We start from the raw sequence: 115,343 nt of genomic DNA on the forward strand, positions 1-115,343 counted from the left end.
CGAGGGCCAGGGCAAGCCCGCCGCGGCCGGCTATTCCGGCGATGAAGGCACCCTCTTCGGCCTCTACCGACAGGGCCCCATGGGTTCCGGCGGGAACCATGTAGCTCAGGGGCTGGGTGGTGCGCTCGACGCCTTCGATCACATCCACCCGGCTGATGGCGCCGAAGCGGCCGATGGTGGTGTCGAGCGTGGCGCGAGCCATTTCAGGAGACTTATCAAGAATTTGCGCGGCAATCGCGGTGCCGATGACGCCGAGTTCTCGCTGGGTTTCGGCAAAGCTGCGGGTGATGTCGTGGACGATGAACAGCCCGGCGGCGAAGAATGCGGTCGCGGCGACCGCCATGGTGATGGGGGAGCGGCGGCGGCCATTGCTGTGTCCATTGCCGAGGCGGAATCGTGCCGCTCCGGCGCCGGATGCCTCCGACGGCCGCATGAAATTCTCCGTGATCAAAATAGGTTAGCCCCAAACCAACCGGCTTCTTAACAAGGTATGAATCAGCTTCGGGGGCGTTGTCCAGACCTCGGATCGGGCCATTTCCGGGCGGAATGGAAAAAGCAGAGTCGCTTGAATCACTTAGCGGTGAAGAAAAATTCTTCCAAAAAATTGGGCCCTCCGCGCGGCCTGGGCGAGCCGCATTTGGTTGCTTGCGGCTAGCGCATTGTTATCCTTTGCGCGAGGGGTGGGGAAACGCCAGGCGCTTCCCCATTTCGTGTCAGCCGGCCAGGATGCGGTCGAGGATTTCCCCGACATTGCGGCTGAGATTGCCCTGGGCCTTGAGTGCCTCGAGGGTAGCCCGTCCTGCCTCCCGCCTGCCGCTTTCCAGCATGGGCAGAATACGGAAGCCGGTGAGGATGCGCGAGGCCACTTGCGGGTTGACCTTGTCGATCTCGGCCACCGCTTCGGTGACAAACCGGAAGCCGGCGCCGTCGGCGCGGGCAAACTGCACCGGATTGGTCATGACGAAGCTGCCCAACAGCGATCGCAACCGATTGGGATTGGTGCGCGGAAAATCCGGCGCTGCCAGTGTCGCAGCCATGCGCTCGATCACCCCATCGTCAGGCGCCTGCGCGGATGCGGTGAGCCACTTGTCAAAGACCAGCGGATCGGCGGCATGCAGGGTGCGGAAATCGCCCAGCACGGCCTGGGCCGAATGGGTCCAGTTGCGCGCCGAGATGGCAAGTGCCGCATAGCGCTCGGTCATGTTGGTGGCGGCGGTATATTGCGAAGTGGCCAGCGCCGCCCCGGCTTCCGACCCGGCGGTGAGCAGCGACAGCAGCCCATTGCGCAGGGATCGCCGTCCGGCCTGCGCGGCGTCGGGGCTGTAGGGCGCGGTGATCGCGAGCCCCTTGTAGCGGGCTGCGAGGTCTTCGGCGATGGGTCCGACCAGGGCTTCGATCAACCCCTTGCGCGATCGCGCGATGGCGTCGGGATCGACGTCCTGGCCAATAAAGCGCCCAACCACGGATTCGGTTGGGATATCGATCGCCAGAGCCTTGAAGGCATCGTCGAGGTCGGGGCTGTCGAGTGTGTCCACAAGTGCGGAGCGCAGCGCGTCGGCTTCTGCGTCTTTCCAGTGCTGGCCGCGCGCGGCGTCGGCGATGAGCCGGGTGGAGACCGTCTGCAGGGCGTCCCAGCGGTTGAATGGGTCGCTGTCATTGCCGGCGAGGAACAGCAGGTCCTCCTGCGACAGGCTGGAATTGACCTTGACCGGTGCCGAGAAACCGCGGAACAGCGAGGGCACCGGACGGTTGGCGACGCCCGAAAAGGTCAGCGTGACGCTTTCCTTGTCGAGCAGGATCAGGTCGTCGCGCACCACGCCGCCTTCCACGCCGCTCCAGCCCATGGGGCTGCCATTGGGGCCGATCAGCCCGAACCGCACCGGGATCAGCAGGGGCTGCTTTTCCGCCTGGTTGGGCGTGGGGTCGACCTTTTGGCGCAGGGTGAGGGTATAGGTCTGGCTGCCGGCGTCATAGGCGTCCTCGACGCTGACCTGGGGTGTGCCCGCCTGCAGATACCAGGTGATGAACTGACCAAGATCGGTGCCTGTGGCGTCCTCGAACACTTTGACAAAGGCTTCGATGGTCGTGGCTTCGCCGTCATGCCGCTCGAAATAGAGGTCCATGCCCTTGCGGAACCCGGCTTCGCCCAAGAGGGTTAGCAACATGCGCACGACCTCGGCGCCCTTCTCGTAGACCGTGGTCGTATAGAAGTTGTTGATCTCGCGGTAGCGATCCGGCCGCGGCGGATGCGCCAGGGGGCCGCCGTCCTCGGGAAACTGGCTGCCCCGCAGGTTCTGCACGTCATGGATGCGCTGCACCGGCCGGCTGCGTTCATCGCTGGAAAACTCCTGGTCGCGGAAGACCGTCAGGCCCTCCTTGAGGCAGAGCTGGAACCAGTCCCGGCAGGTGATGCGGTTGCCGGTCCAGTTGTGGAAATATTCGTGGGCGATGACCCGCTCGATGGAATGATAATTGGTGTCGGTGGCGGTCTCCGGCCGGGCAAAGACCAGCTTGTCATTGAAGATGTTGAGACCCTTGTTCTCCATCGCCCCGAAATTGAAATCGGACACTGCGACGATGTTGAAGACATCGAGGTCATACTCGCGCCCGAAGCGCTTTTCGTCCCAGGCCATAGAGCGTTTGAGGCTGTCCATGGCATAGTGACACTCGTCTTCCTTGCCATGGGTGCAGTAAATGCCGAGGTCGACCTTGCGGCCGCTCATGGTGGCAAAACTGTCGGTGATCGACCCCAGATCGCCCGCGACAAGTGCAAAGAGATAGGCCGGCTTGGGGAAGGGGTCGTCCCAAACGGCATAGTGCATGTCGTCGGGCAGGGTGCCGCTATCGACCGGATTGCCGTTGGCGAGCAGGATCGGCGCCAGGGTGCGCGGTGCCGACATGCGCACCTTGAACGGCGCCAGAATGTCGGGGCGGTCGAGATAATAGGTGATGCGCCGGAACCCTTCCGGCTCGCATTGGGTGCACCAGGTGCCGCTGGAGCGATAAAGACCCATGAGCTTGGTGTTCGACGCCGGATTGAGCAGCACTTCGGTTTCGAGCACGAAGCGGCGGTGCGGCGGCTCGGCGACGGTCAGGCTGTTCGCGTCCGCCACATAGGCCGAAAGCACCAGGGGCGCGCCATCAATGGCAATGCTGTCGAGCTTGAGTTCATCGCCGTCGAGCACGAGCGGGGTGCCCGGCGCCGTCTCGCCACGGGGCTCGATGGTCAGTTGCGCCCGCACGCGGGTCGCATCTTCGAGAATCTTGAAATCGAGCTCTACTGACACGATCCGGTACGGGGTCGGCGCATAGTCCTTGAGATAGATGGTCTGTTCGGTGTCGGTGCGCATGAAAGTTCGTTTCTCCGGAAATGGCACCTGTTCCGGAGGCCTGGCATGGGTCACCACCGTGGAAGCAAGTGCCGGTCAAGCCGAGGGGCTCAATCGCAAAAAGTCTGTTCGCCTGTGTCTGTCCAGTCACAGACGATTCGTCGTTCTCGTGTATCCTATGCGGCTCTCGGCTGCATAGCGTGACTCATTGCCGTCAATTGAGACGGGATTGGGGAGGAGACGCTATGCTGCTGTCTGCACGCCGTTCCTCTGCGCCAAATGGGCGACATGAGCGGTGGTTCCAGAATTTCCGCACGGGTTCGCGCCGTCGGCCAACTTTGCCTTGACCTCAACCGCGGTTGAGGTTGCAAGGCTGTCGGCCATTCGACTCGAAAACGCTGTCATGAAGTGGTCTTGAACTATGCTGCGCTGGTTTGAATCCCGGCTCGATCCATATCCGAAGGGTGACCCCGTCGAGCCGCCCAAGGGCCTTCTGGATTTTTGTCTGCACTATAGCCATGGGGCCAAGCGCTGGCTGGCCCTGATGGCCGTTTCTGCGGCGCTGGTCGCCATTGGCGAAATCATCGTCTTCGGGTTTATCGGTGATGTGGTGAACTGGCTGGCTGCCGCCGACCCGCAGACCTTCCTTGAAACCGACGGCTGGAAGCTGGCCCTGATGGGCGCGATGATCGTGTTCCTGCTGCCTGCGGTCACGCTGATTTCCACCCTGACCATGCACCAGACGCTGCTGGGCAATTTTCCGCAGCGCATCCGCTGGATGGCCCATCGCTATCTCATCCGCCAGTCGATGAGCTATTTCCAGGACGAGTTTGCCGGCCGCATTGGCGCCAAGCTGATGCAGACATCGCTCGCCGTGCGCGAAGTGGTGATGAAGCTGCTCGACATGCTGGTCTATGTCGTCGTCTATTTTACCGGCGCGGTGGTACTGGCCGCTTCGGCCGACTGGCGCCTGGCCATTCCATTCCTGGTGTGGCTCGCCGCCTATATCTCGATGATGGTCTATTTCATCCCGCGCATGGGCAAGATTTCCCAGGCGCAGGCCGACGCGCGCTCGATGATGACCGGGCGCATCGTGGACAGTTATACCAACATCGCCACCGTCAAGCTCTTCAGCCATTCCAACCGCGAAGAGACCTATGCCAAGGAGGCCATGGATGGCTTCCTCGACACGGTCTATCGGCAGATGCGGCTGTTCACCGTGCTCAACACGCTGGTGTTGTGGACCAATGCGCTCTTGCTGTTCTCGGTGGGTGCCGTGGGCATCTGGCTGTGGATGGGCGGGGCGATGACGCCGGGCACGCTGGCGGTATCGCTGGGCCTGGTCATGCGCTTCCAGGGCATGAGCCAGTGGGTCATGTGGGAGATGTCCTCGCTGTTCGAAAATATCGGCACGGTCAAGGACGGCATCAACTCCATCTCGCTGCCCCGCGTCGTTTCCGATGAACCGGGCGCCGAAGTGCTGCCGGCGGTCAATGGCGACATCAAGTTCGACAACATCGCCTTCCACTACGGCAAGACGTCCGGCGTGATCGATGGGCTGAACCTGCATGTGCGTCCCGGCGAAAAAATCGGTCTCGTCGGGCGCTCGGGCGCCGGCAAGTCGACCATCGTCAACCTGTTGCTGCGCTTCTACGACCGCGCCGAGGGCCGCGTGCTGATCGACGGCCATGACATTGCCGGGGTGACGCAGGACAGCCTGCGCGCCAATATCGGCGTCGTCACGCAGGATACGTCTCTCCTGCATCGCTCGGTGCGCGAGAATATTCTCTACGGGCGTCCCGACGCCACCGAAGAGATGATGCGCAGCGCCGCCGAGCAGGCGGAGGCCGCCGACTTCATCGATACCCTGACCGACCCGCAGGGCCGCAAGGGCTACGATGCCCATGTGGGCGAACGCGGGGTGAAGCTCAGCGGTGGTCAGCGCCAGCGCATCGCCATTGCCCGTGTGCTGCTCAAGAATGCGCCGATCCTGGTGCTGGACGAGGCGACTTCGGCCCTCGACTCCGAGGTTGAAGCCGCCATCCAGGGGCAGTTGCAGATGCTGATGCAGGGCAAGACGGTGATTGCCATTGCCCACCGGCTCTCGACCATTGCCATGATGGACAGGCTGGTGGTGCTGGACAAGGGCCGCATCGTCGAGCAGGGCACCCACGCGCAGCTGGTCGACAGCGGCGGCATCTACAGCCAGCTCTGGGCGCGCCAATCCGGCGGGTTCCTGGACCTGGACGAGCCGGAGGAAGCGGCGCAGTAGCTTTTCCTATCTTCTCCCCTTGTGGGAGAAGGTGCCCGAAGGGCGGATGAGGGGGCGCAATCTCTCATCTGACATCTGAACATAGGGGGCATACCCCTCATCCGTCTCGGCCTGCGGCCGATCCACCTTCTCCCACAAGGGGAGAAGGAAGAATTTCCGGGGCGCCAGCCCCATCAACCAGAGGAGAACCCAAATGGGTGACATCATTACCAGCCGACGCAATCGCCATCCCGCTGTGGGCATGACCGCCATCACCCAAGCCAAATCGGATCGATACCGAACCTGACCGGATAAATTTCTGCGTCAGGCGCGGCTCAAACAAGAGCAGAACAAATGTTCAACCGCGTCGTCGACTATTTCGACACTCTCTATTCACCCGTGGCCCTGGCCGAAAACCGCCAGCCGCCCATGGGTCTCAAAGCCTTCGTTTCATATTTTATCGGCCAGTTCCGGCTCGCCTTCGCCGCCCGGATCGTGCTTGTGGCCATCGGCTCGGTCGCCGATGCGCTGATGCCGGTATTCGTCGGCCTGGTCGTGGGCATGCTGGCCACCACCAATCCCGGCGAGATTTTCGACCAGCACAGCCAGACCCTTCTGTGGATGATCGTCGTCGTGGTGCTGGTGCGCCCGCTGACCTTCCTCATGGATACCCTGATCCGCAATCATGGCATCGTCCCCAATCTGGTGGACCTGATCCGCTGGCAGAGCCATTGGCACGTCATCCGGCAGAGCTGGACATTCTTCCAGAACGACTTTGCCGGGCGCGTTGCCAATAAGGTCATCCAGGCCGGTGAAGCCATCGAGATCGGGGTCAACCTCACCATCGATGCCGCCTGGTATGCCTTGGTCTTCGTGGTGGTGGCGGTGGTCGTGCTGGCCCAGCTCGATCCGGTGCTGCTGGTGCCGATCGGGGTGTGGCTGCTGCTCTATGCGATCCTGTTCACCATCACCATGCCGCTCATCGCCCGCTACTCCGAGACGCTCTCGGAGGCCAAGTCGGTGATGACCGGCCGGATCGTGGACAGCTATACCAATATCCAGACCATCAAGACCTTCGCCACCGGCGGGCATGAAGACCGCTATGTCGCCGACAGCGTCATGGAACATGCCGTCGAGTTCCGCAAACTCATGCGGGTCTTCACATACATGTGGTCCATCCTGTTCCTGCTCAATGCGGGGCTGGTGGTTTCGGTGACCTGGCTGGCGCTGGCCGGCTGGAACCAGGGCGTGCTGAGCGCGGCGGCAGTGGCGACGGCGATCCCGTTTGCGCTGCAGATCATGAATATGAGCGGCTGGATCCTCGAAATCGGCTCCAACATCTTCCGCCAGGTCGGCACCACGCGCGATTCCATGGAGACCATCGCCCAGCCCCTGACCATGCTGGATGCGCCCGAAGCCGAACCCCTATCGGTAGAGGCCGGCGGGCTGGACTACGACAATGTCACCTTCAACTACTGGCGCGGCAAGGACGGGGCGGTGATCGATGGGTTCAGCCTGTCGATCAGGCCCGGCGAGAAGATCGGGCTGGTTGGCCGGTCGGGCTCGGGCAAGTCGACGTTGGTGAACCTCGCCCTGCGCATGTTCGATGTGCAGGAAGGCTCGATCCGGATCGACGGGCGCGATGTCCGTTCGGTGACGCAGGAAAGCCTGCGCGCCGCCATCGGGCTGGTCAGCCAGGACACGTCATTGCTGCACCGGTCCGTCCGCGACAATCTCAAATACGGGCGCCACGATGCCACCGACGACGAGATGATCCGGGCGGCCGAGCAGGCCAATGTGCATGACGTGATCATGGGCCTGGCCGATCCGCAGGGGCGCATGGGCTACGATGCCCATGTCGGGGAAAGGGGAGTCAAGCTCTCGGGCGGGCAGCGCCAGCGGGTTGCCATCGCCCGGGTCCTGCTCAAGAATGCGCCGATCCTGGTGCTGGACGAAGCCACCTCGGCCCTCGATTCCGAGGTCGAAGCGGCCATCCAGGAGCAATTGACGCATCTGATGACCGGCAAGACGGTGATAGCCATCGCCCATCGCCTGTCGACCATTGCGGCCATGGACCGGCTCGTGGTGCTCGAAAAGGGCAGGATCGTCGAAGAGGGGAGCCACGCCCAGCTTCTCGCCTCGGGCGGGCACTATGCCATGCTCTGGGAACGCCAGTCGGGCGGCTTCCTCGATCTGGATGCAAAGGCCTGAAGGCCAGACGGGGCGGGACTTTGGTCCTGCCCCGGACAATCTAACCGGCGGCGCGGCTTTCAATCCGGCGCAGGCTCTTTTCGCGCTCCAGATATTCGGGGATCGACTCGAGCCGCATCGGGCGGCCGAACAGGTATCCCTGCATGATCTGTCCGCCCAGGGCGACCAGGGCTTCCAACTGCTCGGTCGTCTCCACGCCCTCGAAGACGCAGGAAATGCCGAGGTTGCGGCAAAGATCGATCATGGTCTTGACGATGGCCCGGCTCGCCGGATCGTTGGTGACTTCCATGACGAAGGACCGATCGATCTTGATGCGGTGAAGCGGCAGCTTCTGCACATGCGTGAGGCTGGAATGGCCGGTGCCGAAGTCATCGAGGGCGATGCGCGAGCCAAGCCCCAGCAGGGTCAGCAGGGACTGGTTGGCCTGCTTGAGGTCGCGCATGACCGAGGTTTCAGTGATCTCGAAATCGATGCGGCAAGGCCCGCGTTCGGCGCCGACGATGTCGACGATCTGATCGATGGCTGTCGTCGAGGCGATATCGTTGGCCGAGAGGTTGACCGAGAGGCGCAGCGGCCTGTCGAGGCTGTGGCTGGCGGCAACGGCCTGGCGCAGCACGGTCCGGGTAATGCTGTTGATCCGGCCCGTCCGTTCCGCCAGTGGAATGAACTCGGCCGGCGACACCTCGCCCAGGATGGGATTGCGCCAGCGTGCCAGCACCTCAAAGCCGGTTGTCACGCCTGAGCCGACGTCAAACTGGGGTTGGAGCAGGATGTAGATCTCGCGGTCGAGATCGGCCGTGTGCAGCAGGTGCTCCATGCGGCGAACCTTTTCCAGGTCCTGCTCATGGCTGTGGTCGAAAACCGTGGTGTGCCCGCGGTTCTCCCGCTTGGCGACCGAGGTCGCATAGTCGGCTCGGTCAAACAGGGACTCGGCGCTGTCGCCCGGTCGCGATGCGGCAAAGCCTGCTGATGCCGACAGGCGGACCACCCCGTCCGGCAGATCAAAGGTCTGTCGCATGGACTGGCACAGTATGGCGCCACACCGGGCCATGGCACGATCATCGGCGGGGCCCTGCATGATGAGGGCGAAACTGTTGTTCTCGAGGCGAGCGACGAAGGTGTCCGGGCGCCGCAGTGAGCCGATGCGCCGCGCGACTTCAACGAGTACGCGATTGCCGGACAATTGTCCGAAAATCTCGTTGACCGACTTGAACCGGTCCAGATTGAGCAGGGCCACGGCGATGCTGTGACCATTGGCTTCCGCTTCCTTCAGCGCCAGCGCAAGCTGCCGATCGAAGCTGCGGCGGTTCGGCAGGCCCGTCAGCGCATCCAGATTGGCGATGCGGTGATTTTCTTCGGAGAGTTGCTGCGTTTCGATCTGGCGTTGGGCGATGGCACCACGCGAAGCCACAAGGGCGGCGAAATCCTTGTTGTTGCCCAAGAGGATAACCAACAGGGCCGCGATAACCAGCATCATGTTGATGGCGATCGCGATCAGCGTCACCTGTCCTGAGGCCGCGAAAAAGGCGGTGAACGGAACGATGACACACAGGCCCACGGCCAGCGCCGCCAGGCGCACATGCATCAGACAGAACATGCAGCCGATGGTGGTAATGCCCATGTAGAAGGCGATCTGCGACTGCAGATAGGCATCGCCATAAGGGAAGAGGGCGAAACTCCAGCAGGTAAAGCTGATTGCCATGGCCGCCCCGATCCAGATCATCGCGCGCAACTGCCTGCGCGCCTTGTCCGGCATGATCAGATTGTAGCGATTGCGCCACCACATGATCGTGCGGACGAGGCAAAGGACGGTCAGGACAGCCGGGATGATGACGGTGAGGTGGAACGGCGCGACATTGAAATGCGTCCAGGCCAGAATGATCGTATTGGACACGAGCATGCCATAGAGCAGCGGAACCTGCCGGCTGAGGGCTCGCCACTGCGCCAGGACGAGTTCAGGCGAGCCTGATGGTCCAGACGAAATCTCCGCGATGCGCCTGACAACAGACATGCCTCAAGCCCCCTCATGCGGAAGCTATGGGGAAAAGTCCTAATACAACGGTAAAATAACGTCACAACTGCCTGAAATAGGGCGCTTATTGGCGCTTTGCCGACAATCCGAACGAATTTGTCAGGGGCATTGGAACTTGGCTGTCTTCACGCTAGAAGGAGCCATCGAAATCGATTGCATTTTTGTGTCCGGTGGCTGAACGGCCGGCGGGCAGGGAGCCCGTCAATGACCATTGCCAATACCAGCAACGCCTTTTCCCTGGCGGGCACCTATGCCCTGACTGCGCCCACGCGGGGCACCTCCACGCAGATTACACTGCCCGGCGATGTGCATGGGGCGCTGCTGGACGCCGGTGTGATCCCCGATCCCTACTTCGCCGAGAACGAAAAGAAGGTGATGTGGGTCAATGAAACCGCCTGGACCATGGAGCGCAGCTTCGAGGCGAGCCGGGACGATGTCGCGGGCTATCTGACGCTGACCCTGGCTGAGGTGGATTGCATTGCCACCATTTTTCTCAATGGGGATGTGGTCGCCCGGGTCGACAACAGTTTCGTGCGCCACGATATCGATGTCACCGGCAAGGTGCATGAGGGCACCAACAGCCTGCGCATCGAATTCGACATCGCGCCTGATGTCGCCAAGGCCCGCGCCGACGCGCACCCGTTCCCGATCCCCTTCACCAAGAACTATCAGACCAATGGTCTTAGGGGCATCCACATGAATTTCATCCGCAAGGCCGCGTGCCATGCCGGATGGGACTGGGGCATCTGCACCATGCCGATCGGCGTTTATGGCACGATGAGCCTGCGCCGCAGCCGGCTGGCGCGCCAGGAAAGCGTGCAGGTCGAGCAGGCGCATGGGGAAAAGTCGGTCGAGCTGTCGATCCGCACGCGCGTCTTCGCCTTTGCCGAGGGCGAGGTGGAAATCGAGCACCGGATCGCCGACCAGGTGATCACCGACAAGGTGCGTGTCGTCGCAGGTGAAAACCTTCTGACCCACAATGTGACCATCCGCGACCCGAAAATCTGGTGGCCGACCGGGCAGGGGGAACAGCCGCTCTATGAGCTCGTCACCAATCTCGAAGGGGAGATCACCAGCCGCAAGATCGGCCTGCGCAAGCTGGAATGGATCGTCGAGAAGGACGAGATCGACCACAGCTTCAAGTGCCGCATCAATGGCCGCGACATCACCATGATGGGCGCCAACTGGATCCCGGCAGACGCCATTCCCTCGCGCGTCACGCCTGCGGTCATTCGCGACCTGCTGGACAGCGCCAAGGCCGCCAATATGAACATGCTGCGCATCTGGGGCGGCGGCCAGTACGAGCCCGACTACTTCTACGAGATGTGTGACGAGCTCGGCATTCTCATCTGGCACGATTTCATGTTCGCCTGCATGAGCTACCCCTCCGACCGAAAATTCCTCGACAATGTGCGCACCGAAATCACCCAGCAGGTGCGCCGCCTCAGCCACCACGCCTCGATCGCCATCTGGTGCGGCGACAACGAGGTGATCGGCTCGCTATCCTGGTATCCCGAGACCAAGGCCGATCCGGGCCGCTACCTCGCCAACTATGACCGCCTCAACTCCATGCTGGGCAATATCGTCGAGGACGAAGACCCGGCGCGCCGCTTCTGGCCGTCGTCACCCTCGCTCGGCTATCTCGACTTTTCCGACGGCTGGCATTCCGACACGCGCGGCGACCTGCACTATTGGGATGTCTGGCATTCGGCCAAGAGCTTTGAGGCTTATCGAACCGTCAATCCGCGCTTCGCCTCCGAATTCGGCTTCCAGTCCTTCACCTCGATGAATGTCATCGAGACCTTTGCCGAACCCAAGGACCGCAACCCGTCTTCGCCGGTGATGGAGAACCACCAGCGCAATGATGGCGGCAATGCGCGTATTCTCGAAACCATGACGCGCTATTTCCGCTTCCCGCGCGATTTCGAACAGATGGTGTTCCTCTCCCAGATCCAGCAGGGCCTGGCGATCAAGACCGCCATCGAATACTGGCGCTCCACCAAGCCGCGTTGCATGGGCACGCTCTATTGGCAGATCAACGACATTTGGCCGGTGGCGAGCTGGTCGAGCCTGGACTATGGCGGGCAGTGGAAGCTGATGCACTACATGGCCAAGCGCTTCTTCCTGCCGGTCAACGTCGTTGCCGTGCCGCAGGTGCGCGAAGTCCAGACCAATTCGCGCGGCATTCCGGTGGCCGGGCAGATGCCCGACGAAATCGTGCTCAAGGCCATCAACGACACCGGCGCGCCGGTTGCCGTGGCGCTGGAGGTCAGGGCGGTCAAGGTTGGCGGTGGCGACAGGATCGTGTTTTCGGGCAATACCGCGGTCGGCCCCGACGCGGCAATTGCCGCCGCGACCGTGGATATGCAGGACCTTGCGGGTGACGAGTTCCTCTATTTCACCTGGCGGGATGCTCATGGCCAGGTGCTCGGCGCCAATGACTATTTCCCCAAGGCCTACAAGGCCTATGACCTGGTTCCGGCGACGATTGCGTCAAGCTGGTCGGATCGGAACGGGCTGGCGGTGCTGACGCTTGAGAGCGACAAGCCGGCGATCTTTGCCACGGCCAGCGTCGATGTGCCGGGCTATTTCTCCGACAATGCCGTAACCCTATTGCCCGGGCGTCCGGCTGAACTGGTGTTTCACCCGCGTCATGGGGCCAGCGTGACGTCGGCCGATCTTGCCGGGTCACTGCGGGTTCAGCACCTAGCCGAGACGTTTTAGGGCATTTCACCCTCAAACTGAACCATCGCCTCCATCGCCCCCTCTCCCCTCAGGGGAGAGGGATGGGGTGAGGGGTGAAGGCCTCTCGGCAAGAACGCGAGTGTGAACCCCTCATCCGGCGCTTCGCGCCACCCCGGATCAAGTCCGGGGCAGGCTCTTCTCCCCTCAGGGGAGAAGGGAAAGGCTCCGTCGATTCAGTCCAATAGCGAAGTGGTCTAAGAGCAAACTGCGACCTCCTGCCCGTTCTCGGGCAGGGGATAACTTCCATACCAGGCCGGTTGACTTGCCCGCCATGCTCCGGCATCGGTGGGCCAGCCGCGTTCCTGCGGCCCGGAATCCCCCATGCCTGCCGTATCCCCGATCGAAAGCCGCGCCAATCTCGGCATCATGCTGGTGCTGGCCTCGCAACTGGTGCTGCTGATCCTCGACATTTCGGCCAAATGGCTCTCCGTCGAAGGCCTGCCGACCGGCGAGATCGTGTTCATGCGCTATGGCATGCACCTCATCCTGCTCCTGCTGTTGTTTCTGCCGGTCAGCGGCTCCCGGCTGTTCGTCAGTAATAACTGGAAGCTGGAAATCCTGCGCGGCGCCTGCCTGCTGGTGACGACGGGGCTGAATTTTCTCGCCATGCGCTATCTGCCGCTGACGGTCACCAGCGCCATCCAGTTCACCTCGCCCCTGATGATCTGCGCCATGTCCGGTCCGCTGCTCGGCGAGCAGGTCGGCTGGCGCCGTTGGCTGGCGATCGGGGTTGGATTCCTGGGTATCCTGGTGATCGTGCGCCCGGGCACCGAGGCCTTCCAGCCCGCGGCACTGCTGAGCCTGGGCTGTGCGTTTTTCCTGGCGCTGTTCTCGATCCTGACGCGCAAGCTGGCCGGCGTCGACACTGCCCAGACCCAGCAATTCTATGCCGGGGCGACGCCGGTCATTCTGCTGCTGCCGATCGCCTTTACCGACTGGACCTGGCCGAGCCAGCCGGTTTCCTGGGTCGCCTTTTTCATCATGGGTGCGGCCGGGCTTGGCGGACACTTCCTCAATTCGGTCGCGCACCGCTTTGCCAGCCCGGCGACGCTGGCGCCGTTCAGCTATCTCAGCTTGATCTACCTCTCGCTGGCCAGCTGGCTGATCTTCAACCAACCGCCGGACCAGTGGTTCATTCTGGGCGTGACGATCATCGTGCTCAGCGGCCTCTACATCTGGCTGCGCGAGCGCCGGCTGTCCAAGGTCGGCACCGCTGTGGAAGTCAACGATCGTTAGAGCGTTCTCAAGAAAAGTGGACACCACTTTTCTGGTTCGAGAACGCGACCACTCGGAGCCCTAATCGGCATCGATCTCCTCGAGCGGCTTGCGCTCCGGCGCCTGGCCGTGGGTGATCAGCCGGGCGCTGCGATTGCCGGTGAGATAGATCCAGAGCCAGCTCATGGCGATGATGATGCGCGTGCGGGTTTCGACCAGAAAGTAGATATGGGCGATCCCCCATATCCACCAGGCAAACCAGCCCTTGAGCTTGGCCCAGCCGAAGTCGATGACCGCCGAACTCTTGCCGATGGTGGCGAGGTCCCCGGCATGGGCGTAGCGGAACGGCTCAGTTGCTGTGTCTCCGGCCAGGCGTCGCCGGATGAGCCTGGCCACATGCTTGCCTTCCTGCTTGGCCGCCGGGGCAACGCCGGGCACCGGCTTGCCATCCGCCCGCGTGATGCTGGCCACGTCGCCGATGACATAGATGTCCGGATGGCCGGGCACGCTGAGATCGGGTTCGACCTTTACCCGGCCGGCTTTGTCGCCCTCGATCCGGAGCCATTGCGCCACGGGTGACGCGGCAACGCCGGCGGCCCAGATGATGGTGCGGGTCATCAGGCGTTTGTCGCCATAGCTGACCCCGTCCGCATCGATTTTCGATACCGGTTTCCCGAGTTCCACTTCCACGCCCATGCGGTGCAGGGCATCAAGCGTGTAGCGCGACAGGTCCGGATCGAAATTGAGCAGCACCCGGTCGGCGCCCTCGATGAGCACGACCCTCAAATCGTCGGGCGAAAGGGTGTTGAACTGTCCGCGGATGCTGGCGCGCCCCAATTCGACTATGGCGCCGGCCAGTTCCACCCCCGTCGGCCCGGCGCCGATGATGGCAAAGGTCAACAGCGCCCGGCGCTGCTCCGGATCAGTTTCGCGCTCCGCCGCTTCAAGGGCGAGCAGCAGCTTGCGGCGGATGGCTGTGGCGTCTTCGACAGTCTTGAGGCCCGGCGCGTGCTGCTCCCATTCATCATGGCCGAAATAGGCATGTTGCGCGCCGGTCGCCAACACCAGGACATCATACGGCTCCTGCGTGCCGTCTTCGAGCAGCACCGCCCGTTTGTCCGTATTCACGCCAGTGACCGTGGCCATCAGGACGCGGGTGTTCTTCTGGTTGCGCAGCAGGTGGCGGATCGGCCAGGCCACTTCCGAGGGACTGAGGGCGGCGGTGGCGACCTGGTAGAGGAGGGGTTGAAACAGGTGATGATTACGCCGGTCGATCAGGACGATCTCGGCGTCCGCGCCCTTGAGGGCCTTTGCGGTGGCCAGGCCCCCAAAACCGCCTCCGACAATGACGATGCGGGGTTTTGGACTGGTCATGGTCTGCTCCCTGGCCCGGGGTTGCGGCCTAGCTGGCGACCTGCCCCTGCCAGCTTTGGATATAGGCCTCCAAGCCCGCTGCGTGCAGGGGCGACAGCGCATTGCTGCTGCCCGTCTGGGGCAGGGTGCCTCCGAACAACAGGCTCGCGCCCAGGCTGGTTCCGGTCGCATCACCCGAAAGGAAAACCGGCACGCCGGCAAGTTTTGCCAGAGCCTCTCCGAACAGGCGGTTGCGGGCCAATGGACCCTCGATGGTGATGGAACGGCCGAGCCCACAGAGATCAAGGCAGGTGCGCGCCATGAGGGCGAGGTAGAGCGAGGCCGCCGCAGTGCGCTGCCCCGGTGTCAGGCCATCCGGGTCATGGCTCCAGGCGCCGTCATGCCCCGGGAAAGGCCCCACGCCGGGCGTGAAACTGGGCAGAGCCATGATCCGGTTGGTAACGACATGGGCGATGTCGTCTTCGCTGGGTTCGACGATTTCGGGCACCAGGCCGTCGAACTCCCGGCCACCCATGAAGCGGGCGGTGGGCACGGCCCGGCCGAATGCATCGACATTGGCCAGGCTGTCCCGCCTGGCATCGAGGGCGCCCGTATCGCCACCCACGGTCATCAGAATGGTCCAGGTGCCGGTGGACACGATGGTGAATGGCGGCTCGTGCGCGCCAAGATGTGGAACCAGGGACGCATTGGAATCGTGAATGCCGCAGGCGACGGGAACCGGGCCGGGCAGGCCGATACGTTCGACAAGGTCCGCCCGCAGGGGGCCGAGTGCCGAGGCCGCTGGGCGCACCGGCGGGAACAGGTGCGCCCAGTCCATGGTGGTGATGAGGCTGGAAAATGTTCCCTGCGCCGGGGCCCACAGGTCCGTATGGCAGCCAAGGGAGGTAACCTCGCTGGCGAGGACACCGGTCAAGCGCCAGGCCCAGTACTGCGGATAGGTCAGGATTGCCGTGACTTGAGCAAACCTGTCGGGCCAGGTCTGCGCCTGCCAGAAAATCTGCGCGCCCAGATTGAGCCCGACGGGCAGGGCGGGCGACAGGCTTTCCGAGAATGGCGGGCGCCGCGCATCGTAGTCGGCGCGCGAGGCATCGGGGCCGGACCACTCGTAGTCGAGGACAGGCAAAGCGAGGCCATCCCCGGCAACAAGGGCAGCGCAGGCCCCGTGCGTGGTGATCGAGATGCCGTCCACGCCGTTTTCGGCCTGCAGCGCCGCCAGGCTCTCGAGCACGAAATCCCAGAGCCCTTCGACGTCCATGTGCGGATAAAGATCGTCCGTCAGCACCGTGTTCGGGCGGCTGCGGGCGCCCAGTTGTGTGCCGCTGGAGCCCTCGATCAACACGACCTTGGCATTGGTCTTGCCGATATCGATGACGGCGATGTGGCGAGGATTGAGCTGGGTCATGTCTTGCAGGTCCGTTGCACCTGCGACTTAACCCAAAATGCGCCGTCTCGCCACCGCTAACATGTTAGCCTATTTGACGATGAGCACCGGAATGTCGGAATGGGCGAGCACTTCTGCCGCCTGGCTGCCCAGCAACAGGCGCCCCAGGCCACGCCGGCCGTGCGATCCCATGACGATCAGGTCGCCCTGATGTTCCTTGGCCGCATGCAGGATGCCTTCGGCGGCGGGGCTATTGGCCACATGCACGCCTTCACATCTCCAGCCGCCGGCTTCGACCTGCCTGGTCGCCTCCCGAAGAGTGCCCTCGGCCGACTGCGCCTTGGCCTTTTCGAGCTCTTCGATGACCGATCCGGTGTCGACCATCATGATTTCGGCGCCCGGGGCGACGATGATCGAGGGGTCCGTGACGGTGACCAGTGTCAGTTTGGCGCTGAGCCTTTTGGCCAGGTCGATCGCATGATCGAGCGCCTTGCTGCTGAGCTCCGATCCGTCGACGGCACAGAAAATCCTGGAATACATGGCGAACTCCTTTGACGCTGATTGTTCCCACTCTCGATCAACGTTCGAGACCTGGCATTGATCCAGATCACCCCGATTTCGATCCATGTTTCGCGCACAGGCCCGCTATTCCCGCGAGTTTGAATGACATTTCTGATCCTGGGCTGTATGACGGCGCCGATGAGTACACACACCGATTTCCAACGCGGCCCCCTGGGCGCGGACGGGAGCGCCCCATCGCTCCGCCAGTCCCGGCGCTTTTCCGTGGCGCCGATGATGGACTGGACGGATAGGCATTGCCGCTACCTGCACCGGCTGCTGACCCGGCATGGCCTGCTGTTCACCGAAATGGTCAATAGCGGCGCCGTGGTGCATGGGGATGCGGAGCGGCACCTGCGCTTCGATGACGTCGAACACCCGGTGGCTCTGCAATTGGGCGGGTCCGACCCGCGCGAACTGGCCGAGGCCAGCCGCATCGCCACGACCTTTGGCTACGATGAAATCAACCTCAATGTCGGCTGTCCGTCCGACCGCGTCCAGTCGGGCCGTTTCGGCGCCTGCCTCATGGCCGAGCCAGAGCTGGTGGCCGACTGTGTGCGGGCCATGCGCGATGCCACGGACCGGCCGGTGACCGTAAAGTGCCGGATCGGGATCGACGATCAGGATACCGAGGAAAGCCTCGACCGCTTTGCCGACGCGATGGTCGCGGCGGGTGTCGATGCGCTTTATGTCCATGCACGCAAGGCCTGGCTCAAAGGGCTCAGCCCGAAGGAAAACCGGACGATCCCGCCTCTGGACTATCCGCGTGTCTATCGGCTGCGCCAGCGGCTCGCGCCACTGCCGGTGATGATCAACGGCGGCATCGAGACGCTGGAACAGGTGGCGGCTCACCTGCCGCTGACCGACGGCGTCATGCTCGGCCGCGCCGCCTATCACAACCCGATGCTGCTGGCCGATATCGACCGGCTGGTCTTTGGTGTCGAGCGGGATAGTCCGGGGCTGGAAGCACTGATTGCCGCCATGGCCGACTATGCCGAGGGTCAGTTGGCAGAGGGCCAGCGTCTCAATGGCATTGCCCGGCACATGCTGGGGCTGGCCAATGGCCGGCCGGGTGCCCGCCAGTTCCGCCAGGTCATGAGCGTCGATGCCTGCCGCAAGGGCGCCGGCCCGGAGGTTTTCCTGCGCGCATTGGCAGCAGTGGACCTCAGCGATCTGGCCCGTGCCGGTTAGAGCGTTTTCAAGAAAAGTGGACACCACTTTTCTGGTTCGAAAACGCGACCAATGTCCTAGTCGGTCAATTCGAGGGCGTTCTGCGTGACCGAATAGCGGCTGAGGGTTTCAAGAAAGGTCATGCCGAGAAGGCTTGTGTCCAGGGCCCCCGCCTCGGTAACGAAAGCGGTGACGTTGCGGCGCACAATGCCGCCGACCTCGATCTGGTCCAGCCGGGTTCGCGCGGCCATGCCTTGCCCATTGGCGGTGGAGACGGGCACCACATACCGTAGATTGGCCGTATCGATGCCGGCTGCGCGGGCATCGGCAATGGTCAGAACCACGGCGCTGGCGCCCGTGTCGAAGACCATCGGCGTGACATGGCCGTTGATATTGGCATTGACCTCGAAATGACCGCCGCGCCCCCGCCGGAAGGTTGCCGTGCCGGCTTCTGCATCGACCAGGGCCACGCCCGGCTGGATTTCGCCGGCGACGCGATTGAATACCCCCATCAGTTCGTCGCGATAAGCATAGCCGACCATGACCACGGCAAACAGGCCAACCCAGAGCACGACGCCTCCGACCAGCTCCCGCGCCCGATGGCGCCGGGCGAACATGCCCCCGGCAAAGATGATCAGCAGGATGACCAGAGGCACCAGTTGCGCCGTTTGCATCTGGCTGAGGCCAGCCAGGCTACCGGCATCCGCCCCGATGATGAGGACGATGCCCAAGGCGACGAGAATGGCGAGGCCGACAAAGAACATGAATTTTCCAGGCTGCGCGGATGTAGTCCAATACCGATTAAGGAGATCGCTGCGCTGATTTCAAGGCAGAAGGGCAGACCGTTTCACCAGCTTGGTCCTTTGCTCGATTGCCATTTGGCTCGATCTGGGCAACAAGGCCGCCAATCTCAAGCCTCAGGTTCCGCCCATGTCCGCCGAAAATTCCGTCTTCTCCGACATAGTCGAGCTGCTCATTGCCGTGCCCGATGGCGATGACGGCGCGGTAGCCGCTATTCGTGAGCGCGAGGCAGGCCTGAGCAAGCCTGTCGGGTCGCTGGGGCAACTGGAAGGGCTGGTCGAGTTTCTGGCCCGCTGGCAGCATCGGAGCAAGCCCAGGCTCGACAATCCGATGGTGACAATCTTTGCGGCCAGCCACGGCGTGGCGGCAGAGGGCGTTTCGGCCTGGCCGGCCCGCGCCATGCCGCAGATGGTGGCCAACATGACCAATGGCGGGTCCGCCATTTCGCAGATCTGCGCGCTGCACGAACTCAACCTGCGGGTGTTCGAACTGGCGCTGGAACTGCCCACCGGCGACATCACCCGCGAAGCCGCGCTTGACGAGCAGATGTGCGCCGCCACCATCGCCTACGGGATGGAAGCGGTGGCCGGGCGCCCGGACCTGGTTTGCCTTGGCGAGATCGGTATCGGCAATACGGCCTCGGCAGCTGCGATCTTTGCGGCGCTTTACGGCGGCAGCGGCGCGGAGTGGGCCGGGCGCGATGCGGGCCTTGATGATGCGGGATTGGCCCGCAAGATTGCCGCTGTCGACGCCGCGCTGGCGCTTCACCGCCCCCAGATCGATGGTCCGCTTTCCATCCTGTCCCGCCTAGGCGGCCGCGAAATCGCCGCTTCGCTTGGCGCGATCATCGCCGCCCGCCACCAGAAGACCCCGGTCATCATCGATGGTTATGTGGCAACGGCCGCGGCAGCCATCGCTCACGCCATCAACCCTGCGGCCATCAACCATTGCCTGTTTGCCCATGTTGCGGCCGACAAGGGCCATGCTTCTGCCCTGGCGCGCATGGGCCAGACCGGCCTGCTGGATCTGGGAATCGGGCTCGGCGAAGGCACCGGCGCTGCTCTCGCGGCCGTGCTGGCCAAGACCGCGCTCCACGTCCACAACGCCATGGCGACGCTTGAGACTGCCGGGATCAGCCGGCCTGACGGTGGTTGACTGAATCGGGCACCATGATGCGTCCGAACTCGCGCACCAGCGCCAGTTCCAGCTTGCCCGCTTCCGCCATGGCGGTCAGCACCGACAGGGCCTCGAGCGGCGTCTTCGGCGGCTTATAGGCCCGCCGCTCCACCAGGGCCGCATAGACATCGGCGATGGTGACAATGCGGGTGAGGTCGTCGATCTGCGAGCCGGAGAGGCCGTCGGGATAGCCGCTGCCATCGAGAAATTCGTGATGCGAGCGCACGCTGCGCAGCGTGTCGGGCGCGATTCTGCTGCGCCGCACGAGGTAGTCGTAACCGGCGACCGGGTGCTGGCGCATGATCTGCATCTCCTCGGTGGAGAGCGCGCCCGGCTTGTCGAGAATGTCGAGCGGAATAGCCGCCTTGCCGATATCGTGCAGCAGGCCGGCGGCCGTGATCGTGACCACGTCACTGCGCCGCATCCCGGACTTGCGGGCAAAGGCCGACGCTGTCGCCGTCACCAGCATGCAGTGCTGGAACGTGCCGACATGGTGGCCGCGAACCGCGTTCATCCATTCCTGGATGCCAGCCTGGTCGATGGCATCGGCGATGATGCCGCTGGTATTGGTCATGCCATTGGTGTCGAACACCTGGTCTTCCACCAGGCTGCGGAAACTGTCGTCGAGGGCTTCGACGCCCATATCGATCGAGTGCTTGACCGTATCGCCTGCAGTGACGCTGAAATGGGCTTCGATAGCCCGGAAAATGGCGTCGGGCCGGCTGCGGGACGACATGATGGCGTCGGCGCCGAGCTGCCGTGCATTCGCGGCCACGACGCCGGTTTCGGTGTCGGCCAGAAAGATGCGGCAGCCGAGGCCGCGGCGCTGCAGCAGTGTCTTGAGATGGCGCATGGTGGAGGCGCTGCGCAGATCGACGTCGAAGACGATGTTGGGATCCTGCGCCAGGTCCGCGTCGGTGAGCGTGCGCACCCCCGTCGGCTCGGTCATGAGCTGGCGGGCAAAGGTCTTGTACTCGAGAGAATTGGGTGTTTCCGTGACGTAGAGAAGACCCCGACGATAATTGTCCCGCACTATAGTCCCCCCAAGTGAAACTACTATTGGGGTGTCAACTTGCCAGAGTGTTAATCGTTCACTCGGTTAGCCAGCTTCGGAATAAATTTCCAGCCGGCTGCGGCGTTCGACGACTGGTGCCAGGGCATCCATGACCCGGGCGCGCGGGAAGGTCGCGATCACTTCTGTGCCGAAACGCAGTTTGGAGAACAGGTCGAACCGGCCCTGATGCAGGTCCATGATCTTCTGCACGATCGGCAGACCCAGCCCGGCGCCCTGCTCGGCGGTCTTCTGGGCCAGGGAGCCCTGGCCGAACGAGGACAGTACGGTCTCGATTTCGTTTTCGGGAATGCCCGGACCATTGTCCTTGACCGAAATCATCTGCCCGCCATCGCCGCTGCGTTGCACGACCAGCGTGACGCGACCCTGTTGGGGTGTGAACTTAATGGCATTGGACAAGAGATTGAGCACGATCTGGCGGATGGCGCGCTCGTCGCCCCATAGACGCGGGAGATTGTCGCCATAGCTGAAGATCAGCTCGATGCCCTTGGACTTGGCGCGCAGCTCCATCATCCGGCGGCAGTCTTCGGCGATATCGATCAGCGACACCACCTCTTCGTTCAACTCGTACTTGCCGGCCTCAATGCGGCTGAGGTCGAGCAGTTCGTTGATCAGGTTGAGCAGGTGCTGGCCGCTGGCATGGATATCGCCGGCATATTCCTTGTACTGGGGCACATTATGCGAGCCCAGGAGCTCGGCCTTGAGCACTTCGGAAAAGCCGATGATGGCATTGAGCGGCGTGCGCAGTTCATGGCTCATCGTCGCCAGGAACTGGCTCTTGGCGATATTGGCCTGCTCGGCATGGCGCCTGGCCTCGTCCGACATGATCCTTGCCTCTTCAAGCTCGGCAATCAGTCGGTCCTTTTCGGCCTGGTGGTCGACGGTTTCGAGTTCGGAGCCATGAAGCTGGCGCGCCAGATAGACAAAGAAGATTTCGGCACAGATCACCACCGCAGCAAGCACATAGGTCAGCGTTCCGCCCAGGGCCAGCAGGGTGAGGGAGACGGTGACGGTCACCGGCAGGGTGCTCATCAGGGTCGCCGGGGGCAGGGTATGGGTGGCCACCGCATTGGCGGCAATGCTGACCAGCACCATCGCAAAGATGACCGGAGCCAGGTCGGGGGAGTCTCCGACAAGGGTAAAGAGCGCCAGAAGCGACAGCGAGAAGCCCACGGTCGTTTCCCCGGCGACAAAAGCGGTGGTCCAGCGGGCGGCATTGAACTTGGCCGGATCGCTATGCTTGAAGCGCCGTGCCAGCATGGCGACGACGAGAAGACCGGCAATGACGAGGCCCGCCCAGAAGGCGGCGATGGGGCCCGGAACCCAGAAGCTCGCCATGAAGGCCATCAGGCCCACGACCGCGGCCATCGGCAGGGCTGTGGCCACGCGCGAGCTTGCATAGTCCTGGATGAGTTCGAAGTCGTAATCCGCCCGCGTGCCCGAGCTGGACGTCAGGCGCTGACGCGCATCCGAAACGGCGCTCGCGGTGCGCCTGGGGTCGCGACCCAGCGCATTGCGAACATTGTCGGCAATGTCCGTTCTCGGCGGCATTTACACGTACTCGTACTCGAAAGCGCAAAGGTAGAACGCAAGCGCTGCTATTCCGCTCGACACTAGAGATGGCGTGGTTAATAGCGCGTGAAACTGGACCGGGGTGGCTAGGGCCTCTGCGGATGTGTCCCCGGTTCACCTTGTGTTATGGTTAACAAGGCGTTAGCGAATAGCGCCAAACCGTCGGCGCAATTTTATTGCGCGAGCTTGGGCAATGTGGCACTCATTGCGGGCCGCGGGGGCGGCTTTTCTGTTCTTTGAGCAATCTCATTCCAGGAGCATGTTGTGGCACTCGACAAGATCGACCGGAAAATCCTGACCATTCTGCAAAAGGATGCGACCATGCCGGTGGCCGAGATCGGCCGCAAAGTGGGGCTCAGCACCACGCCCTGCTGGCGTCGTATCCAGAAGATGGAAGAGGACGGGGTCATCCAGCGCCGCGTAGCGGTGCTCGACCCGGCAAAGGTCAATGTCGGGGTGACCGTGTTCGTGTCGGTCAAGACCAACGAGCACAATGACGCCTGGATGCGCAAGTTCGCCGGCGTCATCGAGGAGTTCCCCGAGGTGGTGGAATTCTACCGCATGAGCGGCGACGTGGATTACCTGATGCGCGTCGTGGTGCCCGATATCGGCGCCTATGACTCCTTCTACAAACGGCTGATCGCGCGGATCAACCTGACCGATGTGAGTTCGGCCTTTGCCATGGGCCAGATCAAGTACACCACGGCCCTGCCTCTCGATTTCGCGCTGGTCGTGGACGACGACAAGTAGATCATGCTGATCGGCTTTGAACATGTCGGCATGACCGTCTCGGACATGGACCGGGCAATCGACTTCTATTGTGGCCTTCTCGGGCTGACCCTGCGCTATCGGAAGCGCAATGCCGGTGGCGAAGTCGCCTTTGTCGATGCGGGCGGCGGTATGCTGGAAATGGTGGCACCCGACAATGAAGTCGGCCGTTTCCGCGACGTCCCCACGTCCGAGGCCGGCCTGCGGCATGTGACGCTGGCCTATGACAATGTGGACGAGATGATCGCCCTGCTTCAGGCAAAGGGCGTGGAAATCGCCGAGCGCCCCAGGGACGCCCATAACAAAGCGATGATCAGCCGCGTGGCCTTTGTCCGCGACCCCGACGGGGTGCTCGTCGAGCTCATCGAGCGGGCTGCGGACCGTTAGCGAGTTTCGCCTGTGAACTGAATTGTCGCCCCTATCGCCCCCTCGCCCCTAAGGGGAGAGGGTTGGGGTGAGGGGTGAAAACCTCTCGGCTTGATCACAAGTCTGAACCCCTCATCCGGCGCTTCGCGCCACCTTCTCCCCTCAGGGGAGAAGGGAAGAATTCCGCCGATTTACGCCAATCGTGATGATATCTAGACCCCAAGCTGGCGCCCGAGCTCCCGGCAGCGCTGAAAAGCCCAGTCTGCGGTACGATTGTCGCCAGCCTGGAGGGCCTCCGAAAGCGTTTCGAGACCGATGCGCAACTGGTAGCCCAGAAGTTTATCCGCTTCGGCCAACAGGTGCGGCGCTTCCGTTTCAAAATATCGGCATTGCTGCTCCATGCAGTCGAGCCAGTCGCGCCAGAACAGGATGTTGGCCAAGTCGTAGTCCGGGTCGCCCAGCTTGGCTTCGGACCAGTCAATGAGGCCGGTCACCGTACCATCGGCCACCAACACATTGTTGCTGCCGAAGTCACCATGAATGAGCCCGCGCCGATCGGGCAGATCCTCAGACCATCGCGCGAGGCCACTGGCCAAAGTGCCTATTTCGACGGCCTGCGCAGCAGGGGCAAGGCCCGCCCAGTCGACCTGCGATGGGAGGGCGAAAAAATCCCGCCAATGCGCAAGCGGCGCCGCGCCTGAACCATCCATCGATCCGAAGCCGGAGGGGCCGGCAAGCTCGGTCAGGGACAGGCCCTCGAGGACGTCCTGAACGGCCTGCCCATAGGCATAGGCGCCACCCGGCGGCAGCGCCTGCAGCGTATCGCCAGGTAATTTGGCGGAAATGCATAGCCAGTCCCGGCCGCAGGGTGCGATCAGGTGCACCTCAGGTATTGGCAGGCGCTGCGCGAACCGGTTCGCGGCCAACCGGTCCTTGTCGAAGCCGCCCCGCTGCCGGTTGACGCGCAGCACATAGGGCCCGCCCGAGGCCAGGAAGGCGTAGGCCCTCGACTCTTCGCCTTCGACCAGCGGGGAAAGTTCAGAAAAGTCCGGAAATTGCGCCGCCAGGACCTGCCGGATGACGGCAAGGTCCGGGTTCGGCTTAGCCACCGGTGAGGCTCATATGCCGTGCCACGGCCGGCTGGGGATGCGCACGGTCGATGACGAAATCATGTCCCTTGGGCTTGATCAGCATGGCATGGTCGAGCGCGGCATTGAGGCCATCAAAGCCGTCCTGACGATAGGCATCGCGCAGGTTGACCTGATCGTCCTGGCCGAGACAGAGAAACAACTGGCCAGTGGCAGTCAGGCGGACCCGATTGCAGCTTTCGCAGAAATTGTGGCTCATCGGCGTGATGAAACCCAGGGTGCCGCCGGTTTCCGAAACATGCACATAGCGCGCCGGCCCGCCCGTGCGCTGATCGAGCCGGGTGAGCGTGTAGCGCGCCGAAAGCGCCTCGTGCAATTGCCGCAGGGGCAGGTAGGTATCCACCCGGTCGATCCCCACCTCGCCCAGCGGCATGCCTTCGATCAGCGTCAGGCCCATGCCCTTGCCATGGGCCCAGTGCATCATCGGCTCGATCTCGTCGTCGTTGACGCCGCGCATGGCCACCATGTTGATCTTGACGGCGAGATCGGACTGCTGGGCTGCATCGATCCCGGCAAGCACATCGTCGAGACGTCCCCGGCGGGTGATCGTGGCGAAGCGCTGATGGTCGAGCGTATCGAGTGACACGTTGATCCTTCGGATGCCGGCCGCGGCCAGGCCCCGCGCATGGCGCACCAGCTGGCTGCCATTGGTGGTGACGGTCAACTCATCAAGGCCCTTGCCGAGATGGGACCCCAGCCGGTCCACCAGGGTCATGATGTCGCGCCGAACCAGCGGCTCGCCCCCGGTCAGCCTGATCTTGGTGGTGCCCCGGGCAATAAAGGCGCTGGCGAAGGCGTCGATTTCCTCAAAGCTCAGCACGTCCTTGCGGGGCAGGAATGTCATGTCCTCGGACATGCAATAGACGCAGCGGAAGTCGCAGCGATCCGTCACCGAAATGCGCAGGTAGGAAATCCTGCGCCCGAAGGTGTCGACAAGCGGGCCTGGGGAAGTGGCGTTCGTGGTCATGGGCCAAATCTAGTGCTGCCCGACGGCATTGCAAAGCGGCAAACAAAAAGGCCGCCCTCGGGCGGCCTTCAAACAGGTTTTGGCGGTCCTAGTGGCGAACCACGATCTGGGCGCCGACCTGTACGCGATTGTAGAGATCAATGACGTCCTCATTTGTCATGCGGATGCAGCCGGAGGAGACGGCCTGACCAATGGTCCAGGGCTCGGAGGTGCCGTGAACGCGGTAGAGGGTCGACCCGATATAGAGCGCGCGGGCGCCCAGCGGATTGTCCGGGCCACCGGGCATGTAGGCCGGCAGATCGGGGACGCGCTTGCGCATGGCCGGGGGCGGGGTCCAGCCGGGCCACTCGGCCTTGCGGGTGATGCGATTGGTGCCGGACCAGGTGAAGCCGTCACGGCCAACGCCGACGCCGTACTTCATGGCCTTGCCGTCTTCGAGGACCAGGTACAACCGGCGTTCACCAGTCTCGATCACGATCGAGCCGGGGCGCAGCGTGGTTTCGTAATCCACGACCTGTTTCCGGATGGGGCTGCCGCCGCGCGAACTGGTCGCCGACCGCTCTTCGAACTTGTTGGTATCGGGGTTGTACCAGAGCGCGGCACTTGCCGGCCCCGCTACGGCGAGGGACAGCAGAAGCGCCACCGCCATCGATATTGCCACTTTGAAAATATTCATCCGTCCACTGGCCTCTGAATTGGGCGGCTTGACTGATTCGAAGCTGCCTTAATTGACGCTAATTACGGGGATTGCCCGGATTGGAAAAGACGAGGTGCCTTGTTTTGGTCACTTGTGCCCCATCGTTGCCATATTGTGTTGCCGCGCGGTTACAGTTGGCGTTCACGAACTGGTGATCGAACGGTCCCTCGCGCCTTGACATGCGGCCTCTGTGCCTGCCAAACGGCAGGGGATTGTGGAGGAAGGCATGAGCGAGACCCTCAAGCGGCAAGCAGCGGCCATGGCTCTGGCCGAAATTCGCTCCGGCATGCGCGTCGGATTGGGGACGGGCTCGACGGCACGTCACTTCGTCGATCTGCTCGGCGAAAAGGTCGCGCAGGGCCTGGACGTGGTGTGTGTGCCGACCTCGGAGGCAACGGATCGCCAGGCGCGCGATCTGGGCATCGTGATTTCGGATCTGGAGACGCTGGACCGGCTCGACGTCACCGTCGATGGCGCGGACGAGATCGATCCGGCGCTGAACCTGATCAAGGGTGGCGGCGGCGCGCTTCTGCGCGAAAAGATCGTGGCGGCATCGTCCGGTGCGATGATCGTCATTGCCGATTCAAGCAAGCTGGTCGAGGCGCTGGGGCAGTTTCCCCTGCCGATCGAAGTCAACCGCTTCGGCCTTGGCGCCACCCGGCGCGCCGTGGCCGAGGTCGTGGCTGCCCACAAGGCCCAGGGCGATCTCGTCCTGCGTGGCGCTGACCGGCAGGACCCGTTCGTGACCGATGGCGGTCACCTCATCCTCGATGCTTTTTTTGGCCGCATTTCAAATCCAGAAGCACTTTCGAGGGATTTGCTGGACATTCCAGGGGTCGTTCAGCACGGGCTTTTTCTGAATATGTGCAGCAAGGCTTATGTGGCCACGCCAGATGGCGTAAAGGTACTGCAAAACCGCAACTGACCAAAGCGTGGATCGGGACAAGATGGCATTCTGGAAAAATACGAAGCTGGTGCGCGGCGCCAAACTGGCAATCGGCGCGGCCCTGGCAGCAGGCATGATCGGCATGGCGGCCCCGGCAATCGCGCAGGAGGTTGCTCCCGAGCAGCTGGCTCTGGCGCGCAAGTATATCGACCTGACCGACCGTGGCGCCATTTTCGAGGTGACCGTGGTGGAGACGGGCATCCAGACCATGCGCCAGATCGTGCTGCAGGACCCTGAACTGGCCGACGTCGTGACCGAGGTTATCGGTGAAGTGGTCAAGGAATATAATGGGCGCAAGGGCGAACTGCTTGACCAGTTTGCGCGTGTCTATGCCATCCGCTTCACGGCAGAAGAACTCCAGCAGATCGTGACTTTCTACGAGTCCCCGGTTGGCCAGAAGCTGGCGCAGTCCAACCAGGAAATGAACGCGGATCTGCAGCGCGTGCTGCAGGTCTATACCAATACGCTCAAGAGCGAATTCTTTGCCAAGGTGCGCACCCAGTTGCGCAGCCGTGGCGTCGAGCTCTGATCGCTGCTTCCGACAGCATCCGGACCCCGCCTTGTGCGGGGTCTTTTTTTATGTCACGACGCGCCCTACATCCATCGTAAACAGACGATGGATTGCGACACGGTGAATTGGGGGAACGGAACATGAGCTACGATTACGATCTGCTCGTCATTGGCGCAGGCTCCGGTGGTGTCCGCGCTGCACGCATGGCCGCCACCTATGGGGCAAAGGTTGCCATCATCGAGGAATTCCGTGTCGGCGGCACCTGCGTCATTCGCGGTTGCGTGCCCAAGAAGCTCTATGTCTATGCGGCCCGGTTCCAGGACCAGTTCGATATCGCGAGCAGCTTCGGCTGGCAGGTGGATGCCCGTTTCGACTGGGCCACGCTCGTCGCCAACAAGGAAAAGGAAATCACCCGGCTCGAGGCGGCCTATACCGCCAATCTCGAAAAGCCGGGTGTCGAGGTCATCAAGGATCGGGCCGTGGTCACCGGCCCCAACAGCGTCAAGCTGGTCGGCGAGGGCAGGGGGCTGACGGCGAGGTACCTGCTGGTGGCCACCGGTGCGCGGCCATTCATTCCCGACGTGCCGGGTGCCGAATTCGGCATCACCTCCAACGAAGCGTTCGACCTGCCGGAACTGCCGCACTCCATCCTCATCGAGGGTGGCGGCTATGTCGCCGTGGAATTTGCCACCATCTTCGCCGGGCTCGGGGTCCATACGACCCTGGTCTATCGCGGCGATTGCCTGTTGCGTGGTTTTGATGAGGATATGCGCCGTGGCCTCGAAGCCGGGCTCACCGATCGCGGCATTCGCATCATCTATCAGACGACCATCGCCTCCATGGCCAAGCCGGATGAGGATGTGCTGGTCACCTTCAGTGACGGCGTGACTGCGCCCTATGGTGCCGTGATGTTTGCCACCGGCCGCGTGCCCAATACCGATGGCCTCGGCCTCGAAACGGCAGGGCTCGCTACCGACGAAAAGGGCACGATAGCGGTCGACGCCTATTCGCAGAGCAAGGTGCCCTCCATCTACGCGGTGGGCGATGTCACCGGCCGGGCGCAACTGACCCCGGTAGCGATCCGCGAAGGCTGGTATTTTGCCGAGACGGTCTTCAACAACAATCCGCTGTCGGTCGATCACGGCCTGATCCCCACCGCAGTGTTCGCGGAACCCGAGATCGGCACTGTCGGGCTGACTGAGGCCGAGGCGGCGACGCATGGCGACATTGATGTCTATGTGGCCCGCTTCCGGCCGATGCAGAACACCCTTTCCACCCGCACCGAACGCATGGTTCTCAAGCTGATCACCGAGAAGGATGGCGGGCGGGTCCTTGGCGTTCACATCCTGGGGCCGTCTGCCGCCGAGATGATTCAACTGGTGGCGGTGCCGATGGGCATGGGGGCAAATAAGGCCGATTTCGATCGCGCCATTGCCCTCCATCCCTCGGCGGCGGAAGAACTCGTCACGTTCAAGGGACCGTCATATATCTATCGTAACGGCACCAAGGTCTGACCTCTTGCCGCTTGGCAGGCCGGTCAAGCCTTGCTAGACCCCGCCCGGGTACCGCGTTTGCCCGTAAGATGTGAGACTGATGATGACCACCTGGACACCCAATTCCTGGCGCGAAAAGCCCATTCAGCAGGTCCCTGCCTATCCGGATGCGGCTGTACTGGGGGAAGCCGAGCGGCAACTCACCAGTTTTCCGCCCCTGGTCTTTGCCGGCGAGGCCCGTGAGCTCAAGTCCCGCCTGGCGGCCGTGTCGCGGGGCGAGGCCTTCCTGCTCCAGGGCGGGGATTGTGCCGAAAGCTTTGCCGAGCATGGCGCCGATCACATCCGCGACTTCTTCCGCGTGTTCCTGCAGATGGCCGTGGTCCTGACCCATGGTGCCGCCAAGCCCGTGGTCAAGGTGGGACGCGTTGCCGGCCAGTTCGCCAAGCCGCGCTCGGCCGATACTGAGACAATCGACGGCGTTGAGCTGCCCAGCTATCGCGGCGACATCATCAACGACATCGGCTTTACCGAAGCCTCGCGCGTGCCCGATCCCAACCGGATGCTCATGGCCTACCGCCAGTCGGCGGCGACCCTCAACCTTTTGCGCGCCTTCTCCATGGGCGGCTATGCCGAACTCACGCGTATCCACGAATGGACCATGGGCTTCATGAAGGGGTCGAGCTGGGATACCCGGTTCGAGGAAGTGGCGCGCCGCATCGACGATGCCATCACCTTCATGTCGGCGCTGGGCCTGACGCCGGAAAATACCCCGGCCCTCAAGCAGACCAGCTTCTACACCAGCCACGAAGCGCTGCTCCTGGGCTATGAGGAAGCGCTGACCCGCCGGGATTCGATCACCAACAAGTGGTACGCCACCTCCGGCCATATGCTGTGGATCGGCGATCGCACCCGCAATCCCGACCATGCCCATGTCGAGTATTTCGCCGGCATCAACAATCCGATCGGCCTCAAATGCGGTCCGAGCCTGAGCAATGATGACCTGCTGCGCCTGCTGGATCGGCTCAATCCGACCGACGAGGCTGGACGCATCACCCTGATTTCCCGCTTTGGCGCCGACAAGGTGCAGGAACACCTGCCGCGCCTCATCGAGACGGTGCAGCGCGCCGGCCGCACGGTCGTCTGGTGCTGCGACCCGATGCACGGCAATACCATCAAGGCCTCGACCGGCTACAAGACCCGTCCGTTCGACCGGGTCCTGGCCGAAGTCCGCGGCTTCTTCGAGGTGCATCGCGAAATGGGCACCTATGCCGGCGGCGTGCACATCGAGATGACCGGCGACGACGTGACCGAATGTGTTGGCGGCCATTCGGCTGTCACCGAGGCCACCCTTTCGGACCGTTATCACACCTATTGCGATCCGCGCCTCAATGCCACGCAGGCCCTTGAACTGGCCTTCCTTGTGGCCGACGAACTGCATGCGCAGAAGCCGCCGCGCCAGGTACAACTCGCCGGGGAATAATTTCATCTCCCCGGTGAACCGGGCGCCAAATCCGTGCGTTATGGAAAAGCGTCTGGTCCTGTCCGTTCGGCTGGCGCCGTCAGTGTGTCGCGGCGGATGAGTTGATCATGCCCAAATCGCTATTCCCCCAGGCCACACCGGAAACGCGCGCGCGCCTGGAGCAGGACCCCACGCTCAAGCTGATCAACGACTACGACTGGACCCAGAATCCGCTTGGTCCCATTCCCGATTGGCCGGATAGCCTCAAGGGTTCGGTGCGGACCATGATGGTTGCCGCGACCCCCATGGTCATGCTGGTCGGCGAACAGGCTATCCTCATCTACAACGACGCCTATGCGCGGTTCGCGGGACAACGTCACCCCGCCATTTTCGGCATGCCGACGCTTGAGGCGTGGCCGGAAATCGCTGATTTCAACCGGGTCAATATCGAGCGCGGCCTGCGTGGCGAATCCTGGATGCTCCACGACCAGGAGCTGGTGCTCAACCGGCACGGTCAGCTGGAATCGGGCTGGATGGACCTCAATTACAGCCCGATTGTTGGCGAAGACGGCCACTCCATGGGCACGCTGTGCATGGTGCTCGAAACCACCGATCGCGTGATGGCCGAGCGGGCCCTCGCACGCAGCGAAGAGCGTCTGACCCTGGCCCTGACCGGGTCCAATCTCGTCGGTACCTGGGATTGGGACGTGGTCAATGACGTGGTCACCTCCGATGACCGGTTCGCCGCTCTCTTCAACATCGATCCGCTGCGCGCCGGGTTGGGCGTGAAGATTGGTGAATTCATGCGCGCCATCCACCCTGATGATGCTGTAAGGGTTGGGGCAGAGATCGATGCCGCGCTGCGCGGGGAAAGTGATTTCCGCTCCGAGTACCGGCTGGTCTCGCCCGGCGGCGAGGTGCGTTGGGTCGTGGCCTCCGGCCGTGTGCGCTTCGATGCCAATGGTACGGCCGTCCGCTTCCCCGGCATCGTCGTCGACCTGTCCGAACAGAAGCGGGTCTCCGAGGCCCTGTCGGAAAGCGAATTGCGGTTCCGTACCCTGGCCGACACCATGCCGCAAATGGTGTGGTCGACGCTGCCCGACGGCTTTCACGACTACTACAATGCGCGCTGGTATGAGTTTACCGGCGTCCCTGCCGGTTCAACTGATGGCGAAGGCTGGAACGGCATGTTCCACCCCGATGACCAGGATCGGGCCTGGGCAGTGTGGCGCCATAGTCTTGAGACCGGCGAGCCATATCAGATCGAATATCGCCTGCGGCACCACAGCGGCCAATATCGCTGGACCCTGGGCCGGGCCCTGCCCATTCGCGACGCCGATGGACAAATTTTGCGCTGGATCGGTACCTGCACCGATATTCACGAACAGCGCAGGGTGGCCGAAGAGCGGGAACTGGTTGCGCAGGAGCTCAGCCATCGTATCAAGAACATCTTCGCGGTGCTGACGGGCATTGTCAGTCTGTCGGCGCGAAACGACCCCTCGGCCCGCCCGTTTGCCGACCAGTTGCGCCACCGCATCTTTGCGCTGGGTGAGGCACACGACTTTACCCGCCCCAATCACGACCAGGGCGCCGACGGCAAGGGGCAGCTCTCCGCCCTCATCGCCCGCCTGATGCGCCCCTATGAAGAGGCCGGGGAAAGCCAGCGCGTGCGCTTTACCGGGGAGGACCTGGCCATCGACGACGCGGCGGCCACCCCATTGGCGCTGCTCTTCCACGAGCTGGCAACCAATGCCGCCAAATATGGTGCGCTTTCGAAGGCCGGTGGAACCGTAACGCTGGACGGCTCGATCGAGGGCGACCGCTATGTCATGCGGTGGACAGAGCGCGGAGGCCCCGAGGTCAGCCAGCCCGATCGCGTCAACGGCTTTGGGACGCGTCTCATCGGCATGTCGGTCGAGGGCCAGATGCGCGGCACGCTGGAGCGGGTGTGGCACCCCGAAGGTCTGGAAGCGACCTTTTCCGTGCCCATTGATGCCTTGAGGCATTCCGCCCGGCTACGCGACAAGCCAGCCGAGACTTGATAGTGGGCTAGGTGGGCAGGGTTTCGCCAGTGCCCCACGAGAACAGCTTCAGCCGGCGCGGCGGCCGCGCCTCATGGCGCTGGCGATGGGCAACCGCGAAAGTGACGAGGTCGCGCAGGTCCGCGTCCGTTGCGGGCTTCGGCAGCACACCGAGCGTTCCGGGCACGCCCGGGCCGAGCTGAGCGGGGTTTGCAGTCATATAGACCACGGTGACATTATGGGTTTGAGCGAGGATTTCCCCGATCCGCTTGCCCGTGGGGCCATCGCGCAGGTTGAGGTCAACGAGGGCGACGTCGCACTGCGTGGCAAGCGCCAGGGCGGCGCGCTGGTCGGCCGCGATGCCGATGGGTTCGTGCCCCATGTCGGCAATGACATATTCGATTTCGGTTGCGACGATATACTCGTCTTCGACAATCAAGATCTTGCAGGCCATTCTATTCGTTCGCTCAAAATCGGATTTGCTCCCCCGGAAGCAGCTAAACTCATGCCGCGCGCGCCGGTTGCATATTTTGGCGCCGGTCCGGCACTTGTGATCGGATGATGCGCCGCCAACGTTAGCAAAGTTCGAACATTCACCGCCATCATGTTTAGCGGAACATTAACCCTAACCAGTTCATAACAGTCCCAAACGTACCTGTGTATCGTGCTGGAGATTGGCATGAAGAGCGCTGCTGGCCCCATTCTGGTCCTCATGACGGCAGGCCTGGCGACGCCCGCCCTGGGTGCCGACTTCTCGGACTATGGTGATCTGCGGCCATCCTATGAGCCGGGGTGGGAGACGGGCGACGACTCCCTGCGGTTCGAGGCGGGCATCCGCTATTGGATGAGCTGGGGCAAGCAGCAGGCAGGGTTCACCGCCGCCATGGGTGGCGTCACCCTCGGCGATGTGACGCTGGACGTCGAAGATCAGTCCCACATGGCCGAAGTCCATGGCCGCATCGACGATCTCTATACGAACACCTATCTCAAGGGGCAGGCCGGGCTCAGCCTTCACACAACCGGCACCTATGACATTTCGCCCGCCGGGTCGGGCACGATCGGCAATCAGTCGCGCATCGGCTATGCCGGCGTCGACTACGGTTGGATGCCGCTTGGGCAGCTGGACAATGGTCCCGCTGCCGGCGGCTTTGTGGGCTATACCTACTGGAAGGATGCGCCCGATATCGGCACCGGCCAGATCGCCACCGCCTTTGACGGCTTCGGCAATCCCACCGCCTTTGCCGATGCCCCCGACAATCTCGACATTCATGCGCTGCGCATCGGTGCGCGTGGCACCTACGAAACCGAAATGTTCGACATCCAGGCCGAAATCGCGGCCGTTCCATACGCGCACATTACCGGCGCAGTCGGCGGTTCGGCACCGAACGGCTTCGACTTCTCGCCGGTCGTGCCCGTGCCGATCTACGAAAACGAGCAGATCACCCTAAGCGGCCAGGGCTACGGCGTGATGACGGAGGCCATGCTCGGCTTCCACCCCACGGAAAACCTTACGCTGCGCGTCGGTGGCCGCGCTTGGTACCTCGAGGGCCAGCTCGATGCCCGGTTCAATGGCACGGCGGGCGGTACCGACCTGCCGGAACTCAATCTGCCATCGAACTACGCTTCGATCTTCCGCTACGGCGCCCTGTTCGAGCTGACCGGCCGCTTCTGATCCCGCCGTCGGCGCTTTCCCGGTTTGCTTTGGCCTGTGAATGCTCTAAGTCTGGCCCGCGCGCGGCCTGATGGTCGTGCTTGACCATCGCATTCATCAGGCCAGCATCATCGTGACCGACCAGCTCAGAATTGCGCTCGCCCAGCTCAATCCCAAGGTAGGCGACCTCGCCGGCAACCTCGCCCTTGCACGCCAGGCCCTGGCCGATGCAGTTGCGGCAAAGGCCGACATCCTGCTTTTGTCCGAACTGTTCCTGACCGGCTATTTCCCGGACGACCTGCTGCACAAGCCGCAATTTGTCAGCGATGCCATTGCCGCCGCCAAGACCCTGGCTGCGGAAACGCGCGGTACCGATGTGGTGCTGTTGCTGCCCACCATCTGGCAGGACAAGACCGGCCTCCACAATTCGGTCGTCGTGGCCGAAAAGGGCGAGATCACCGCACTGCGCCACAAGCGCGAACTGCCCAATTCGGACGTGTTCTACGAAAAACGCTATTTCGAGGCTGGGCCATTGCCGCTTCCGGTCAAGATCAAGGGCGTGCCGGTGGGCATCCCCATCTGCGAAGACATCTGGCATCCCTGGGTGTGCGAGCATCTGATCCGCGAAGGCGCAGAACTGCTGCTCTGCCCCAATGGCTCGCCCTACTGGACCAACAAGCAGCATATCCGCAAGGATCTGGTGCGCGAGCACGTGCTCACCCATGGCGTGCCACTGCTCTATCTCAACCAGGTCGGTGGCCAGGATGAACTGGTCTATGACGGCGCGTCCTTTGGCCTCGAGCCTGGGGACCGGCTTGTCGTGCAGGGAAAATCCTTCGAGCCTGACTTCATCGTGTCCGATTGGCAGCGCGGCGAAGAGCATTGGACCTGCGCCTCGGGGCAGGTGACCGAGCTGACCTCGGTGGAAGAAGCGCCCTGGCGCGCCTGCGTGCTGGGCCTCAGGGACTATGTCCACAAGAACGGGTTCAGCCACGTCGTGCTGGGCCTGTCCGGTGGCATCGACAGCGCGGTGGTTGCTGCCATGGCGGCCGATGCCTTTGGTCCCGACAAGGTCCACGCCATCATGCTGCCCTACCGCTACACGTCCGAAGCCAGTCTGCGCGACGCGCGCGACTGCGCCGAGCGGCTGGGCGTGCGCTATGACGTGGTGGCGATTGACGATCCGGTGGATGGCGCCCTGGCCGAACTCAAGCCGATCTTCGGCGACAGGCCGGTCGATACCGCCGAGGAAAACATCCAGTCGCGGATGCGCGGCACCATCTTGATGGCGGTCAGCAACAAGCTGGGTTCCATGCTGATGACCACCGGCAACAAGAGCGAGATGGGCGTGGGCTACGCCACCATCTATGGCGACATGAACGGCGGCTTCAATCCGCTCAAGGACATGTTCAAGATGCAGGTCTATGCCCTGGCCGACTGGCGCAACAAGAACATGCCGGCCGATTGCCTCGGCCGGGAAGGCATGGTGATCCCGCAGGCCATCATCGACAAGGCGCCCAGCGCCGAATTGCGTCCGGACCAGACCGATCAGGACAGCCTGCCGCCCTATCCGGTGCTCGACGATATCCTGCTTTGCCTCGTCGAGGAGGAGATGGCGCTGGCCGACATCGTCGCCCGCGGGCACGATCCCGCAACCGTCAAGCGCATCGAGCGCCTGCTCAATATCGCCGAATACAAGCGGCGCCAGGCGGCCCCCGGACCAAAGATCACGCCGAAGGCCTTCGGCCTTGGCCGCAAATATCCGATCACCAATGGCTACAAGGACCCGACTATCGGATGAGCGTTACCGTTCGCTGGGCGCCCTCGCCAACCGGCCGCATTCACCTGGGCAATGCCCGTCCGGCTCTGCTCAACTGGTTCTTCGCCCGCCGCAACGGCGGCCGCTACGTGCTGCGCATGGACGATACCGACCTGGTGCGTTCCACCCGGGAATTTGCCGATGGCATCGAGGCCGATCTGGCCTGGCTCGGCATCGTCCCGGACATGCTTGTCCGCCAGTCCGAGCGCACGGGGCTCTATGATGCGGCGCGCGACCGCCTGATTGCGTCCGGCCGGCTTTATCCGTGCTACGAAACCGAGGATGAACTCGATCGCAAGCGCGCCCGCGCCCGTCTCCTCGGCAAGCCACCGATCTACGATCGGGCGGCGCTGTCGCTGAGCGATGAAGACCGCGCGCGTCTTGAGGCCGAGGGGCGCACGCCGCACTGGCGCTTCCGCCTCGATGGCCGTCCCGTGCAGTTCGAGGACGTCATCAAGGGTCCGCAGACGGTCAATACCGCCTCCATGTCGGACCCGGTGCTGATCCGCGCCGACGGGTCATATCTCTACACGCTGCCATCGGTCGTCGACGACATTGATCTCGGTATCACCCATGTCATCCGCGGCGAGGACCACGTCTCCAATACCGGCACGCAGATCGAGATTTTTGAAGCGCTCGGGGGCAGGGTCCCCGCATTCGGCCACCACAATCTGCTGACCGATGCCCAGGGCCAGGGCTTTTCCAAGCGCCTCGGGTCGCAGTCGATCGCCGATTTCCGCGATGAGGGCTATGAGCCTTTGGCCATTGCCATCGTGGCGACGCTCACCGGCACCAGCCTGCCGGTCGAACCCTATGACAGCCTCGATGCCATCGCCGAGCGGCTGGATTTCTCGATGATTTCGCATGGCTCGGCGCGGTTCGATCCGGCCGAACTCAATGGTCTCAATGCCCGCATGGTCCATACCATGAACTATGCCGAGGCCGCGCCGCGGCTGTCGGCGCTCGGTCTCGAGGGCGAGGCCATGTGGATGCTGCTGCGCGAAAATCTCACCAAGTTCAGCGACATCGCTGACTGGTCAACGCTCGTCACCGGCCCCATCGCGCCGGCCACAGCCATCGAAGACCACGACTTCCTCGCCCTCGCCAAGGCCCTGCTGCCGCCGGACCCCTGGGACGAAACCACCTGGTCGCATTGGACGGACGCCCTCAAGGGCGCCACCGGACGCAAGGGCAAAGCCCTGTTCCTGCCGCTGCGGCTGGCACTCACCGGCCGCCACGATGGTCCCGAGCTTAAGTCCCTGCTTCCCCTAATTGGGCGTAAGGCGTGTCTGGACCGACTACCCTGACCGTGCGGTCGCCGAGTTTGACGATCCGCATGTCCGGTTCCTGATTGGCCGCGCTTGGGCGTGCCGCGACTTCCCCCGGTCCGGCAGGCCGTGGGCGGGGCAGGGGGATATCGATCATGGCCACCGTGCTCACCGGCTCCAGCGTCGCCGGCTGAACCGGCACCACGCCGCGCGGATCGCGCAGGGGCATGGGAATGTTCATGCCGTTGATCTCGAGCACCGCGCGGTTCGAGCCATCGGCCGAACTGACCAGGTTGACGCGGCCATCGGATTGCGGCGCGGCCTGGCAGCTGGCGGATTTGTCAAAGGCATTGCGATAGGCAAAGGCCGTGGGCAGCGCCGTATAGGGTGACCCCGACATATTGCGCATCTGCTCCGGCTCCTGGCCGGGATTGTCGTAGTAATAGAGGTCGACCGGCGTATTGGGACAACTCTGCTGGCAGGTCATCGCGTCATTGCCGACATAGTCGCTCAGGGTCGAATAGCTGATCGGCCAGAAATAGCCGTCGCTGAGGCGGACGCAGACGGTGCGGACCGTCGAATAGCCCTGATAGCCCCAGTAGTCGCCGCCATCGATGAAGTCGCCATCGGTGAAATCCTGTTCGGATGAGGTGCCGAAGATGCGGTCGAAGATCGACTGGCGCTCCTGGGTAAAGGTGGCGCTGGAGCCGCTGCCACAGCCGAAGCGGGCCATTTCCTGCAGGATCGCCTCGCGCTGCTGGGCCACGGCATTGCCCGATTCGACCGACTGTGCGGCCTGCGCATATTGATCGCGCAGCCGCAGCACTTCGCGGGCCACCTGCTGGCATTGCGGGGTCAGGGTGCGCCCGGCGCGCGCATCGTCATTGCATCCGTCGCGGATATAGCGGCTTTCCGCGTTCTGGACGTCGCGCGCCAGCTGGCGGGCGGCCTGCGAATTGCCATCGAGTCCGCGAAAATCGCCGCTGCCATCGAACTGGCGCAAAGCGCTTTGCAGGCGCGAACACTGGTTGGATTGCGCATGGGCAAGCTGCACGTCCAGCACGAAGACCAAGGCGGACAGGGACAGCAGCACGATGGTGCGCATGAAAGTCGAGGCGGAGTTCACAACCAGTTCCGTTTTCGCGTATCGCAACCCGATCGGGTCGTGGGGCCTTAAGACATCGCTAGGGCGAATGGCAACACTATACTGTGCGTTGATTCACCGGACTAGGGCAGCCGGGACACAGCAAGCTGGGAGAACATCGTCGTGAAACTGGCCACACTCCGCGCAAGCCGTCCGGATGGACAACTGGTCGTCGTATCCGCCGATCTCGGGCGCTATGTGTCCGCCGGCCGCGTGGCACCGACGCTCCAGGCCGCGCTTGATGAATGGGAACGCGCCGCGCCGGCCCTGCGCGAGCTGTCCGATCAGCTCGAGGCCGGGGCCGTGTCCGGGCAGGTCTTCGACCCCAGCCAGGCCCATGCGCCCCTGCCGCGCGCGTTCCAGTGGATCGACGGCTCTGGCTATATGAGCCACCTGGAGCGCGTCCGCTCGCTCAAGGGCAGCCTCGATTCCGAACTGCAATCGGTCCGGCCCCTTATCTATCAGGGCGGCTCCGACTCGCTCTCGGCTCCCACCGACCCCATTCTCGTGCCGACCGAGGATCTGGCGCTCGATTTTGAAGCCGAGGCGGCGGTGATCATTGGCGCTGTGCCGATGAACCCCAGCCGCGAGCAGGCGGCGGCTGCCATTCGGTTGGTCACCGTGGTCAACGATGTGTCGCTGCGCCGCTTGGTGGCCGACGATCTGCAGAACGGGTTCGGTTTTTTCCACGCCAAACCCTCCACCAGCTTTGCGCCCGTCGTGGCCACCCCGAAAAGCCTCGGCGACCGCTGGCGCGACAATCGTCTGCATCTGCCGGTTCGCGTCGAAGTCAACGGCACCCTTTATGGCCAGCCCAATGCCGGGATCGGCATGCAGTTCGATTTCGTCGACCTGATCATGGAAGCGGCCCGCACGCGGCGTCTGGCGGCCGGGACCATCATCGGGGGCGGCACCATCTCCAATCCGCATGACGAAACCCTGCCGATCAAGCGCGACGGCATTGGTTTTGCCTGCATTGCCGAAGCGCGCACGGCCGAGAAAGCAAAGTACGGCCGGGCCCGTACGCCGTTTCTCAAGCCCGGCGACCGGGTGCGGATCGCAGCCGGTACCGAAGGCGGCCCGGCAGCCTTTGGCGCCATCGATCAGCGCGTCGAACTTCTGCCCAAATAGGCTATAACATTCCCGTGTGCGTATTGGGCCTGTCATAACCCCATGCAAGGGTTAGCTATTCGGGGAAGTGGGCCCGCCAAGCGTCGAAACAACAAGGTCGAAAACAACCATGATCTCCCGAACGATTTCCGGATTGGCACTGGCCGCATTGATGGCGGCGGGCACAGTTGCCGTGCTGGCGCAGGATTTTACCCCGCCGGCAACAGCCGAAGAGGCGATCGCCATGCGCGAAGCGGCAATGCGCCAGAACGGCGGCCTGCTGCGCGGCGCGGCCAATCTCTCCGGCGATGAAGCTGTCGCCGCAGCCGAGACCTTCCTGTTCAATTACACCCATTTCCCCGAAATGTTCCCGGAGGGGTCGAGCGAAGGCAGCGATGCGTTGCCCGCGATCTGGGAGAATTGGGAAACCTTTACCGGCATCTTTGAAACCGGCCGCGTCGCCGCCGAAGAAGCCCTTGCTGCGGCCCAGGCCGGCGACAGCGCCGCCTATGGCGCCGCCATCCAGACCATCATGGGCACCTGCAACCAGTGCCATCAGCAGTTCCGCAGCTGATCAAGTTATCGCCTCCAAAGCGATTGGGCGGCCTGCGGGCCGCCCTTTTTTTGATTTCGCTTGATTTCTCGGGCCCGCCCGGCCAATGTCCGCACCCATGAAGACCAAGTGCACCATTACCTGCTGCATTATTACCTGCTAACCAACGTTGGCGGAGCGGTCTTCTTCATCCCAAGGTTCGAACGGATAGAGGCTCCCCGCCAGAGCACGATCATGTCTGGCCCACAGGACCCTCGATGACCCCGGCAAAGCCGCAGCTCTCGCTCTACAATACGCTGACCCGCACCAAGGCGCCTTTCGCGCCCATGGATGAAACCAATGTGCGCCTCTATGCCTGCGGACCCACGGTTTACGACTTTGCCCATATCGGCAATGGCCGCGCCGCCATCGTTTTCGACCTGTTGTTCCGCGTGCTGCGCCACACCTATGGGGCCGGGCACGTCACCTATGTCCGCAACATCACCGACGTGGACGACAAGATCAATGCGCGCGCCCTGCGCGATCATCCCGATTTGCCGCTGAACGAGGCCATCCGCAAGGTCACCGAGACCACGGCCGCGCAATATCAGAAGGATGTCGCGGCGCTGGGTTGCCTGGAGCCGACAGTGCAGCCCCGCGCCACCGAAAACATCGCCGAAATGCAGACGATGATCGAAACCCTCATCACGCGCGGCCATGCCTATGTTGCAGAGGGCGAGGTCTTGTTCCGCACCCGCTCCATGTCCGATTACGGAAAGCTCTCGGGCCGCAATCTCGAGGACAATCTCGCCGGCGCCCGCATTGCCGTGGACGCGCACAAGGAAGACCCGGCCGATTTCGTCCTCTGGAAACTCTCCTCGGCCGAAGAGCCCGGCTGGGACAGCCCCTGGGGCCGAGGCCGTCCGGGCTGGCACATCGAGTGCTCCGCCATGTCAGAGCGCTATCTGGGTGAGACCTTCGACATTCATGGCGGCGGGCTCGACCTCATCTTCCCGCACCACGAAAACGAAATCGCCCAGTCCCGCTGCGCCCACGGCTCGCACGCCATGGCCAATGTGTGGATGCACAATGGCTTCCTTCAGGTCGAAGGCCAGAAGATGAGCAAGAGCCTGGGCAATTTCTTCACCATCCATCAACTGCTGGAAACCGAGGATTTCGGCGGCCGCAAATGGCCCGGCGAAGTCCTGCGGCTGGCCATGCTGATGACGCATTATCGCGAGCCGATTGATTTCTCTCAGCGCCGGCTCGAAGAGGCGGTGAATCTTTTGGAAAAGTGGGAACGCGCCGCGGGTGACACCGAACCTGCTTCCGCCGTTCCGGACGACCTGCTGGAGCGTCTGGCTGAGGATCTCGACACGCCTGCAGTTCTCGCACGCGTCCACGCTCTGATCATGGACGAAGGTCGTGCGGCAGACGGCCTGGCGTTAGCCAGCCTCATGGGCATCAACATCAAGCGCGACGTCGAGGTGGACGCTGACGTTGCCGCGCAAGTCGCCGCCCGCCTCGCCGCCCTTAACGCCAAGAACTTCGCCGAAGCCGACCGCATCCGTGCCGAACTGGCGGAACAGGGCATCGCCCTGATGGACTATAAGGATGAGGCCGGCCAGCGGCAGACCAGGTGGGAGGTGAAGCGGTAAATGTCTGCGCAAGCGGATCAAACCCCTCACCCGTCTCGGCCTCCGGCCGATCCACCCTCTCCCTCAAGGGGAGAGGGGAGCACTGCGTTTGCCGAAAAAACCCCCTCATCCGGCGCTGCGCGCCACCTTCTCCCACAAGGGGAGAAGGGGATCTGGTGGTCTACCCGGCAATTTCGACAAGCACGAAGCCACCCTTCTCCCCTTGTGGGAGAAGGTGCCCGAAGGGCGGATGAGGGGGACGAAATGGCCAGCGACAATCGACTTCTCGGCCATGCGCGGGCGATGCGCCGGGCACCGACTTTGGCCGAACACAAGCTCTGGACTCTGCTCCGCGATCGTCGCTTCGTTGGGTTCAAATTCCGCCGACAGGTTCCGATTGGTCCCTACATCGCCGACTTCGTATGCTTCTCTGCGAAGCTCATTGTCGAAGCTGATGGCTCCCAGCATGCGGAGAGTACGCGCGATGCAGAACGCGACGCCGAATTGGAACGCCGAGGCTTCCGCCTCCTCCGCCTCTGGAACAATGACATCCTGGCCCGTCCCACTGCGATCGCCGATCTCGTCTGGTCCACCCTCCATGGCGAGGTGGCACGATGATCCTGCCACCCCCTGACGCATCGCCCGCCCCAAATCGCCACTCCTCAAACCGGAGTTGGAATCATGCTTGATCACGTTGGAATTCTCGTTGCGGACTGGAACAAGTCCAAAGCCTTTTACGACGCCGCCTTTGCTCCACTCGGGATCACGCTGCTCAATGTGGTCCCCGAGCAGTTTACCGGTGGGGTCAAGGTGGGTGGCTATGGCCGCACCAAGCCCGATTTCTGGCTGACGGAAAGTGCTGAGCCCGGTCCCGGCCGGCATTATGCCATTTCGGCGGCCAGCCACGCCGATGTGGACGCTTTTTATGCCGCCGCCATGGCGGCCGGTGGCAGTGACAATGGTGGCCCCGGCCCGCGCCCGCATTATCATGAGCACTATTATGGTGCCTTCGTCATCGACCCCGACGGCAATAACATAGAGGCGGTTTGTCATGCCCCAGGCTGAAGTGCATTCCGGCGGCTGCCAGTGCGGCGCCGTGCGTTTCCGGGTGACCCGTCTGGGTCGCCCGTCCATCTGCCACTGCCGCATGTGCCAGAAGGCCTTTGGCGGATTTTTCGGACCCCTGGTTACCGCGCATAACGCGGTCTGGACTCGTGGCGAGCCGAAATGGTTCCAGAGCTCCAATGCGGCCCGCCGCGCCTTTTGCGGCGATTGCGGCACTCCGCTGGCCTATGAAACCCGTTTCGGCCTGGAACTGGCCATCGGCACCTTCGATGATCCGGTCGTGGCTGCCCCCGAAATCCAGGTCAATCTCGCCGATCGCCAGCCCTTCTTCGCCGGCCTGGCGAGCTTGCCCGAGCGGCACGAAGTCAGCGATGAATGGCGGGATTTTCTGGCGGGAATTCATTCCAACCAGCACCCGGATCATGACACAGCAGATTGGCCACCCAGGGAGGGCGCGTGATGGATCGCTACAAGATGGAAGTCAGCGGTGGTTGCCAGTGCGGCGCCGTGCGCTACCACGCCACCGAGATGATGGACAATTCCCACATCTGCCACTGCCGCATGTGCCAGAAGGCGGTGGGCAATATCTTTGCGGCGCTGGTCGCTGCCCCGCGCGAGGCCATCACTTGGACGCGCGGTGAGCCGGCCCGGTTCCGCTCCTCGGACCATGTCGACCGCGGCTTTTGTGCCAAATGTGGCACGCCCCTGTTCTATGACGACGTGAATGGGAACCGGGTGAACTTCACCATCGGCTCGCTCGATCACCCGGACCAGTTTCCGCCCGGCGCCAATACCGGCACCGAAGGCATGGTGCCCTGGTTCGAAATCCTGGTCACCATCGAGGATGGCGGCATTACCGAGGATCCCGACCGCGAGTCCTGGTGGAGCGGCATCAAGGCCACCAATCACCAGCATCCCGACCACGATACGGCCGTCTGGCCGCCGCTGGGGCGCGATCATGACTGAGCTTTGGACCGGCGGCTGCCAGTGTGGCGCTGTTCGATATGGCTTTACCGTGCGTCCGCGCAGCGCGCATATCTGTCACTGCCGCATGTGCCAGAAGGCCTTTGGCGGATTCTATGCCGCGCTGGTCGGAAGCGAATTGGGTAACTTCAACGTCACCCGCGGACAAATCGCGCTGTTCCGCTCGTCCGACAAGGTTGAACGCGGATTCTGCCGCGACTGCGGCACGCCACTGAGCTTCAACCATGTAAGTGGAACATGGATGTGCGTCTCGATTGGCTCTCTGGATACGCCCGAAGCGTTTCCACCCAAGGATCAGCATGGCGCCGAATCCCGTCTGTCCTGGGTCAACGCGCTGGGCCAAATGCCCGATGTTGCACCCTTGGCCGATCGCGAGCCTGAACTGGCAAATGCGATCCGGATTTCCAATCACCAGCATCCCGACCACGATACGGCCGTCTGGCCCCCAAAATAGTTCCGAGTTAGGCCCCAAATGTCCCGTGAACGCCTCTACCTTTTCGATACCACCCTGCGTGATGGCGCCCAGACTGCCGGCGTCGAGTTCTCCCTCGAGGACAAGGTCGCCATTGCGCGGCTCATCGAGCAGTTGGGTGTGGACTATATCGAGGGCGGCTATCCCGGCGCCAATCCGGTCGACACGGCTTTCTTCGAGGAACCCCGCACCAAGAAGGCGACCTTCACAGCCTTCGGCATGACCAAGCGGGCAGGGCGCTCTGCCGCCAATGATCCGGGCGTCATGGGGCTCGTCAATTCCGCCGCGGCGGCCACCTGCTTTGTGGCCAAGGCCTGGGATTATCAGGTGGAACTGGCGCTGGGCTCGACCACGGACGAACACCTTGAAGGCATTGCCGATACGGTGAGGCTCGCGACCTCGGCCGGCAAGGAAGCGCTGGTCGACCTCGAACACTTCTTCGATGGCTACAAGGCCAACCCGGCCTATGCGCTGGCCTGCGTCACCACCGCGCTCGAAGCCGGCGCCCGCTGGGTGGTTTTGTGCGACACCAATGGCGGCTCCATGCCGTCGGAGGTGCGGGCGGTGGTGGAGGCGGTGCTCAAGGTCGCGCCGGGCGACAAACTGGGCATCCATCCGCATGACGACACCGGCCAGGCCGTGGCCAATGCTCTGGCGGCCGTCGAGGCCGGCGTCCGCCAGGTGCAGGGCACGCTCAATGGCCTGGGCGAGCGGTGCGGCAACGCCAATCTCATCACGCTCATCCCCACCCTCTGCCTCAAGCCCTACTATGCCGAGCGCTACGAGACGGGCGTCACCAGCGAACATCTGGCACGGCTGACCCAGATTTCTCGCGCCTTCGATGATCGGCTCAATCGCGCTCCCGCCCGGCAGGCGCCCTATGTTGGCGCCTCGGCCTTTGCCACCAAGGCCGGCATCCACGCCTCGGCCCTGCTCAAGGATTTTTCGACCTATGAGCATGTTGAGCCCGAAAGCGTGGGCAATGAGCGCGCCATCATGGTCAGCCAGCAGGCGGGCAAGTCCAATCTGCTGACGGCGCTGGCCCGGCACGGCATCAGCATCGAAAAGGACGATCCACGCCTCGAAAAGCTCCTCGCCGTGGTGAAGGACCGCGAGGCCGAGGGCTATTCCTATGACGGCGCCGACGCCTCTTTTGCGGTGCTGGCGCGCAATGTGCTGGGCACGCTGCCGGATTTCTTCCAGGTCGAAAACTACCGCGCCATGGTCGAGCGGCGGCACAATGCCATGGGCGAGGAGGTGACCGTCACCGAAGCGGTGGTCAAGATCCGCGTCGATGGCGAACTTCTGATGTCGGTTGCCGAGGGCAATGGCCCGGTCAATGCGCTGGACCAGGCGCTGCGCAAGGACCTCGGAAAATACTCGTCGCAGATCGAGGATCTGCAGCTGGTCGACTTCAAGGTGCGTATCCTGGACGGCGGCACGGGCGCGGTCACCCGTGTACTGGTCGAGAGCCGCGATGGCACCGGTGATCGCTGGGTGACCATAGGGGTCTCGCCCAACATCATTGATGCCTCGTTTGAAGCTCTGTATGAATCAATCACATACAAGCTGCTGAAGACGGAATCCAAGGATTCGGCCGCCGATCAATCAACGACGCAGTTGGCCAAGGCGGCCGGCTGACCAATTTGTTCGGGAGGACAAACTGGCCGACACGACCCCGACTCCAAAGCGCCCGCTTGCCCTCACCATCGGAGCTGTCTTCGCGACGGTCATTGCCGTTTTCGGCGTGGTGGCAGGCCCCTCCGTGGTCTCCTGCTTTAATAGTGCGGATGGCATGGGCCAGTGCCTGCGCGGCAAGATGGTCGAGGTCGGGCTTGTGCCCGCACCGCCACCGGCCGCCGTGGCCGATGTGCCGGTCGATGGCGAGGCAGTACCGGCAGAGCCTGCCGAGGATGTTGCTCTGGTCGATCCGGCGCTGGATGTCACCGCCCCTGATGCCACTGAAACCGCCATTCCCGATGATCTGATCGCGGCCACCTTCGGCCTGTTGCGCGCCGAGCCCGATGGCTCCGTGGTGATCGCCGGGTCCGGCACGCCGGGGTCCAGTGTCGACATTTTCGCCAATGGCGCGCTGCTCGGCAGCACCGTGGTCGAACAGAGCGGCGACTGGGTTTTCGTGCCCGACACCCCGCTCGAGGCGGGTGGCGTGGAAGTCACTCTGGGCGAAACCGGCAAGCCCGGCGCTGCCGAAAAGTCCTTTGTCGTCGTGATCGACGAAGATCGCACCAGCCAGCCACTGGTCGTCGCCAGCACGCCTGGCGCGGCTAGCGAAGTGCTCCAGGGCCTGTCTCAGCCCATGGAAGTTGCCCAGGCCGATACCCCAGCCCCGGCCGCCGAAACGGCACCGGCAGCAGTTGCGCCTGAGGCCGCAACCGAAACACCTGCCGCGCCAGTCGACGCCGAAGCCGGACAGCCGGCGACGGCGCCCGATGCCATGGCCGCGCCCGAAACGGCGGACGCGAGCGAGCCTGCGACCGAGGCGGCCGAGCCTGCCGAGGCTGTTGCGACAGAGCCGGAAGCAGCGGTTGCGGCCGACGGCACAACAACCTCCGGGGAGCCCGCTCAGGCAACGTCTGAACCTGCAGCGGCCGCACCGGCCGAGGCCGCTCCCGCTAGCACCGATGCTGCGCCAGTTGATCAGGATGTTGCCCAGGCCGCGCCGGACGCAGAGCCCGCGACGCCCGCCGAATCCGTTGCCGAAACGCCGGCCGCTGAGACCGCAACCGAGGCTCCATCCGATCCGGCCGTGGAAACGCCCGCTGCAGAAGCCACCTCTCCTGATGTGGACGTCGCCGCCGTCGAGCAGCCGGCGCAGGTGACCCCCGAACCGACCACCGCGCTGGCGGATATACAGCCCTCGATCGACGCCATCGAGATCGAAGGGCAGCGGACCTTCTTTGCCGGCGGCGGCCCGGAAGGCGGCATCATGCGGCTTTATGTCGATGACAGTTTTGTCGCCGATACCGTGGTCGAGGACGGGCGCTGGCTGGTCGAGGGCGGCGATGTGCTGACCAAGCCTTCGCAGCGCATTCGCGTCGATCTCCTGCAGCCCGGCACGTCCACTGTCGTGTCTCGCGCCGAAGTGGATTTTGTCGTCGATCTGCCGGAGGCCCCGGCCGAGACGGTTGTGGCTCAGGCGGATACGCCCGAAGTGAGCGAACCCGCATCCACGAACGTCGAAACGGCGGCAGTCCAGCCCTCAGCGGTGCCTGCCGATGTGGCTCCGGCGGTTGATGCGCCTGCCGCATCCGAACCGGCGACGACGCCTGCGGAGCCCGAAGCCGCCGAACCAGCCGCAATAGAGGCGCCCGCCGTTACTGCCCCCACAGATCCGGTGCAGCCGTCCGCGACCGAGACCCCCGCGGTCACCCCAAGCGCGGACCCGCAACCCGCCGCTGATGCGACGGCCGAGGCTGCAGCTCCCGAAGCTGCGCCCGCAGCAAGCCCGGCCGAGTCTGAGCCGACCGTGGAGGCAGCGCCCCAGCCCGAGATTGAATCCACCCCGGCAGAACCTGCGGTTCCGACACTGGTGGCCGTTTCGGTGGGTGATCCGGAGGCGCAGCGCTTTGCCTCGGGCAAGGCCATCATCCGGCGTGGGGACAATTTGTGGACCATTGCCCGCCGCGTCTATGGCGAAGGCATCAAATACACCACCATCTATCAGGCCAATACCGGCCAGATCAGGGATCCCGATCGCATCTATCCCGGGCAGGTGTTCGAATTGCCCGAAGGACTGGTTCAGTAAATCCTGCGGCGCCCAATCGGCGCCGCAGTCGTTTGCGGCCCGGGGATTGATTTTCCCGTCGACAGTGCCCATGTTTCATCGTAATCCAACGATCATCACTCGCGGCCTTTGGAAAATCGCCGCGCCAAATCGAGTGGCCCCATGCGTGACGATGATATTGCCAACATAATGCGGGCCCTGGGGCATCCGGTGCGGCTGGAAATCCTGCGCATCCTGGCGACCCAGCAACAGGGCCAGTGCTGCTGTGCCGACGTGACCGAGAGCCTGCCTCTCGCCCAGTCGACAGTCTCCCAGCACATCAAGGTCCTGCTTGATGCCGGCCTCATCGATCGCAAGCCGCATGGCACGCGCAACCGCTACTGCATCCGGCAGGATCGGCTGGCGGAAATCACCACCGCCTTTGGTGGACTCCTCAAGGGGCTGGCGCCCGGCGCCGCCAACAAGGAATCGGAACTGGCCTGATGGCTCAAGACAGCACTGAGAAGAAGCCCTCCGTCAGCGCAGACGAGGGATCGGTACTCGCTACCGTACGAAACCTGTGGTCCTACATGTGGCCGGAAGACCGGCCGGACCTGAAACTGCGCGTCGTCCTGGCGCTTGCCGCCCTTTTGGCCAGCAAGGTGGCCACCACCCTCATTCCCTTTGCCTACAAAGGCGTCATCGACAGCCTCGATGGCTCGACGCCCGACAGCGCGCTCTTTCTCGGTCTCGCCATTCCGGTGGCGCTGGTCATCGCCTATGCGCTGGGCAATGTCATCGACGCCGGCTTCCAGCAATTGCGCGACGTCCTCTTTGCCTGGGTTGGCCAGCATGCCGTGCGTAAGCTGGCCCTGCAGACCTTCCACCACATGCATCGGCTGTCCCTGCGCTTTCACCTGCAGCGGCGCACAGGCGGCCTGTCGCGGGTGATCGAGCGCGGCACCAAGGGCATCGAGACCGTTGTCCGCTTTGCCATGCTCAACATCGTGCCGACCATCGTCGAGTTCGCTGTGGTTGCGGTGATCTTCGTCTGGCTCTTCGGGATCAGCTATCTCGGCGTGCTGGTGGTGATGATCTGGGCCTATCTCTATTTCACCATCAAGGCCTCGAACTGGCGCATTTCGATCCGCCGGGACATGAACGATTCTGACACCGACGCCAATGGCAAGGCCATCGACAGCCTGCTCAACTATGAGACGGTCAAGTATTTCGCCAATGAGCGCATGGAGGCAGAGCGCTACGATCGGGCCATGGCCAGCTATGAACGCTCGGCCATCCGCATCTGGACTTCGCTGGGCTATCTCAATTTCGGCCAGGCGGTCATCTTCTATACCGGCTTCCTCATCATCTCGATCATGTCGGTCAACGGTGTCATGGCCGGATCGCTGACCCTTGGGGACTTCGTCCTGCTCAACACCTTCCTGATGCAGATCTATCGGCCGCTGAACTTCATCGGCTTCGTCTATCGCGAATTGCGGCAGGGGCTGACCGATATCGAGGAGATGTTCAAGCTGCTCGATCAGGATCCCGAAATTCAGGACACTGCCGGCGCCACGCCGCTGGCGGTGACCGGACCGGTGATCCGCTTCGAGGATGTCAGCTTCCACTACGATCCCGACCGCGCCATCCTCAAGGGCGTCAGCTTCGAGGTGCCCGCGGGCAAGACCGTGGCCATTGTCGGGCCGACCGGGGCCGGCAAATCAACGATTTCGCGCCTGCTCTTCCGTTTTTACGACGTCACCGGTGGTCGCATCACCATCGACGGCCAGGACCTGCGCGATGTCACGCAGGAAAGCCTGCGCTCGGCCATCGGCATGGTCCCGCAGGATACAGTGCTGTTCAACGACACCATCGGCTACAATATCGAATATGGCCGTCCCGGCGCCTCCGAGAGCGATATCCGTGATGCGGCTCGCATGGCGCAGGTCGCCAGCTTCATCGACAACCTGCCAAAGGGCTATGATACCCCGGTCGGCGAACGCGGCCTGAAGCTCTCAGGGGGTGAAAAGCAGCGCGTCGCCATTGCCCGCACTATCCTCAAGGCGCCGTCCATTCTCATCCTCGATGAGGCGACGTCCGCGCTCGACACCAAGACCGAGCGCGATATTCAGGCCGCCCTGGACGAAGTCTCGCGCAATCGCACCACTGTGGTCATCGCGCACCGGCTCTCCACGGTCGTCAATGCCGATGAAATCCTCGTGCTGCGCGACGGCCAGATTGCCGAGCGCGGCAACCATGCGGCCCTGCTGGATCAGGATGGCCTTTACGCACAGATGTGGAACCGCCAGCGCGAAGCCAATGAAGCCGCCGAGCGGTTGGCCCGCACCCAGGACGATCCCGACGGCTTCGTGCGCCGCGGCGCCCCGGCGGCGGAATAGCCGGACCTCCTTCTCCCCTGTGGGAGAAGGGCCAGCGCTGCCCAAGTGGATAGAAAGGCCGACGCAGCGGGTGCGATGGTTTTGAGATAACTCCGCTGGGCGATCTGGCGCCTCCCTCCCCTTGATGGGGAGGGATTGAGGGTGGGGTGACGGGAGCCACGGATGTCCAAGTGAGCACTCCCGGCTCGTCCGGGGGTGGCGCGCAGCCTCGGATGAGGGATATCTTCCGCCCATGGTCCCGATCACCCTCATCCCCGCCACAGCGTCAGACAAGCCGGTCATCGCCAACCTGATCCAGCTTTATCTCCATGACATGACGGCCCATATGCCGTTTCCGGTCGGCCCCGACGGGCGCTTCGCCTACGATTTTCTCGACCGCTTCTGGCGCCATCCCTACTTCATCATGTCGGGAGACGAGATTGCCGGCTTCGCGCTGGTCGTCGATGAGTGTCCCCTTACCGGCCGGGCGCCATGCTGGTTCATGGCCGAGTTCTTTGTTCTGCGCGCCTATCGGGGCAGGGGTGCGGGCCGGGCGGCCGTCGATATGGCCATCGCCAACCACCGAGGCGCCTGGCACATCGCCGTGCCTCACGCCAATACGCCTGCGCAGGCCTTCTGGCTCAAGGCCTTAGCCCCACGAGCCCCGGCTTCACGCGATATCCATTTCGACGGCGACGACTGGCGGCTGCACCCGTTCGACGCCACCGGACTATGAGACGAGGGGCTCCGTGTGCGCGCGCAGCCAGGCCTCAAGCACGTCCTTGCGAAAAGTGCCGGCTTCCAGGTTGGAATAGATGAACGCCTCGATGTCGTCGTTCTTCGCCGCAATGTCCATGCCATTGAGCTGCAGGAACATTTCCAGGCACGCATAGGCCACGCGCTTGTTCCCATCGACGAAACCATGGTTCATCGCCAGGCTTTCCCAAAGCGCCGCCGCCTCATCGATCAGGTCAACGTAGTAACCTGTCTGCGGCCGCAGCAATGCCGCCTCGATCAGACCATGGTCACGAACGCCCTTTGCCCCACCAAAGCTCTCGATCAGGATGTCGTGGATTCGCAGCGTCTCTTCGAGCGTCAGATATGTGAAGCTCATGACATCTACTTGGCGAGTGCCTCATAAAGCGATTTGCGGCGCTTGATGCTGCGAGCCATCAGTTCTTCAATGGCCGGTCGAACCTTGGGTTGGACACGCGACTCTTCCCAGGCCGCAAACTGCTCAGCCGAAAGCACAACAACAACGTCGCGCCCATTTTTCTGCACACGCACCGGCTCGGCCTGAGCCATTTCCAGCATCTGCCCAAACTTGTTCTTCGCATCGGTTGCTGACATGATGGCCATGACAGACTCCTTGGCTAAATTAGCTATTTTGGATAGTTAGCTATTTTAGCCAGAAATGCAAGAGGCCCGCATTGCTGCGGGCCTCCTCAAATGCTTCATGCCCGAAGGCGCGCTACTCCGCCGCGTCCCTTCGGCTGACCACCGTGACGCCATTGGCTTCCTTTTCGGTCAGCCCTGCATCCTTGGAGACGATGTAGCGGCCCGAGCTGTCGGCGTCGTCGGGCACTTCCACGGCCATGCCGTCGAACCCGGCCGGAGCCGCCACCGCGCGCTTGCGGCCGAATAGCCCACCGGCCCAGCGACCGAAACGGGCCATGGCCTCGCCGGTCGACTTCATCTGCCGCCAGGTAACGGACGGGGCAGTGATCATCACCGGCACCATGACCAGTGTCAGGGCCGTCGAGAAGAACAGGCCCGAGACAAGCGCCGCCGACAGGTGGATGAACCACGATCCGGCAATGCCGCCCATCACGATCTCGCGCCGCAGGAAGTCGAACTCGACATTGGCCCACATCGGGATCACGCCCAGCGCCGTAAGGAAGGCGGTGAGCAGCACCGGGCGCACACGCTGGCTGACGGTGAGCAGCATGGCCTTCACGGCCTCCACCTGCTGGTGCCTGTGATAGTCGTTATAGGTGTCGATCAGCACGATGCCGTTCTTCACCACGATACCCGCCAGCGCCACGATGCCGAGACCGGTCATGATGGCCGAGAAACTCATGCCGGTAATCAACATGCCCAGGAGCACGCCGGCCACAGACATGATCACCGTCGAGAGCGTCACCATCACCTGGTAGAAGCTGTTATATTCCAGCAACAGCACGAAGAAGATGATGGCCATGGCCATGACGAAGGCCTGTCCGATAAAGGCATTGGCATCGCCCATCTGCTCTTCGGCACCGCCAAAGGTCACGGTAACCGCTTCCGGGAAGTCCTGCTGGTCGATCCAGGTCTGCAGCTCGGTCACCTTGTCGGCGGCATAGACCCCTTCGGGCAGATTGGTGAGCCCGGCGGCAACATTCATCGTATAGACCTGGTTGCGGCGGGCAATGCTGGCCACCTTGGGCACGGCCGTCCGCTGGATGAAGTTGCTGACCGGGATAAGGCCCTGGCTGGTCGCGATGCGCATGGAATCGAGCGCGTCGAACGTGCGCTCCTCCTTGGGCAGCCGAACGCGGATGTCGAGCTCGTCGCCGGTTTCCGCATCGCGATAGGTGCCCAGCTTCACCCCACTGGTGATCAACTGCACATAGGGTGCCAGCTCGCGCACGCCGATGCCGTACTTGCCGGCTTCGGTGCGGTCGATGGTGACCTGCCAGTCGATGCCCGGGGAGGGGCGGCCGTCTTCGAGGTCGACCACTTCCGGCCAGCTGGCCAGGTGATCGTGAATGGCGGTCACCACCGGCACCAGATCGTCGTAATTGGTGCTCTCGACCCGCATGTTGATGTCCTTGCCCGCCGGCGGACCGCTTTCGGCCGCAAGCAGCTGGATATCGAGACCGGCAAAGCCGGCCACGCGCTGGCGAATTTCGGCAAAGATCTGCTCGGCCGGGTGGCGCTGGCTCCAGGGCAGAAATTGCAGCTGGAAATTGCCGATCGTGTCGGGCGGCGTGGTGCTGAACGAGCCGGTCGAGCCGAACTGCATGATGACGTCCTGGACGCCCTGCACCTGGATCAGCTCGCTTTCGATCTCCACCATCATGTCGCGGATTTCTTCGGGTGAGTAGTTGCCCCGGCCCACCACGGCGACTGTGGCGAATTCGGGTTCCGATGCCGGGAAGGCTTCGGTGCCCGTCGGGTTCATCGCATAGGAAGCAAAGATCGCCACGATGATACCGAAACCGACGGCCAGCGTCGGCAGCGGCCAGTGCAGCAGCTTTTCCATGATCCGCACATAGAGCCCGGTTATGCCGCCCACCTTCTTGGTGTCGAACTTGTCGGGATACATGACGATATCGGCCTTGGCCTTGGCCTTCTCGTCGACATGGCTGGAGGCGATGATCGACCCGATCACCGGCATGAAGATCAGTGCGGAAATGAACGAGGCGACCATGACGATGATCACGATCATCGGCAGGTAGCTCATGAACTTGCCGATAATGCCCGGCCAGAACAGCAGCGGAATGAAGGCACCCAGCGTGGTTGCTGTGGCACCCACCACCGGAACGAACATCTTGCGCATGGCCATGATGAAGGCCTCGCGCTTGGGCACGCCTTCCTGCAGCTTTCGCTCGGCATATTCGACGACCACCACCGGGTCGTCGACGAGCACGCCCACCGCGATGACCAGCCCGAACATCACCATCATGTTGATGGTCATGCCGAGCATGTCGGCCACCAGGAACGCCATCATGAAGGACAGCGGAATGGAGAGGCCGATCATCAGTGCGGGGCGAACGCCCAGCGTCGCGATACAGGTGATCAGCACCAGCGCCACAGCTGTCAGCACCGCCGCTTCGAGCGAACGGAACAGCTGGGTGGTGGTTTCGGCCTGGTCGAGGAAGAACGAATAGGTGACGCCGGCTGGCCAATCCTTGGCCGCTTCTTCGGTCGCCGCGCGCACCTTGTCGGACACATCGATGATATTGGTGCCGAGCTTCTTGGATACGCCCAGGATCAGGGCAGGGGAGCCGTTGACCTGGGTATATTCGGTCGCGTCGGCAAGCGTACGGGTGATCGATGCCACCTGCCCGAAGGTCACGACAGTGTTGCCGTCGGTCTTGAGCGGCAGGTTATAGACGTCCTGGGCGGTGGTGATGAGGCCCGGAACCTCGATGTTGAACGAGCCTTGTCCGGTGTTGAGCGTACCACCGGCAACCACCATGTTGTTGCGCGCCAGGGCATCGAACAGCTGATTGGCCGTCAGCCCGTAGGCTTCGAGCCGCAGGAGGTCGACACGGACTTCCAGCTGTTCCTTGCGCGCGCCCGACAGGGTGGCCTCACGCACTTCGGCAATGCCTTCCAGGGCGTCCTGGAGTTGCTCGGCGCGGCGCACCAGCTCCTTTTCCGGGGCCGATCCATAGACGGCGACCGAAATGATCGGCATGCCGACGAGGTCGATTTCATGCACTGTCGGATCGTTGGCATCGCTCGGAATCTTGCCCTTGATGGCGTCGATCCGGGCACGCGTATCCTGCAGCGCCTGGTCCTTGTCGGTATTGATGTCGAACTCGAGGAAAACCGAGGCATGGCCGGTGGTCGAGGTCGAACTGATATTGTTCAGCCCCGGCAGGGTCGCCAACTCTTCCTCGGCCGGCTTGGCGAGCAGGTTTTCGGCGTCGCGCGGCGAGACACCCGACTGGCTGATCGAGACATAGAGATAGGGCACGTCGATGGCCGGGAAGCTTTCCTTGGGCATCGACACATAGGCGGCCGTACCGGCGCCGAGCAGCAGCACCATGATGGTCAGGACCACCCTGGGCATCCTGAGGATTTTTTCGATGAAGTCGAGCATCGTTGGTGTCCTCAGCTTTGGCTGGTTTCAGGGGCGGCGGCGGCGCTGGCCTCGACGGACTGGCCGGCGGAGACATTTTCCTGACCCACGGTGATGACGTCAGAAATGGCCGGCAGGCCGGTCACCCAGACGCCCTCGCGCGTGTCGCTGACGATGGTGATCGGATAGAACGCCACGACGCCGTCTTCGACCGTGCGAATGCCCAGAACACCCTCGTCATCGAGCGTCAGCACCGACTGCGGCACCAGGTGTCCGGGGGCGCTGCCCAGATTGACGATGGCTTCAGCCGTCACGCCGTCACGAATGGAAAAATCTTCGTTGGGGATTTCGATTTCGGCCGGAAAGGCGCGGGTGGCGCTATCGGCGACCGAGGCAATGAAGGTCACCTTGCCCTGAACGGTCTGGCCGGTCACCGTCTTGATCGTGGCTTCGAGACCGGTCCGGGCCAGCCCGATATTGGCCTCGGGCACCATGCCGGTGAAAACGATCGGGTTGAGCTGGACGATCGTGGCGCAGGGGCCGCCTGCCTGCAGCATCGAGCCGGCAGTGGCGACCGGGTCCTGCACCAGTCCGGCCACCTTGGCCTTGATCTCGGTGCGGTTCAACTCGGCAGTGGCGTTGTCGAGGCCGGCCTGAGCCTGGCTGACACCGGCCTTGGCCTGGGCCAGGGCGACGTCGACCGCCTGCTCGGTATTGGCCGCGGCCAGACCGCGCGCACGCAGGTCGGCATTGGTGTCATAGTTGAGCTGCGCCTGAGCCAGCCCCGCCTGCGCCTGCGACAGCGCCGCTTCGGCCTGGCTGACCGCAGCTGCGCGGGTGCCCTGGTCGAGCGTGCACAGGGGATCACCCACGGCAACTCGCTGTCCCTTGGTCACGTGCACATCGTCCACGATGCCGGCCGTTTCCGCGACTGCGGTGATGGTGGCCTTGGCCTTGGTGCTGCCGCGCAGCGGAACTTCGATCGGCATGGCCTGGGCCGTGAACCGCTCGATGCGCACGCTCTGCAGCGGCGCTGCCGCACCGGTTGTCACTTCATTGCGCTGGGCAATGGTCAGGCTGGGATCGACCTCGGGCGCGTGATGTTCGGCCAAGAGGCCCGCATTGCCGAGCGAGGTCGCGATCGGGCCGTGTTCTTCGCCCTCGATCACCGACAGAATGGATTTTTCGCCCTTGCCCGGGCCCTGTCCGCCCTGGACCAGGGTTCCCGTCGCCAGCCAGCCGGCTGCGAGTGCCAGAATGCCAAAGGCAAGACCGTAGGAAAACACTGCGCGCATTGTGAAATAGCCCCCTATTCGGCCGCTTTGCGGTGCGGCTCGGCTCGCGCCATATCGTTCAGTTCGTGCATATGGGTGCGGAAGTACTGTTCGGCAACCGTCAGCACCGCACGTCCGTAAGAAATCACCCAGCGGTCGGCTGGTGTGCATTCATGGTCTGCAGCGGCCTCATCGAGGCGCTTGAGGCCCTCGACGGATCGCTGCAGGAATTCATTGGTTCGGGCCTCTACCAGATCGCGCGGCAACAGATGCACGAAACGGGCAAAAAGCAGGAAAGGACTGCGGAAGACATCCTCGCCCAGCGGGCCGCTCAGTTCGGCAACGAAGGCCGTCCGGCCGGCCTCGGTGATGGAATAGACCTTGCGTGCCGGCTTGCCGTCCTGCTGCTCGACGCGGCTGACGACCAGCCCGTCATCTTCGAGCCGTGCCAGGGCCGGATAGATCGAGCCATAGCTGGCTTCCACGAAATAGGCGAACTCGCCTTCCGTGCACATCCGGCGGATGTCGTACCCGCTGGCTTCTCCTTCATGCAGAATGGAGAGACAAAGCGTGCGGACGTTCATTTGTGCTCCGAAGCATATTACGGTTCGATATATGCTGGGCGTATATAACTACCGGCCGCCAAGGGCAAGACTCGGTGCGGCGGGAAAGGCGCAGATCAGTTAAGCACTGATTGCATTCCTAATGGATAGACCAGCAGCGGCGCTGCCGACACCCGCTTTCGCGCAAGGCAGATGCGACATATTCGGCTAGCCGAGCAGATCCCGCATATGCGCCGCCGTTTCGCGCGCCAGCTCCAGGCTGGCGGCAGCGGCGAAATAGGGATTGAGAAACCGCCCATCGCTCTTGCCGTAACGCAGCGGCTGGCCATCCAGGGTCACCACTGCGCCACCCGCCGCTTCAAGCACGGCCTGGCCGGCGGCGGTATCCCATTCGCAGGTCGGGGTGAATCGGGGGTAAAGCTGCGCATCCCCGCGCGCCAGAAGGCAGAATTTCAGTGACGAACCGACGGAGACGTCGCTTTCGACGTCCAGCCGCCGGCACAATTGCTCGAGCGCCTCATGCCCATGGCTGCGGCTGGCAACAATCCGTGGCCGGGCGAGGTGGGCGATGCCGATCGCCGAGCGCTTTGTCACCGCGCCATCCACCACCAGCCCCGTCCAGGCACCGTCGGCGTCACCCACGAAAAGCTCGCCCGTCGCCGGGGCCAGGACCACGCCGAGGATCGGCCTGCCGTGTTCGACCAGAGCGATATTGACCGTGAACTCGCCATTGCGCTTGATGAATTCCTTGGTGCCATCCAGCGGGTCGACGACGAAATAGCGCTCCCCGAGCACGGGAATGATCCCGGCCGCCACGCTTTCTTCCCCGAGCACCGGCAGGCCCGTCGGCTGCAGCGCCTCGATGATCACCGCTTCGGCGGCAGCGTCCGCCTCGGTAACCGGCGATCCGTCGCTCTTGGTGACAACATGGATCGGCCGGTCATAGACCGCGCAGATGACCTGCGCCGCCCGGATGGCGGCCGCGACGACGCTGTCGGTGAGCGAAGCACTCATGGTGTCCATGGCTATTGTGGTCACTTCGAATGGCCGATGGTGACATCGAGCCCCAGGTCCAGAGGCTTGGCGCCCATGGTGATCTGGCTGGTGGAGATATAGTCGACGCCGGTCTCGGCAATGGACCGCACCCGGTCGAGCTTCACGCCGCCCGAGGCCTCGAGCCGCGCCCGGCCCGCCGTGCGTTCGACCGCCTTGCGCAGGGTGTCATTGTCCATGTTGTCGAGCAGCACGATGCGCGCGCCTGCCGCCAGGGCCTCGTCCAGTTCGGCCAGCGTCGTGACCTCGATCTCGATGGCGACCAGGTGGCCCGCGAAGGCCTCGGCGGCCTTGTAGGCGGCAGTCACGCTGCCGGCGACGGCGATGTGGTTGTCCTTGATGAGAATGGCATCGTCGAGCGCGAAACGGTGGTTGGAGCCACCCCCGCAGCGCACCGCGAATTTCTCGAATGCCCGCAGTCCCGGCGTCGTCTTGCGCGTGTCGCAGATGCGCGCCCCAGTGCCGGCGATGGCATCGGCATAGGTGCGCGTCAGGCTGGCAATGCCGCTCAGGTGATTGATGAAATTCAGCGCCACCCGTTCGCCCGACATGACCAGCCGCGCCGGCCCTTCAACCTCCGCCACCACCGAACCGGCCTCAACCCTGTCGCCATCGGCGAGGAGCGGGGTGAAGGTCACTCCGGCCCCCACATGGCGGAACGCCGCTGCTGCCAGGTCGAGCCCGGCAATGACCCCCGGCTCCCGCGCCGAAAGCGAAGCTTTCGCCCAGGCATCGGGCGCCAGGGTGGCCTGGCTGGTCAGATCCCCGGCCAGCCCGATATCTTCTTCGAGCGCGGCAAGAACGGCCTTGTCGACGAGGTGGCGCGGCAATTGGGCGGCTAGGGCGGTCATCGGCTCTCACCTTGGATCAGGTGGGGGTGATGTACGCTGCGAACAACGCCCTGACAACCGGCCTTGGGAGCAGGCTTTGCTGTCAAAGGCGGCGGAGAGGCAAACTCTGTTCCGCTCCGCCCGCTCGCTTGGTCGACCCCTTATTGCCGCACTCAGTGCGTCGGGCCGTGGTCCGCCTCGATAATGGCCTTGGTCAGGCTGCCGGTGGCCGGGTAGAGCGGAATGAGGCAGGCCTGCAGGGCGTGATAGATGTCCGGCTTGCCGGAGAAGAGCCGCGAAGTCGGGGTCAGGTCTTCGGTCAGTTCGCTGAGCCAGCCACCGCGGGCATGGTCGATCACATGGTTCTCGGCGAAGTCCCAGAGTGTCCGATACCAGTGCTGGAAATAGGGATTGTTGTCGTGAAAGCCGATGAACGCCGCGGCGCCGATGGCTTCGGCGACCGGCCACCACAGCTTTTCGCGCATGATCGGCTGGTTGTTCCAGTCCAGCGTGTAGAAGAACCCGCCATGCGCCTTGTCCCAGCCCAGGTCGATGGCGTTGCGGAAGAGGCCCCGCGCCGACTCGGTCATCCAGGCATGTTCCTTGCGGCTTAGCACGAAAAGCTGGAAGAGCAGGCGCGACCATTCGAGAGCATGGCCTGGCGTCGTGCCCGAGGGGCGGAACATTTCGGAGCCGAGATAATCCTTGTCGAGGCTCCAGTCTTCGTGGAAATGCTCAGCCACGCGATAGTCGAGACGCGCCGCATTGCGGTTGATGATCAGGTCGGCAATCCGTGAGGCCTTCTTGAGATAGGCCGACTTGCCCGTCGCCTCATAGGCGGCCATCAGCGCCTCGGTGAGGTGCATGTTCGAGTTCTGGCCGCGATAGGTGCTGATTTCGCCCCAGGAATTGGAGAATTCCTCGCGCACCGCGCCCACCTTGTCATCCCAGAAGCGGGTTTCGATGACCTCGGTCACGTCGGCGATCACCTGATCGGCCAGCGGGTGCCCGACCAGCTTGGCGCTCGATCCGGCGAGCAGCACGAAGGCATGACCATAGGCCTGCTTGCTGTCGTCCTGATAGCCGTGGTCGTCGAGCGACCACACATAGCCGCCATTGCGGGCGTCGCGATGCTTCTCCCAGAGATAGCGCATGCCGTGGTCGATGATTTCGTTGGACCCCGGTCGCCCGAGCAGGCTGCCGACCACGGCGCAATGGATCATCCGCGTCGTCACGTGGATCTGGCGGATGGCATTGTCGGGCGAGAGGGGCGCGCCCTCATCGCTGAGTTCGAAAAAGCCACCCTTGGGATTGATCGACGCGCCTTCGAAAAAGTCGAAAAGCTGATTGGCCTGCCGCATCAGATATTGCCGGTGGAACGGCCGGGATTGCCACGTGCCGGCATTGGTGGAGGGCAGGGTGAATTTCGCGTCGCTCATATTGGCTCCCATCCGGACCAAACCGTCCGATCCGGCAAGCCTTCTACCCAAACCCCCGCAACGTTGCAATTTCCGAACCGTCCCGTAGGGCAAATCTCTCCGGTGGAGAGATTTGAGGTGAGGAAGCCATGAGACTTCGACCCGTGCCGAAGGCAAAATCGTCCCGGTGGGACGATTTTAGGCGAGAAGGCCACGAGAGCTACGCTCAAGTGGCAGCTCGAATGGCCCAAAACCGTTCCCCGCACGCACCAGCCAAGCCACCCCACAACGTCATTCCCGCGAAAGCGGGAACCTCTGGTTTTCCCGCCCGGCAGACGAACCTCTACCCCGCCTTCCGATACCAGGCCTCAACCCGCGCGACCTCTTCGGCCGACCCCAGGATCACCGGCACCCGCTGGTGGATATCCACCGGCATCACGTCGAGAATGCGCTCCCGGCCGGTGGTCGACTTGCCCCCGGCGCCCTCGACCAGCCAGGCCATTGGATTGGCCTCGTAGAGCAGGCGCAGGCGTCCGCCCTTGGACACGGTCTCGCTGTCGAGCGGATAGAGAAAGATCCCGCCGCGCATGAGTATGCGATGGATGTCGGCCACCATGGAGCCGACCCACCGCATATTGTAGCGCTTGCCGGCGGCCCCGGTTTCCCCGGCCACGTTCTCGGTCACATAGCCCTTGGTCGCGCTATCCCAGAAGCGCTCGCGCGCGGTGTTGATGGCATATTCGCCGCTGGCTTCCGGCACGCTTGCCGCGCCGAGGATCAGCGTCCAGCCGCCATCCGAACCCAGTGTAAACACCGCCGTCTGCCCGACCAGGCGCAGCACCATGCTCGTTGCCGGGCCATAGGCGACATAGCCGGCACCCAGTTGCGCGCTGCCCTTCTGCAAGAGGCCGCCGTCAGCGGGCAGGATCGAAAAAATCGTGCCCACAGTGACATTTACATCAAGGTTTGAAGACCCATCGAGCGGGTCCGTGGCGACGATGAACTGGCCCTGACTCGATACTTCAACGGCTTCATCCAGCTCTTCGGAAATCAGAATCGACACATGGGGGTTCGGTCGTAAGTGATTCAAAACAATGTCGTTTGAGATCACGTCGAGGGCCTTCTGCGCCTCGCCCTGAACATTGGTGGCGCCGGCAAGGCCGGTCTGGCCGGCAATGGGCGCCTGTCGCAGAACGGCCGCGATTTCCGCCCCCGCATCGGCCATGGCGATAAACACGCTGGCCAGCGTTTCATCATCGGTCTGGTTCCGCAGCCAGTCGGCGAGAAGGGTCATGGGCAGGCTCCTTTGTCCCGCCCAGTGACCGCAATGTCGGCGCCGAGGCAAGGGCGACTTTCGGGTGAGCCTTCCGCCTCAGGCCTCCTGCGCCAGGTCGGCAAGGAGGCCAGCCGCGACCGCCAGCCGCGACAGGGTAATGCCCCCTTCGGTCAGGTCTTTGACGGCCTCCATCGTGCGTGCCATCTGCGTTGGCCTTGCGGCCGTGAGCGCTTCGATGGACCCGGCCGAAATGGCGTCGAGGGTCAGGTCGCGCAGCGCCCGCGACAGATTGGCCAGCGAGCGATCCAGCGCCATGCGGTCGAACCTGTCGGCAAGCACGATATCGCGGCCCGCCTCGATGACGGCAAACAGGTCGAAATATCCGGCCACGCCGAAATAGGCACGCGCCGCCCGCTCGATATCGACATCGGCGCGCTCGGCGACCAGCACGATATCGCTGGCATGGCTCAACTCCGGCAATTCGCCGATCTGCTGGGCCAGCGCAGCGGGAATGCCATGCGCCATCAACCCGCGCACCCGCACGTCCAGCGCCTCGCGCTGGGCCTGTGGCAGGAGGCCCTCGGTCTGGCGCAACTGCGCGACCCCCTGGCGATGGCGCTCGACCAGGTCCGGCAGGCCGCCGCTCAATACGGCATTACGCAGGAACCACAGGCATTCCTGCCGCAGCAGGGCCTCCACCTGCGCATAAAGCGCCAGTTGCACCCCGCCCGACACTTTTGTGTCGAGGCCGTCGATCTGGTCGTTGAGCGCCCGCAATCCATAGGCGTCGCGTACCGCGGCATAGGCCAGGGCCACTTCTCCGGCGCTGGCGCTGGTGGCGGCGGTCAATTCGGACACAAAGGCCGGCCCGCCGCGATTGATCATCGCATTGGCCAGGACGGTGGCGATCACCTCCCGGCGGAGCCGGTGCGCTTCAACCGCATCCGGATAGCTGCGATGCAGGGTCTCGGGGAAATAGCGGAACAGTTCCCCGGCAAGGTATGGGTCATCGATAGCCGAGCCGTCGAGCAGATCGTCGAAAAGGGTCAGTTTCGCATAGGCGAGTATGACGGCCAGCTCCGGCCGGCTCAGACCTTTCCCCTCGCTCGCTCGCGCATCGAGCGTCGCATCGCTGGGCAGGTATTCCACCGACCTGTCGAGCAGCCCGCGCTCCTCCAGTCCCTCCATCAGCACGCGATGATCCGGCAGTTCCGCCAGCCCCGCGCGCTCGGCCAGGGATATGGCCAGCGATTGCAGGTAGTTGTTCCGCAGGCAGAGTGCGGCGACCTCCTCGGTCATGCCGGCGAGGAACGTGTTCCGCTGCTCCAGCGGCAATTGTCCATTGGCCAGCAGCGGCGCCAGCGCGATCTTGATGTTGACCTCAAGGTCCGAGGAATTGACCCCGGCCGAATTGTCGATGGCATCGGTATTGATCCGCCCGCCCAATTGGGCAAAGGCGATGCGGCCGCGCTGCGTCACGCCCAGATTTGCCCCCTCGCCAACCACCTTGGCCCGGACCTGGTCGGCGGTGATGCGGATGCCGTCATTGGCGCGGTCGCCGACTGCGGCATCATCCTCGCTGGCCGCCTTGATATAGGTGCCGATGCCGCCGAACCACATGAGGTCCACCGGCGCTCTGAGGATAGCGCTCATCAATTGCGCCGGCGTCACGCTCTCCGCCTCGATGCCGAGCAATGACCTTATCTGTTCGGTGAGGGTGATGGATTTGAGCGCGCGCGAAAACACGCCGCCACCCGCCGAGATCAGCGTCTTGTCATAGTCCTGCCAGCTGGACCGGGGCAGAGCAAACAGCCGCTGCCGCTCGGCAAAGCTGGTCGCTGCATCCGGGGCGGGATCGATGAAAATGTCGCGGTGATCGAAGGCGGCGACGAGCCGCGTCTGGGCGCTCAGCAACATGCCGTTGCCGAAGACATCGCCGCTCATGTCGCCGACACCTGCCGCGGTGAATGGCTGGTTCTGGATATCCCGGTTGACCTCGCGGAAGTGCCGCTTGACCGCCTCCCAGGCCCCCCGCGCCGTGATGCCCATCTTCTTGTGGTCATATCCGGCCGAACCGCCCGATGCGAAAGCGTCACCCAGCCAGAAGCCGCGGCTGGTGGCGATGCCATTGGCCGTGTCCGAAAAACTGGCCGTGCCCTTGTCGGCAGCCACCACCAGATAGGGGTCGTCGCCATCGCGGCGCACCACGTTCTCGGGCGGCACAAGTGCCCCGTCCACGAGGTTGTCGGTGACATCGAGCAGCGCGCCGATGAAGATCTTGTAGCTTTCCGTACCCTCTGCCAGCCAGGCGTCGCGGGCCATGCCGGCGACAAGGCGCTTGGGCACGAAGCCGCCCTTGGCGCCCACCGGCACGATCACCGCATTCTTGACCTGCTGCGCCTTGACCAGGCCCAGGACCTCGGTGCGGAAATCCTCCGGCCGGTCCGACCAGCGGATGCCGCCGCGGGCGATGGCGCCAAAGCGCAGATGGACACCCTCGACGCGCGGCGAATAGACCGAGATTTCCCGATAGGGCCGGGGCGCGGCCATGCCGTCGACCTTGCTGCTGTCGAACTTGATCGCCAGGGCCGGCCGGCGCTCGCCATTCGGGCCCGTCTGGAACGCATTGGTTCGCACCGAAGCCTCGATCAGGTTCTGGAACCGCCGGATGATCGTGTCCTCGTCAAGCGACTGGATGGTTTCCAGTTGATCGGCAATCGCCTTGCGCGCCCGCTCGATCCGCGCCGGCCGATCGTCCACCTGCGGCTCGTGCAGCGCCTCGAACAGGGCGACGAGCCCCTCGGCGGCGGCCTTCTGGTTGACCAGGGTCTGGGCGATGTAGCGCTGCGAATGCGACGTGCCCACCTGGCGCAGGTAGCGCGACAGGGCGCGCAGCAGGGCCGACTGCGTCCAGTCGAGGCTGCCAAGCGTCACCAGCGCATTGATCTGGTCGCTTTCGGCGAGGCCTGACCAGACCGCGCTCAGCCCTTCTTCGATATCGCCAGCCCGCGCGGCAATCGCGATGTCGGCGGCATCGTCGAGATCGACGACCATGTCGTGGAGGTACCGTTCGACCCCGTCGCGCGGCACGATCGTATAGGTCTGCTCGTCGATGACCCGGAACCCGAAATGCTCGAGCATGGGCACGCGGTCTGACAGCGGGATCGCGGTGCCTTCATGATAGAAGCGCAGGCCCAGCCCATCATCGCGCTGGCGCAGCCGGATGGCTATGGCGTCCGCGCCAAGCTTGCGGAACACCGCAATGTCGGCCAGCGCGTCCTCGACACTGTTGCGATATTGATAGGCCGCCGAAAACACCTGCCGATAGTCGCTGATTTCGCCCGGATTGTCCGAAGCCGCGACCAGGCGGTCCGAGAAGTCACGGGTCAGCGCTTCAACTCCGGCTTCGAGTTCCCGCCGTTCCGGGCGCGGCGTGTCGCCGCCATTGCGCCCGATGATCACATGCAGCCGCACCAGTTCGCCTTCCGGAAAGTTCGGATAGAAGGCTGAAACGCGGCCATCGTAGATTTCCGCCAGGTAGCGGGTGATGCGGGCCCGCACGGCGCCGTCATAGCGATCGCGTGGCACGAATACGAGAATCGAAACAAAGTTGTCGAACCGGTCGATGCGCGGCAACACGCGCACGCGCGGCCGGTCATAGAGCGCGGCTATCGCCTCGGCGAATTCGGCCAGTTGCTCGGTGTCGATCTGGAACAGTTCGTCCCGCGGATAGGAATCGAGAGCGCCGAGCAGCGTGCGGCCGGCATGGCCGAGCGGATCGACGCCGGAGTGGCGCATCACCTCGGCGATCTTGCGCCGGATGATCGGCACGTCGGTATGGGGCGTTGCCAGCGCCTGCGCTGTATAGAGGCCGACAACGCGCAATTCGCCCTTGGCCTTGCCCGCTCCGTCGTAGAGCTTGACCCCCACATAGTCGAGATGCGCCCGCCGATGCACGCGCGAGCGGATATTGGCCTTGGTCACCAGGACAGGCTCGGGTCCGGTGACGAACGAGACCAGTTGCCTTGTGGTGTCCACATAGTCGGCGCCGCTGCGCAGCACCTTGACGGCTTCACCGCGCAGGATGCCGAGCCCGGTCCCGGCGACCGGCTTCAGCGTGTCGCCATCGAGCAGATATTCGCACATGCCCAGAAAGGTGAAATTGTGCTCGGTCAGCCATTCGAGGAAGCGGCGTGCCTCGTCGCGCTGGGCCGGTTTGGCGGGCTCAAGCCCGGCAATGGACTGGTTGATCCTCTCAAGCATGGGCTGCCAGTCGCGCACCGCCCGTGCCGCCTCGGCAAGGGTTGCCTCGAGCTCGCGCTGCAGCGTCTCGGTACCTGCCACGGGGTCGCTGTGGATATGCAGCACACTCACCCCGGCGCCGCTTTCGGACACCGCCCCGTTCTGCACCCGCACCACCGGGTGGGTGAACAGCCGCACCGTGCCGCCAAGGGCGCGCAGTGCCGCAAGGGCGCTGTCGACGATGAATGGCATGTCGGGGGAAATGATATCGAGGATCAGCGCGTCGCCGGGCCGGGCAGGGGGCGTCATGGCAATACGCGTGCCGTCCACCGGGGACCGCACCAGCAGTTGATGGCTTCGCGTCAGCGCCGCGAGAAGGCTCGCCGGGTCCTGTTGGGTCAGGTCATCGGGGTCGATGCCCTCTATCGCCGCAGTCAGAAAGCGCAGCAGGCCCGCGTCTTCGGCGGCAGCCGCCCGTGCCATGGCCTTCAGTTCCGCCTTGATCGCTTCCGTCATCCCGCCCTCCAGACTCGCCGGGTAAGTCTAGAGCGTTTTCAAGAAAAGTGGACACCACTTTTCTGGTTCGAAAACGCGACCAATCAAAGACTTAGAGCCTTTGTCGTTCTGGATCAGCCAGAACAAGAAAGGCTCTAGGACGTGGACTGGGCGGTGTCTCTACCTCGAAGGGCGGATCGGGGCGCGCTGGCGCAAGAAAAATTCCTGCCGCAGCATTCGACAGCAAAACGTTTCCTGCCGGGCGCTCAAGGCGAACGTTTACACCTTGTTAATCCCGACCTATCTTGTAGTGTATGCGGGTCGATGACGTGCGAGGCTTCCATGCCCAAAGTACAGCAACTGGCCTATTACGCGGCGCTGGCCGCCGCCCTGTTCATGGGCTTCCTCGTGACGCTTCCGCACGCGCTGCTGTTCTAGCGTCTAATGGATTGACGGCGGCGTGATGGGGCTGGCAGGCCCGTCACCGATCTTCGGTCCGGCCCAGAACACCACATAAAGCAGGTCATGCCCGCCCGCGTCGGTGATCTCGATGGATCGCGGCAGGTCCATATTCCCGCCTTCGCCGGCAACCTTGTCGATGATTGCCTTGCCCAGTTCGGCAGCCTTGCTCTCGGCCGCATCGAGATCGGCCAGTTCGCTGCCCGCCTCGTCGCGGACCAGCTTATCCTCAACCCGATAGTGAAAGTAATAGCGCGGCAAGGTCTTATCTCGTTGCGGGGTGCGCCGGCCGGTTATCCGTCCGGCGTCGAACGGAACGAGCCCAAGTCTGGCACCTCAGGTCGCGTTAGTCGATAGCCGAGAGTTCACGATAACCGCGCCGGTGCCAGATCAGCGGCGCGCGCTGGGCCTGGGTCTGTACATCGACGATGGCTCCGGCGAAAAGCACATGCGTGCCGGTTTCCATGGCGCCGATGACTTCGCAGTCAAACACCGAGACCGCACCCACAAGCAATGGCTGTCCCGATGGCCAGGCGTCCCAGGTGCCGACATCGAACCGCTCCTCGGTCGGGACTGATCCCGCAAAGGCGTCCGCCACTGCCGATTGGTCCGAAGCCAACAGGGCCACCGAGAACCCTTCCGTCCGGGCGATGATGTCGGCCAGCCGGCTGATGATGTCGATGGAGATCAGCAGGGCCGGCGGTTGCGCGGAGAGCGACATGACCGAAGTTGCCGTCCGCCCCACGCGCTCCGTGCCGCGCCGCGCGGAAACCACATGCACGCTGCTGGCCAGGCCCGACATGGCCGACCGAAATTCGGCATCGGTGACGCTTGGGCGCCGAAGCGGCTTCAGCGCCATGCTGTCGGGAAGGACAAAATCGGGCATGGGTATAGTCATCGCGGAAAGTCACGCTGCGTGCAATGTGGACACCAAACCCTGTTGGCGGTGCCCGGGTGAAAATGGTCATTCCCGCTCACGCGGGAATGCCTGTGGCTGTGTTGACGTTCCTACCCAAGGTTCGCTTCGGCGAACTCGTAATTGGCCAGTTTGTCGAGGAAATTGGTCACATAGTCCGGCCGCCGATTGCGGAAGTCCACATAGTAGGCGTGTTCCCACACGTCGAGCCCGAGCAGCGGCTTGCCCTCGCCGGTGGCCAGCGGGTTTGAGCCATTGGGGGTCTTGGCGGTCTTGAGCTTGCCGTCGGTTCCCAGCACCAGCCAGGCCCAGCCGGAACCGAATTGGGTGGTGGCCGCGGTCTTGAAGCTGTCCTTGAACGCCTCCACCGAGCCAAAGTCTTCGACGATCTTGGCTTCGAGACGTCCGGGGATCCGGCCCCCCGCGGGCGACAGGGCCTGCCAGAAGTGAATGTGGTTCCAGTGCTGGCCGGCATTGTTGAAGAGCGGCGCCTTGTCCGGCTGACCATTGGCGAGGGCGATGATCTCTTCGAGCGATTTGCCGGCAAGCGCGGGGTCTTTCTCCACGAAGCCGTTCAATGCGGTCACATAGGCCTGGTGGTGCTTGCCGTGGTGCAGCTCCAGCGTTTCCTGGCTCATGCCGTGTTCGGCCAGAGCGCTGGGGGCATAGGGGAGAGAGGGCAGGGAGAAGGCCATTTCATGCATCCTTTCGGGTCCGGCTGGACAGATGGTGACAACCGGTTTAATTTCCAAGCCATGGCTTTGAAAACCCTTTCCCCAGATATGTCAAGCTCTGCCTTGGAAAATGCGTCCTGGTCGCCGCGCAACCCTGCCGAGCGTATTCTGATGGCTCTGAAAATGTATGGCGGGCTATCGGCCGCCGCACTCGGAGAGCAGTTGGGCACCTCGAGCGAGGCGGCGCGGCAGCAGCTTGTGCGCCTGGCCGAAGAGGGGCATGTCGCGGCCGAAAGCATCTCGTCCGGGGTCGGGCGCCCCACCCAAGTCTGGGGTCTCACCCCTGCGGCCCAGTCCCGGTTTCCCGACACCCACGCCGCGCTGACCGTGCAATTGCTCGATATCCTGCGAGAACAATTGGGCGACACCGCGCTCGACGCCGTTATCGCGGCGCGCGAACAGGCCACCAGAACCGAATACGAGGCCGCTCTTGCCGATGCCGGCGATCTCAAGGACCGGGTGGATCGCCTCGTCGATTTGCGCAGCCGGGAAGGCTATATGGCGGCCTGGACGGAGCAGGAAGACGGCTCGTTCCTTTTGACCGAAAATCACTGTCCGATCTGCGCGGCCGCCACGGCCTGCCAGGGTTTCTGCCGGGCCGAACTCGATGTGTTCAAATCCGTGCTCGGGCCGGATGTCGAGGTTCACCGGCAGGATCATATCGTCAGCGGTGGCCGGCGCTGCAGCTATGTTATCAGGTCCGCCCATGTCCAATGATCCCCGCCTCGACCCCGCCAAGCGCCTCACCCGCATTGGCTGGAATGCGCCCGAGGGGCTCGATGACGCGCTGATCCGCGCCGTTGTCGACCACTTCTATGCCCGCGCCCGCGCCGATGACGTGATCGGACCGGTGTTCAACCGGGTAATCGCCGAGGACGAATGGCCCGCCCATCTCTCCCGCATCGCTGACTTCTGGAGTTCCATGCTGCTCGGCACAGGGCGCTACGATGGCCGGCCCATGCCCAAGCACCTGGCCATTCCCGAATTGTCCGATGCCCATTTCCTGCGCTGGCTGCGCCTGTTCCGGGAAACGGTGGATGAGTTGTGCCCGCCCGATATCGCGGCCATTTTCATTGAAAGGTCCGAGCGGGTCGGCAATTCCTTCCGCATGAACATTGCCATGCGCCGGGGCGACGACATCACCACGATGGGACCACTTGGGCGCGAGGCGCCCCCGGTCTGGAAACCGAAAGTCTGAGCCGATTTCTTGCGGTCTTTCTGGCCCCATTTTCAATATTTCGGGAAGATTTGTTGCTAAGGTGCCCTCGAAGTAGCGCATAAGCGTGCCTGTTGGGGGATTCGTGCCGTGCCGTTTTCACGGATCGAAACACATCAGGGGTTTGCCGAAGGCACCCATGCCCTGCGCGCCGGCGACCTGACCGAGGCGCTGGAGCAGTTCAAGCTCGTCTATTCGCAGTCCGAGGCCGATGGCGATGCGGACCTCATGGCCGCCAGCCTTTGCGAAATCGCCTGGACCTGTTTCAAGCTTGGCGACGCCGAGCAGGGCCTCGAATGCGCCATCGGAGCGAAGTGGCTGTGGCGCCGTCTCGATAACCCGCCTGAACTGGTGCGCAGCCTGGCCGTCGAAGCCGTGCTGTTTCTCGAATTGGGCTTCGTCGACGAAGCCTATGAATTGTCTTCCGAAGCGGTCGGCCTCGCCCGCTCGCTCGACGCGCCGTCCATGCTGGCCTTTGCCCTCTCGGCCCACGGCCTGGCCCTGTCCCTGTGCCGCGAGGCCCAACTTGCCAGTCAGGCCTTCTCAGAGGCCATCGCCATTGCCGACGGCTTGGGCAACGCCACCGGCTCGGCCTATTACCGCGTCAATCTCGGCTTTGCCCACGCCAAGCTCGCCGACGAAGCCAGGGATTTTGGCGATCTGGACGTGGCCCGCGCCGAACTCGAACAGGCCAGGGCGCTCACCTGCGAGGCTGTGGAGCGGGCGCTCGATGCCGCCGACTACTGGATATTGCGGGTTGCGCGCTGCAACGCCGCCGAATTTATGGCCGGGCTGGACGACATTACCTGTGCCTTGGAAATGCTGCAGCGCTGCGACGATATCCCGACCCAGGCCGGCCCGAGCCTGCAGTGCCACCAACTCTATACCACCGCCTATGTGCAATTGGCCCATGGGTCGCTGAGTGAAGCCCGTGAGGCCTGCGAGAAGGCGCTGAGCCTTGCCGATGCGCGCGGCCAGGTCGATCACCAGGTCAATTGCTCGGAAATCCTGAGCCGTATTCTCGAGGCGCAGGGGGAAACTGCGGCCGCCCTGGCCATGCACCGGCAATATCACCGGCACTATGTCGTCCAGTCCGGCGAGTCGGCCCGGCGCCGCGCCCGCATCGAGGAAATCCGGTCGGAAACCGACAGTCTGCGCGCTCGTGCGGCCGAGTTGGCCGATCTTGCCCTGTCCGATCCGCTGACCGGCATCGCCAACCGCCGCAGCTTCGATCAGATCCTCAATCGCCTGGCCGGAACACCCTTTGCGGTGGCCATCATGGATCTGGACAATTTCAAGCAGGTGAACGATCGGCACACCCACATCATCGGCGATGCGGTGCTGCAAAAAGTGGCCGGCATCATGCTCCGCCAGATCGGGCCGCACGGCCACGTCGCCCGGCTTGGCGGCGAGGAGTTCGCCCTGGTATTCCCCGATGCCCCGGCTGCCACGGCCATCGCCTTTTGCCAGGGGCTGCGCATCGCCATCGCCAATGCCGACTGGTCGGATATGGCCGACAACCTTGTGGTGACCGTCAGCATCGGCATTGCCGTGGGTGATGGCGCCCAGCCATCGGGCGAACTGATGCAGATCGCCGATCGCTGGCTCTACGAGGCCAAGTCCCAGGGTCGCAATCGCGTGCTGGCCGGCAAGTCTCCGGACTTGCTGTCCGCCCCCATCGCCGCTCAGGCGGCTGGAATCTAGCCTATTCGGACATTGTTGGGCGGGCGGCGGCCCTGATGGCAAAGTCCAGAACCCGCCCCCAACTCAATTCGATCGCCAGGCGCAATCCGATGAGCAGCAGCAGCCCGATCATGCCGCTGCCGGTCAGCATCACGCCCCAGCCCCCGAATATGATCACGAACTGCATGACGACGATCCGCACGTAAAGCGCCGCGACCGTCGGCACCAGCGATGCCTGCCGTCTGTCTTCCAGAAACACGGCGCCGCGATAGAGGAAGATCAGCAGGAGGATCGGCCAGAGATTTTCGCCGATCACCATGGTGCGGACAAATCCCTCGACCGACCAGATACGGTCGGACCAGCCATCGCCATAAAGGGCGCTCATCAGGAACAGGTGGACGCCCATGAACACGCTGGCATGGAGGGCTATAAACCCGGCGCTGATGCCGCTCTTGATTGGCATGCCGGTGCGCCGGTCGCGCACGACAGGCGCTTCGCCGATGTGAAACGCGATAGTCAGCACGGTCCAGAAGGCGATGACCAGGGTCTCGCACCAGTAAAAGACCATCAGCGTGAAGATGTCCCAACCGGCGAACAGCACGCCGAATAGGGGCAGGATGGCGCTGAGCACGGTCAGGACGAGCGTATTGTAGGGGCCGAAATGCATATCCCACTATGCCCCGGATTCGCGCGCCGCACCGCCCCTGAACAGGGTATGCATCCGCGCAGATGAACGACTAGCCTTCTGGAACAATCCGGGAGGTGCCCCATGAACCCCATTCGCCTGGTCGTCGGCTTGTCGGCCCTCATTCTCGCGGCAATGCTGGCTGCGGTGCCCGCGCAAGCCGCCACCGTGACCTTCATGTCGTGGTTCTATTCCGCCGATCACGCTGTCCCCCACATTCACTATGACGGCCCGGTGGTCGATGGCGACCTGGATCAGCTGAAGTCGGTGTTCGATTCCTACGTCACCTGCGATCTGGAGCAGTTTCCGGCCGAAGGCGGTAATTGCGCAGTCCTCTCCCTCAACAGCCCCGGCGGGAGCTATATCGAAGGCCTGCGCCTGGCCCAGTACCTGCGCGACAATCGCATTGCCAGTGTCGTGGAAGTCGGGTCCCAATGCTATTCAGCCTGCGCCTTCGCCTTTCTGGGCGGGTCCGGCTATTCGAGCCAGTCGCGCGTCGGCGTCTATGTCGATCGTGTCGTGGAGCCCGAGGGCATTCTGGGCTTCCATGCGCCCTATTTCGCGCCCGATTCGCTGGATGGGCTCGTGGCCGAATTCGGCCTCGATGAAGTCCTCGGCGCCAGCCGCGACGACATTTCGCTGATGGTTCGCCAGCTGGTCAGCTGGAATGTCGATGAAAATGTCCTGGGCTACATTGTCTCCATGGGCCCCGACGAAACCTATGACGTGGTGACCGGCGAAGACTATTTCCTCACCCGCACGGCGCTGCCCGATACGCCCCTGTCCCTGTGGGGCGCCAGCGCCAGCGATCCGATCCGCAATGTCTGCACCAATCTCCTGGCGGTGCACGAGAACGAATTTCCCAGCGCCGTCATGGATCGCATCACCGATTCCACCATCCAGCCCATTGGCGTCGACGCCAGCGGCAACGCCATCAGCGGCATTCGGCTTGGACCGGACAACGGCCTAGACGTCACCTTCTGCGGCATGCCCACCGCGCAGCTCGAGGCCGCCGCCGATGCGGATATTGCTCTCTATAGCGGCGCGGGGATCAACGGAACGATCTCCTCGATCCTGACCTATTTCCATCGCCCCGATGGCTGGTCGAGCCTGGATGCGGGTGGCACGGCCAGCCGCTCGATGTTCCAGAAGGGCGCGATGAACACGCTCTTTCTCGACATCACAGCCAATCTGGCCACGGGAGATCAGACGGTCATCGACTATATCAACATGGACAAGTTCATGACCCCCGCCATGCTGGCCGGCATGGCCGATGGCACGCCCTATGTGCAGTCCACCCTTGCCCTTGAGGTCAGCAGCGAAACGGGCTGGTCGCGCACCAGCCGTCACGGCGGCGCCGAACTGGTCGAGCAGGTCGGCACGCGCCGCCTCTACGACATGGTCCAGCAAAGGCTTGCCGCTTCGGCGGGGGTCGAACACCAGTCGGTTTCTGCCGGCGGGTTCATCTACACCATCCGCGATACCGCCTCGGCCAGCCCCTATGTCTGGGTCGGGTTTCTCGATGGTGACGAGGCCAATGTGGTCCGCATCGATCCCCTGATCGCCAGCGATGGTACGGTCACCCAGCTCGACGCCCTCTACGCCATTGCCTGTTCCTTGACCTTCAAGACCACGCGCCTGGGCTGCGCGGCATGACAAAAGCGCGGGTCCGATTGGCACTGGCCAAAGGGCCCGCGCTGTGGCTTATGGCGCCACGCAAAAAATTCGTACAGGACGTCCATGAAGGTCATTTTTGACACCGACCCTGGCATCGATGATGCCATGGCCCTTCTTTATCTGAGCAAGCTGCCCGAGATCGAATTGCTGGGCATCACCACTGTGGTGGGCAATTCCAATATCGAAACCACCACCCGCAATGCCCTGTTCCTGCGCCAGCAGTTCGGCCTTGCCGCCCCGGTCATCGAGGGCGCTGGCGAAACGCTGGATGGCGTAGTCAAGTCCGAACCGGTCGTCGTGCATGGCGAGAACGGCCTGGGCGACATCGCCATTCCCGAGGTGGACCGCACCGGCCTGCGCGCGGGCACGGCCAGCCAGTTCATCATCGATACGCTCCGCGCCCATCCGGGCGAGGTGACCATTGTCGCCGTCGGCCGCATGACCAACCTGGCCCTTGCTTTGCGGCAGGACCCGGCCATTGCCGGCCTGGCCAAACAGGTCGTCATCATGGGCGGCGCCTTCGGACTCGAGGGCCGCAGCGGCAACATCACCCCCGCTGCCGAAGCCAATATTTTTGGCGATCCGGTTGCGGCCGACGAAATTTTCGCCGCCGATTGGGAAGTCGTGGTCGTCGGCCTCGACGTCACCCACGACATCGTGCTCTCCAATGCCTATCTGGCCGATCTGGCCGCCTCGGTTGGTGAGAATGGCGAAATGCTGCGCCAGATGTGCGAGCATTACGCCAAATTCTACACCGAGATCATGGGTCTGGCCGGCGTCGTCGGCCATGACCTTTTGGCCATCACCTATCTGCTCAAGCCCGAATGGTTCGAGACCCGTCCCGGCCCCGTGCGCGTCCTTACCGACGGCATTGCCGTGGGCCAGACCATCCAGATGCCATCGGCCCGCACCGGCGGTCACCCCGACTGGAACGGCCGCCGCCCGGCCCTGGTCTGCACCAAGGTGGACGCCCCCGCCGTGCTCGAGCACTACCGCCAAACCGTCAGCCGCTGATGGTCGTAGGGGAGGGGTCGGCCTCTCCCCTATGGCGCCTCTCCACACTGGATGTCACCCCGGCTCCATCGCCCCCTCGCCCCTCCGGGGAGAGGGCCGGGGTGAGGGGTGAAAGCCCCCCGGCGAGCGCCGAAGCCACCTCGAAAGCGAAACGCTCTACCCCCTCGGCTCCTTGGGCGGCACCGCCTTGAGCTGGTCAAGCAGGAACGCATGGGTGGCCCGGTTGGCAACGATCATTGCCCCGGTGCGCTCGAAATAGCCCGGTCCGCGCCCCCACCAGTCGGTGACGACGCCGCCGGCTTCTTCCACCAGCAGGATCCCGGCCGCGGTATCGACGAAGCCGGTTTCCTCGAAATAGCCGGTCAGCCGCCCGCAGGCGACATAGGCGCAGGAATTGGCGGCGCTGCCGACCACGCGGACGGCCCCGATGGGCGCGCGAATGGCGTCGAGCCGCTCATAGGCGCCCTTGTGCAGCGACAGATTGGGCGTCGGCAGGCCGGTGCCGACCACCATCAGGCCGACATCCTGGCTGCTGCTGACCGAGAGTTTCTCGCCATTGAGATAGGCCCCGCCGCCCTTGACGGTGGTGAACATCTCGTCGGAAACCGGATTGTAGACGAGCCCGCACATGGTCTGCTCGCCCCGCCGCAGGGCGATGGTGATCGTATAGTGCTGCCCGTTGATGAAATTGGTGGTGCCATCGATCGGGTCCACCAGCCAGCGGTGTTCCAGGTCGTCGCCATCCACGGGCGGAAATTCTTCTCCCGTCAGGCTCCAGTCCGGATAACGGCCCAACAGGTGCCCGCGGATCAGGGTTTCCGAATCCCGGTCGGCGTCGGAAACGAAGTCGCCTGGCCCCTTGATGCCGATTTCAAGATCGCGGAAACGCTGGAAGTGTTCGAGCGTCAGGGCTCCCGCCCCGCGCGCCGCCACCACCATGTGCTCGAGGATCGTGTCGTAATCGTGGGTCATGTCTCGAGGGCCGCGTAGAGCCCCTCCGGATCGTCGGTTGTTATCTGGTCGACCTTGAGGTCCAGCAGGCGCTCGACCTGCACCACACTGGCCGGCGTGACCTCGCGGATGGTCCAGGCGTCGATGCGCGTGCCATGCCGGTGGAAGGCGTCGACGATGTCAAATCCAGCATCGGCCGCATGCGTCACCATTTCCCAGTAGAGATAGACCAGTGCCGCATCGGGCATCTCGGCCATCGCCTCGTCGACGTATTCCTGCAACCTGCCTGCCGCCAGTGCCGCTCGAAACCTGGCCTCGTTGGTCGCGTCGAAGCCTTTTTTCATGGCCGGCAAGGCCGCTGTCAGCATGTCGATGGCTTTGGCGGAGCCGGACGATACCACCATGTTGGACGCCACCGGCCCGGTCGCCGCCACGAATTTTGCCACTGCACGGTCGTCGAGAACGCTCTCGTCTTCCTTGTAGTCGAGCTGCAGCAGGGCATCGGGATGTACCGCGCCCCCGGCCATCAACTGGCACAGGTCTTCGAGCAGCATCACCGCGTCGGGCAGGGGCTCTCCGTTGTTTCCCCGCAGGTTGAGCTGCCGGATTGCCGCGTCGCTGGTCCCTGCCACGGGCCCCGCGCCCGTCGTCTCGCGATCCAGCGTCAGGTCGTGCAACACGGCCATGCCCTTGTCGCCTGTGACCACCAGATCAACCTCGACACTGGCGCCAAGCCGCATCGCTTCGAGGATACGCGCGCCAGTAAATACCGGGTCGCTCGCGCGCCGTCTGCCGCGATGCCACTTGAGCCAGGTGCGATGGCCGTGCCTGTCGATGAACAGCGGATCAGCCATCTCAGCTCCGGTAAATCTGCGCGTCGTTGCGATAGGCCGCCACGGCGCGGGGCTTGAGCGTCACGCCCTGTCCGGCTTTGAACAGATCGGGATGAGAGACCATCGACTTGAGGCGCACCCCGTCGCTGAGGTCGAGGTCGACCAGTCCATGCGTGCCGAAATCGGTGACGCGATGCACGCGGGCCTGGCCCGGCTCGGCCGCCTCGATATCCAGCGCTTCCGGCCGCACCGCCAAAGTCGCGGGGCCATCCACCACCGGCATGTCGACCCTGAACCCGCCATGCTCGAAGACCCCGTTCGAGACTGTGCCCTCGATCAGGTTCATCGTGCCGATAAAGCCGGCCACGAAAGGCGTTTTGGGCTCGCGATAGACGACATCGGGGCGATCGATCTGTTCGGTGCGTCCATTGCGCATGACCACGATGCGGTCGGCCATGGACAGGGCCTCGTCCTGTCCGTGGGTCACGAACAGGGTGGTGATCCCCAGCCGCTGCTGGATATCGCGCACTTCCTCGCGCAGCCGTTCGCGCAAATGCTGGTCGAGGCTGGCAAAGGGTTCGTCGAGCAGCAGGATTTTCGGTTCCAGCACCAGCGACCGCGCCAGCGCCACGCGCTGCTGTTGCCCGCCCGAGAGCTGCGAAACATGGCGATTGCCATAGCCGCCAAGCCCCACCAGTTCGAGCACGGCATCGACTTTGTTCTTGATTTCGTCGGGCGGCAGGCGGCGCAGCTTCAGCCCAAAGGCCAGGTTCTTGAACACATTCATATGCGTCCACAGCGCATGGCTCTGGAACACCATGCCGGTCGGTCGCTTTTCCGGCGGCAGGTGCGTGATATCCTCGCCATCGATCTGGATCAGCCCACCTGTCGGCCGCTCGAACCCGCCCACCATGCGCAGCAGCGTGGATTTGCCCGAGCCGGATGGCCCGAGCAGGCAGACCAGTTCGCCGTCTGCGACATCGAGGGAGAACGTATCGACGGCGACCACATTGCCGGCGGGGAAGATCTTGGTGACGTCTTTGATCGTGAGTACGGACATTTCCGTTCCTGTCAGCTAGCCAATGCGGACAGGTCCGCAAATAGGTTCAACTCGAGCGCGGTGTTGGAGGTGCAGTGCCTCATCATCCCCCGAACCCCCGCGCAAAGGCCCCGCCGCCGATGACCCGGCGCGCAAACATCAGGGCGATGAAGCTCGGCACCCAGAGCATGACAGAGAGCACGGCGCCGAACTGGATGACCATCTGGTTGTTGATGAAGGAGATCATCAGCACCGGCATGGTGCGGATACCCGGCGCGCCGATCAGCCAGGCGCCCTCGGTCTCGTAGAACGTGCCGACAAAGCTCAGCAGCAGCGCGGCCGCAATCGTCGGCCCGGCCTGCGGCAGCGTCACCGACCAGAATACCCGGAATGGCCCGGCGCCCACGTCGCGCGCCGCTTCCTCCATGCGCCGGTCGACGCCCTGGAAGGCGGCCACCGGAATCCAGATCATGAACAGCAGCGTGCCCACCAGCTGGATCAGCACCACGCCCCAGAATGTCCCGATCAGGTTGAGCTGCAGGAAAATGGCGGCAATGGCGATCAAAAGGCCGAATTTCGGAAAGGCGTGTCCGGCCAGGAACGAAAAGAACAGGAAGGTCCGGCCCGGAAAGTTCATGCGCGCAAAGGCATAGGCCGCTGGCAGGCAGATGGCCGCCGAGAGCAGCGTCACCACGGTGGACAATTGCAGGCTCAGCGTCAGTGCGGCCCACACATCCGGCCGGGTCAGCGTCTGGTTCCAGAACCTGAGCCCGAATTGCTGCGGGATGACATTGGGATAGCGCCAGGCCTCGGTGAAAGCCCAGGTGCCGACCACGACCAGCGGGACCACCACGACCAGCGACAACAGCGCGGCGAAGGCAATGCCGGTCCAGTCGATCGGCGCGCGGGCCGGGGCAAGATCGCTCATCTCATTTCCCCTGGTTGCGCGCGACCGAGCGCACGTAGAACAGCCCGAAGGCGATGCAGAAACAGAAGGTGATGACCGCCTGCGTGATGGCATTGAGCGGATCGTTCACCTCGCGGAACGTACGGTTCATGAATGGGCCCATCATTTCCGGCGAGGCCGGTCCGAGCAGGTAGGGCAGGGTGAAGGACGAGAAAATGCCCAGCACCGCAAAGGAAATGGCCACCAGCACCGAATTGGATATGCGCGGCAGGATGATGTGCCAGAACACCTGGAACCGGCTGGCGCCGACATCGCGCGCCGCCTCGATGGCCGGATTGGCGATATTGCCCAGGCCCGACAACAGGATCAGCACGGTCAGCGGGATATTGTCCCAGACGAGCCCGATCACCGGCCCCCAGGGCGTCAGGTAAGGCGTACGGATCTTGGGCAGCCCCACCCAATTGAGCAGGATGTCGACCATGCCATTGGGCCCGAGCACGCGAATGAACGCATAGGCCAGGATGATGGACGGCACGAACATCGGAAAAATGGCGAGTGCCTGCACATAGGCCGGCAGGCGGCCCTGCGAAAACCGCAGGTAGAGCGCGATCGGCATGCAGATGGCCAGCAGCAGTGCGGCGCACATGCCCGTGGTCCATAGCGTGATCGTCAGGTTGTTGATCGAATACTGGTCGGAAAAGAAGAATGTATAGCTGGACAGGTTGAAGCCGGCATTGCCGTCGGCATCAGGCCGCCAGATGGTGCGGCCAATGGCATTGATGATCGGCCAGATGATCAGCCAGGCCATCAATAGGACAGGGATCGCGACGAGCAGGAGGCCGGTTGGCCTCCTGTCGTCATTGGTTTCGATGAGCGGACGTGCCGCTCCTTGGGCCGTTTCGGTGGTCACGAGTTGCGATCGACGTTCGGTGCCACGTTGCGATACCAGCCGTCATTGATCGGGCCGGACCAGTCGCCACCCGGGAAGGTGGGAATGGATGTCGGCACGATGTCGGCAAAGCGCTCGCGCAGTTCCGCCGAAACATGGTCCCAGCTCACGCCGGGGAAGCCACCCAGTTCGGTCAGGATGGCGCTCTGGATTTCCTCAGAGAGGATGAAGTCCGCCAGCTTGAGGGCCGCATCGCGATTGACGCCGTTTTCGATCACGATCGAGCGGGTGAAGCCGCCGGCAAGAGCCAGGTCCTGGAGCTGCACGAGGCCGGTATCTTCGGGCAGGACGCCCTGGCTGATGGCCTGCAGCACCTGGTCGGACCAGACCGGGGTCATGGTCACAACACCCTGCGACAACAGCTGCATGGACTGGGTGTTGCCCGAGGAGTACGCGCCGTTGTCATAGAGCGACGGCCCGATATCCTTGAGGATTTCCCAGGTCTTGCCCAGGGCTTCGTCACCGAATTCCTGGGTATAGTTGCTGACGGTGAAGGCGGCCGGGTCAAGGCCGTTGGCCTGGTGGATGGCGCGGCGCACGAAGTTGCCACCCGAGCCGCCCTTGTCGGGACGGTTATAGACGAACTGGCCGGGATTGGCCTTGATCCAGGCGACCAGGTCATCCCAGTTCTTGGGTGCATCGGCGGCGCTGAGCTTGGTGCTGTCATAGGCGAGCAGCACCTGGCTGCCGCGATAGGGCAGCGAGTAGTCGCTCTCGATGGCCAGCGGATTGACCTTGGAATAGTTGCTGAGGCCCGCTTCCTTGATATTGGCATAAATGCCGGAGTCGATGGCCCCGGCCGGCAGTTCGGCATCGGCGGATTCGAAGAAGTCGGCTTGCGGGTCGGTACCCGTCTCCTTGGCGGCCATGGCGCGCTCGGCAATCGAGATGACGCCGGCGCCATCGCCGGCATCGACCAGGTTCAGCGTCACGCCCGGATTGGCGGCCTCGAACGCCGGCTTGACCGTATTGGTCCAGAAATCGAGGATATTGCTGTCCGAGCTGGTGTACCAGTCGATCACGCCTTCGGCAGCGAAGGATATGCGGGGCATCAGGGCCATGCCGGCCACAGTACCCGCAGCGGAAATCATGAAGTCACGACGTTTCATGTGTTTTCTCCCATCTTGGCGGCCGCAGGGGACCACCGCGCTTATCGGTGCCGAGTGCGGAGGCGGCGTCACGGCGCTAGCCGTATTGGCGACCCGGATCGGCACCGGTTCGCCCGCCTCATGGGCCTCCTCCCTCATCGCTCCGGCGTTGGCAGGCAGTCCCAATCTGATGCTGGGTAATGTCCTGCGCGATACGCCATCGCATGACCAAGACAACACCCATTTCCGATTGCACACAAGTGCATTCGTTTCGTTGGGGACAAGTTGCTAGTCACATTGCGTAACGCTTTGATGACAAAAAAGGTGTTGCACACCTGTGCAAAAATTGCGCGCTACCGTGCAACGGGGCGGACAGATTGTCGCCAGATCGGGGTCGGCTCCACCAGTTTTCGGGCGGTTCCGCCATCCTCGGGCTGGCGCAACAGCCCGACCACCATGTCCGCGATCTGGTCCATGGGCTGGGCGAAGGTGGTCAGATTGTAGGATGACCACCCAGCCTGCTCGATATTGTCGAAGCCGATGACGCACAGGTCCTCCGGAATCGACAGGGAGAAATCGTTGCGCGCCGAATCCATGAAACCCAGCGCGAAGAGGTCGGTGACGCAGAACACGCCATCGGGGGCGTTGGAGCGGCCAAAGACCAGCCGGGCTGCCGTCATGCCCTCCTGGTAGCTCGACGGCCCCACTTCGGTCACCGCCACGGGCAGTCCCGCCTCTTTTGCGGCACGAACGAAGGCGGTCTCGCGCTCCACCAGGCTCGCCGTATGCGAATTGGATGTGACCAGACCAAGCCGCTGGCAGCCGGCGCGCTTGAGCAGGAACAGCGCCTCGCGTCCGGCCATGCCATTATCGACACCCAGATTGCTGCTGCCGCTCAGCCGCTCGTCGCGATTGATGAGGATGACCTGCTGGCCATTGGCAAGACAGGTCTCGATCAGGCTGGCCGGCGGCGCCCCCGACAGCACCACCGTGGCATCGGCCCGATAGTTGAGGGTTTGCCGCAGCGCGCGCGAAACGCTGTCGGTGTCGGTCTCGGTATTGATCACCATGGTGATCTTGCCCGAAGCCTGCAGTTTTCGCGTCAGCACATCCACCAGTTGTGCACGCACGGGCGTCGTAAGATTGGCGACCACCAGGCATACGATATTGCTGCGTTCGCGCAGGCCGCGTGCCAGGTGGTTGACGTGATAGCCCAGCGCTGCCGCGGCATCGAGCACCTTGCGGCGCGTCGGTTCGGAGACGCTGGCACCATCGGTAAAGGTGCGGGATACCGCCGAGCGGGAGACCCCGGCACGTTCGGCCACCATGCGGGCACTGACAAAGCTGCGGCCAGGGGCGTCTGTTTTCGGCGCGGCAGTCTTGGGCATCGGCGGCTCCGGCGGGGCTGATGCCTTAGCATAGCAGTCCCGCCCTATCCCCGCGCAAGTCGGTCTAGAGCGGCTTCTTCAGCCACTTGGCCAGGACGCCAACGATTCCCTCGCGGAACAGCAGCACGCTGATCACGAAGATCGTGCCCTGCAACACCGTCACCCAGGCACCGAAGCCGGCAAAATAGTTCTGCATGGTGACGATCACCGCAGCACCCACAAAGGGCCCAAAAATCGTGCCCATGCCGCCCAGAAGCGTCATCAGCACAACCTCGCCCGACATGGTCCAATAGACGTCCGTGAGCGATGCCAGCTGGAACACCAGGGCCTTGGTGGCTCCGGCCATGCCGGCAATCGTCGCCGACATCACGAAGACGGCCAGCTTGTAGCGATTGACCTTGTAGCCCAGCGAGATCGAGCGGGGCTCGTTGTCGCGGATGGCCTTGAGCACCTGCCCGAAGGGCGAGTGGATGATCCGGTAGATGGCCAGCAGTCCGCCGAAGACGATGGCCAGCACGACGAAATAAAGCGTCATGTCATTGGCCAGCGGCAGCACGCCGAAGAGATTGCCGCGCGGCACCGCCTGGATGCCGTCCTCGCCACCGGTGAACGGAGCCTGCAGCGAAATGAAGAACACCATCTGGGCAAAGGCCAGGGTCACCATGGCGAAGTAGATACCCTGCCGCCGGATGGCCAGCGCGCCGATGACGAGGCCGAGCAGGCCCGCAGAGGCCATGCCGAGCAGGATCGCCACTTCCGGGTTCAGTCCCCAGACCTTGGCGGCATGGGCCGTGACATAGCTGGCGGCACCGAAGAAGGCGGCATGGCCGAAGGACAGCAGTCCGCCAAAGCCGAGCAGCAAGTTGAGAGCCGAGGCGAACAGCGCGAAGCACAAGATCTTCATGATGAAGACCGGGTAGAGCACGAAGGGCGCGATCAGCAGCAGCACCAGCAAGACGGCGAAGATGATGATGTGATGCTTCGGGGTGCCGATCGGCAGGGCGCGGGCAGCGCTTTGGGTCGTCGTCGGTTCAGTCGTCGCGCTCATGGTCATGCTGCCCTTCCGAAGAGACCTGCGGGCTTCACCAGGAGCACGATGGCCATGATGACGAAGATCGCGACCGAGGAGGCCTCGGGATAGAAAACCTTGGTGAGGCCCTCGACGATGCCGAGGCCGAAACCGGTGAGAATGGCGCCCAGGATCGAGCCCATGCCGCCGATAACGACCACGGCGAAGACCACGATGATGAGATCGGCGCCCATGTTTGGATTGACCGAATAGATCGGGGCCGCGAGCACGCCGGCAAAGGCGGCCAGCGCCACGCCGAACCCATAGGTCAGGGTGATCATGCGCGGCACGTTGATGCCGAAGGCGCCGACCAGCGTCGGATTTTCCGTCGCGGCGCGCAGATAGGCGCCAAGCCGCGTGCGTTCGATGGCGAACCAGGTGCCGAAGCAGACCACCAGCGAGGCCAGCACCACCCAGGCGCGATAGTTCGGCAGGAACATGAAGCCCAGGTTCTGCCCGCCGCTGAGTTGCGATGGGATCGAATAGGGTAGGCCGGATACGCCGAACTGGTTGCGGAACAGGCCCTGCAGGATCAGCGCCAGCCCGAAGGTCAGCAGCAGGCCATAAAGATGGTCGAGGTGATAAAGCCGGCTGATCATCAGCCGCTCGAGCAGCACCCCGGTCGCGCCCACCGCGATCGGCACCAGGATCAGCGCGCCCCAATAGGGGATGCCGAGATAGGTCAGGCCCATCCAGGCGAAGAACGCCCCCATCATGTACTGCGCGCCATGGCTGAAATTGATGATGTTGAGCAGCCCGAAAATGACCGCCAGCCCGAGGCTGAGAAGTGCGTAGAAGGAGCCGTTGATCAGCCCCAGCAGCAATTGGCCGAACAGGGCCTGTGGGGGAATTCCCAGAAGCTCGAACATGGTGACCTTACCTGGAGAAGGGGAGAGCGCCCCGGCCGGAGCCGGGACGCCTGGAGGATTGGGACAGGATTACTCGACGAGGGCGCAGCCGCCGTCTTCCAGCGGACGAAAGGCCGCTTCCGCCGGAATGGTGGCGAGCAGCTTGTAGTAGTCCCACTCGCCGGTCGACTCGTCGGGGGTCTTCACCTGGAACAGGTACATGTCGTGGATGTGCCGGCCGTCGGCCCGCAGTTCACCCTCGCCGAAGACCGGGTCGGACGACGGATTGGACTTCATCCAGTCCATGACGCCTTCGGTGGCCTTGTCGCCGCTGGCTTCCACGCCCTTGAGGTAGTGCGTGACGGCCGAATAGACGCCGGCATGGACCATGGTCGGCTTGGAGCCGCCCATTTCCGCCGAGAAGCGCTCGGACCAGGCGCGGGTGTCGTCGTTGAGATCCCAGTAGAAGGCCTCGGTCAGCACCAGGCCCTGCGCTGTTTCAAGACCAAGCGCATGCACGTCGGTGATGAAGATCAGAAGACCGGCCAGCGCCTGCCCGGCCTGGGTGATGCCGAATTCGGCGGCCTGCTTGATGGAGTTGACGGTGTCGCCACCGGCATTGGCCAGCCCGATCACGTCAGCGCCGGAGGCCTGGGCCTGCAGCAGGAAGCTCGAGAAATCGGTGCCCGGGAAGGGGTGGCGGACCGAACCCACGACTGTGCCGCCCGAGGCTTCCACGACCTTGGCAGTGTTTTCTTCCAGCGAATGACCGAAGGCATAGTCGGCGGTCAGGAAGTACCAGTTCTTGTACCCGCTATCGACCATCGCCTTGCCCGTGCCATTGGCCAGGGCATAGGTGTCATAGGTCCAGTGGGCCGTGCCCGGGGCGCATTGCGCGCCGGTAAGATCGGTCGAGGCAGCACCCGAATTGAGGAAGATCTTGCCCTTCTCGCGGGTGATTTCATTCACCGCCAGCGCTGCCGAAGAGGTCGGCACGTCCACGATCACGTCCACGCCTTCCTCGTCATACCACTGGCGGGCAATGGTGGAGGCCACGTCGGGCTTGTTCTGGTGGTCGGCCGAGATGACCTCGACATTGATGCCCTTGCCGGCAGCATCGAAATCCTCGATGGCCATGCGGGCGGCAACCACCGAGCCCTCACCCGAAAGGTCGGCATAGATGCCCGAGCGGTCATTGAGCACGCCCAGCTTGATGTCGACGGCCATGGCCGAACCGGCCATCAGCATGGCGGCCAGTCCCGCCAGTGTCAGTGTCTTGAAATTCATGGGTTTCTCCTCCTTTTCGGTCCATTCGGACCCTGTTGCTTACACGCCGAGATAAGCGTGAAGCTTTGCCAGATTGCTCTGGATTTCGGTGTTGGGGATCATGTCGATGACCCGGCCCTGCTCGACCACGTAGTGGCGGTCGGCGACCGAGGCGGCGAAATGAAAATTCTGCTCGACCAGGATGATGGTGAAGCCCTGCGCCTTGAGGGCCGCCAGCGTCTGGCCGATCTTCTGCACGATGACCGGTGCCAGCCCCTCGGTCGGCTCGTCGAGCAGCAGGAACTTGGCGCCGGTCCGCAGGATGCGCGCAATGGCCAGCATCTGCTGTTCGCCGCCAGACAGCTTGGTGCCCTGGCTCGAAAGGCGTTCCCGAAGGTTGGGGAACATGGTCAGCACGTCGTCGCGGCTGAGCCCGCCCGGCCGGATCACCGGCGGCAGCATCAGGTTCTCGTCGACCGACAGCGAGGAAAAGATGCCGCGCTCCTCGGGGCAGAAGGCGATGCCGGCCTTGGCAATGGCGCGCGCCGGCAGGTTGATCAGTTCCTGCCCGCCGAACTGCACCGATCCCTTGCGCTTGCCGATCAGCCCCATGATCGCGCGTAGCGTGGTCGTCTTGCCCGCGCCGTTGCGGCCCAGGAGTGTCACCAGTTCGCCCGGCGCCACGTCGAAATCGACGCCGTGCAACACATGGCTCTCGTCATACCAGGCTTCGAGGCCACGGACGGCGAGGGCGGAACCGGCTTCGGTCGATGTGCGGATGGCGGCCTCAGGCATGTCCGGCTCCGATATAGGCTTCTACGACCCGCGGGTCCTTGGAAACGGTCTCATAGGGCCCCTCGGCCAGCACTTCGCCACGCGCCAGAACGGTGATCTTGTCCGACAGGTCGGCGACCACCGACAGGTTGTGCTCGACCATCAGAATGGTGCGCTTGGCCGAAATGCGCCGGATCAGCGCCGAAATGCGGCTTACGTCCTCCTGCGCCATGCCCGCCATGGGCTCATCCAGCAGCAGCATTTCCGGCTCCAGCGCCAGCGTCGTGGCGATTTCCAGCGCCCGCTTGCGCCCATAGCTGAGCTCGCCCGCATTTTCGCCGATGAAGGGCGTCAGCCCCACTTCCTCGACACGCTCGCGGGCTTCCTCGTCATAGGCGTTGAGCACCTTCTGATTGCGCCAGAAGTCAAAGCTGTCGCCGCGGCCGCGCTGCAGTGCGATGCGGACATTTTCCAACACGCTCATGCGCGGAAACACCGCCGAAATCTGAAAGGACCGCACCACGCCCAGCCGGGCGATGGCCGCCGGAGCGAGGCGCGTGATATCGCGGCCATTGAAGGTGATATTGCCGGCCGTCGGCTGCAGGAATTTCGTCAAAAGGTTGAAGCACGTGGTCTTGCCGGCGCCATTGGGGCCGATCAGCGCGTGGATCGTACCGCGCTCGACATCGAGGTCGACCCCGTTGACCGCGGTAAAGCCGGCAAACCGCTTGGTCAGCTGCCGGGCGGAAAGGATGATGTCGGGCGAACTCATTTGGCGGTCCAGCCTCCGTCGATTGAAATGGTGGAGCCGGTGATCGACCGCGCCCAGTCCGAGCAGAGATAGGCGGCGAGTTCGGCGATCTCCTCGGGTTGCACGAATTGGCGCGTCGGCTGCGGCGCCAGCATAACCTTGCGCACAACCTCCTCTTCGCTCAACCCATGGACGCGCGCCTGGTCCTTGACCTGGGCGGCCACCAGCGGTGTCCACACATAGCCCGGGCAGATGGCATTGACCGTCACGCCCTTCTCGGCCGCTTCGAGCGCCACGGTGCGGGTCAGCCCGACCACGGCGTGCTTGGTCGCCACATAGGCCGATTTGAAGGGAGAGGCGCGCAGCCCGTGGGCCGAGGCGATGTTGATGATCCGGCCCCAGCCGCGCTCCACCATGCCGGGCAGGGCGCTGCGAATGGCATGAAAGGCGGAATCGAGGCTCACCGCGACAATGCGGTTCCAGTCGCCGGTCGGAAACTCCTCGATCGGCGCGACTTTCTGGATGCCGGCATTATTGACCAGCAAATCGATGCGTCCGAACTTGGCAATGACAGTATCGGCCAGGGCCTCGCTGGCCGCCTGGTCGGCAAGATCGGCGCCGAAATACACCACACGGCCATCCCCCAGGCCGTTCAACTCCTGAACGATTCCGGCGACGTCGGCATCAGACTCGATGCCGTTCAATGCTACGTCATGTCCCATGCTGGCAAACTTGTGCGCGATCGCGAGCCCGATTCCGCTCGTCGACCCCGTCACCAGCGCCACGCGCCTTGACTGGACCATCTCCACCCCTGTCACCGGCCATTGCGGCCGCTATTCTTTTGCAGGAGTACAGTGCAGGTTCCGTGCCAAACCCGGATTTCCAGGCTTTTTGCATCGTCCGGACTACGTGTCTGTCCGAATATCAGGACATATTCTGCAATTTGTCCGGTAATCCGGACAGGCAGTCGAGCGCGTCAGATGGAAACAGAACATTCCACGGACTCGATTGTCACCCCGGCGCAGGCCGGGGCCCACAGGCCCCCTTCACCTCCCCCTAGATGGGGGAGGTAGCGTCGCTAGGCCCGCAGGGCCGTAGCAAAGCTAGGTGGGGGTGATTCCCCCGGTTCAGCAAAAAGGGCCACTCGCAGCGCCAGCTCAAACGTGACCAGATCCAACAGGCGAAAAACCCTATTCGAGTTGGTGCCGCTTGAGCTTCTCATAAAACTGCGACCGCGATACGCCCAGCCTTCGCGCCGCAGCGCTGCGCGAGCCGTCCTCGGCCGCCAGGGCATCCACCAGCGCGGCGCGTTCGGTGGCTGCGAGGCGGTCGGCCAGGTCGCCGGCAATCTGGTTTGGGGCCATCCGGGCCGCATCGCGGGGCAGGGCGCGGCGTACCAGCTCGATATCGATGACCTCACTCGGCGCCATGGCCGCAGCCCGTTCCAGCACATTGCGCAATTCGCGCACATTGCCTGGCCAGCCATGCCGGGTCAGCTGCTCCACCGCGTCGGGCGTCACCACCCAGCCGCGCTGGTCGCGCGGCCGGGGGATCGACTCGAGCAGGGATTCGGCGATTAGCCCGATATCGTCCAGCCGTTCGCGCAGCGGCGGCACATAGATGGTCAGCACGGCGATGCGGTAATAGAGGTCGGCGCGGAACGTCTTGTCCTCGAGCCTCTGTTCCAGCGGCTGCGACGTGGCGGCGATGATGCGCGCGTCCACCTTCTTGACCGTATTGGAGCCGAGCGGCTCGAACTCGCCTTCCTGCAGGGCCCGCAGCAGCTTGGCCTGAAGGGCGGCCGGCATGTCGCCGATTTCGTCGAGAAACAGCGTTCCGCCATGCGCCAGCTCGAACTTGCCCTTGCGCGGCCTGCGGTCCGCCCCGGTGAAGGCCCCCGGTGCCACCCCGAAAAACTCCGCTTCCAGCAGCGCCTCGGGTATGGCCGCCACGTTGACCGCGACAAAGGGGCCGTCTGCCCGGTCCGATTGCTGGTGCATGGCATGGGCCAGTAATTCCTTGCCCGTGCCGGTTTCCCCCAGGATGAGCGCCGCCCCGTCGCGCAGCGCAAAGCGTCTCACAATGGCCTTCAGCTCCCGCACCGGGGCGGAGGCGCCCACGAAACTGGAAAGCGAATATTTGGTCTGCCGTTCGCGGCTGAGGGCGGCCTGGGCCCGCGTCAGCTGCTTCTGCATGGTCTCGAATTTTTCGAGAATGGGCGCCAGGTAGTCGATTTCCTCGTAGAACACGAAGCCGACCGCGCCCTGGATTTCGCCGTGCTCATTGCGCAGCGGCAGCCGGCACACCACAAATTGCTTGTCGTCGAAGGCCATGATGTCGATCAGGATCGGGCGCCCGGTCTCCACCACCCGCCGCAGCAGCGAATGCGGGATGATATCCTCCACCGGCTCGCCGACGATCTTTGCCTCCGGCGCAATGCCCAGAAGCTGACGATAGCGCTCGTCGATCCAGGTGATCCGGGCATCGGCATTGACGGTGATTGCTCCCTTGAAACTCTCGCCCAGCGACGAAAAGGCGTCGAGCACCGTGGCGACGGATTTTGGGAGATTGGGGATTTCCTGCATGGACGCGTGCGTTCGGGCCTGATCTTTGCCGCGGGCGGTCCCGGCGGCGGAAGGCTGCAACGTTACCCCAGAAGTGCGGCGCTGTCTCTCACGCCCGAGCCTGCTCAGTCCTTGCCGCTGTCCTCTGCCACAAGGACGAAGTCGAAAGGCGAGTGCCAGGCCGCACGGCCCGTGCTGTCTGGCTCGAATGGCGCAACCAGCGATTGCTTCACCCCAAACACGGTGTCCGATTCCAGATATGGATCGCCGCCGACAAAGGTGTGGGTGACCAGCTTCTGGTATCCCGGCGCCGTCACCAGATAGTGCATATGGGCGGGTCGATAGGGGTGCCGGCCCAGTGCCGCCAGCATCCGGCCGACCGGCCCGTCATCCGGAATGGGGTAGGATACCGGCTTGATGCCGATGAATTCATAGGCGCCATCCGCGCCGGTAATGAAGATGCCGCGATTGTTCCACTTGGGCTGAATACCCGGCTGCTGCACGTCGTAGAACCCGTCGGCATTGTCGCACCAGACGTCGATGCTGGCACCGGCGATGGGGGCGCCATCCATGTCGAGGACCCGGCCTTGGTAGCGGCAAGGTTCACCCTTGCCGTCGAGGCTGATCGTGTCGCCCATGGCTCGCACCGGGGCATCAGCCACATGGAACGGGCCAAAGACGGTGTTCTCTGTCGCGCCATCCGGCCGGCGGTTGTTGATCGCATCGACCAGCATGGAAAGGCCCAGAGTGTCCGAAAGCAGGATGAATTCCTGCCGCTCGGCGCTGCAGATTTGCCCGGTCTGGGTGAGGAAGGCGATACCGGCTTCCCATTCCGCCGGGGTCAGTTCGACCTCCTTGGCAAAGGCGTGCAGGTGCCGCACCAGGGCCGACATGACCAGCGCCAGCCGCGCGTCGGCCTGCTCCCCGATGCGCGCATTGACCGCGGCGGCTGAATTGTCCTCGGTGAAAAAGCCGGTCATGCCATCCCTCCTGCTTCCGGCGCCCGCCCGGCCAGCGCGTTGTCCAGCATGATGCGCAACCGGCCGGCATCCAGCGGTGCCGGATTGGCATAGGGCGACGCCTGCAATTGCTCGATGACCGTCGCGATACCGTCCGGCGTCATCCCCAGCGCCGCCAGGCTCACCGGCCCCCCATGACGGGTGACCAGTCCATGAATGGCCAGTTCCGGCCGCTCCGCGCCCAGGGCGCGTGCCATATCCGCATAGGCCTCCGGGGCCGCATCGCGATTATAGGCCAGTACATGCGGCAGCATCACGCAGTGGGTCGGCGCATGTGGCAGGTCGAACGTGCCACCGAGCACATGGCAGATCTTGTGGTGCAGGCCCATCGTGGTCGCGCCCAGGCATGTGCCGCACAGCCAGGCGGCGTAAAGTGCGGCGCTGCGCGCTTCGGCATCGGCAAGGTTGGTGCGCAGGGCCGGCAGCGCCCGCATCATGGCAGTCATGGCGTCCATCGCCATCAGCCGGATGATCGGCGTGCAATCGGGCGCGTAAAGGGCTTCGGCAGCATGCGCCAGCGCATTGATGCCGCTGGTCAGGCTCAGGCCCGCCGGCAGGGAATAGGTCAGTTCAGGGTCATAGATCACCAGCCCCGGCAGAATGGCGTCGGCCCGCCGCGTGGTTTTGCGCGCATGTTCGGTTTCGCCCAGGATCGGCGTTACTTCCGAGCCGGCATAGGTTGTGGGAATGACGATATTGGGCAGCCCGGAGCGAACCGAAATCGCCTTGCCGAGCCCGGTGGTCGATCCCCCACCGACCGATACCAGGCAGTCCGCCTGCAGATCCCCGGCAACGCGCATCGCCCTTTCGGTCACATCGACCGGCGTGTGCATGCGTGCGCCATCGAAATAACCGGCGCCTCTTGCCCCGATACTCGCCCCGATCTGGCGGCCCAGTCCTGCCTGCTCGGGCGTGGTCAGCACCAGCGCCCGCTGCAGGTTCCGCTCATCCAGCAGGCCCGCCAGTTCATGCCGCGCGCCGGCGCCGAACCGGATGGTGGCTGGCAGGGTCCTGTGGGTGAATGCGCGCATGGCCGGGTTTACGCTCCGGCCTGCATCGGGCTCGCCGACCCGGCCAGCCAGGCGCGCCCGCGGCCATAGAGGGCGTCGACTTCGGCGCCCACCAGCCCGGGCATGTCGCGTTTGACCACATAGCCGATCCGCGTCTGGATATAGGCCAGGTGGCGATAGCCCGCCGGGAACTGGGCCAAAAGGTCCGCATCCAGACTGAGTTGCGCCGCCGGATCGACCGGATCGAGCCGGTCCTTCTCGTAGATGGGCTGGCGCAGCACCACGCCCCACTTGCCGTCGCGCTTTTCGAGGAAGTCGTAGAACCGCCCGGTGCAGACGACGTCGCAGACGACACCCTCCACCGGCCCGCGCTGGGAAATGGTCATCTTGGTCTGGGCGATGGCCCGCGAGCCATCGAGGTCGATGGATGTGCCGCCCAGAAAATGCAGGATGCTGACGCCCTTCTCGAAGCCCTCGCGGCTCACCCGGATGAATTCGTCGGCCGTGCCCTGGAACCAGGTGGCCTGCATCACGCCGTCGTCGTGCCAGACGCTGCGGAACCGGCTCCAGTCGCCGGCATCGCGCCACACTGCCCAGTTCTCGACCAGGTCGCGAATGGCAAGCCGGTCCAAAAGCTCTGCTGACATGGTCATGCCTGTTCTCCCTTGTTGACCGGTCCGCCGACCTTGCGGACGAACCGGGCAAATCCTTCGAGCTGGGTGGAAATCATCGCGCGGGTGGGCTCGTCACTCAGCACGCCCCGCCCAGCATCCACCTTGTCCTTGGCGAAAGACACGAAAACCTCCGGCTTGGTGAACACCAGGGCGTCCAGGAACACCATGATCTGGCGCATGTGATACTGAGAACGCGCGCCGCCCAGCATGCCGGTCGCTGCCGATTGCAGCGCCACGGGCTTGTACTGGAAGGGCTGGTCGGGCAGCCGGGATACCCAGTCGAGTGCATTCTTGAGCACCCCGGGTACCGAAAAATTGTACTCGGGCGACACGAAGATCACCCCGTCTGCCGCGCGGACGGCGTCGCCGAGCGCAGTGACGGCCTCCGGGAAGCCGGTCCCGTTCTGGATATCGGCATTGTAGAGCGGCATGTCGCCGATCGGGGGCGCCATGGTGATGGTCACCCCGGCCGGTGCCAGTTCGGGCAGGGTATTGGCCACCATGCGGTTGAACGAGCCCTGGCGCAGGCTGCCGCAGATTGTGAGCAGGGAGAGCGAAGTGGTCATGTCTATCCGGGTCGGTCGGTGAGAAAGGCGGGCCGCACCGGTGTGGCGCGGCCCGGGTCTGGGTTAGGGATCAGAGCTGGTCGATGCCGGCGTTGACGCGCACCTGCTGCCAGCGCTCCACTTCCGAGCCGATCTTGGCAGTGAAATCGGCCGGGTCCGAGGACTGCACGATATAGCCGCTCTCGCCGAGTTGCTGGATCAGCGCCTCGTCCTTGAGGGCTTCGGCCACCGCGGCATTGATTTCGCCAACCAGGGCGGCGTCCGTACCGGCCGGAACGGCAATGCCATACCAGGTCGAAACGTCGAAATCGGCAAATCCACCTTCGGCCACCGTGGCGACTTCGGGGATTTTCGGATGCCGTTCGGCGCTGGTCGCCACGATGGCCTTGATGTCGCCGCTGGTGATCTGGCCCAGCATGGGCGCGAGCACTTCGACCAGCATGTCCACCTCGCCGGACAGCACCGCTGCCAGCGCTTCGGGCGTGTTCTGGTAGGGGATGTGCATCATGTCGATGCCGGCGGTTTCCGCCAGCAGTTCACCGGCAAAGTGCTGTGAGGAGCCCACGCCGACACTGGCGAAGTTGAGCTCGCCCGGGCGTTCCTTGGACAGCGCGATGAGTTCTTCCAGCGTACTGGCTTCGAAATCGGGGCGCGCAATCACCACCAGCGGCATGGAGGCCACTTCCGAAATGCCCTGGAAATCGCTCACCGGGTCATAGGGCAGGCTGGCATACATGGCGCCTGCCACCGTGTGGCCATTGGCCATCATGTAGAGCGTATAGCCATCGGCATTGGCCTGGGCAGCCGCCGCCGCGCCGATCGTGCCACCGGCACCGGCGCGGTTCTCCACCACCACCGGCTGGCCAACCACGCGCGAAAGCGGATCGGCGACGATGCGGGCCAGCGTGTCGGTGCCACCACCGGCACCATAGGCCACGATCATGTTGACGGGGCGCTCCGGCCAGGCCTGCGCAAGCGCCGGCGCGGTGAACGCGATTGCAGTCGCCAGTCCGGCGATCAGGGCATGTGTCTTCATTGTCCTCCTCCTTGGTGGAAGGGTGTTCACATATGTAAACTGTTCCAATCCATGAACAAATGGGCACGCGAATGCCTCGGCTGTCAAGAGGGTGGTGAAACGGGGCGGCGCGACGCGCGGCGTCCGGATCATCTCGCGCGGCATTGTGCGGACAGCGCCTGCAGGCCCACGGCCGTCATCCGCCTGCAGGCCTGGCCCGGCCGGCTTGCAAGCGAGCGGCTGAGCTCGAGCGCGAATGGATTTAGGCCGCAGGACCCGCTTCGTTGACCTGGCTCTCCACCAGGCTCACGGCCTTGCGCAGGTGCTGGCGGATCAGGCTGGCCTTTTGCGGGTTGTAGCGCGGGCTGGGCATGGCCACGTTGATGGCGCCGATGGCCCGTCCGGCCACCCGCACCGCGGCGCCCAGGCCGACAATGCCGGGCGTGTATTCTTCATCGACAAAGCCAAAACCTTCGGCCCGGCTGCGCTCGATCTCGCGCATCAGCCGCTCATGCGACTGGATGGTGTTGGGCGTGAAACTCTCGAAGCGAATGCGGGCCAGATAGGCGTCGAGCCAGTCCCGGTCCTTCTGCGCCAGGAGGACCTTGCCCGCGGAAACGGCATAGAGCGGCGCCAGGTCACCCACCTGCATTGTATAGGTCAGCGCGTTGCGCCCGGCGCGGGTGGCGACCACTTCCACCTCGTCGCCTTTTTCCACATTGAAACTACAACTTTCGTTGATCGCATCGCGCAGCCCGTCCAGCGCGCGCTCCACGGCCGACAATAGGGTGACCTCGGGACCACCCGCCGCAACCAGGCGGGAAACGGCGGGGCCGATCCTGTGCCGGCCTTCGGCGTCCACGCTCACATAGCCCCGTTCGTCGAGCGTTCCGAGCAGGTGAAACAGGCTGCTCTTGGGAATGCTGAGGGCATTGGAGATTTCCGATGCCGTCATGCCGTTCGCGGATCGCGCCAGCGTTTCCAGCAGGTCCAGCGTCCGGTCGGCGGACTTGACTTTTCGGATCGAGGTCTGTTTCATCATGTAAACCTGTTCACACTCGTGAACTACGATTAGCACAGCGATCCGGAAAATCAAATGGGTCGGCAAGGGCGGGAGACCCAATTCGTGTCCGAAACAACCCGGCCGCCCATTGGTAGCTATGTAGCGGGCGGCGCCACCATTCTGGTGGGAGTCGTCGCCCTGTTCGAATCCTTTCGCTACCCCCTGGGCAGTGTGGGCCAGCTCGGGCCAGCCATTTTCCCAATCGGTCTGTCCGTGCTGATGATGGCCGCCGGCGCTGCCATCCTCGTCGAAGATTTGCGCCAACGGTCCGTTCCCGAAGAGCCCGCGCCCCTCCGCAAAATCCTGGCGGTGGTTGGCGGTCCGGTGGCGCTGGCCCTGTTGATCACCTCCTTCGGCATGATCCCGGCAATCTTTGCCAGCGTGCTGATTTCCGCGCTGGCAGACCGGTCGGTCCGGCTGTGGATGGCGCTGGCCGTGTCTGCTGTGCTGGCGCTCGGCTGCACCCTGGTCTTCATCACCCTGCTCAAGCTCCCCATCGCACCGATCAACTGGCCCTTCTGATGGAACTGATCTCCAATCTCGCCCTCGGTTTTTCCGTCGCCCTGTCGGTGTCGTCGCTGCTCTATTGCGGGCTCGGTGTCACCCTGGGCATGTTCATCGGTGTGCTCCCCGGCATTGGCCCTCTGGCCACCGTCGGCATGTTGCTGCCGCTGACCTTTTATGCCGGCCCCACCGATGCCATCATCATGCTTGCCGGCATCTACTATGGCTCCATGTATGGCGGGTCGACCGCTTCCATCCTGCTCAATCTTCCCGGCACGGCCGGCGCGGCCGTCACCTGTCTTGATGGCTATCCCATGGCCCAGCAGGGCAGGGCGGGCGTCGCCCTGTTTGCCACCACCATCGCCTCCTTCGTCGGCGGCATGGTCGGCATTCTTATCCTCGCCGCCTTTGCTCCGGCGCTGGCGCGTATCGCACTGACCTTTGGCTCGCCCGAATATTTCGCGCTGATGACGGTTGGCCTGCTGGCCGCCGCGCTTGTGGGCGATGGCTCCCCTGCGCGGTCCATGGCCATGGTGGTCCTTGGTCTCTTGCTGGGCATTGTCGGAACGGACGTCAATAGCGGCGTGCGCCGCTTTACCGGCGGCTTCTCCGAGCTCGGCGACGGCCTGAGCCTCGTTGTTCTCACCACCGGCCTTTTCGGTATCTCCGAGGTCATCGCCAATGCCGGCCGCATCAAGAGCGGCTCGGTGCGGGCGCTCAACGTCACCTGGCGGTCGCTCCTGCCGACGCGCGAGGATTGGAAGCGGTCCGTTGCTCCGGCCGCGCGCGGCACCGGCCTTGGCGCTCTGCTTGGGATCCTTCCGGGCACCGGCGCGGCGCTTTCTACTTTTGTCTCCTATGCCATCGAAAAGCGGGTCTCCCCTCATCGGGATGAACTGGGCAAGGGCGCCATCGAGGGCGTTGTCGCGCCCGAAGCGGCCAACAACGCCGCCGCGCAGACCGCCTTCATTCCCACCCTCAGCCTGGGTATCCCCGGCGATGCCATCGTGGCCATCATGCTCGGCGCGCTGATCATCCACGGCATTGTTCCCGGACCGCGCCTGGTGGTGGATCAGCCTGAACTGTTCTGGGGCCTGACGGTCAGCTTCCTCATCGGCAATGTCATGCTGCTCATCCTCAATCTGCCGCTGATCGGCATCTGGGTGCGCATCCTGTCCATCCCCTATGGCGTGCTCTATCCGGCCATCCTCGTCTTCATCTGCGTGGGTGTGTTTTCCATCCGCAATTCGGTATTCGATGTCATGCTGGCCATTGCCTGCGGGCTTGCCGGTTATGGCCTGCGTCTCATGCGCTTTTCGCCCGCGCCCATGCTGCTGGGTCTGGTCCTCGGCCCGCTGATCGAGACCAATCTGCGCCGCAGCCTGCTTTTGTCGCGGGGCGATCCGATGATCTTCTTCGAGCGGCCGATCAGCGCCACGGTCCTGGCCCTTGGCGCGGCTCTGGTGATCTATTTCATCTGGTCCGCCGTCAAGGCGCGCCGCTCGGCCGCGAACGCCTGAAACAGCGCGGGCAATGCCGCGGCTTCGGAATGGTCCGGAGCCCGATTTGTCGGCTAACCTGCGGCGCCGCGCCGGTGTACCTGCGCGAAAAAATCCGCATAGCCGCCGCTCAGCGTCCGCTCCAGTAGCGATAAAAGCGCCGGGAGCGGATCTTCGGACCAGTCCACCCGTACATCCACGATCGGGTAGGTTTCCGCGCCAAAAACCTTGAGTGCCGCCGAATTGATGCCGCGCTTGTCCCCGCCCGCAGCGGCGCCGGCCTCGAGCGCGCCCATCAGCCTTTCGGCCAACGGTGCCTCGGCCTTTCCGGCTTCCACCATGGCTGTCAGCACGTCTGGTCCGCTCAGAATATTCCCCGCCACGGCAAGGCCGTCATCCACCATATGTCCGGCATGGTCCTGGCAGAGTTCGCCCGTCCAGGCCGCGATATGCCCCTGCGCATCGATACCGATCGCCTGCCGGCGCTCCCTGTCCGGGTCCGCGTCCAGCGCTGCGGACAGCGCCTGTTCGGCGCCAAGCTCGGCGGCGCGCGCCAGGAAGTCGAAGGCGAGATAGGGGTTGGTCAGGGCCTGAGTGGCAATTGCCGCAACGCCGGCCTGGGCATGTGGTACCAGCGATCCCACCGCCGGCCCGGCGGTCGCGGTCGCGACCCCCAACTGGCCTGTCAGCTTGTCGCGCGCCACTATCGAAAACGTCATGCCCGTCACTACTCCCTATAAATTTATCATCATAAATTGACGTTGCGCGATATTTATGATGATAAATTGTCCATTCCTTGTCTCACGGTAAGGGCCGTGAGGCAATGGTCGAGGGAACGCAAGGAGGTTTCGATGAAATCCAAATGGTATGGCCTGGCACCTTTGCTCGCCGCCACCGCGCTGGCGCTCGTGTCGCCGGTCGCCGCTCAAACGCCGCCCAATGTGCTGATCGTCGGTCAGATTGCCGAGCCGGCATCGCTGGACCCGCATGTGTCCACGGCGGCCAATGATTTCCGCATTGCCGTGAACATCTATGACGGCCTGGTGCGCAACACGTCCGGCACGCTCGAAATCGAGCCGGCGCTCGCCACCGATTGGACCATTTCCGATGACGGGCTGGAATACACCTTCAATCTGCGCGAAGGCGTGAGCTTCCACGATGGCACCCCGTTCAATGCCGATGCGGTCAAGTTCAACTTCGACCGTATGCTGGATGAAAGCCATCCCTTCGCCGATACCGGCCCGTTCCCGCTGTCCTTCTTCTTCTCGTCCGTCGAGAGCGTCGAAGTGGTGGATGACCTGACCGTGAAATTCACGCTCAACGAGCCCTTCGCGCCCTTCATGTCCAACCTGGCCTCGCCCACCGGCCTCATTGTCTCCCCGGCCGCGGTGGAACAGTTCGGCGCCGATTACGGGCGCAATCCGGTCGGCACCGGCCCGTTCAAGTTCGAGGAATGGCAGTCCAATACCCGTGTCGTCGCCTCGCGCAATGACGCCTATTGGGATGGCGCCCCGGCGCTGGAAGCCGCCATTTTCCGTCCCATCACCGACGCCAATACCCGCGTCGCCGAAATGCTCTCCGGCGGTATCGACGTTCTGCTCGAAACCCCACCCGACAACGTCGCCCAGTTCCGCGACGACGCCAACTACCAGGTGGTGGAAGCCGTTGGCCCGCATGTCTGGTACGTCATGCTCAACGCCAAGGAAGGCCCCTTCGCCGATGTTCGCGTCCGCCAGGCGGTGAACTACGCGGTCAACAAGGAGAGTCTGGTCAACGACGTGCTTCAGGGCACCGCCGAAGTCTCAGCTGGCCCCATCCCGCCGGCCTTCAACTGGGCCTATAACGAAGACGTCGACCCCTATCCCTACGATCCGGACAAGGCCAGGGAACTGCTGGCCGAGGCTGGGGCCGAAGGCGCATCGGTCACCTTCCTTGTCACCGAAGGCGGCTCGGGTATGCTCGATCCGGTCCCCATGGGCACCGCGATCCAGGCCGATCTGGCCGCCGTGGGCCTCGATGTCGAGATCCAGACCTATGAGTGGAACACCTTCCTTTCCGAGGTGAACCCGGGTCTCGAAGGCAAGGCGGACATGGCCGAAATGGCCTGGATGACCTCCGACCCCGATACGCTGCCCTTCCTGACCCTGCGCACCGCGGCCTTCCCGGCCGAGGGCGGCTTCAACTCGTCCTACTATTCGAATCCGGAAGTGGACGCGCTGCTCGACCAGGCCCGCCTCTCGACCGATCCGGAAGAGCGCGCCGAGCTCTACAAGCAGGTCCAGGCCATCACCCACGAAGACGCCCCCTGGCTCTTCGTCGCCAACTGGAAGCAGAACGCCGTCGTCACCAGCGCCGTCGGCGATTTCGAACTCCAGCCGGACTTCTCGCTGGTGCTGCGGGATGTGACCAAGCAGTAGGCTTGGCTGCGGGTGGGGGAAACCCCTCACCCGTCTCGGCCTGCGGCCGATCCACCCTCTCCCTCAAGGGGAGAGGGGAGCAATGCGAACGGGGCGGCACCGCGCCTCCCTTCTCCCCTTGAGGGAGAAGGTGCCCGAAGGGCGGATGAGGGGTTCTGGCCCATCTGCTTGCACGAAGTCAGAAGGAGGACCCGACCATGCCCGCCTACATCGCCAAGCGCCTCCTCGCCGCGATCCCGGTTATTCTCGGTCTCTCCATCATCGTCTTCCTGGTGATGAAGCTGATCCCCGGCGATCCGGCCCAGGCCCTGCTCGGCTCCTATGCCACCCCCGACAATGTCGAGCGCATCAATCGCGCCCTGGGCCTCGATCGCTCCTGGCCCGAGCAATACGTCATCTGGATCGGCAATCTGCTGCAGGGCGATTTCGGGCGTTCCTACATCCTCAACCGGCCGGTGCTCGATGAAGTCATCGAACGCTTTGGCGCCACGCTGGTCCTGGCCGGTGCCTCGCTGGTCATCTGCTCGGTGCTCGGCATCCTCGCCGGCATCGTCTCGGCCGTCCGCCAGTTCGGCTGGACCGACCGCATCGTCACCTTTTTCGTGCTGATCGGCATTTCCATGCCGGCCTTTTTCCTCGGCCTGGTGTTCATCCTGTTCTTCGCGGTGCAACTGAAGGTGCTGCCCGCCTCGGGCATGTATGCCGTCTATGGCGGCGGTGACCTCCCCGATCTCCTGCGCCACCTCATTCTGCCCGCCGGCACCCTGGCCATCGTGGCCACCGGCGTCGTGGCGCGCCTCACCCGCGCGGCCATGCTCGAAGTCCTGCGGCAGGATTTCATCCGCACCGCCCGCGCCAAGGGCCTCTCCGAGAACAAGGTCATCTATCGCCACGCCTTCCGCGCGGCGCTGGTGTCCATCATTCCGGTTCTCGGCATCCAGGCCGGCTTCGTGCTCGGTGGCGCCGTCTATATCGAAACCGTGTTCCAGTGGCCCGGCCTCGGCCAGATGCTGGTCAAGGCCGTCTCCACCCGCGACCTGCTGCTGGTGCAGGGCGGGGTGCTGGTCGCCGCCACGGTCTATGTCCTCGTCAACCTTTTGGCCGATGTCGCCCAGGCCATGCTCGATCCGAGGCTCAAGGCATGACCGATCTTCCCGCCACAGTTCCGCCCGTCGCCCACCAGCGCCGCGGCAATTGGCAATTGCTCATGGCCAATAGGCTCGCTGCCGCGGGGCTGTTCATCTTCGGCTTCATCGTCCTCGTGGCTGTCCTGGCGCCGATCCTGCCGCTGCCCAATCCGGACATTACCGATCAGCCCAATCGCCTCCTGCCGCCGCTCAGCGACGGGCACCTCTTGGGCACCGATCACCTCGGCCGCGATATCCTCTCGCGGTTGATCTGGGGCACCCAGGTCTCATTGCTGGTCGGCATCAGTGCAACGGCGCTGGCCGCCATTTTCGGCTCGCTCATCGGCCTCGTCGCCGGCTATGCGCGCGGCGCCACCGACAGCATTCTGATGCGCCTCGTCGATATGCTCATGGCCTTTCCCTATATTCTTCTGGCCATCGCCATCGTCGCGGCCTTGGGGCCGGGTCTGCTCAATGCGCTCTACGCCATTGCGCTGGTCAACATTCCCTTCTTCGCCCGCAATATTCGTGGCGTCACCGTGTCCATCCGCAATCGCGAATTTGTCGATGCGGCGCGCCTGTCGGGCAAGAGCCACGCCGCCATTCTCTTCACCGAAGTCCTGCCCAATGTGCTGCCGGTGATCGTCATCACCATGTCGACCACAGTCGGCTGGATGATCCTTGAAACCGCCGGCCTCAGCTTCCTCGGCCTCGGCGCCCAGCCGCCGACCTCCGATCTCGGTTCCATGCTCGGCCAGGCCCGCGCTCAACTGTTCACCGCGCCCCATGCCTCCATCATTCCGGGCGTGATGATTTTCGTCCTCGTCATGTCCATCAACCTCTTGGGTGATGGCATCCGCGACGTGCTCGATCCGCGCCTGCGCTCCGGCGCCCTCGACCGGCCCATGCCGGTGACCAAAATCGACCGCAAGACCAGGCCGCAGCCGACCCTGGCCGATGCCCCGGCTTTGGTGGTCGACAAGCTGTCGACCGGGTTCGATACCGGCGCCAGCGTCACCCCGGCTGTCCGCAATATCAGCTTCACCCTCGATAAGGGCGAATGTCTGGGCCTGATTGGGGAAAGCGGTTCAGGCAAGTCGGTGACGGCACTCTCGATCATGGGCTTGGTTGCCTCGCCGCCCGGCGTCGTCACCGGTGGCGGCGTCTATGTCGAGGGCAGGGATACTCTTTCCCTGCGCGAACAGGAATTAATCGCCCTGCGCGGTGGCCGCGTCGCCTATGTCTTTCAGGACCCGCTGACCACGCTCCATCCCCTGTTCCGCGTCGGCGAGCAGATTGCCGAGGCCATCCTCGTGCATGAAAATGTCGGCAAGGCCGAAGCGCATCGCCGTGCCGTGGACCTCATGGAGACCGTCGGCATCCGCGATGCGGCCGCCCGCGCCTCGGCCTATCCGCACGAGCTTTCAGGCGGGCAGCGCCAGCGCATTGGCATTGCCATGGCTCTGGCCAATGATCCCGACATCATCATTGCCGATGAGCCGACCACCGCGCTCGATGTCACCGTTCAGGCCCGCATTCTCGATCTGCTGCAGCAATTGCGCCGCGAGCGTGGTCTCGCCCTCTTGCTCATCACCCACGATTTCGGCGTTGTCGCCCAGGTCTGCGACCGCGTGGCGGTGATGAAAAATGGCGAAATCGTCGAGCAGGGCGACACCCAGGCCATCCTGCGCGATCCCCAGCACGACTACACCAGGCGGCTCATTGCCTGCGTCCCGGAACTGGGCGAGGGCCACGGCTTTCTCGAACGCGTCCGGCCCCTGTTTGCGGAGGCACGTCCATGAGCGACAAGGCAGTGGAAATCCGCGATCTTGTGAAAACCTTCGGTGACGGCCGCAACCTGTTCGGCCGCAAATCCAGCGAGGTTCAGGCGGTCAAAGGCATCACGCTCGATCTTATCCGTGGGGAAACGCTCGGCATTGTCGGGGAAAGCGGGTCGGGAAAATCCACCTTGGCCCGCATGTTGGTTGGGCTCGAACACCCCACTGCCGGCACGATGACCATTGACGGCAAGCCCTGGGAGACCCTGGCCTCCGCCGGCTCCCGCGCCTTTGGCCGCACCATCCAATATGTGTTTCAGGATCCCGTGGCTTCGCTCAACCCGCGAAAAACCATTGGCGACATTCTCGATGTGCCCCTGCGCATCCTGTGCGGGTATGACCGCGATCACCGCGCCCGCCGCAAGGCGGAACTGGTCGATGCCGTGCAGATGCCGCGCGACACGCTGGACCGTTTCCCGCATGAATTTTCCGGCGGCCAGGCCCAGCGCATTGCCATCGCCCGCGCCCTTGCCGCCGAAGCGCGCATTCTGGTTCTCGACGAACCCGTCAGCGCCCTCGACGTCTCGGTGCAGGCTCAGGTTCTGCTGCTGCTTCAGCAGTTGCGCGACGATCTGGGCCTGTCCTACCTGTTCATCAGCCACGACCTGGCCGTGGTCGAATCGATTTCCGATCGCGTCGCCGTCATGTATCTGGGAGAGGTGGTGGAAACCGGCCCAGCGGCCCAGCTTTTCGCCGCGCCGCAACACGACTATACGCGGACGCTCATCTCCAGCGCCCCGCGCCTCACCGCCCCGGACGCCGCATGACCCTGTCCTCACTCTATCAGGTCACTTCCCGACACAACCTTCCCGTGAAAGGAAGAGGGGGCGGCCATTGGTGCGCAAACATTCGGGCAAATGCGATGCGCTCCTCCCCCTGTCAGGGGGAGGTTGGGTGGGGGTCTCCTGACCCGGATAACTCCTCATCCACCGGGTCAATCTCTTTGGCCACCGCGTCGTTTCCTTCCCCCACCGGATCATTCCCTTCCCCCACCGGGTCATTCCCGCGAAAGCGGGAACCCCAGTTTACGCGACGGAGGTCCCCGCTTTCGCGGGGATGACACGGTGCCCATGCCCGGACTCGAGGCTGAAATGTCGACCCCGCCCCGTCGCAAGCGCACCGACGAAATCGTCGACGCCATCAAGCGCATGATCGTCGAACATGGCCTCGGGCCAGGGGATCGCCTGCCGCAGGAGCGTGACCTGATCTCCCAGTTCGCGGCCAGCAAGGGCACCGTGCGCGAAGCCCTCAAGGCGCTTGAGGTTCAGGGCCTGATCTCGGTGCGCACCGGGCCGGGCGGCGGCGCCTTCATCGAGCGGATGTCGGAAGGCCGGGCCATGAGCCTGCTCTCCAACTTCCTCTTCGCCAAGAACCTTTCCATCGCCAATATCTACGAGATGCGAAAGGCGCTCGAGCCGCTTGTCGCCGCCAGCGCCACGCCGCATATCGACGAGGCCGGCCTCAAGCGCCTCGAAGCCATCATCTCGGTCTATGATCACGAGCCGGCCGACGCCACGGAGCGCTGGAACCAGCGCATGGCCGAGCTCGATTTCCATGGCATTGTCGCCGAATATTCCGACAATCCCATTCTGGCCTTTACCTGCCGCTTCCTGCAGCGTCTGCTCAAGGATCTGGCCATCGCCCAGGACATCTATGTCCAGCCCGAGCCGGTGGCGCGCGCCGGCGGCATCCAGCATCAGCGCGATCTCATCGCCGCCATGCGCCGGCGCGATGTGACCGCCGTCACCGCCATCCTCACCGAGCACATGGCAGAAGCCGAGCAGCACATGCTTCAGCTCCAGGCCAGGCTCGAAAACCGCTTCCTCAGCGAAGACGCCGCGCCGCGCCGCAAGCGGAGCGCCCGATGATCGACGGCGACTACCTGCTCGACCGCCTTTTGCAGCTGGTGAACACGCCGAGCCCCGTCGGCATGACCGATGCGGCGGTGGCGCTGATGGCCGGGTGGCTGACCGAACTTGGCCTTACCCCGAAATACACCCGGCGCGGCGTGCTCTATGTCGAAGTGGGGCAGGGGGCGCCCCGCCGCGCCCTGGCCGCCCATCTCGACACCCTTGGCGCCATGGTCACAGAACTCAAGCCCAACGGCCGCCTCGCTCTGCGCAATACTGGCACCTGGGCCGCCCGCTTCGCCGAGGGCGCGCGCGTCACCATCTTTTCCGACACCGCCACCCATCGCGGCACCATTCTCCCCCTCAAGGCCTCAGGCCATCGCTTCAATACCGAAGTCGACACCCAGCCAGCCGATTGGGACAATCTCGAAATCCGCGTCGATGCCATCCTGCCCGATCGCGGTGCGCTCGTCGCCGCCGGATTCAATGTCGGCGATATGGTTGCCGTGGATGCCCAGCCCGAGGTTGTCGACGGCTTCGTCGTCTCACGCCATCTCGACGACAAAGCCGGCTGCGCAGTGCTGCTAAGTGTTATCAAGGCGATTTCCGAGGGCAGGGTCGAGGTGGCCGTTCCCTTCCAGGCCATGTTCACCATTGCCGAGGAGATCGGCATCGGCGGCACCCATGGTTTTGGCCCGGAAGTCGAGGAATTGCTGGCCATCGACAATGCCGTGACCGCTCCCAACCAGGCATCGCGTGACGACGCCGTCACCATCGCCATGCGCGATCGGCAGGGACCGTTCGATTCACGCATGATCCGGCAAATGCTAGCAGTGTGTGAACGTTACGGCATCAAATGCGAACGCGATACCTTCCGCCACTACCGCTCCGATAGCGCCGCCGCCGTCGAGGCTGGCTGGGACCTTCGCGTCGGTCTCGTCTGCTTTTCCCTCGACAGCTCCCACGGCTGGGAACGCACCCACATGGCCTCCCTGGACGCCCTCGCCCGGCTCATTGCAGGTTATGTTTCCAGCCCGATGCAAACGCCGGAAATCACCTGATTCTGCGGCCTTCCGCATCGATGACGACCTCGCCATCTTCCTTGGTGAACGGCCCGATATCGGGGTTTTCAAGGATGTCGAGAACCACTTCCGAAGGCCGGCACAACCGGGTTCCGAGGGGCGTCACCACGAAGGGTCGATTGAGCAGGATCGGGTGCTGCCCGATGGCATCCAGCAATTCCGCATCCGTTCTGGCAGCGTCCGCCAACCCGAGCTGGTCGTATGGCGTATCCTTCTGGCGCAGGACCTCCCGCACGCTAAGTCCTGCATCCGCAATCATTTTTTCGACAACTGCCCGCGTCGGCGGCGCTGTGAGATAGGCGATGATCTCCGGCTCGACACCCGACTGCCGGATCATCGCCAAAGTATTCCGCGACGTGCCGCATTCGGGATTGTGGTAGATGGTGACGCTCACGGAACTTCCTCTTGGGTGGTCGATGTTTCGTTCGATGTCTTCGAGCCAAGCAACCATGCCATCAACGCGGCAGCGGCAAGGGCCCCGGCTATCTGGGCCGGAACAAAGCCAAGCAAATCCTGCGCTCGAATACCCGAAAAGCTGTCGGTCAGGCTGCGGGCGATGGTCACCGCAGGGTTTGCAAAAGAGGTTGAGGCGGTGAACCAGTAGGCCGCCGAAATATAGAGCCCGACCAGCATCGGCACGCCTTTGCGCTCGAATTTTATACCCGCCAAGATCACGGCGATCAGCCCGAACGTTGCAATGCCCTCCGATAGCCACTGCCCGGTACCTGTTCGCGTGGCCATTGAAAGCTGCAGGATCGGCAGGTCGAACATGGCATGAGCGACGCCCACGCCGGCGAGGCCACCTGCGATCTGCGCGGCCATGTAAGCCAGGGCGGCTCGCCAGGATATGTCTGCACGCAAAGCAAAAACCATGGAAACGGCCGGGTTGAAGTGGGCCCCGGAAATGGGCCCGATAGCGCTGATGAGCACCACCAATATTGCGCCCGTCGCAATCGTATTCGCCAGCAGCGCGAGCGCCGTGTCGGGCGTCAATGCGTCTGCCATAATGCCGGACCCGACCACTGCGGCAACCAGGGCGGCTGTGCCGAGAAACTCCGCCGCCAGGGGTCTGGCGAGGGATGACAGTCGAGGCGATATGCCGGAACGGATTGTTTCAGCAGTCACATCCGGCCCCTTGTGAACTGGCAAGGCAGGTTGCCGCAACATTGGCGGCCGGTCCGCAGACTTCGGCGCGGCCCGAGCAGCAGTCTTGCATGAGGAAAGCGATAAGGTTCGCCAACCCGTCAAAGCTGGCCGAATAGATAATCGAACGAGACTCGCGGTGTGACTGGATCAGCCCGGCTCTTTCAAGCTGAGCAAGGTGAAACGAGGCGCCGGACGACGTCGCCCCCACGGCCTCGCTTATCGCACCTGCGGGCAAGCCCTCCGGACCGGATTCGACGAGCATGCGCACGATGCGCAGTCGCGTTTCCTGTGCCATGGCAGAAAATGCGGCGAGAGCCTGCTTTTCATTCATATTTCAATATCTCAAAAAGTGTTGAAATATGAGTATGCGATGCTGCCGTAACTTACAAGAGGCGTGGCGCCCGTCGCTGCTTAACCTGCCGCGCCCAATGCCGCGCGCACGCCGGGCAGGGCGTCGGCGGTGGAGCCTGCCGGCCGGTATTCAAGCCCCACGGCGCCCGAATACCCATTTGCGAACAACCACTTGAGTCTCTGGTCGAGATCGATCCCGCCTTGGCCGGGATCATTGCGGCCGGGGTGATCTGCGACATGGACATGGATCACATGACCGACCCGTCCGGCCAGCACCTCTTCGGTCTTCTCCCCCATCACCGCCGAATGATAGAGATCATAGACGATGCCGATTTCCGGCCGCGCCACCGCCTCGACGATATCGAGCCCTTCCACGGTCGAGCCCAGATAATAGCCCTTGTGGTCGATGAGCGTGTTGAGCGGCTCGAGGCCAAGCCGCACACCGCTGCCCTCAAGCACATCGGCCGCCGCACGCAAGGTTTCGACCAGGCTTTGCCGCTGTTCCTCGCGGCTGCGGCCCGCCAGGTCGTCGCCAGCCTGGGCGATGAGCACCTTCGCGCCCAGCCTCCGGGCGGTTTGTACGGATGTCGCGAGCCCTAGCAGAAAGACCTCCCGGTTCGCGGGGTCCGTCAGGGCAATCTTGGGTTCGGCGACAAAGCCGCTCAGGCTCATCCCTGTTTCAGCCAGGGCACGCTCGATCGCGTCGATGTCCTTGTTGCTCCAAAACCAGAATTCCACCGCATCCAGACCGGCCTTCTTGGCCAACCGGATTCGCTCGACGAAATTGCCGGTGGCGTCCGAAAACAGCCATTCGATACAGGCGGAGAGCTTCATTGTGTGCTCCAGAGTTGACCCCGGCGCACAATAACAGCTGGCCGGCGGAAACCATACCGCCATTGTCGGCGCTTTCCTGCGCCTTGCGGCTGTGTCAAACTTGACAGTGTTCATCCAATTTGGTGTATGCGCCACCAAACATGATTGATGTGGTCATGTTTATGGGTTTGCCCCGAGCAGGATATCGTCAGGAACAGGAGCGACCGGCATGAGCAGATTGGAAGCTCTGGGGATCGAGGCAGGCTACGCCGATACGCGCGTGCTCGATGCAGTCGATCTCGTCATTCCCGACGGACAAGTCACAATCCTGATCGGCCCCAATGGCTGCGGGAAGTCCACCCTGCTCAAGACCATGGCACGTATTCTGGTGCCCACGCACGGCCATGTGCTGCTCGATGGCAAGACTATTCACACGCTCAATACAAGGGCCGTCGCGGCCAGCCTCGGCCTCCTGCCGCAAGGCCCGATCGCGCCCGAGGGTCTGACCGTTCGTGAGCTGGTCGCACAGGGGCGCTTTCCGCATCAATCCCTGCTGCGCCAATGGACGGAGAAGGACGAAGACGCTGTCAACGGAGCCATGGCCACGGCAGGCGTCACGGACTTCGCCGATCGTGCCGTGGATACCCTGTCCGGCGGCCAGCGTCAGCGCTGTTGGGTGGCCATGGTGCTGGCCCAGGAAACCGAGTTGATCCTGCTCGACGAGCCCACGACATTTCTCGATCTCAAGGTTCAGGTCGATCTGATGGACCTGCTGACCGGTCTTGCGCATGAGCGCGGCCGCACGCTGGTCATCGTCCTGCACGAACTCAGCCTTGCCGCAGCCTATGCCGATCACCTGGTGATGATGAAGGACGGCGAGATCGTCGCCTCGGGCCGGCCCGACGATATCTTTACCGCTGACCGGCTAAAGCACGTCTTCGGGCTCGATGCCAACGTCCTGCGCGATCCCGTCAGCGGCCGGCTGGTCTGTGTGCCCTTCGGGGCGCGACGCCGCGTGGTCGAGGCCGCGCAATGACCATCGCTGCCGTCCCGGTCACAGTAAAACACCCGGTGCGTGCCTGGAGCGGCGTGCCGATCCTGCTGGCTGCGCTGGCCGGGGTATTCCTGCTGCACATTGCCGTGGGCGCCAAGCAATTGCCGATCGCCACCGTGGTGGATGCGCTGATCCGGTTCGATCCGACCATTTTCGACCACGTCATCGTGCAGAACCTGCGCTTGCCGCGCGCGGTTCTGGCGGTGATCGTGGGCGCGTGCCTCTCGCTGGCCGGAGCGCTCATGCAGGGCGTGACCCGCAATCCATTGGCAGATCCGGGCCTCCTGGGGCTGACAGCGGGCGCCGCCTTTGCGGTGGTCGTGGCGCATTCGGTGTTCGGGTTCACGGCCATGGCCTTGACCCCGTGGATCGCCATGGCCGGCGCGCTCGGCGCAGCCGTGCTGGTCTATGGCATTTCCTTGATGGTTCCGGGCGGGCCGACCCCGCTCAGCATGACTCTTGCCGGTGCAGCCGTCAGTGCATTTCTCGGCACGATAATTTCGGTCATTCACCTGCTCAATCAGGACACGTTCGAGAATCTCCGGGTCTGGTTGACCGGATCGTTGTCCGGGCGCGACATTACCTTGCTCTGGTATGTCGGCCCGCCGATGCTGGTGGCGATCATCGCCGGCGTACTGCTTGCCCCACGGGTCACGGCGCTGGCCATGGGCGATGAAGTTGCCCAGGGCCTGGGCGTGCGGACCGGCCCGCTGAAGCTGCAATTGCTTGCCGTCGTCGTCGTGCTCACCGCCTGCTCGGTGGCGCTGGTGGGCCCGCTCGGTTTCATCGGTCTCGTCATCCCCCATGTGGTGCGCCTCTATGTAGGGTCGGACTATCGCTGGATCGTGCCCTATTCGGCGCTGGTCGGGGCGGCCTATCTCGTTTCCGTGGATGTGATCGCCCGCGTCGCCATCCCGCCGCGCGAGATCTCCACAGGCATCATCACCGCCCTGGTCGGTGCTCCGCTATTCGTCCATCTGGTCCGCCGGAGGACCCGCTGATGTCGTCCGCCAATCCGCCCAGCCAGTTTGTCCTGCGCAGTCCCGCCGAACGCATTGCCCTGCGCCTGCCTGTGCGCGGCACAGTGTTCGCCGGCCTGCTTGTGGTCTGCCTGACCCTGGTCTCCTGCGTCAGTCTGGCTACCGGAAGTTACGGTGTCGCCTTAAGCGAAGTCTGGGAGACCCTGCGCGGCGTCACCATCAGCCGTGCCATCGACAATGTGGTCTGGGAGTTCCGCTTCCCGCGCACCATTTGCGCCGCCCTGGTCGGCGCCATGATGGCCCTGTCCGGCGCCGTTCTGCAGAACGCCACCCGCAATAGCCTCGCCGATCCCTCGCTTGTGGGGATCAGCCAGGGTGCTGCACTGGCCGTCGTCGGGCTCACGGTGATGTTCCCCGAACTCGATACCGGCCTGCGGCCGTGGATTGCCTTTGCCGGGTCCATCCTCGTCGCCGCGGCGATCCGCGCCCTGTCCCATACGCGCCAGGGCGGCAGCACCATTCGCTTCATCCTGATGGGCATCGGTCTCTCGGCGTTCATTTCGTCGCTGACCTCGATCCTGCTCACTTATGGGCAGATCGACCGCGCCATGGCGGCGCTGGCATGGCTGGCCGGGTCCATCAACGCCGCTAGCTGGAACGATGTCTGGACCCTGGCCGGTTGGACTGCCGTACTGTTCCCGGCCCTGATGCTGATCAGCCGCTCGATGAGCGCCATGCGTTTCGGAGAGGCGGCCGCAACGGGTCTCGGCGCGCCGGTTACCCTGGTGCGCAATATGCAACTGGCCATTGCCGTCGGTTTTGCCGCCATCGCCACTTCTGTGGTTGGCCCGCTCGGCTTTGTCGGCCTCATTGCCCCGCACGCCGCGCGGCGCCTGGCGCCGGCAGGCATGGGCCTTCACCTGGTGCTGACAGCCCTCTTAGGCGCCACGCTCGTGGGCCTCGCCGATCTTGTCGGTCGCGCCGCCTTTGCCCCGACACAAATTCCCGCCGGCATCCTCACATCGTTGATCGGCGTCCCCGTCTTCGTGCTGCTGCTGATGCGCAGCCGGCACCAGTCATCGCATTAATCGGAGCGTCACATGTCCACCCGGCATTTTCATACCCTGCTGGCAGCCAGCACCGCCGCCCTGCTGCTCGCTGCGCCTAGTCTGGCGCAGGAGTTTCCCCTGACCATCGAGCACAAGTTCGGCACTACCGTCATTCCGGCCAAGCCCGAGCGCGTGGCCAGCATCGACTATGCCGGCATCGACAATCTGCTGGCCGTCGGCGTCTCGCCGGTGACCGTGCGGCAGTGGCGTCCCATGGATGGATTTGCCCACACAGCCGGCCCATGGGCCGAGCACCTGCTGACCACCGAGCCGGTATTGCTTGAAGGCGACCTCGACTATGAAGCGATCGCCGCGACCGACCCGGACCTGATCGTGGCGCTCTATTCAGGCATCGACCAGGACGCCTACGACAAGCTCAGCCTGATCGCACCCGTCGTTGCGGTGCCCGCGGACTCCAGTGACTACGGTCTGTCCTGGGAAGATCGGGCGCGCATGGTTGGCCGTGCGGTCGGCGAGGAGGCTCGCGCCGAAAGCCAGATCGCAGCCATTGATGAGCAGTTGACCGCCATTGCCGCAGCGCATCCGCAATGGTCCGGCATGACCGCCGTTCTCGGCGGCATCGACGATGGAGCGCCGTGGGCCTATTCGGCTTACGATGTGCGTGCCAAGTTCCTGTACGAGATGGGATTTTCCCAGACGCCGGCCATGGCGGAGATGGATGATCCAGAAGAATTCTGGCTCGAACTGTCGCCCGAGCAGCTCGAAGTGATCGATGCGGACGTGTTGGTCTACTACGTCACCGACGACCTCGTGGAAAAGACCTTGGCCGAGCCGGGCCGCGAGTTTCTGCGCGCCAGCAAGAACGGCGGCGAGGTTTTCCTCGGCAACCTGCCGGTAGCCGCCATGGCGCGAGTGTCGCTGCTGTCCATTCCGGTTGCGCTCGATGCCATCGTCCCGATGCTCGAAGCCGCGACCGACGGCGATGCCGCGACCGTCGTTCCCGACGCGCGCCAGTAGTCTCTTCAGTTAATCAGGAAGACAACACATGCACATGACCAAACTCGGGACCCTGGTGGTCGCCCTGGCGCTCGCATTCTCCATTCCAGCCATGGCGCAGGAAACGCGCTCCTTTACGGCTGCCAATGGCACTTTCGACATTCCCGTGGCGCCGCAGCGCATCGTCGCGCTCAACGACCAGATCGTTGCCCTGCCGCTCTATGAATTGGGCGCTCCGGTGGTCGGCTCTGCCGGCCGCACTGATGCGGATGGCAATCACTTCATGCGCGGCGGCATGGATACGCTGGGCATCGATTTTGCCAACTCGGATATCGGATATGTCGGTGGATTCAACGCACTCGATGTCGAAGCTATCGCAGCGCTTCAGCCCGATCTGATCATCGGCGGACCTTACACCGACGCCGCCGTGGCCGAGCAGCTGCAGTCCGTGGCGCCGACCCTGATCATCAACAACAACGAGCTCGGCATTATCGAGACACTGCGCACGTTCGCCGATATCACCGGCAAGACCGGCAACTTCGAAGCCCGGCTGGCGCGTTATCAGAGCAATGTCGCCCGCACGCGCGAATGGCTGGAAACGCCCGAGGATATTTCGGTCGCCATGACCTTTGTCTTCCCGGCGGGCGAGGAGATGTGGGTTTACAAGCATACCGGCAATCTGGGTGCCATTGCCCAGGTCGTGCGCGATCTCGGCTTCAAGGAGCCCGCCGCAGTTGCCGCCCTGGCCGACAACGAGACCAATTATAGCGCCGAGCTGATCCAGGATCTCGATGCCGATTTCATCTTCGGTTTCTACCGCCAGCAGCCCGATGCCACGCCGGCGACGGTGCGCGCCGCCTACGAGACCTTCGCCCCGGGCTGGTGCCAGGCCCTGACCGCCTGCCAGAACGGCCAGTTCCTCCTGCTCCCCGGTCCGACCTTCGGCCCGACCATGACCGGCCTCGATCTGGCCCTGGAGCTGATCGAAAGCAATATCACGGCACGTCCCTTCACGCCCTTCGAAGAATAGGATCATGGGCAAGCACGTCTTCTGCACCGATCTTTGCCAGCAGCGCGGCGAGCCACTCGAAGGCCTTGGGGATGCGCCGCAGCGCATCCTCATGCTGGCCTGGCCGCGTGGAAAATGGCGCACGCCGCGTTGGGAGTCGGTCGATATGTCACCGGCTCTTTGCAAGGCCCTGCATGATGCCGCCATGGCGGGCCTGCATGTGGCGCTGGTGGACAAGGTGGAGGCAGAGGGCAGCTTGCCCACGCTTCATGCCCTGCCGGAAAATATCCGTACAGACATCGCTGACGAGGATGAACTCATTGTGGCCATCCGCAACTATGTGGATGGCGTCATGTTCGATGGCACCCCTGACGCGCGAACCACGATCATCTGCTGCACCGACAGCCGGCGCGACGCCTGCTGCGCCCGCAATGGTTTTTCCACCTACAAGGCCTTGGTGGCCATCGCCGACCCCGACAAGTTCAATATTGTCCAGGCCACCCATATCGGTGGCTGCCGCATGGCAGCGTCGCTGTTGGTGATGCCCCAGCGCCAGCGTTACGGGCGCATGACGGCCGGCCTGGCGCCCGCCTTTCTGGCAGCCCTTGAGCGCGGCGAGATATTTCTTCCCGCCTACAAGGGCCGTTCCGGCCAGCCGGAGCCGGCCCAGGTGGCCGAGCTGGCGGCCATGCGCTGGGCCGCCGATCATGGTCACATCCTCCGGGAGATACCGCTCGAAGGCGACATTCCCGCCGAGACCAGCGAGGGCATGCACCTGACCTTGAGTGCCCATGTGGCCGGGTCTCACCTGGCCATCCGCCTTCACGCCCAGAGCTTCATGGTTCAGGGCAATTGCGAAACCGTGGCGGAGGGTGGTGGAGAACCCATGCTGCGCTGGTGTCTCGACGAGGTGACGGCCCACAGCAACACCTGACCATCCCCGAAATTCAGGCCCCAACCCGAAATTTGGAGAACCATCTTGGTCAAGCCATCCCTGGCTGCGGCGCTGATCGCAGCCCTCTTTTCCGTCGTCCCGGCCATGGCTCAGGACACGCGGAGTTTCACCGACGATCTGGGGCGGGTGGTCGAAATTCCGGCCGACCCGCTTCGCATCGCGGCACTGCATGACATCGAATTGACCGTGCCGCTGCTGGAACTGGGCGCACCGGTGATCGCCAGCCACGCCCGGCCGGGTGCCGACGGGTCGCAGATGATCCGTGCTTCGTTGCTGTTGACGGGGCAGGACATTGCCCAGGGTCACATCGCCGATCTTGGTGACAACCCGGTCGACCTTGAAACCCTCACCGCCATCGACCCCGATCTCATCATCACCACGACCTGGCAACAGGCCGCCGTCGAGCAGCTCGAACTGATTGCGCCGACCATTGTCATCGACACCCAGTCGGGTCTGCGCGACGATTACGCCCTTTACGACATTCTGGCCGATATCACCGGAACCAGTGACCGGCTCGAGGCCCTCAAGGCGCGCTACCAGGCGCAGATCGACCAGCTCAAGCGCGTCGCCGATACCAGCACTACGGTCAGCGCATTTCATGCCCAGAATGGCAATCTGTCGGTCTGGAATCCCTATTCGTCCTTCGGCCGGGTGCTGCGGGACGCCGGTTTCCGCTTTCCGGACCTCATCGAGAACATGCCCGAGGGCACCTCGGAACAGCTGAGCGCCGAGGTCCTGCCCAATCTCGATGCCGATGTCGTTTTCGTCAGTTATCGCGGCGATCGGGGGGAGACCCCGGCTGATGCCAATGCCGAACTGGAAACCACGCTGCCGGGCTACTGCGCCTTGCTTACCGCCTGCCAGCAGGGCCGGATGATCCTGCTGCCGCGCGAGGAAGGTTGGGCCACCTCCTATGTCGGTCTGACCATGATCGCCTATGCGATGACGACCGCGCTGGGGTCGCTCGACTTCCCACCTGCACAATAAGTCCCAAACCACGAGACAAGAATGACCATTCGCAAAGTCCTTTTCGGGGCGCTTGTCGCGCTCCCGCTCATCGCCGCCTCTGCCTTCGCGCAGGAGACACGCTCCTTCACCGACGATCTGGGTCGTGTGGTCGAGGTGCCCGTCAAACCCCTGCGCATCGTGTCCCTGCACGACAGCAATCTCACAGTGCCGCTGCTTGAACTGGGCGTCGTGCCGGTCGGCTCACATGGCCGCACCACTGAAGCGGGCGAGCCCTATATCCGGTCCAGCGCCATGCTGACGGGTGTGGATTTCTCCACCTCCGCCATCGAGTTCGTCGGCAATCTTCCGGCCGATATCGAGGCTGTCGCCGCTCTCGAACCGGACCTGATCCTCACGATTCCGTGGCAGACCGCGCCCCTCGACCAGTTGGAGGCCATTGCGCCCACCATCGTCTTCGACAGCACCACGCGCCGCGGCATCGACATGTATCAGGCGCTCGCCGAGCTCACCGGCACCGAGGACAGGCTGACCAGCC

The 115,343-nt window shown here is 63.6% G+C and carries 103 protein-coding genes (2 of these 103 running past the window's edge); 50 read left to right on the forward strand and 53 right to left on the reverse strand.

Translation table 11 applies throughout. The annotated features are described in order from the left end of the window. Positions 1-433 carry the 5' end (the start) of a PAS domain-containing sensor histidine kinase gene (locus KIT02_RS00305; protein ID WP_297580767.1) on the reverse strand. The gene continues 1,169 nt to the left of window position 1, outside the view, so only the first 433 of its 1,602 coding nucleotides appear in the window; the start codon lies at positions 431-433; its stop codon lies off the left edge, out of view. Between the two features lie 280 nt (positions 434-713). After that, on the reverse strand, positions 714-3,350 hold the full coding sequence (pepN, locus tag KIT02_RS00310) for an aminopeptidase N (protein WP_297580769.1): 2,637 nt from the start codon (positions 3,348-3,350) through the stop codon (positions 714-716). A gap of 400 nt (positions 3,351-3,750) precedes the next feature. Between pepN and KIT02_RS00315 the strand changes: the two genes are divergently transcribed. Continuing rightward, a complete protein-coding gene (locus KIT02_RS00315; RefSeq protein ID WP_297580771.1) occupies positions 3,751-5,601 on the forward strand; it encodes an ABC transporter ATP-binding protein in 1,851 nt (616 codons plus the stop codon). A 333-nt stretch (positions 5,602-5,934) separates the two neighbouring features. Then, positions 5,935-7,791, forward strand: coding sequence for an ABC transporter ATP-binding protein (locus KIT02_RS00320; RefSeq protein ID WP_297580773.1), 1,857 nt, complete (start codon positions 5,935-5,937; stop codon positions 7,789-7,791). 40 nt (positions 7,792-7,831) lie between these two features. Here the strand turns inward: KIT02_RS00320 and KIT02_RS00325 are convergent, their stop codons facing one another. Continuing rightward, positions 7,832-9,802: an EAL domain-containing protein gene (locus tag KIT02_RS00325; RefSeq protein WP_297580775.1), complete on the reverse strand. Its 1,971-nt coding sequence runs from the start codon at positions 9,800-9,802 to the stop codon at positions 7,832-7,834. Between the two features lie 225 nt (positions 9,803-10,027). On the opposite strand from KIT02_RS00325, the gene KIT02_RS00330 reads away from it, so the two are divergent. Together KIT02_RS00330 and KIT02_RS00335 are read left to right on the forward strand one after the other, a co-directional pair. Further along, entirely contained in the window at positions 10,028-12,547 is a 2,520-nt protein-coding gene (locus KIT02_RS00330) for a glycoside hydrolase family 2 protein (RefSeq protein ID WP_297580777.1), read from the forward strand. Positions 12,548-12,889: 342 nt separating this feature from the next. Further along, positions 12,890-13,804, forward strand: coding sequence for a DMT family transporter (locus KIT02_RS00335; RefSeq protein WP_297580779.1), 915 nt, complete (start codon positions 12,890-12,892; stop codon positions 13,802-13,804). Positions 13,805-13,864: 60 nt separating this feature from the next. On the opposite strand, the gene KIT02_RS00340 is transcribed toward KIT02_RS00335, so the two are convergent. The 3 genes from KIT02_RS00340 to KIT02_RS00350 form a co-directional block, all read right to left on the reverse strand. After that, complete coding sequence (locus KIT02_RS00340) at positions 13,865-15,157, reverse strand: NAD(P)/FAD-dependent oxidoreductase (protein WP_297580781.1); 1,293 nt, start codon at positions 15,155-15,157, stop codon at positions 13,865-13,867. Positions 15,158-15,185: 28 nt separating this feature from the next. Further along, positions 15,186-16,559 carry an FGGY-family carbohydrate kinase gene (locus KIT02_RS00345; protein WP_297580783.1) on the reverse strand — a complete coding sequence of 458 codons (1,374 nt, stop codon included), beginning with the start codon at positions 16,557-16,559 and terminating at the stop codon, positions 15,186-15,188. 69 nt (positions 16,560-16,628) lie between these two features. Beyond that, a complete protein-coding gene (locus tag KIT02_RS00350; protein WP_297580785.1) occupies positions 16,629-17,078 on the reverse strand; it encodes a universal stress protein in 450 nt (149 codons plus the stop codon). 159 nt (positions 17,079-17,237) lie between these two features. Between KIT02_RS00350 and dusA the strand changes: the two genes are divergently transcribed. Further along, positions 17,238-18,287 carry a tRNA dihydrouridine(20/20a) synthase DusA gene (dusA, locus tag KIT02_RS00355; RefSeq protein ID WP_297580788.1) on the forward strand — a complete coding sequence of 350 codons (1,050 nt, stop codon included), beginning with the start codon at positions 17,238-17,240 and terminating at the stop codon, positions 18,285-18,287. 56 nt (positions 18,288-18,343) lie between these two features. Here the strand turns inward: dusA and KIT02_RS00360 are convergent, their stop codons facing one another. Further along, positions 18,344-19,030: a TIGR02281 family clan AA aspartic protease gene (locus tag KIT02_RS00360; RefSeq protein WP_297580790.1), complete on the reverse strand. Its 687-nt coding sequence runs from the start codon at positions 19,028-19,030 to the stop codon at positions 18,344-18,346. Positions 19,031-19,196: 166 nt separating this feature from the next. On the opposite strand from KIT02_RS00360, the gene KIT02_RS00365 reads away from it, so the two are divergent. After that, positions 19,197-20,222, forward strand: coding sequence for a nicotinate-nucleotide--dimethylbenzimidazole phosphoribosyltransferase (locus KIT02_RS00365; RefSeq protein WP_297580792.1), 1,026 nt, complete (start codon positions 19,197-19,199; stop codon positions 20,220-20,222). On the opposite strand, the gene KIT02_RS00370 is transcribed toward KIT02_RS00365, so the two are convergent. Both KIT02_RS00370 and KIT02_RS00375 read right to left on the reverse strand, forming a co-directional pair. Beyond that, positions 20,200-21,276: an HD domain-containing phosphohydrolase gene (locus KIT02_RS00370; protein ID WP_297580794.1), complete on the reverse strand. Its 1,077-nt coding sequence runs from the start codon at positions 21,274-21,276 to the stop codon at positions 20,200-20,202. The genes KIT02_RS00365 and KIT02_RS00370 overlap by 23 nt on opposite strands. A gap of 66 nt (positions 21,277-21,342) precedes the next feature. Continuing rightward, a complete protein-coding gene (locus KIT02_RS00375) occupies positions 21,343-22,866 on the reverse strand; it encodes a HAMP domain-containing sensor histidine kinase (RefSeq protein WP_297580796.1) in 1,524 nt (507 codons plus the stop codon). A gap of 285 nt (positions 22,867-23,151) precedes the next feature. Between KIT02_RS00375 and KIT02_RS00380 the strand changes: the two genes are divergently transcribed. Both KIT02_RS00380 and KIT02_RS00385 read left to right on the forward strand, forming a co-directional pair. Continuing rightward, positions 23,152-23,637, forward strand: a complete 486-nt coding sequence (locus KIT02_RS00380) for an Lrp/AsnC family transcriptional regulator (protein WP_297580798.1) — start codon at positions 23,152-23,154, stop codon at positions 23,635-23,637. 3 nt (positions 23,638-23,640) lie between these two features. Next, complete coding sequence (locus KIT02_RS00385) at positions 23,641-24,042, forward strand: VOC family protein (protein WP_297580800.1); 402 nt, start codon at positions 23,641-23,643, stop codon at positions 24,040-24,042. Positions 24,043-24,233: 191 nt separating this feature from the next. On the opposite strand, the gene KIT02_RS00390 is transcribed toward KIT02_RS00385, so the two are convergent. The 3 genes from KIT02_RS00390 to KIT02_RS00400 form a co-directional block, all read right to left on the reverse strand. After that, positions 24,234-25,130, reverse strand: a complete 897-nt coding sequence (locus KIT02_RS00390; RefSeq protein ID WP_297580802.1) for an aminoglycoside phosphotransferase family protein — start codon at positions 25,128-25,130, stop codon at positions 24,234-24,236. Beyond that, complete coding sequence (gene moaA, locus KIT02_RS00395) at positions 25,123-26,136, reverse strand: GTP 3',8-cyclase MoaA (RefSeq protein WP_297580804.1); 1,014 nt, start codon at positions 26,134-26,136, stop codon at positions 25,123-25,125. The genes KIT02_RS00390 and moaA overlap by 8 nt, the downstream gene beginning before the upstream one ends. An 88-nt stretch (positions 26,137-26,224) precedes the next feature. Next, the gene (locus tag KIT02_RS00400) at positions 26,225-26,812 is read right to left on the reverse strand and encodes a L,D-transpeptidase (protein ID WP_297580806.1); all 588 of its coding nucleotides are present in this window, start codon (positions 26,810-26,812) and stop codon (positions 26,225-26,227) included. A 247-nt stretch (positions 26,813-27,059) separates the two neighbouring features. On the opposite strand from KIT02_RS00400, the gene rpiA reads away from it, so the two are divergent. From rpiA to KIT02_RS00425, 5 genes are all read left to right on the forward strand, one after another. Next, on the forward strand, positions 27,060-27,758 hold the full coding sequence (gene rpiA, locus KIT02_RS00405) for a ribose-5-phosphate isomerase RpiA (RefSeq protein ID WP_297580808.1): 699 nt from the start codon (positions 27,060-27,062) through the stop codon (positions 27,756-27,758). 22 nt (positions 27,759-27,780) lie between these two features. Further along, positions 27,781-28,308, forward strand: coding sequence for a DUF2059 domain-containing protein (locus KIT02_RS00410; protein ID WP_297580810.1), 528 nt, complete (start codon positions 27,781-27,783; stop codon positions 28,306-28,308). Between the two features lie 122 nt (positions 28,309-28,430). Next, positions 28,431-29,804: a glutathione-disulfide reductase gene (gor, locus tag KIT02_RS00415; RefSeq protein ID WP_297580812.1), complete on the forward strand. Its 1,374-nt coding sequence runs from the start codon at positions 28,431-28,433 to the stop codon at positions 29,802-29,804. A gap of 79 nt (positions 29,805-29,883) precedes the next feature. Further along, positions 29,884-31,263, forward strand: coding sequence for a class II 3-deoxy-7-phosphoheptulonate synthase (locus tag KIT02_RS00420; protein WP_297580814.1), 1,380 nt, complete (start codon positions 29,884-29,886; stop codon positions 31,261-31,263). Positions 31,264-31,370: 107 nt separating this feature from the next. Next, positions 31,371-33,284 (forward strand): PAS domain-containing protein, encoded by a 1,914-nt coding sequence (locus KIT02_RS00425; RefSeq protein ID WP_297580817.1) that lies wholly within the window; start codon positions 31,371-31,373, stop codon positions 33,282-33,284. 7 nt (positions 33,285-33,291) lie between these two features. Here the strand turns inward: KIT02_RS00425 and KIT02_RS00430 are convergent, their stop codons facing one another. Next, on the reverse strand, positions 33,292-33,792 hold the full coding sequence (locus KIT02_RS00430) for a response regulator (RefSeq protein WP_297585402.1): 501 nt from the start codon (positions 33,790-33,792) through the stop codon (positions 33,292-33,294). A gap of 150 nt (positions 33,793-33,942) precedes the next feature. Between KIT02_RS00430 and KIT02_RS00435 the strand changes: the two genes are divergently transcribed. The 3 genes from KIT02_RS00435 (at position 33,943) to gltX (ending at position 38,040) form a co-directional block, all read left to right on the forward strand. Next, a complete protein-coding gene (locus KIT02_RS00435) occupies positions 33,943-34,935 on the forward strand; it encodes a hypothetical protein (protein WP_297580819.1) in 993 nt (330 codons plus the stop codon). 91 nt (positions 34,936-35,026) lie between these two features. Further along, positions 35,027-36,715 carry an NAD+ synthase gene (locus KIT02_RS00440; protein WP_297585404.1) on the forward strand — a complete coding sequence of 563 codons (1,689 nt, stop codon included), beginning with the start codon at positions 35,027-35,029 and terminating at the stop codon, positions 36,713-36,715. Further along, the gene (gene gltX, locus KIT02_RS00445) at positions 36,712-38,040 is read left to right on the forward strand and encodes a glutamate--tRNA ligase (RefSeq protein ID WP_297580822.1); all 1,329 of its coding nucleotides are present in this window, start codon (positions 36,712-36,714) and stop codon (positions 38,038-38,040) included. The genes KIT02_RS00440 and gltX overlap by 4 nt, the downstream gene beginning before the upstream one ends. On the opposite strand, the gene KIT02_RS00450 is transcribed toward gltX, so the two are convergent. Next, complete coding sequence (locus KIT02_RS00450) at positions 37,985-39,127, reverse strand: DUF2865 domain-containing protein (RefSeq protein WP_297580824.1); 1,143 nt, start codon at positions 39,125-39,127, stop codon at positions 37,985-37,987. The genes gltX and KIT02_RS00450 overlap by 56 nt on opposite strands. Before the next feature lie 141 nt (positions 39,128-39,268). Between KIT02_RS00450 and KIT02_RS00455 the strand changes: the two genes are divergently transcribed. The 13 genes from KIT02_RS00455 (at position 39,269) to KIT02_RS00515 (ending at position 51,783) form a co-directional block, all read left to right on the forward strand. Continuing rightward, positions 39,269-40,276 carry a fumarylacetoacetate hydrolase family protein gene (locus KIT02_RS00455; protein ID WP_297580826.1) on the forward strand — a complete coding sequence of 336 codons (1,008 nt, stop codon included), beginning with the start codon at positions 39,269-39,271 and terminating at the stop codon, positions 40,274-40,276. A 109-nt stretch (positions 40,277-40,385) separates the two neighbouring features. Continuing rightward, a complete protein-coding gene (locus KIT02_RS00460) occupies positions 40,386-40,829 on the forward strand; it encodes a cytochrome c (RefSeq protein ID WP_297580828.1) in 444 nt (147 codons plus the stop codon). A gap of 236 nt (positions 40,830-41,065) precedes the next feature. Next, positions 41,066-42,445 (forward strand): cysteine--tRNA ligase, encoded by a 1,380-nt coding sequence (gene cysS / locus KIT02_RS00465; protein WP_297580830.1) that lies wholly within the window; start codon positions 41,066-41,068, stop codon positions 42,443-42,445. Positions 42,446-42,688: 243 nt separating this feature from the next. Then, complete coding sequence (locus KIT02_RS00470; protein ID WP_297580832.1) at positions 42,689-43,042, forward strand: DUF559 domain-containing protein; 354 nt, start codon at positions 42,689-42,691, stop codon at positions 43,040-43,042. Between the two features lie 63 nt (positions 43,043-43,105). Continuing rightward, complete coding sequence (locus KIT02_RS00475) at positions 43,106-43,489, forward strand: VOC family protein (protein ID WP_297580834.1); 384 nt, start codon at positions 43,106-43,108, stop codon at positions 43,487-43,489. Continuing rightward, positions 43,476-43,949 carry a GFA family protein gene (locus KIT02_RS00480; protein ID WP_297580840.1) on the forward strand — a complete coding sequence of 158 codons (474 nt, stop codon included), beginning with the start codon at positions 43,476-43,478 and terminating at the stop codon, positions 43,947-43,949. The genes KIT02_RS00475 and KIT02_RS00480 overlap by 14 nt, the downstream gene beginning before the upstream one ends. Further along, the gene (locus tag KIT02_RS00485) at positions 43,949-44,455 is read left to right on the forward strand and encodes a GFA family protein (RefSeq protein WP_297580842.1); all 507 of its coding nucleotides are present in this window, start codon (positions 43,949-43,951) and stop codon (positions 44,453-44,455) included. The genes KIT02_RS00480 and KIT02_RS00485 overlap by 1 nt, the downstream gene beginning before the upstream one ends. Beyond that, complete coding sequence (locus KIT02_RS00490) at positions 44,448-44,927, forward strand: GFA family protein (protein ID WP_297580844.1); 480 nt, start codon at positions 44,448-44,450, stop codon at positions 44,925-44,927. The genes KIT02_RS00485 and KIT02_RS00490 overlap by 8 nt, the downstream gene beginning before the upstream one ends. An 18-nt stretch (positions 44,928-44,945) precedes the next feature. Then, complete coding sequence (gene cimA / locus KIT02_RS00495) at positions 44,946-46,586, forward strand: citramalate synthase (RefSeq protein WP_297580846.1); 1,641 nt, start codon at positions 44,946-44,948, stop codon at positions 46,584-46,586. Positions 46,587-46,710: 124 nt separating this feature from the next. Continuing rightward, positions 46,711-48,711: a LysM peptidoglycan-binding domain-containing protein gene (locus tag KIT02_RS00500; RefSeq protein WP_297580848.1), complete on the forward strand. Its 2,001-nt coding sequence runs from the start codon at positions 46,711-46,713 to the stop codon at positions 48,709-48,711. 141 nt (positions 48,712-48,852) lie between these two features. After that, positions 48,853-49,173, forward strand: coding sequence for a metalloregulator ArsR/SmtB family transcription factor (locus tag KIT02_RS00505; RefSeq protein WP_297580850.1), 321 nt, complete (start codon positions 48,853-48,855; stop codon positions 49,171-49,173). Then, positions 49,173-51,068, forward strand: coding sequence for an ABC transporter ATP-binding protein/permease (locus KIT02_RS00510; RefSeq protein ID WP_297580852.1), 1,896 nt, complete (start codon positions 49,173-49,175; stop codon positions 51,066-51,068). Before KIT02_RS00505 ends, KIT02_RS00510 begins: the two co-directional genes overlap by 1 nt. Before the next feature lie 232 nt (positions 51,069-51,300). Further along, positions 51,301-51,783 carry a GNAT family N-acetyltransferase gene (locus KIT02_RS00515; RefSeq protein ID WP_297580854.1) on the forward strand — a complete coding sequence of 161 codons (483 nt, stop codon included), beginning with the start codon at positions 51,301-51,303 and terminating at the stop codon, positions 51,781-51,783. On the opposite strand, the gene KIT02_RS00520 is transcribed toward KIT02_RS00515, so the two are convergent. From KIT02_RS00520 to KIT02_RS00580, 13 genes are all read right to left on the reverse strand, one after another. After that, positions 51,778-52,161 carry a type II toxin-antitoxin system death-on-curing family toxin gene (locus KIT02_RS00520; protein WP_297580856.1) on the reverse strand — a complete coding sequence of 128 codons (384 nt, stop codon included), beginning with the start codon at positions 52,159-52,161 and terminating at the stop codon, positions 51,778-51,780. The two genes, KIT02_RS00515 and KIT02_RS00520, sit on opposite strands and share 6 nt — an antisense overlap. Before the next feature lie 5 nt (positions 52,162-52,166). Continuing rightward, positions 52,167-52,406, reverse strand: a complete 240-nt coding sequence (locus tag KIT02_RS00525; RefSeq protein WP_297580858.1) for a type II toxin-antitoxin system prevent-host-death family antitoxin — start codon at positions 52,404-52,406, stop codon at positions 52,167-52,169. A 112-nt stretch (positions 52,407-52,518) separates the two neighbouring features. Continuing rightward, positions 52,519-55,860, reverse strand: a complete 3,342-nt coding sequence (locus KIT02_RS00530) for an efflux RND transporter permease subunit (RefSeq protein ID WP_297580860.1) — start codon at positions 55,858-55,860, stop codon at positions 52,519-52,521. Positions 55,861-55,871: 11 nt separating this feature from the next. Beyond that, on the reverse strand, positions 55,872-57,134 hold the full coding sequence (locus tag KIT02_RS00535) for an efflux RND transporter periplasmic adaptor subunit (protein WP_297580862.1): 1,263 nt from the start codon (positions 57,132-57,134) through the stop codon (positions 55,872-55,874). A 14-nt stretch (positions 57,135-57,148) separates the two neighbouring features. Then, positions 57,149-57,697: a PadR family transcriptional regulator gene (locus KIT02_RS00540; RefSeq protein WP_297580864.1), complete on the reverse strand. Its 549-nt coding sequence runs from the start codon at positions 57,695-57,697 to the stop codon at positions 57,149-57,151. Positions 57,698-57,883: 186 nt separating this feature from the next. Next, positions 57,884-58,714 (reverse strand): 3'(2'),5'-bisphosphate nucleotidase CysQ, encoded by an 831-nt coding sequence (gene cysQ, locus KIT02_RS00545; RefSeq protein ID WP_297580866.1) that lies wholly within the window; start codon positions 58,712-58,714, stop codon positions 57,884-57,886. After that, entirely contained in the window at positions 58,711-59,580 is an 870-nt protein-coding gene (gene nadC / locus KIT02_RS00550; RefSeq protein WP_297580868.1) for a carboxylating nicotinate-nucleotide diphosphorylase, read from the reverse strand. Before nadC ends, cysQ begins: the two co-directional genes overlap by 4 nt. Positions 59,581-59,732: 152 nt before the next feature. Next, positions 59,733-60,998, reverse strand: coding sequence for an AGE family epimerase/isomerase (locus tag KIT02_RS00555; RefSeq protein ID WP_297580870.1), 1,266 nt, complete (start codon positions 60,996-60,998; stop codon positions 59,733-59,735). 322 nt (positions 60,999-61,320) lie between these two features. Then, positions 61,321-62,271, reverse strand: coding sequence for a class 1 fructose-bisphosphatase (locus KIT02_RS00560; RefSeq protein ID WP_297580872.1), 951 nt, complete (start codon positions 62,269-62,271; stop codon positions 61,321-61,323). A gap of 78 nt (positions 62,272-62,349) precedes the next feature. Next, positions 62,350-67,011, reverse strand: a complete 4,662-nt coding sequence (locus KIT02_RS00565) for an NAD-glutamate dehydrogenase (RefSeq protein WP_297580876.1) — start codon at positions 67,009-67,011, stop codon at positions 62,350-62,352. 420 nt (positions 67,012-67,431) lie between these two features. Next, complete coding sequence (locus KIT02_RS00570) at positions 67,432-67,710, reverse strand: hypothetical protein (protein ID WP_297580879.1); 279 nt, start codon at positions 67,708-67,710, stop codon at positions 67,432-67,434. An 85-nt stretch (positions 67,711-67,795) separates the two neighbouring features. Next, positions 67,796-68,335, reverse strand: coding sequence for a flavin reductase family protein (locus tag KIT02_RS00575; RefSeq protein ID WP_297580882.1), 540 nt, complete (start codon positions 68,333-68,335; stop codon positions 67,796-67,798). A gap of 122 nt (positions 68,336-68,457) precedes the next feature. Beyond that, positions 68,458-69,060 carry a superoxide dismutase gene (locus KIT02_RS00580; protein WP_297580885.1) on the reverse strand — a complete coding sequence of 201 codons (603 nt, stop codon included), beginning with the start codon at positions 69,058-69,060 and terminating at the stop codon, positions 68,458-68,460. A 150-nt stretch (positions 69,061-69,210) separates the two neighbouring features. Between KIT02_RS00580 and KIT02_RS00585 the strand changes: the two genes are divergently transcribed. The 3 genes from KIT02_RS00585 to KIT02_RS00595 all read left to right on the forward strand — a co-directional run bounded on the left by KIT02_RS00585 (position 69,211) and on the right by KIT02_RS00595 (position 72,019). Continuing rightward, complete coding sequence (locus tag KIT02_RS00585; RefSeq protein WP_297580891.1) at positions 69,211-69,816, forward strand: metalloregulator ArsR/SmtB family transcription factor; 606 nt, start codon at positions 69,211-69,213, stop codon at positions 69,814-69,816. After that, positions 69,806-70,297 (forward strand): group III truncated hemoglobin, encoded by a 492-nt coding sequence (locus KIT02_RS00590; protein WP_297580893.1) that lies wholly within the window; start codon positions 69,806-69,808, stop codon positions 70,295-70,297. Before KIT02_RS00585 ends, KIT02_RS00590 begins: the two co-directional genes overlap by 11 nt. Positions 70,298-70,405: 108 nt before the next feature. Further along, a complete protein-coding gene (locus tag KIT02_RS00595) occupies positions 70,406-72,019 on the forward strand; it encodes a diguanylate cyclase (protein ID WP_297580895.1) in 1,614 nt (537 codons plus the stop codon). A 1-nt stretch (position 72,020) separates the two neighbouring features. On the opposite strand, the gene KIT02_RS00600 is transcribed toward KIT02_RS00595, so the two are convergent. Then, a complete protein-coding gene (locus KIT02_RS00600) occupies positions 72,021-72,665 on the reverse strand; it encodes a DUF6498-containing protein (RefSeq protein WP_297580897.1) in 645 nt (214 codons plus the stop codon). 102 nt (positions 72,666-72,767) lie between these two features. Between KIT02_RS00600 and KIT02_RS00605 the strand changes: the two genes are divergently transcribed. Together KIT02_RS00605 and KIT02_RS00610 are read left to right on the forward strand one after the other, a co-directional pair. Continuing rightward, positions 72,768-74,339, forward strand: coding sequence for a hypothetical protein (locus tag KIT02_RS00605; protein ID WP_297580899.1), 1,572 nt, complete (start codon positions 72,768-72,770; stop codon positions 74,337-74,339). Between the two features lie 84 nt (positions 74,340-74,423). Next, on the forward strand, positions 74,424-75,374 hold the full coding sequence (locus tag KIT02_RS00610; protein ID WP_297580901.1) for a nucleoside hydrolase: 951 nt from the start codon (positions 74,424-74,426) through the stop codon (positions 75,372-75,374). Between the two features lie 156 nt (positions 75,375-75,530). Here the strand turns inward: KIT02_RS00610 and KIT02_RS00615 are convergent, their stop codons facing one another. The 20 genes from KIT02_RS00615 to KIT02_RS00710 form a co-directional block, all read right to left on the reverse strand. Then, positions 75,531-76,346 (reverse strand): inositol monophosphatase family protein, encoded by an 816-nt coding sequence (locus KIT02_RS00615; protein WP_297580903.1) that lies wholly within the window; start codon positions 76,344-76,346, stop codon positions 75,531-75,533. After that, on the reverse strand, positions 76,343-77,179 hold the full coding sequence (locus KIT02_RS00620) for a glycerophosphodiester phosphodiesterase family protein (protein WP_297580905.1): 837 nt from the start codon (positions 77,177-77,179) through the stop codon (positions 76,343-76,345). The genes KIT02_RS00615 and KIT02_RS00620 overlap by 4 nt, the downstream gene beginning before the upstream one ends. A gap of 1 nt (position 77,180) precedes the next feature. Then, positions 77,181-78,218 (reverse strand): ABC transporter ATP-binding protein, encoded by a 1,038-nt coding sequence (locus tag KIT02_RS00625; RefSeq protein ID WP_297580907.1) that lies wholly within the window; start codon positions 78,216-78,218, stop codon positions 77,181-77,183. Positions 78,219-78,300: 82 nt separating this feature from the next. Then, positions 78,301-79,125 (reverse strand): ABC transporter permease subunit, encoded by an 825-nt coding sequence (locus KIT02_RS00630; protein ID WP_297580909.1) that lies wholly within the window; start codon positions 79,123-79,125, stop codon positions 78,301-78,303. 1 nt (position 79,126) lies between these two features. After that, positions 79,127-79,912 carry an ABC transporter permease subunit gene (locus KIT02_RS00635; RefSeq protein WP_297585407.1) on the reverse strand — a complete coding sequence of 262 codons (786 nt, stop codon included), beginning with the start codon at positions 79,910-79,912 and terminating at the stop codon, positions 79,127-79,129. A 98-nt stretch (positions 79,913-80,010) separates the two neighbouring features. Next, a complete protein-coding gene (locus tag KIT02_RS00640) occupies positions 80,011-81,162 on the reverse strand; it encodes an extracellular solute-binding protein (protein ID WP_297580911.1) in 1,152 nt (383 codons plus the stop codon). A 332-nt stretch (positions 81,163-81,494) separates the two neighbouring features. Further along, a complete protein-coding gene (locus KIT02_RS00645) occupies positions 81,495-82,529 on the reverse strand; it encodes a substrate-binding domain-containing protein (protein WP_297580915.1) in 1,035 nt (344 codons plus the stop codon). 64 nt (positions 82,530-82,593) lie between these two features. Continuing rightward, a complete protein-coding gene (locus KIT02_RS00650) occupies positions 82,594-83,577 on the reverse strand; it encodes a branched-chain amino acid ABC transporter permease (protein ID WP_297585410.1) in 984 nt (327 codons plus the stop codon). A 2-nt stretch (positions 83,578-83,579) separates the two neighbouring features. Further along, positions 83,580-84,467: a branched-chain amino acid ABC transporter permease gene (locus tag KIT02_RS00655; RefSeq protein ID WP_297580918.1), complete on the reverse strand. Its 888-nt coding sequence runs from the start codon at positions 84,465-84,467 to the stop codon at positions 83,580-83,582. Between the two features lie 69 nt (positions 84,468-84,536). After that, positions 84,537-85,733: an ABC transporter substrate-binding protein gene (locus KIT02_RS00660; protein ID WP_297580920.1), complete on the reverse strand. Its 1,197-nt coding sequence runs from the start codon at positions 85,731-85,733 to the stop codon at positions 84,537-84,539. A 39-nt stretch (positions 85,734-85,772) separates the two neighbouring features. Continuing rightward, entirely contained in the window at positions 85,773-86,507 is a 735-nt protein-coding gene (locus KIT02_RS00665; protein ID WP_297580922.1) for an ABC transporter ATP-binding protein, read from the reverse strand. Next, positions 86,500-87,258: an ABC transporter ATP-binding protein gene (locus KIT02_RS00670; protein ID WP_297580924.1), complete on the reverse strand. Its 759-nt coding sequence runs from the start codon at positions 87,256-87,258 to the stop codon at positions 86,500-86,502. The genes KIT02_RS00665 and KIT02_RS00670 overlap by 8 nt, the downstream gene beginning before the upstream one ends. Continuing rightward, on the reverse strand, positions 87,255-88,040 hold the full coding sequence (locus tag KIT02_RS00675; protein ID WP_297580926.1) for a 3-hydroxybutyrate dehydrogenase: 786 nt from the start codon (positions 88,038-88,040) through the stop codon (positions 87,255-87,257). Before KIT02_RS00675 ends, KIT02_RS00670 begins: the two co-directional genes overlap by 4 nt. Before the next feature lie 387 nt (positions 88,041-88,427). Next, positions 88,428-89,822 (reverse strand): sigma 54-interacting transcriptional regulator, encoded by a 1,395-nt coding sequence (locus tag KIT02_RS00680; protein ID WP_297580928.1) that lies wholly within the window; start codon positions 89,820-89,822, stop codon positions 88,428-88,430. 104 nt (positions 89,823-89,926) lie between these two features. Continuing rightward, the gene (locus KIT02_RS00685; RefSeq protein ID WP_297580930.1) at positions 89,927-90,781 is read right to left on the reverse strand and encodes an intradiol ring-cleavage dioxygenase; all 855 of its coding nucleotides are present in this window, start codon (positions 90,779-90,781) and stop codon (positions 89,927-89,929) included. Further along, positions 90,778-91,851, reverse strand: a complete 1,074-nt coding sequence (locus tag KIT02_RS00690; RefSeq protein ID WP_297580932.1) for a maleylacetate reductase — start codon at positions 91,849-91,851, stop codon at positions 90,778-90,780. Before KIT02_RS00690 ends, KIT02_RS00685 begins: the two co-directional genes overlap by 4 nt. A gap of 8 nt (positions 91,852-91,859) precedes the next feature. Continuing rightward, a complete protein-coding gene (locus tag KIT02_RS00695; protein WP_297585414.1) occupies positions 91,860-92,477 on the reverse strand; it encodes a nuclear transport factor 2 family protein in 618 nt (205 codons plus the stop codon). 2 nt (positions 92,478-92,479) lie between these two features. Then, on the reverse strand, positions 92,480-93,070 hold the full coding sequence (locus KIT02_RS00700; protein WP_297580934.1) for an NADPH-dependent FMN reductase: 591 nt from the start codon (positions 93,068-93,070) through the stop codon (positions 92,480-92,482). A gap of 70 nt (positions 93,071-93,140) precedes the next feature. Further along, complete coding sequence (locus KIT02_RS00705; protein WP_297580936.1) at positions 93,141-94,106, reverse strand: tripartite tricarboxylate transporter substrate-binding protein; 966 nt, start codon at positions 94,104-94,106, stop codon at positions 93,141-93,143. A 241-nt stretch (positions 94,107-94,347) separates the two neighbouring features. Further along, complete coding sequence (locus KIT02_RS00710; protein ID WP_297580939.1) at positions 94,348-95,127, reverse strand: IclR family transcriptional regulator; 780 nt, start codon at positions 95,125-95,127, stop codon at positions 94,348-94,350. Positions 95,128-95,211: 84 nt separating this feature from the next. On the opposite strand from KIT02_RS00710, the gene KIT02_RS00715 reads away from it, so the two are divergent. Further along, positions 95,212-95,670 carry a tripartite tricarboxylate transporter TctB family protein gene (locus KIT02_RS00715; RefSeq protein ID WP_297580941.1) on the forward strand — a complete coding sequence of 153 codons (459 nt, stop codon included), beginning with the start codon at positions 95,212-95,214 and terminating at the stop codon, positions 95,668-95,670. Further along, entirely contained in the window at positions 95,670-97,172 is a 1,503-nt protein-coding gene (locus tag KIT02_RS00720) for a tripartite tricarboxylate transporter permease (RefSeq protein ID WP_297580943.1), read from the forward strand. Before KIT02_RS00715 ends, KIT02_RS00720 begins: the two co-directional genes overlap by 1 nt. 53 nt (positions 97,173-97,225) lie before the next feature. On the opposite strand, the gene KIT02_RS00725 is transcribed toward KIT02_RS00720, so the two are convergent. Beyond that, the gene (locus KIT02_RS00725) at positions 97,226-97,870 is read right to left on the reverse strand and encodes a DUF1028 domain-containing protein (RefSeq protein ID WP_297580948.1); all 645 of its coding nucleotides are present in this window, start codon (positions 97,868-97,870) and stop codon (positions 97,226-97,228) included. 132 nt (positions 97,871-98,002) lie between these two features. Here KIT02_RS00725 and KIT02_RS00730 point away from each other — a divergent pair, with 132 nt between their 5' ends. The 6 genes from KIT02_RS00730 (at position 98,003) to KIT02_RS00755 (ending at position 105,444) form a co-directional block, all read left to right on the forward strand. After that, complete coding sequence (locus KIT02_RS00730; RefSeq protein ID WP_297580951.1) at positions 98,003-99,568, forward strand: ABC transporter substrate-binding protein; 1,566 nt, start codon at positions 98,003-98,005, stop codon at positions 99,566-99,568. Between the two features lie 197 nt (positions 99,569-99,765). Then, positions 99,766-100,713: an ABC transporter permease gene (locus KIT02_RS00735; RefSeq protein WP_297580954.1), complete on the forward strand. Its 948-nt coding sequence runs from the start codon at positions 99,766-99,768 to the stop codon at positions 100,711-100,713. After that, positions 100,710-102,497 (forward strand): dipeptide/oligopeptide/nickel ABC transporter permease/ATP-binding protein, encoded by a 1,788-nt coding sequence (locus KIT02_RS00740; protein WP_297580956.1) that lies wholly within the window; start codon positions 100,710-100,712, stop codon positions 102,495-102,497. Before KIT02_RS00735 ends, KIT02_RS00740 begins: the two co-directional genes overlap by 4 nt. Then, positions 102,494-103,300: an ATP-binding cassette domain-containing protein gene (locus KIT02_RS00745; RefSeq protein ID WP_297580959.1), complete on the forward strand. Its 807-nt coding sequence runs from the start codon at positions 102,494-102,496 to the stop codon at positions 103,298-103,300. Before KIT02_RS00740 ends, KIT02_RS00745 begins: the two co-directional genes overlap by 4 nt. 324 nt (positions 103,301-103,624) lie before the next feature. Further along, the gene (locus tag KIT02_RS00750) at positions 103,625-104,401 is read left to right on the forward strand and encodes an FCD domain-containing protein (protein ID WP_297580962.1); all 777 of its coding nucleotides are present in this window, start codon (positions 103,625-103,627) and stop codon (positions 104,399-104,401) included. Continuing rightward, a complete protein-coding gene (locus tag KIT02_RS00755; protein ID WP_297580966.1) occupies positions 104,398-105,444 on the forward strand; it encodes an osmoprotectant NAGGN system M42 family peptidase in 1,047 nt (348 codons plus the stop codon). Before KIT02_RS00750 ends, KIT02_RS00755 begins: the two co-directional genes overlap by 4 nt. On the opposite strand, the gene arsC is transcribed toward KIT02_RS00755, so the two are convergent. The 4 genes from arsC to KIT02_RS00775 form a co-directional block, all read right to left on the reverse strand. Continuing rightward, the gene (gene arsC, locus KIT02_RS00760; protein ID WP_297580968.1) at positions 105,437-105,859 is read right to left on the reverse strand and encodes an arsenate reductase (glutaredoxin); all 423 of its coding nucleotides are present in this window, start codon (positions 105,857-105,859) and stop codon (positions 105,437-105,439) included. The genes KIT02_RS00755 and arsC overlap by 8 nt on opposite strands. Continuing rightward, entirely contained in the window at positions 105,856-106,551 is a 696-nt protein-coding gene (locus tag KIT02_RS00765; protein ID WP_297585417.1) for an MIP/aquaporin family protein, read from the reverse strand. Before KIT02_RS00765 ends, arsC begins: the two co-directional genes overlap by 4 nt. A 28-nt stretch (positions 106,552-106,579) precedes the next feature. After that, a complete protein-coding gene (locus tag KIT02_RS00770) occupies positions 106,580-106,942 on the reverse strand; it encodes a metalloregulator ArsR/SmtB family transcription factor (RefSeq protein WP_297580971.1) in 363 nt (120 codons plus the stop codon). A gap of 80 nt (positions 106,943-107,022) precedes the next feature. Further along, positions 107,023-107,796, reverse strand: coding sequence for a TIM barrel protein (locus KIT02_RS00775; protein ID WP_297580974.1), 774 nt, complete (start codon positions 107,794-107,796; stop codon positions 107,023-107,025). A gap of 208 nt (positions 107,797-108,004) precedes the next feature. On the opposite strand from KIT02_RS00775, the gene KIT02_RS00780 reads away from it, so the two are divergent. The 8 genes in view from KIT02_RS00780 to KIT02_RS00815 are tightly spaced (at most 45 nt apart) and all read left to right on the forward strand, a layout consistent with a single transcriptional unit that may run on beyond the window. Continuing rightward, positions 108,005-108,811, forward strand: coding sequence for an ABC transporter ATP-binding protein (locus KIT02_RS00780; protein ID WP_297580983.1), 807 nt, complete (start codon positions 108,005-108,007; stop codon positions 108,809-108,811). Next, entirely contained in the window at positions 108,808-109,830 is a 1,023-nt protein-coding gene (locus KIT02_RS00785) for an iron ABC transporter permease (protein ID WP_297580986.1), read from the forward strand. Before KIT02_RS00780 ends, KIT02_RS00785 begins: the two co-directional genes overlap by 4 nt. Further along, positions 109,830-110,897: an iron ABC transporter permease gene (locus KIT02_RS00790; protein ID WP_297580989.1), complete on the forward strand. Its 1,068-nt coding sequence runs from the start codon at positions 109,830-109,832 to the stop codon at positions 110,895-110,897. The genes KIT02_RS00785 and KIT02_RS00790 overlap by 1 nt, the downstream gene beginning before the upstream one ends. A 12-nt stretch (positions 110,898-110,909) precedes the next feature. Then, on the forward strand, positions 110,910-111,896 hold the full coding sequence (locus KIT02_RS00795; RefSeq protein ID WP_297580991.1) for an ABC transporter substrate-binding protein: 987 nt from the start codon (positions 110,910-110,912) through the stop codon (positions 111,894-111,896). Between the two features lie 28 nt (positions 111,897-111,924). Next, positions 111,925-112,905: an ABC transporter substrate-binding protein gene (locus KIT02_RS00800; RefSeq protein WP_297580993.1), complete on the forward strand. Its 981-nt coding sequence runs from the start codon at positions 111,925-111,927 to the stop codon at positions 112,903-112,905. Positions 112,906-112,909: 4 nt separating this feature from the next. After that, positions 112,910-113,818: a sucrase ferredoxin gene (locus tag KIT02_RS00805; protein WP_297580995.1), complete on the forward strand. Its 909-nt coding sequence runs from the start codon at positions 112,910-112,912 to the stop codon at positions 113,816-113,818. 45 nt (positions 113,819-113,863) lie between these two features. Then, positions 113,864-114,826 (forward strand): ABC transporter substrate-binding protein, encoded by a 963-nt coding sequence (locus KIT02_RS00810; RefSeq protein WP_297580998.1) that lies wholly within the window; start codon positions 113,864-113,866, stop codon positions 114,824-114,826. A 21-nt stretch (positions 114,827-114,847) separates the two neighbouring features. After that, positions 114,848-115,343: the 5' portion of an ABC transporter substrate-binding protein gene (locus KIT02_RS00815; RefSeq protein ID WP_297581001.1), read on the forward strand. The gene runs 470 nt beyond the window's last position; only the first 496 of its 966 coding nucleotides appear in the window; the start codon lies at positions 114,848-114,850; its stop codon lies off the right edge, out of view.

The sequence above is a fragment of the Devosia sp. genome, assembly GCF_025809055.1.
In the GTDB taxonomy this organism is placed as follows: domain Bacteria; phylum Pseudomonadota; class Alphaproteobacteria; order Rhizobiales; family Devosiaceae; genus Devosia.

What these genes read in the sequence shown, in the direction of transcription:
- pepN (WP_297580769.1), bottom strand. Translation starts at nt 3,350, where the DNA reads ATGCGCACCGACACCGAACAGACCATCTATCTCAAGGACTATGCGCCG.
- KIT02_RS00315 (WP_297580771.1), top strand. Translation starts at nt 3,751, where the DNA reads ATGCTGCGCTGGTTTGAATCCCGGCTCGATCCATATCCGAAGGGTGAC.
- KIT02_RS00320 (WP_297580773.1), top strand. Translation starts at nt 5,935, where the DNA reads ATGTTCAACCGCGTCGTCGACTATTTCGACACTCTCTATTCACCCGTG.
- KIT02_RS00325 (WP_297580775.1), bottom strand. Translation starts at nt 9,802, where the DNA reads ATGTCTGTTGTCAGGCGCATCGCGGAGATTTCGTCTGGACCATCAGGC.
- KIT02_RS00330 (WP_297580777.1), top strand. Translation starts at nt 10,028, where the DNA reads ATGACCATTGCCAATACCAGCAACGCCTTTTCCCTGGCGGGCACCTAT.
- KIT02_RS00335 (WP_297580779.1), top strand. Translation starts at nt 12,890, where the DNA reads ATGCCTGCCGTATCCCCGATCGAAAGCCGCGCCAATCTCGGCATCATG.
- KIT02_RS00340 (WP_297580781.1), bottom strand. Translation starts at nt 15,157, where the DNA reads ATGACCAGTCCAAAACCCCGCATCGTCATTGTCGGAGGCGGTTTTGGG.
- KIT02_RS00345 (WP_297580783.1), bottom strand. Translation starts at nt 16,559, where the DNA reads ATGACCCAGCTCAATCCTCGCCACATCGCCGTCATCGATATCGGCAAG.
- KIT02_RS00350 (WP_297580785.1), bottom strand. Translation starts at nt 17,078, where the DNA reads ATGTATTCCAGGATTTTCTGTGCCGTCGACGGATCGGAGCTCAGCAGC.
- dusA (WP_297580788.1), top strand. Translation starts at nt 17,238, where the DNA reads ATGAGTACACACACCGATTTCCAACGCGGCCCCCTGGGCGCGGACGGG.
- KIT02_RS00360 (WP_297580790.1), bottom strand. Translation starts at nt 19,030, where the DNA reads ATGTTCTTTGTCGGCCTCGCCATTCTCGTCGCCTTGGGCATCGTCCTC.
- KIT02_RS00365 (WP_297580792.1), top strand. Translation starts at nt 19,197, where the DNA reads ATGTCCGCCGAAAATTCCGTCTTCTCCGACATAGTCGAGCTGCTCATT.
- KIT02_RS00375 (WP_297580796.1), bottom strand. Translation starts at nt 22,866, where the DNA reads ATGCCGCCGAGAACGGACATTGCCGACAATGTTCGCAATGCGCTGGGT.
- KIT02_RS00385 (WP_297580800.1), top strand. Translation starts at nt 23,641, where the DNA reads ATGCTGATCGGCTTTGAACATGTCGGCATGACCGTCTCGGACATGGAC.
- moaA (WP_297580804.1), bottom strand. Translation starts at nt 26,136, where the DNA reads ATGACCACGAACGCCACTTCCCCAGGCCCGCTTGTCGACACCTTCGGG.
- KIT02_RS00400 (WP_297580806.1), bottom strand. Translation starts at nt 26,812, where the DNA reads ATGAATATTTTCAAAGTGGCAATATCGATGGCGGTGGCGCTTCTGCTG.
- rpiA (WP_297580808.1), top strand. Translation starts at nt 27,060, where the DNA reads ATGAGCGAGACCCTCAAGCGGCAAGCAGCGGCCATGGCTCTGGCCGAA.
- KIT02_RS00410 (WP_297580810.1), top strand. Translation starts at nt 27,781, where the DNA reads ATGGCATTCTGGAAAAATACGAAGCTGGTGCGCGGCGCCAAACTGGCA.
- gor (WP_297580812.1), top strand. Translation starts at nt 28,431, where the DNA reads ATGAGCTACGATTACGATCTGCTCGTCATTGGCGCAGGCTCCGGTGGT.
- KIT02_RS00420 (WP_297580814.1), top strand. Translation starts at nt 29,884, where the DNA reads ATGATGACCACCTGGACACCCAATTCCTGGCGCGAAAAGCCCATTCAG.
- KIT02_RS00425 (WP_297580817.1), top strand. Translation starts at nt 31,371, where the DNA reads ATGCCCAAATCGCTATTCCCCCAGGCCACACCGGAAACGCGCGCGCGC.
- KIT02_RS00435 (WP_297580819.1), top strand. Translation starts at nt 33,943, where the DNA reads ATGAAGAGCGCTGCTGGCCCCATTCTGGTCCTCATGACGGCAGGCCTG.
- gltX (WP_297580822.1), top strand. Translation starts at nt 36,712, where the DNA reads ATGAGCGTTACCGTTCGCTGGGCGCCCTCGCCAACCGGCCGCATTCAC.
- KIT02_RS00460 (WP_297580828.1), top strand. Translation starts at nt 40,386, where the DNA reads ATGATCTCCCGAACGATTTCCGGATTGGCACTGGCCGCATTGATGGCG.
- cysS (WP_297580830.1), top strand. Translation starts at nt 41,066, where the DNA reads ATGACCCCGGCAAAGCCGCAGCTCTCGCTCTACAATACGCTGACCCGC.
- KIT02_RS00470 (WP_297580832.1), top strand. Translation starts at nt 42,689, where the DNA reads ATGGCCAGCGACAATCGACTTCTCGGCCATGCGCGGGCGATGCGCCGG.
- KIT02_RS00475 (WP_297580834.1), top strand. Translation starts at nt 43,106, where the DNA reads ATGCTTGATCACGTTGGAATTCTCGTTGCGGACTGGAACAAGTCCAAA.
- KIT02_RS00480 (WP_297580840.1), top strand. Translation starts at nt 43,476, where the DNA reads ATGCCCCAGGCTGAAGTGCATTCCGGCGGCTGCCAGTGCGGCGCCGTG.
- KIT02_RS00485 (WP_297580842.1), top strand. Translation starts at nt 43,949, where the DNA reads ATGGATCGCTACAAGATGGAAGTCAGCGGTGGTTGCCAGTGCGGCGCC.
- KIT02_RS00490 (WP_297580844.1), top strand. Translation starts at nt 44,448, where the DNA reads ATGACTGAGCTTTGGACCGGCGGCTGCCAGTGTGGCGCTGTTCGATAT.
- cimA (WP_297580846.1), top strand. Translation starts at nt 44,946, where the DNA reads ATGTCCCGTGAACGCCTCTACCTTTTCGATACCACCCTGCGTGATGGC.
- KIT02_RS00505 (WP_297580850.1), top strand. Translation starts at nt 48,853, where the DNA reads ATGCGTGACGATGATATTGCCAACATAATGCGGGCCCTGGGGCATCCG.
- KIT02_RS00510 (WP_297580852.1), top strand. Translation starts at nt 49,173, where the DNA reads ATGGCTCAAGACAGCACTGAGAAGAAGCCCTCCGTCAGCGCAGACGAG.
- KIT02_RS00515 (WP_297580854.1), top strand. Translation starts at nt 51,301, where the DNA reads ATGGTCCCGATCACCCTCATCCCCGCCACAGCGTCAGACAAGCCGGTC.
- KIT02_RS00520 (WP_297580856.1), bottom strand. Translation starts at nt 52,161, where the DNA reads ATGAGCTTCACATATCTGACGCTCGAAGAGACGCTGCGAATCCACGAC.
- KIT02_RS00525 (WP_297580858.1), bottom strand. Translation starts at nt 52,406, where the DNA reads ATGGCCATCATGTCAGCAACCGATGCGAAGAACAAGTTTGGGCAGATG.
- KIT02_RS00530 (WP_297580860.1), bottom strand. Translation starts at nt 55,860, where the DNA reads ATGCTCGACTTCATCGAAAAAATCCTCAGGATGCCCAGGGTGGTCCTG.
- KIT02_RS00535 (WP_297580862.1), bottom strand. Translation starts at nt 57,134, where the DNA reads ATGCGCGCAGTGTTTTCCTACGGTCTTGCCTTTGGCATTCTGGCACTC.
- KIT02_RS00540 (WP_297580864.1), bottom strand. Translation starts at nt 57,697, where the DNA reads ATGAACGTCCGCACGCTTTGTCTCTCCATTCTGCATGAAGGAGAAGCC.
- nadC (WP_297580868.1), bottom strand. Translation starts at nt 59,580, where the DNA reads ATGACCGCCCTAGCCGCCCAATTGCCGCGCCACCTCGTCGACAAGGCC.
- KIT02_RS00555 (WP_297580870.1), bottom strand. Translation starts at nt 60,998, where the DNA reads ATGAGCGACGCGAAATTCACCCTGCCCTCCACCAATGCCGGCACGTGG.
- KIT02_RS00560 (WP_297580872.1), bottom strand. Translation starts at nt 62,271, where the DNA reads ATGACCCTTCTCGCCGACTGGCTGCGGAACCAGACCGATGATGAAACG.
- KIT02_RS00565 (WP_297580876.1), bottom strand. Translation starts at nt 67,011, where the DNA reads ATGACGGAAGCGATCAAGGCGGAACTGAAGGCCATGGCACGGGCGGCT.
- KIT02_RS00575 (WP_297580882.1), bottom strand. Translation starts at nt 68,335, where the DNA reads ATGCCCGATTTTGTCCTTCCCGACAGCATGGCGCTGAAGCCGCTTCGG.
- KIT02_RS00580 (WP_297580885.1), bottom strand. Translation starts at nt 69,060, where the DNA reads ATGGCCTTCTCCCTGCCCTCTCTCCCCTATGCCCCCAGCGCTCTGGCC.
- KIT02_RS00585 (WP_297580891.1), top strand. Translation starts at nt 69,211, where the DNA reads ATGGCTCTGAAAATGTATGGCGGGCTATCGGCCGCCGCACTCGGAGAG.
- KIT02_RS00590 (WP_297580893.1), top strand. Translation starts at nt 69,806, where the DNA reads ATGTCCAATGATCCCCGCCTCGACCCCGCCAAGCGCCTCACCCGCATT.
- KIT02_RS00600 (WP_297580897.1), bottom strand. Translation starts at nt 72,665, where the DNA reads ATGCATTTCGGCCCCTACAATACGCTCGTCCTGACCGTGCTCAGCGCC.
- KIT02_RS00605 (WP_297580899.1), top strand. Translation starts at nt 72,768, where the DNA reads ATGAACCCCATTCGCCTGGTCGTCGGCTTGTCGGCCCTCATTCTCGCG.
- KIT02_RS00610 (WP_297580901.1), top strand. Translation starts at nt 74,424, where the DNA reads ATGAAGGTCATTTTTGACACCGACCCTGGCATCGATGATGCCATGGCC.
- KIT02_RS00615 (WP_297580903.1), bottom strand. Translation starts at nt 76,346, where the DNA reads ATGACCCACGATTACGACACGATCCTCGAGCACATGGTGGTGGCGGCG.
- KIT02_RS00620 (WP_297580905.1), bottom strand. Translation starts at nt 77,179, where the DNA reads ATGGCTGATCCGCTGTTCATCGACAGGCACGGCCATCGCACCTGGCTC.
- KIT02_RS00625 (WP_297580907.1), bottom strand. Translation starts at nt 78,218, where the DNA reads ATGTCCGTACTCACGATCAAAGACGTCACCAAGATCTTCCCCGCCGGC.
- KIT02_RS00630 (WP_297580909.1), bottom strand. Translation starts at nt 79,125, where the DNA reads ATGAGCGATCTTGCCCCGGCCCGCGCGCCGATCGACTGGACCGGCATT.
- KIT02_RS00635 (WP_297585407.1), bottom strand. Translation starts at nt 79,912, where the DNA reads ATGGCCTGGCTGATCATCTGGCCGATCATCAATGCCATTGGCCGCACC.
- KIT02_RS00640 (WP_297580911.1), bottom strand. Translation starts at nt 81,162, where the DNA reads ATGAAACGTCGTGACTTCATGATTTCCGCTGCGGGTACTGTGGCCGGC.
- KIT02_RS00645 (WP_297580915.1), bottom strand. Translation starts at nt 82,529, where the DNA reads ATGCCCAAGACTGCCGCGCCGAAAACAGACGCCCCTGGCCGCAGCTTT.
- KIT02_RS00650 (WP_297585410.1), bottom strand. Translation starts at nt 83,577, where the DNA reads ATGAGCGCGACGACTGAACCGACGACGACCCAAAGCGCTGCCCGCGCC.
- KIT02_RS00655 (WP_297580918.1), bottom strand. Translation starts at nt 84,467, where the DNA reads ATGTTCGAGCTTCTGGGAATTCCCCCACAGGCCCTGTTCGGCCAATTG.
- KIT02_RS00660 (WP_297580920.1), bottom strand. Translation starts at nt 85,733, where the DNA reads ATGAATTTCAAGACACTGACACTGGCGGGACTGGCCGCCATGCTGATG.
- KIT02_RS00665 (WP_297580922.1), bottom strand. Translation starts at nt 86,507, where the DNA reads ATGCCTGAGGCCGCCATCCGCACATCGACCGAAGCCGGTTCCGCCCTC.
- KIT02_RS00670 (WP_297580924.1), bottom strand. Translation starts at nt 87,258, where the DNA reads ATGAGTTCGCCCGACATCATCCTTTCCGCCCGGCAGCTGACCAAGCGG.
- KIT02_RS00675 (WP_297580926.1), bottom strand. Translation starts at nt 88,040, where the DNA reads ATGGTCCAGTCAAGGCGCGTGGCGCTGGTGACGGGGTCGACGAGCGGA.
- KIT02_RS00680 (WP_297580928.1), bottom strand. Translation starts at nt 89,822, where the DNA reads ATGCAGGAAATCCCCAATCTCCCAAAATCCGTCGCCACGGTGCTCGAC.
- KIT02_RS00685 (WP_297580930.1), bottom strand. Translation starts at nt 90,781, where the DNA reads ATGACCGGCTTTTTCACCGAGGACAATTCAGCCGCCGCGGTCAATGCG.
- KIT02_RS00690 (WP_297580932.1), bottom strand. Translation starts at nt 91,851, where the DNA reads ATGCGCGCATTCACCCACAGGACCCTGCCAGCCACCATCCGGTTCGGC.
- KIT02_RS00695 (WP_297585414.1), bottom strand. Translation starts at nt 92,477, where the DNA reads ATGTCAGCAGAGCTTTTGGACCGGCTTGCCATTCGCGACCTGGTCGAG.
- KIT02_RS00700 (WP_297580934.1), bottom strand. Translation starts at nt 93,070, where the DNA reads ATGACCACTTCGCTCTCCCTGCTCACAATCTGCGGCAGCCTGCGCCAG.
- KIT02_RS00705 (WP_297580936.1), bottom strand. Translation starts at nt 94,106, where the DNA reads ATGAAGACACATGCCCTGATCGCCGGACTGGCGACTGCAATCGCGTTC.
- KIT02_RS00710 (WP_297580939.1), bottom strand. Translation starts at nt 95,127, where the DNA reads ATGATGAAACAGACCTCGATCCGAAAAGTCAAGTCCGCCGACCGGACG.
- KIT02_RS00720 (WP_297580943.1), top strand. Translation starts at nt 95,670, where the DNA reads ATGGAACTGATCTCCAATCTCGCCCTCGGTTTTTCCGTCGCCCTGTCG.
- KIT02_RS00725 (WP_297580948.1), bottom strand. Translation starts at nt 97,870, where the DNA reads ATGACGTTTTCGATAGTGGCGCGCGACAAGCTGACAGGCCAGTTGGGG.
- KIT02_RS00730 (WP_297580951.1), top strand. Translation starts at nt 98,003, where the DNA reads ATGAAATCCAAATGGTATGGCCTGGCACCTTTGCTCGCCGCCACCGCG.
- KIT02_RS00735 (WP_297580954.1), top strand. Translation starts at nt 99,766, where the DNA reads ATGCCCGCCTACATCGCCAAGCGCCTCCTCGCCGCGATCCCGGTTATT.
- KIT02_RS00740 (WP_297580956.1), top strand. Translation starts at nt 100,710, where the DNA reads ATGACCGATCTTCCCGCCACAGTTCCGCCCGTCGCCCACCAGCGCCGC.
- KIT02_RS00745 (WP_297580959.1), top strand. Translation starts at nt 102,494, where the DNA reads ATGAGCGACAAGGCAGTGGAAATCCGCGATCTTGTGAAAACCTTCGGT.
- KIT02_RS00750 (WP_297580962.1), top strand. Translation starts at nt 103,625, where the DNA reads ATGTCGACCCCGCCCCGTCGCAAGCGCACCGACGAAATCGTCGACGCC.
- KIT02_RS00755 (WP_297580966.1), top strand. Translation starts at nt 104,398, where the DNA reads ATGATCGACGGCGACTACCTGCTCGACCGCCTTTTGCAGCTGGTGAAC.
- KIT02_RS00770 (WP_297580971.1), bottom strand. Translation starts at nt 106,942, where the DNA reads ATGAATGAAAAGCAGGCTCTCGCCGCATTTTCTGCCATGGCACAGGAA.
- KIT02_RS00775 (WP_297580974.1), bottom strand. Translation starts at nt 107,796, where the DNA reads ATGAAGCTCTCCGCCTGTATCGAATGGCTGTTTTCGGACGCCACCGGC.
- KIT02_RS00780 (WP_297580983.1), top strand. Translation starts at nt 108,005, where the DNA reads ATGAGCAGATTGGAAGCTCTGGGGATCGAGGCAGGCTACGCCGATACG.
- KIT02_RS00785 (WP_297580986.1), top strand. Translation starts at nt 108,808, where the DNA reads ATGACCATCGCTGCCGTCCCGGTCACAGTAAAACACCCGGTGCGTGCC.
- KIT02_RS00790 (WP_297580989.1), top strand. Translation starts at nt 109,830, where the DNA reads ATGTCGTCCGCCAATCCGCCCAGCCAGTTTGTCCTGCGCAGTCCCGCC.
- KIT02_RS00795 (WP_297580991.1), top strand. Translation starts at nt 110,910, where the DNA reads ATGTCCACCCGGCATTTTCATACCCTGCTGGCAGCCAGCACCGCCGCC.
- KIT02_RS00800 (WP_297580993.1), top strand. Translation starts at nt 111,925, where the DNA reads ATGCACATGACCAAACTCGGGACCCTGGTGGTCGCCCTGGCGCTCGCA.
- KIT02_RS00805 (WP_297580995.1), top strand. Translation starts at nt 112,910, where the DNA reads ATGGGCAAGCACGTCTTCTGCACCGATCTTTGCCAGCAGCGCGGCGAG.